This window comes from Cryobacterium sp. TMB1-7, assembly GCF_004402435.1.
Lineage (GTDB): Bacteria > Actinomycetota > Actinomycetes > Actinomycetales > Microbacteriaceae > Cryobacterium > Cryobacterium zongtaii.
Map to the genome: position 1 here is coordinate 1 of NZ_SOFZ01000029.1, position 113,804 is coordinate 113,804.

The following is a 113,804-nucleotide window of genomic DNA, read 5'->3' on the forward strand; positions in this document are numbered from 1 at the left end:
GGTGCGGGTGCGGCGGGCGGCGGCTCCACGGCGGCCGGGGCCGGCGGTGCAACGGCGGCAGGCGCCTCGGCGGGCGCCGGTGCCTCGGTCGAGGGAACCTCGGCGACGGGCGCCTCAGCGGCGGGCGCCTCTGCGGCGGGCGTCTCTGCGACCGGTGCTTCGGCCGCAGCAGAGCCGTCGCCGATGGTCACCAGCGGGGTGCCGACCTCGACGGTCTCGTCCTCCTGGACAAGGATGGCTTCGATGATGCCGGCAACGGGGGATGGGATCTCCGTGTCGACCTTGTCGGTCGATACTTCGAGCAGCGGTTCGTCGACTTCGACGCGGTCTCCCACGTTCTTGAGCCAGCGGGTGACCGTACCCTCTGTGACACTCTCACCGAGTGCCGGGAGGTTGACGGATTCGCTCATGCGTTTGTCTCCTTTGAAACCATTAATGTCTGACCAATGTTAGTGAGAATCTGTGTGCCGAAACGGGCTACATCGCGTGCAAAGGCTTGCCGGCCAGGGCCAGGAAGGCCTCGCCGAGTGCTTCGTTCTGGGTGGGGTGCGCGTGCAGCAGCGGCGCGAGGTCCTCAGGGTAGGCCTCCCAGTTGACGATGAGCTGACCTTCGCCGATCAGCTCGCCCACGCGGGCGCCGATCATGTGGATGCCGATGATGGGGCCATCAGCCTCACGGACGACCTTGATCGACCCGGTGGTGCCCAGGATCGAGCTCTTGCCGTTGCCGCCGAGGCTGTACTCGTAGCTGGTGACCTTGTCGGCGCCGAACTTGGCGACGGCCTTGGCCTCGGTGTAACCGACCGATGCGATCTCGGGGTCGCAGTAGGTGACCTTGGGGATGTTCAGGTCGTCGACGACGATCGGGGACAGGCCCGCGATCTCTTCGGCGACGAAGATGCCCTGCTGGAAACCGCGGTGCGCGAGCTGCAGGCCGGGGACGATGTCGCCGACCGCGTAGACGCCGGGGATGTTGGTGGCGAGGCGTTCGTCGGTGATGACGAAGCCGCGGTCCATGGTGATGCCGGCCTCTTCGAATCCGAGACCAGCGGTCGACGGGCCGCGACCGACGGCGACGAGCAGCAGCTCGGCCTCGATCGTGGTGCCGTTCTCCAGCGTGACGACGACGCCGGAGTCATCCTGCGTGACCGACTGGAAACGCACGCCGAGGGAGAATTCGATGCCGCGCTTGCGGAACGCCCGCTCGAGCTGCTTCGACACCGACTCCTCTTCGTTGGGAGCGAGGTGCGGAAGGGCCTCGATGATCGTGACGTCGGCGCCGAAGGACTTCCAGACGCTGGCGAACTCGACGCCGATCACGCCGCCGCCGAGCACGGCGACCTTCTTGGGAACGTAGTTGAGCTCGAGGGCCTGCTCGCTGGTGATGACGCGACCTTCGATGGCCAGGCCGGGCAGCGACCGGGAGTACGAGCCGGTGGCCAGCACAACGTTCTTGCCGACGATGGTGTCTTCGCCGACCTGAACGGTCGTGGGGGAGATGAGCTTGCCCTCGCCGGCGATGACGGTGATGCCGCGGGCCTTGATCAGTCCCTGCAGACCACGGAACTTGCTGGCGACGATGCCCTCGCGGAACTTGGTCACGGCGTCGATGTCGATGCCCTCGAAGGAGGTGTTCACCCCGTACTTGGCCGACTCGCGGCTCACGTCGGCAACCTCGGCCGAGTGCAGCAGTGCCTTGGTCGGGATACAACCGACGTGCAGGCAGGTGCCACCGAGCTTGTCCTTCTCAATCAGGCCGACGGTCAGGCCCAGCTGAACGGCACGCAAGGCGGCCGCGTAGCCGCCGCTGCCGCCACCGAGAACTACAAGGTCAAAATTCTGTTCAGACACCCAGATACTCCCTCGTGCATCACATACACTTTCACGGCCCGCCCGACGCACGTGTTGTGCGTGGGTAGGCGTTGAACGGCAAGGATTTTCCTGCCTATAAGACCTTACTACTTGCGCGAAAACTCCTCGGCCAGTCGCAACAGGGTCCGCACCGTCACACCGGTCGGACCGGGGGCGGTGAAGCCGAGCCCGCCGCCGACAAGCTGGGCGCTGCCGGCGATGTCCAGGTGCGCCCACGGAATGGTGGTGGTCTCGGCGCCCTCGCCTGTGCTGCCGATGAACTCGTTCAGGAAAACCGCGGCCAGGAGCATCCCGCCGCCGGTGTTGCCGATCTTGGCGTTCGCGATGTCTGCGACGTCGGAGTTGAGCAGGGCGCGCAGTTCTTCGGGCATCGGCATCGGCCAGGCGAGTTCACCCTCGGCCTTGCTCGCGGCGAGAACCTGGGCCACGAGGTCGTCGTTGCCCAGCACCGCGGAGTAGCGGGTGCCGAGGGCCACGATGGCGGCGCCGGTCAGGGTTGCGACGTCGATGATCGCGTCGGGGCGCTCTTCACCCGCAGCGACGAGTCCGTCCGCGAGGACCAGCCGGCCTTCAGCGTCGGTGTTGAGCACTTCGACGGTGCGGCCGCCGCGCATGGTCAGCACGTCGTTGGGGCGGATCGCGGACCCGGACGGCATGTTCTCGGCGATACACAGCCACGCCGTGAGTCGCACGGGCAAGCGCAGGCGGGCCGCGGCCAGCGTCACGGCCAGCACGGTGGCGGCGCCGGTCATGTCGTACTTCATGCCCACCATGGATGCCGGCGGCTTCAAGGACAGTCCGCCGGTGTCGAAGGTGATCCCCTTACCCACCAGCGCGAGGTGCTGGGTCGCCTCGATCGGGTCGTAACTGACCTTGACCAGTCGCGGAGGCCGGGTCGACCCCTGGCCCACTCCGGCGATACCGCCGAAGCCGTCGGCGACGAGCTGGTCTTCGTCCCACACCGTCAACGTCACGGGAAGGCCCTCAGCGGCCGCAGCGGCGAGGTCTGCGAGCGATTCGGGATAGAGGTCGAGCGGCGGCATGTTCACGAGGTCCTTCACCAGGCTCACGGCATCGGCCACGATTCCGGCACGGTCGGATGCGTCCTCATCGGCCTGATCCGTGTGCACGGTGATGTCGGTGGCCGGAAGCTTGGTGGCGGCCAAAGACGCCTTGCGATAGGTCGTGAAGGAGTAACCGCCGAGCGCTGCACCCTCCAGAACGGCTGCGGCCTGGTCAGCGTCGGCCAGCGGGAGGGCGAACGCCACCGTGGCGGCGCCGGTGAGCTGGCGCACCGCCGAGCCGGCCGCGTAACGCAGCGACTCCGGTGTGACAACGGAGCCGAGCCCGATCACGGCGATGGTCTTCGCGGCCCCGACGACTGGCGCGAGACGAATCAACTGATCCTTTGTTCCGGACACGGCGACAGCGGCGAATTGCGCGGCGATCTCCTCGAAGCCCGGGTCGGCGAACAGGGTAGGCCCGTCCTTTCCCTGCACGGCACCGATGACGATCACGTCGGCTGTGGATTCGATGGAGGGCTGTGCGGACACGGAAACGCGGGAAACGGTCATGCCTCGATGCTACGGGGCGGAGTGTTCGCTCTGGGCACCACGGTGTGAGGAGCGATTCTCCGACAGTGGGCGAATCGTCCGCTTAGAGTTAATGGATGCGCGATCCTGATGAAATCTATACGCTCACTTCGGACGCCGCAGGCGTTCCAGAAGGGTTGCATCTCGTCGCGGGCCTGACCGGATTCGCGGACGCCGGCGGCGCGGTCTCCCAGTTCACCGAATATCTGCTCGCGACCCTCGAGCATGAGGTCATCGCCGAGTTCGACGCGGACCTGCTGCTCGACTACCGGGCGCGGCGACCGATCATCTACTTCGATCAGGATCACCTGACCGACTACCAACCACCCCGGCTCCGGCTCTACCTGGCCCGGGATGAGATCGGCCAGCCGTTCCTGCTCCTGGCCGGCTTCGAACCTGACTTTCGGTGGGAGCAGTTCACGGCCGCGGTGCTCGATCTCGTGAGCCGCTTCAGGGTGTCCTCCACCACGTGGGTGCACGCCATCCCGATGCCGGTCCCGCACACTCGACCCATCGGTGTGACGGTCAGCGGCAATCGCACCGACCTGATCGAGAGCATGTCGGTGTGGCGTCCGCACACCCAGGTGCCGGCCAACGCGCTGCACCTGGTGGAATTCAGATTGCAGGAAATCGGGGCCTGGACCATCGGATACGTCCTGCTGATCCCGCACTACCTTGCCGACACCGAATACCCGTCCGCCGCCCTCTCTGCCCTGGAGAGCACGAGCGCGTCCACCGGGCTGATCTTCCCCACCGATCGGCTGCGGGAAAAGAACCGCGAGTTCATCGGCCGGATCGACGAGCAGGTGGGGGAGAACCCCGAACTCGCCAAGCTCGTCGGCACCCTCGAAGAGCGCTACGACGCCTACATGGAGGGCAACACTCTGCGGTCGCCGTTGACAGACGAGGACGGCGCGCTGCCGTCCGCGGATGAAATCGCGGCGGAGCTGGAGAAATTCCTCGCGACCCGGCGTGGGCGGGACGACGGCCAGCAGCCCTGACCCGATGCCCACCCGGTGGACGGCGATGGTCGGGAGGACCGGCTCGCCCGGCTAGATTGAGGCGAGTGAACTCTCGTCGATCCTGGTTGATCTTTTCCTTCGGATCGTTCGTCTACCTGTCCGCCGTCATGCAGCGCACCTCGCTCGGCATCGCGGGAGTGTCGGCAACCGAACGATTCGGCGGCTCGGCCGCCGTCCTGTCCAGCCTCGCCGTGGTGCAGCTGATCGTCTACGCCGCCGCGCAGATCCCGGTCGGCGTGCTGATCGATAGGTTCGGCCCCCGCGTCCTTATGCTCGCCGGGACCGTCCTGATGGTGGCGGGGCAGCTGACGCTTGCTTTCGCCCCGTCGATCACTCTCGCGGTGGCGGGGCGGATGCTGGTGGGGGCCGGCGACGCCGCAATCTTCATCTCGGTGATCAGGCTGATCACCTCCTGGTTCTCCGGGCGTATCGTGCCCCAATTGTCGCAATGGTTCGGCAACATCGGCCAGCTCGGCCAGGTGCTCTCCGCAGTGCCGCTGGCCTGGGTCTTGCACGAGTTCGGTTGGACGCCGGCGTTCCTGGGCGCCACCCTGGTCGCGTTCGTTGCCTTCGTGGTCGTCGTCGTGGGTGTCCGCGACCGGCCGGCCGGGTCGCCGGACCAACCGCGACCGCAGAGCTGGGGGAGCGCCCTGACCCAATTGCGGCACAGTCTCGGCCGACCGGGAACCCAACTCGGCTTCTGGTCCCATTTCGTCACCCAGTCCTCCGGGACGGTCTTCACCCTCCTGTGGGGCTTCCCGTTCATGGTCTACGGTCTCGGCTACGAGTCGAGCATGGCCGCCGCGATGCTCACCATCCCGGTCGCCGCCGGGATGATCTGCGGACCGATTCTCGGCGTGCTGACGGCCCGGCATCCGCTGCGTCGCAGCAATATAGTGCTGGGCATCGTGACCGTCATGGCAGCGACCTGGGCGGTCGTCCTGCTGTGGCCGGTGGCGCCGCCGTTCTGGCTCATCGTCCTCCTGCTGATCGTGTTGGGCGGCGGCGGCCCCGGCTCGCTGATCGGCTTCGACTTCGCGCGCACGTTCAATCCGCAACGCAGCCTCGGCTCCGCCAACGGGGTCGTCAACGTCGGCGGGTTCCTGGCCAGTTTCGTGATGATGTTCCTGATCGGGGTGCTGTTGGACCTGCAGGACGGGTGGCGTCAGGCCCAGGGTGGCGTCAGCGATCTCTACTCGCTGGACTCGTTCCGTTTCGCGTTCACCGTGCAGTTCCTGATCGTCGGCATCGGTGTGGTCATGCTCGTGAGGACCCGGAAACGCACCAGGCGACTGCTGTCCCGCGATGAGGGAATAGAAGTGGCGCCGCTCTGGGTTGAACTCTCTAGAAGAATGAGACGCCGCGGGCGCGGAGAGTGAGAGCGCGTGGCTCGGTTTATACACAATCCGTGCAATAATTGTCAATAGGACCCGTTCTGGTTCCTGGACGCGCCGATCAGTTGTCGGCTGCAATCCCGGGGACTTGACATGGGTCCTAGTACTGCCCAAAAACGTACGGCCCACAAACGTACTGCCCATAACCCCGCTCTCAGATGAACCCGGCCCGCGCCGAGTACCGCAACGAGCGAGGCCGCGCCGCACGCGCACGAATCACGGCATGAGAGGTGTTCGAATGGCAACCCCAACGAAGACAGAGCCCGAATTGAAGACCACCGAGACCCAGCCGGCCGACGACGCAACCGTCACCGCGGCCAAGACGCCCGCACAGAAGGCCGCTGCGACGCGCGCAGCCACGGCCGCCGCCAAGGCCGCCGCCGCCGCCGCGGCCGGTGCCGACGCCCCCGAGAAGGCCGCACCACGCAAGCGCGCCGCGAGCACGAAGACCAAGGCGCCAGTGGGGAAGAAGAAGGCCGGCGATGCCGAAGCCGGCGACGACGAGGCCGTCGCTCCCGGTGACGAGCACGACACCGATGATGACGACACCACCGACGGCGCTGCCAAGCGCGTCGCCCCTGCCGAGCCGCTGCCCAGCGGTGCGCTCGTGCTGTCCCTCGTCGACGACGAGGATGAGGTACCGGTCTACTCGAGCGCCATCACCGGCGCGACGGCGGACCCGGTCAAGGACTACCTGAAGCAGATCGGCAAGGTCGCGCTGCTCAACGCCGCCGAAGAAGTCGAACTGGCCATGCGCATCGAGGCGGGCCTGTTCGCCGAAGACAAACTTTCCCAGATGACCGACGCCGAGAAGAAGAGCGCGCTCGGACGCGAATTGCAGTGGGTCGCCAAGGACGGCGCCCGCGCGAAGAGTCACCTGCTCGGCGCCAACCTGCGTCTGGTCGTCTCCCTGGCCAAGCGGTACACCGGTCGTGGAATGCAGTTCCTGGACCTGATCCAGGAGGGCAACCTGGGCCTCATCCGTGCGGTCGAGAAGTTCGACTACACCAAGGGCTTCAAGTTCTCCACCTATGCGACCTGGTGGATCCGCCAGGCCATCACGCGCGCCATGGCCGACCAGGCCCGCACCATCCGTATCCCGGTGCACATGGTCGAGGTCATCAACAAGCTCGCCCGTGTGCAGCGCCAGATGCTGCAGGACCTCGGTCGCGAACCCACGCCGGAGGAACTGAGCCGCGAGCTCGACATGACCCCGGAAAAGGTCGTCGAGGTGCAGAAGTACGGCCGCGAGCCGATCTCCCTGCACACCCCGCTCGGCGAGGACGGCGACAGCGAGTTCGGCGACCTGATCGAGGACACTGAAGCGGTGGTTCCCGCCGATGCCGTGGGCTTCACGATGCTGCAGAAGCAGCTGGAAAGCCTGCTCGACTCCCTCTCCGAACGCGAAGCCGGCGTCATCCGGATGCGCTTCGGCCTGGGCGACGGCATGCCGAAGACCCTCGACCAGATCGGCGACACCTTCGGCGTCACGCGTGAGCGGATTCGTCAGATCGAGTCCAAGACCATGGCCAAGCTGCGCCACCCGTCCCGGTCGCAGTCGCTGCGCGACTACCTCGAGTAAAGAGTTGGCTGTACGGTACGCGCCGGCGATCCTGCTCGGCAGAGTCGCGCGCACCCTCGCGCGCTGGCGCAAGCCCGGTGGCGGCTCTGCCGTCCCCGGCCTGGTCGTCAACACCATCGCGCCCGGGTTCCTGCCGCGCACCCTGAACGGTTTTCCGGGCGGGCTCGTCATCGTGACGGGCTCGGCCGGCAAGTCCACGACCACCAAGATGCTTGTTGCGGCGCTGCGCGCCCACGGCCTCTCTGTCTTCACCAACCAGTCGACGGCGAACATCAGCCAGGGTCTCACCTCGGCACTGTTGGAACGGGTCAGCCTGACCGGCCGCATTGAGGGCGACATCGCGGTCCTCGAAATGGACGAGGGCCACGGCGCCCTGATCTCGGGCTCCCTGAACCCCCGCGTCGTCGTGCTGACCAACGTGATGGTCGATCAGATCGACCGTTTCCACGACTCCGACATGGTCGCCGCGATGCTGGCCAAGATCGCCGCACGGGCCACCGGCTCCGTCGTGCTGAACGCCGACGACCTCCACCTGTCCCGGCTGGGCGATGGTATTGCCCCCGGCGTCGCCGTGGCCCGCTACGGCGTGGCCGACGAGGTGCTTGCGGCGAACCCGCGGGGTTTGGGCTATACCCTCACCGCACCGACCCGGCTTGACGCCGCCGACGGCATGGTTCTGACCGCGGTCTCCGGACTCGACGCGACGGTGCTGGTCGACGGACGGGTGCACACGCTGCGGTTGCCGGCCAGAGGCACCCACTACGCGGTGGACGCGCTCACGGCCCTTGCCGCCGCCCGGTCGGCCCTGCTCGACAGGTTCGATGCCGCTGTGGCGGTCGCCGCGATTTCCAGCATCCCCCCGGTGTTCGGCCGCGGCGAGATCGTATCGGTGCGCGGCACCACTGTGGAATTCGTGCTGGTGCAGAACCCCGCCAGCCTGCAGCTCAACGTGGACAGCCTGGACCCCGACACCGAACAGATCCTCGTCGCCGTCGGCTCCGACGTGCGCGACCCGTCCTACCTCTGGCCGGCCGACACCTCCGCCCTCGGCCACGTGCTTATCGCCTCGGGGTCGAAGGCCTACGACATCGGCCTGCAATTGGCCTATGACGGCGTGCTCGTCGACCGCATCGAACCCGACCTCGGCCGGGCCCTCGACGACTTCCTGGCGCTACCGGAACCCGCCCACGGTGTCAAGACGATCATCTTCTCGGCCGATTCGATGCGGCGCACCCGGGCGCACCTCGGCCTGGAAACCAACGAAGCGGACCCGTCATGACAGTTGACCACCCGGCCGATCTCACCATCGTGAGCCTGCTCCCGCGGCTTCTGGACACCAACGGCGACGCCGCGAACGCGCGGGTTCTCGCGCAGCGCGCCCGCTGGGCCGGACTGTCGGCCCGGATAGTGCCCGTGCACGCCGTCGCCGACCTTCCCGAGACCGTCGACCTCGTCGTCATCGGATCGGGAACCGACACCGACCTCGTCGCCGCTCGCGACGCCCTCAGTACCCTGGCAGAGCCACTGCGTGCCTGGCTGACCGGGGGAGTGCCCGTGCTGGCCGTCGGTACCGGCTGGGAGCTGCTCAGCGCCGGGCTCAACCTGGCGGACGGCTCGTCGGTCGACGGTCTCGGCCTGGTGCCGGGGCGCGCGGGCGCCCTGCCGGCCCGCGTCACCGACGACCTCGTCGTCGACGCCGACGGTCTGCGCCTCCTCGGCTTCGAAAACCATCTGCGCGGGTACGCCGGAGCCGCGGCCCCGCTGGGCACCTTGGACTACGGCACCGGCAACGGCGACGGCACGGAGGGCGCCGTCGACGGCAGCTTCATCGGCACTCACCTGCACGGCCCGGTCCTGGCCCGCAATCCGCAGCTCGCCGACCGGATGCTCGGAACTGCCGCCGCTGCCAGAGGCCTCACCCTGACCCCGACCGCTCAGACCGAATCGGTCGACGGCATAGCAAAAGCCGCACGCAACCAGGTTGCAGTGCGGCTCAGCCTCACCTCGGAGTAACTCCGGTCAAGCGCCGTCGGCGCCGCAGTTGCCTGCGGCGCCGACCGGTGATTAGGACTTCTGGTCCTCGAAGAGTCGGCTCGACTCGTCGTGCCAGCTTTCGGCGATTGCGGCGAGCTTCTCCTGGTGCTTGCGTCCGTGGTGGGCGCAGAAGAGCAACTCGCTGTTATTCACGACTACACGGATGTAGGCCTGAGCGCCACAAGCGTCGCAGCGGTCGGCCGCGGTGAGCTGGTGGGGGGCGCCCTGTTGGTCGACGGCACCATTTTCGGTGGCGATCTGGGACATATTCTCCTCCTCCAGACTGATACCAGGTGATACCAATTGAATCCTTACTCACCATGTAAACACGGCCGGGCGTGGATTGGGCCACAGTTGGGTGACATTTCGCTCACCGCGTAGCCTTCCGCGCGGTGGACCCGGCTCGGGGGAGCCCCGCTCGAGTGTCGAACGAGGCTGCACGCATCCGGGTCGCTATTCTTAACAGTTGTGAGTTCTGACTATTCCGCCCGCCACCTCTCGGTCCTCGAAGGCCTGGACGCGGTGCGCAAACGCCCCGGCATGTACATCGGATCGACCGACTCCCGTGGGCTCATGCACTGCCTCTGGGAAATCATCGACAACTCGGTCGACGAGGCGCTCAGCGGGCACGGGTCATCGATCGGCATCGTGCTGCATCCCGATGAAAGCGTCGAGGTCAGCGACACGGCGCGCGGAATCCCGGTCGACATCGAACCGAAGACCGGACTCTCCGGGGTTGAGGTCGTCTTCACCAAGCTGCACGCCGGCGGCAAGTTCGGCAGCGGTTCCTACGCGGCGTCCGGCGGCCTGCACGGTGTCGGCGCATCGGTCGTGAACGCCCTGTCCGAGCGCCTCGACGTCGAGGTTGACCGCGACGGCAAGACCTGGGCGATGTCCTTTCACCGCGGCGAGCCCGGTGTCTTCGCCGACACCGGTGAGAAGAGCCCGGATGCGCCGTTCACGCCGTTCGAGAACAAGAGCGAACTGCGCGTGGTCGGCAAGGTTCGCAAGGGTGTCACCGGCACCCGCATTCGCTATTGGGCCGACCGGCAGATCTTCACCAAGGGCGCCACCTTCCAGACCGAGGACCTGATGGGCCGGGCCCGCCAGACGGCGTTCCTGATCCCGGGCCTGACCATCAACATCGACGACCGGCGGAGCGCCGTGCCCATCGCGGAGTCGTTCACCTTCGCCGGCGGTATCTCCGAGTTCGTGGACCACCTCGCCGTCGACACGCCGATCACCGACACCTGGCGGCTGACCGGCGCCGGGAGCTTCACCGAAACCGTGCCGGTCCTCACCGACACGGGCGCGATGATCCCCACTGAGCTCGTCCGGGAGTGCCAGGTCGACATTGCCCTGCGTTGGGGCACGGGTTACGACACCGTCATCAAGAGCTTCGTCAACATCATCTCCACGCCCAAGGGCGGCACCCACCAGGCGGGTTTCGACGCGGGCATGCTCAAGTTCCTGCGGGCGCAGGTCGAGCAGAACGCCCGGCGGCTCAAGGTCGGCTCCGACAAGCTCGAGAAGGACGACATCCTCGCCGGGCTCACCGCGGTGCTCACCGTACGGCTGCCAGAGCCGCAGTTCGAGGGCCAGACCAAGGAGGTGCTCGGCACCCCCGCGGTGCGCGCCATCGTGGCCGCGGTGATCAACAAGACCATGACCGAACGGTTCACCTCGACCAAGCGCGACGACAAGACCCAATCGGCAGTGGTGCTCGACAAGATCGTGGCCGAGATGAAATCCCGCATCTCCGCCCGCGCCCACAAGGAGACCCAGCGGCGCAAGAACGCCCTGGAAAGCTCCTCGTTGCCGGCGAAGCTGGTGGACTGCCGCAGTAACGATGTGGCCCTGAGTGAGCTGTTCATCGTCGAGGGTGACTCGGCACTCGGCACCGCGAAGTTGGCCAGAGACAGCGAACATCAGGCGCTGCTGCCTATCAGGGGCAAGATCCTCAATGTGCAGAAGGCGTCGGTCTCCGACATGCTCTCCAACCTGGAGTGCGCCTCGATCATCCAGGTCATCGGCGCCGGGTCCGGCCGCAGCTTCGACCTGTCCGCCGCCCGCTACGGCAAGGTCATCATCATGGCGGATGCCGACGTCGACGGTGCGCACATCCGTACGTTGCTGCTCACCCTGTTCTTCAGGTACATGCGCCCGATGATCGAAGCCGGCCGGATCTTCGCGGCGGTGCCCCCGTTGCACAGGGTCGTGGTGATGAACCCGGGTAGCAAACCCAACGAGACCATCTACACCTATTCCGAAGCAGAGCTGCAGGGTGTCCTCGCCGCGCTCAAGAAGAGCGGCAAACGCTTTCAGGATCCCATCCAGCGGTACAAGGGGCTGGGCGAAATGGATGCCGACCAGTTGGCCACCACCACGATGGAACGGGCCCACCGCACTCTGCGCCGGGTCAGGGTCGCCGACGCCGAAATGGCCGGAAAGGTGTTCGAACTGCTGATGGGCAACGACGTCGCCCCGCGCAAGGAGTTCATCATCGAAAGCTCCGACAAGCTCAGCCGCGACCGCATCGACGTCTGACCGGGCCCGACTGTTCCCGAAGCGGACTTCTGCGTCCGGTGTGCCGGACGCAGAAGTCCGAATGGGCAACAGTTGCGGGCGTGAGACTGGTCGCGTCGCGGGCGGCGGTCAGCGTGGCGCGGCGGCGGCGAAGACGGTGCTGGGCAGATCCCGGTCGCCGTCCGCGAGGCCCCGAACGATTCGGGCGCACACGGCCACGGGGTCAAGGCCGACGGGCAAGGGCGGCGCCGTGCCGCTGATCGGGTGGCTGGACAGCGCCGTCTCGGTGTGCCCGGGCCGCGCGTCGATGACCCGGATGCCCGCCCGCCGCAGTTCCCGGCCGGCCGCGGTGCCGAAGGCGGCCAGGGCGGCCTTGGACGCCGAGTATGCCGCGAGATTGGCGGTCGGGCTCTCACTGACCACCCCGCTGAGGGTGAGGAAGAACGGTGTGCGGCCGGCGGCGGCCGAGGCCGAGAGCGGCCCGTGGGCGGCCTGCAGCAGCAGCATGGGCGCGGTGGTGTTCACGGCGAAGAGCCGGGCGATGGTGTCTCCGGTCAACTCAGCAGCGGGGCCGAAGGCGACGACACCCGCGGCGACCACGATCCCGTCGAGGTGGCCGGTCACCGAGACCGCCACGTCGACGAGGCGCCGGACGGCGGCGGGATCGGTGAGGTCTGCGGGGATGACAGTGCCGGGCAGTCCGAGTTCGGCGATGGCGGCGGGGTCACGGGCGCTGAGCACAAGGGTTGCTCCGGCGTCGGACAGTTGCCGGGCGATCTCCCGGCCGAGTCCGCCCGTGGCGCCGACGACGAGGATTGTGGAACCGTGGAGTTCGGGCATGTTTCACCCTACTGCGGGCGCCCCGACCGTGGCTGAAACGCGGTCAGGAAACGAACGGCGGTCGGACAGCCCGTCAGCCGATACCCGAACCGATCGAGCCGACGACGGCATCCAACATGGTTCCGGAAGCATCGCGTCGCGCCCCGGTGTCCGGCAGGGTCCGGGGAGAGCCCTCGACGCCCAGCGCGCGGGCGGGTGCCGCGCCCACCCAGGCCACAGCCAGGGCGTCTTCGCCCTTGAGGAAGCGGTGCGAGCGCACCCCACCGGTGGCTCGGCCCTTGGCGGGGAATTCGGTGAAGGCCGACACCTTGGCGCTACCTGGATCCGTTCCCGGCAAGGTCTGGCTTCCGGAGGCGATCGTCGCCACCACGGCGTCCTCGGCGGCGTCGCCCGCCAGGCTCGTGAAGAACACCACCCGGGCGTCCGGGCCCAGCTTGATGCCCGCCATCCCGCCGGCCGTCCGGCCCTGCGGGCGCACCGTCGATGCGGGGAACCGCAACAGCTGGGCATCGGAGGCGACGAAGACCAGCTCGTCGTCCTCCGCACCCTGGACGGCGCCGACGACCTCGTCTCCGGGCTTGAGCGCGATGATCTCGAAGTCGGGCTTGTTCGCCCAGTCGTTCGGGGTGACCCGCTTGACGATGCCCTGCCGGGTGCCGAGCGCGATGGCACGTTCGCTGTCCAGAGAGACCAGGGCACGGACCACCTCACCGCCGCTGCCCAGCGAGAGGTAGTCGCGCACCCGCACACCGGCCGCCAACTGGATCGAGGTGGGTGGCAGAACGGGCAGGTCGACGGGGGAGAAGCGGATGAGTCGGCCGCGATTGGTCACGGCACCGATCTCCGAACGGCTGGTGGTGTCCAGCGCCGAGAGGACAGCGTCGTGCTTGCTGCGGCGGTGCGCCGGAGTGATGCGTTCGATCTGGTCGTCGCCGGGCTGCGGCAGGTCCACCCTGGCGATGCGGCCCGTGCTGCTCAGATAGACGCGGGTGGGGGAGTCTGAAACCTCGAGCACGGCCGTCTTCCGCGCTGAGGCTCCGGCGATGCTCGGACGCGCCTCGGTGAGGAGCGTGCGTCGCGGGGTGCCGAACCTGTCGGAGATGGTGGCCAGCTCGTCGGAGACCAGCGTGCGGATGGCCTGCTTGCTGGCGAGCAGGGCTTCCAACTCCTTGATCTCGGCGAGCAGCTGGTCTCGCTCTGTTTCCAGTTCGATGCGGGAGAACCTGGTGAGCCGGCGCAGCCGCAACTCGAGGATGTACTCCGCCTGCAGCTGGCTGAGGTCGAACACGTCGATGAGCCGGGTACGGGCCTGCTCGGTGTCGTCGCTGGCGCGAATCACCTGGATGACCTCGTCGATGTCGAGGATCGCGATGAGCAGTCCCTCGACCAGGTGCAGGCGTTCGCGGCGTCGGGCCAGCCTGTACGCGGAACGCCGGGTGACGACCTCGACGCGGTGGTTGACGTACACCTGCAGCAGTTCGACCAGGCCCAGCGTCTGCGGACCGCCGTCGACGAGAGCGACGGCGTTGATGTTGAAGGAGTCCTCCAGCGGGGTCACCCTGTACAACTGCTCGAGCACGGCCTCCGGGCTGAAACCGGTCTTGATCCCGATCACCAGGCGCAGACCCTTGGTGCGGTCGGTGAGGTCGGTGACGTCGGAGATGCCGCTGAGCTTCTTGGAGTTGACGCCGTCCTTGATCTTCTCGATCACCCGTTCGGGTCCGACCAGGTAGGGCAGCTCACTGACGACGAGCCCGGCCTTGCGGGCGGTGATCGCCTCAACCGACACCTTGGCCCTGGTCTTGAAGCTGCCACGCCCGGTCAGGTAGGCATCCCTGATGCCGGCCAGGCCAACGATGGTGCCGCCGGTGGGCAGGTCAGGGCCCGGCACGAACTCCATGAGCTCGTCGAGGGTCGCACGCGGGTGGGCGAGCAGGTGCCGGGCGGCACCGATGACCTCGACGAGGTTGTGCGGGGCCATATTGGTGGCCATGCCCACCGCGATGCCGCTGGCCCCGTTCACGAGCAGGTTGGGGTACGCCGCCGGCAGCACGTCGGGCTGGGTGAGCTGATTGTCGTAGTTGGGCACAAAGTCGACGACATCTTCATCGAGGTGTTCGGTCATGGCCAGTGCCGGTGCCGCCAGGCGCGCCTCGGTGTACCGGGGCGCAGCGGGCCCGTCGTCGAGCGAACCGAAGTTGCCGTGCCCGTCGATGAGCGGCACCCGCAGGGTGAAGGCCTGGGCCATCCGCACCATGGCGTCGTAAATGGCGGTGTCGCCGTGCGGGTGCAGCTTGCCCATCACCTCGCCGACGACGCGCGCCGACTTCACGTGCCCGCGGTCGGGCCGCAGGCCCATCTCGCTCATCTGGTACAGGATGCGGCGCTGCACAGGCTTGAGGCCGTCCCTGGCGTCCGGGAGAGCTCGGGAGTAGATCACCGAATAGGCGTACTCGAGGAACGACCCCTGCATCTCCGTCGACACATCGACGTCTTCGATGCGCTCGGTGGATGCGGCGGGCCCCTGGTGGGCTGACACTGTCTTGTCTGAGCGGCTCATTCGTAGATTCTGCTGTGTGGTGCATGTCGGCGGAACCGGGAGCACCAGGCTGATGCGCACGGACCTGCGCTGAGGAAACCTGCGGCCGGGTCTATGTCAGACTGGGCCAGATGCCCCCTATGTTACCGGTCCGGCCCTTCAGCGCCGTTCGCCTTGCCGACGTTTTGACAAGTTCGCTGGCCTCGCTCCGGTCCCAGCCGAACCCGCTCGGGCTCCCGCCCGCTGGCAAGGCCCTCGTGCTCCTCGCGGACGGTCTCGGGATGAGCAACCTGCGAGCTCGCGCCGGGCATGCCCGGTTCCTCACCTCGCATCTGGCCAAGACCGACGTCGTCGACGGGGTGTTCCCGGCCACGACCGCCGCGGGCATCGCCTCACTGACCACCGGGGTCGCGCCAGGCACCCACGGGCTGGTCGGCTACAAGGTGCTCGACGCGGCCAACGATAGGGTCGTCAACCAGCTCACGGGCTGGGACGAGCGGATGGAGCCGCACAGCTGGCAGAACCAGCCGACGGTCTTCGACACGGCCGCGGAGACCGGGATCCCCAGCTTCGCCGTCGGCCCCAAGAGGTTCACGGATTCCGGCTTCAGCCGGGCCGTGCTTCGCGGTGCCGGCTACGTGCCGGCCGAGACCATCGGCGCGCGGTTCGACGCGGCGCGGGCGATTCTCGACGCCGAGCCCACGGCCCTGATCTACCTGTACGTGCCCGAATTGGACATCAACGCGCACGCCCACGGCTGGGAATCCGCCAGGTGGTTGGCGCAGCTGGAAAACCTCGACGCCGAAACGGCCAGGTTCGCCGCCACCCTGCGCCCGGACGAGGGCATGATCGTCACGGCAGACCACGGGGTCGTGGATGTTCCGGCGGCCAAGCAGGTGCTTTTCGACACCGTGCCGGCCCTCGTCGCCGGGGTGCGCCACATCGGCGGTGACCCGCGCTGCCTGCAGCTCTACACCGAGGCCGGTGTCGACGCCGACGTGCTGGCCGAAACCTGGCGTGCGGTCGAGGGCGAGCGCGCCTGGATCTTCACCCGGAGCGAGGCCGTGGCCGCGGGACTGTTCGGTGCTGTGCGAGACGACGCCGCGGCACGGATCGGCGACGTCATCGTGGCCGCCCGGAAGCTGATCGCGTACTACGACTCCCGGGAACCCAACCAGTCGGCGCGCAGCATGGTCGGCCAGCACGGCTCCTTGACCGATGAGGAACTGCGTGTTCCGGTCATCAGGTTGGGCGCATACCGGCGTTGACCCGATGCACGCAAGAACCCCTCGGAGCCGGCTCCGAGGGGTTCTTCGTGTTTTCGTGGATCAGGCCGGGTACTGGCCCCGCTTCACCTGGGGCTTCGGCAGGCGCATGACCCGCAACTGCAGGGCTCGCATGGCCGCATACCAACGGACCTTCTCGGCCCGGTCGGCGCCGAACTTGGCCTCGATTTTCTTGGTGAGGATGAAACCGAGCACTACGCAGTCCGCGATCGCGACCAGGAAGAAGGCCCAGAGAGCGAGGATGCCATACGTCTGGACGGACGGATCCGGGAAGAAGGTGAGCAGGATGACCAGGAACATCACCGGGATCATGAACTCGCCCACGTTGAATCTGGCGTCGATGTAGTCACGGGCGAAACGCTTCTGCGGTCCACGCTCGCGCACCGGGAGGTACTTGTCGTCACCGGCGGCCATGCCGAGACGCGCCCTCTCACGGGCCTCGGCCGACTTCGCCCGCGCCTGCTTGGCGGCCAGTTTGCGGTCGTCCGGAACCAGTGGGCGTTTGTTCGCGGCCTCCTGTACACGGCGGCTCGGCGTGGGCTGGCCCTTGCGCGTCGACTGACCGGCCAGACGGGACTTCGTCTCATCGGCGGATTCGATCGACGGTTCTGCGCCGGGATTTACAGGTTGCTTAGCCACATCAGTTCCTTGCAGTTAGGTTGCCTTAAGATTACTCGCATGACGGATACCGCGGACACAGCAGCAGCAACCACCCAGCAAGTCGCAGCACACCCCCGTGAATCGGCGCTGCGGAACGCCGTCGAACGGGAGCTCCCGCGGACGGTCGCCGACCTGTGCGCCCTCGTGCGGATCCCCTCGGTGTCCTGGGCCGCATTCGATCGCGATCACGTGCGCGCCAGCGCCGACGCCGTCGCCGATCTGGTGCGGGAGATCGGGATCTTCGACACCGTCACGGTCACGCAGGCGGGCATCCCCGGTACCGACGAACTCGGACAGCCCGCCATCCTCGCGACCCGCCCGGCCAAGAACGGCCGCCCCACGGTTCTGCTTTACGCCCACCACGACGTGCAGCCTCCCGGGCTCGACGACGCGTGGGACTCGCCGCCCTTCGAACCGACCCTGCGCGGGGACCGCCTGTACGGTCGCGGCGCCGCGGACGACAAGGCCGGCGTCATGGCGCACGTCGCCGCATTGCGCGCGCTCCTCGCGGCCACCGACGGGGACCTCGACCTCGGCCTGGCCCTCTTCATCGAGGGCGAGGAAGAATTCGGCAGCCGCTCCTTCGCCACCTTCCTCACCGAGAACCGGGAGGCGCTCCGCGCCGACGCGATCGTCGTCGCCGACTCGAACAACTGGGACGTCGACACTCCGGCCATCACTATCGGGCTGCGCGGCAACGTCACCTTCAGGCTCACCGTGAGCACGTTGGCGCACGCCTCGCACTCCGGAATGTTCGGCGGCGCCGTCCCGGACGCCATGATGGCGACCATCAAACTGCTGGGCACCCTGTACGCCGCAGACGGGTCCGTCGCGATCAGCGGTCTGACCAGTCACGACGCGCCGACACCGCCGTACGATGAGTCCGCGCTGCGAGCGGAGACCGGCCTGCTCGACGGAGTCTCCCCGATCGGGCACGGATCCATCCTCAGCCGCATCTGGTCCCAGCCCGCGCTGACGGTGACCGGAATCGATGCTCCCACCGTCGCCAACGCGTCCAACACCCTGACGCCCGCGGTCAGCGTGCAGATCAGCGTGCGCATCGCGCCCGGCCAGTCCGCCAAGGAAGCTGCCGGCGTGATCGAGGCCCACCTGCGTGCACACGCACCGTTCGGCGCCCACCTCGCCATCGACGACCTGGACACCGGAGAACCGTTCCTGGTCGACACCGGCGGGTGGGCCGTTGCGGAGACCCGCCTGGCCATGACGGCAGGCTGGGGCGTGGAGCCCGTCGACATCGGTGTGGGCGGGTCGATCCCGTTCATCGCGGACCTGGTCCGGGAGTTTCCCGAAGCGCAGATCCTGGTGACCGGGGTCGAAGACCCGGATTCCCGGGCGCACAGCCCCAACGAGTCGCTGCACCTGGGCGTCTTCAAGCGAGCCGTGCTCAGTGAGGCCTTCCTTCTGGGCCGCCTCAACGACCGCACCGGCCACTGACCCCACCGCAGGGCCTGAGAAGGCGTCCGCGTCATCCAGCCCGCTCACGGCCCGGGCGGATACACTAGGAACAGATTCGCCGGCGGACCCCATGCGCGTGGGATGCTCACCGACGCGAAACCGGATAATACCGAGGAGCACCATGACCGACACGATCGAAACCAGCACCATCGCCCACGGCGTCGGTCTCACCGACGTCGCCGCCGCGAAGGTGCGCAGCCTGCTCGCCCAGGAAGGCCGCGAAGACCTGCGACTGCGCGTCGCCGTGCAGCCCGGCGGCTGTTCAGGCCTGATCTACCAGTTGTACTTTGACGAGCGCACCCTCGAGGGTGACGCCGTCATGGACTATGACGGTGTCGAGGTCGTCGTCGACAAGATGAGCGTCCCGTACCTCGAGGGTGCGTCCATCGACTTCGAGGACACCATCCAGAAGCAGGGCTTCACCATCGACAACCCGAACGCCGGCGGCAGCTGCGCCTGTGGGGACTCCTTCAACTAGCGTGTGATCATAAAAAAAAGGAGACCGTCCACCGGACGGTCTCCTTTTTGCACATCCGGTTCGGGTCCCGTCGTCGTCGGCGCTTCTGGCTCAAAACGGCTCAGGACGGGCCCTTCGACCCTGTTGTCACTCCCCAATCGGAGCGGAGAATTGCGACGGGTCCGTCGCTCGTGCACTCGGGTGCGACCGGCGCGGAGTAAGCTAAAGATGATAAACGCACTTCCTGTGTAGTGCCTTCACGTCTTTCCGAAAGGTCACCGGTGCTCAAAAACCGCCGTCTCCGATGGGCCGTCATACCGGTCGCAGCAACGCTAGCCATTGTCCTCACCGGATGCACCCAGGCTCAGCTCAACGGGTACCTGCCCGGTTTCGAGGAGGGCGAGTCCCCGGTAACCAACAACACCGAGCGCGTGTCCGGTCTGTGGACCACCTCGTGGATCGTGCTGCTCATTGTCGGCCTGATCACCTGGGGCCTCACGATCTGGTCCGTCGTCGTCTACCGTCGGCGCAAGGGCCAGACCGGACTCCCGGTGCAGCTGCGGTACAACATGCCGATCGAGATCTTCTACACGATCGTCCCGCTCATCCTGGTGCTGGGCTTCTTCGCCTTCACCGCGCGGGACCAGAACGCCATCGAGGCTCGGTTCGACGAGCCTGACCTGCAGATCGAAGCGATCGGCAAGCAGTGGGCCTGGGACTTCAACTACGTCACCGACGATGTCTTCACTCAGGGTATTCAGGGCCAGCCTGACCTCGAGGGTGAGAAGGGCGCGCTGGTCGAGTCCGAGATCCCCACGCTCGTCCTGCCCGTCGGCAAGAAGATCGAGATCGCGCTGGAAGCGCGCGACGTCATTCACTCCTTCTGGGTCATCGACTTCCTCTACAAGAAGGACATGATCCCGGGCAAGACCAACTACATGTCGGTCATCCCCGAACGCGTAGGCACCTACGCCGGCAAATGCGCCGAGCTCTGCGGCGAGTACCACTCGTTGATGCTCTTCAACGTGGAGGTCGTCTCCGAGGCCGACTACGAAGCCTATGTCGACTCCCTGCGCGCCGCCGGCAACGACGGCCAGGTCGACAGCGAATACGACCGCAACTTGAACCAACCAGGCACCGACGCCCCGACGGCTGAGGAAGGCAACTAGACCATGAGCACCACAACAGCTCCCGCCGGCGCTCCGGCAGCGTCCTCGGCCGCCCGGCCGACCGGCGTTGACCGCAAGGGCAACATCGTCGTTCGGTGGATCACCTCCACCGACCACAAGGTCATCGGGTACATGTACCTGATCACCTCGTTCATCTACTTCTGCCTCGGCGGGGTGATGGCGCTCGTGATGCGCGCCCAGCTCTTCGAACCCGGACTGCAGATCGTGCAGACCAAGGAGCAGTACAACCAGCTCTTCACGATGCACGGCACCATCATGCTGCTGATGTTCGCGACACCACTGTTCTTCGGCTTCGCGAACGCGCTGATGCCGCTCCAGATCGGTGCACCCGACGTCGCGTTCCCGCGACTCAACGCGTTCTCCTTCTGGCTGTTCTTCTTCGGCAGCCTGATAGCGGTCGGCGGCTTCCTCACCCCGCAGGGAGCGGCGTCGTTCGGCTGGTTCGCCTACCAACCGCTGGCGAGCACGACCTTCTCGCCAGGGGTCGGCGGTAATCTGTGGATGGTCGGCCTGGGGCTCTCGGGCTTCGGCACGATCCTCGGTGGCGTGAACTTCATCACCACCATCATCACCATGCGTGCCCCCGGCATGACGATGTTCCGGATGCCGATCTTCACCTGGAACACTCTCGTCACCTCGCTGCTGATCCTGATGGCGTTCCCGGTGCTCGCCGCCGCCATGCTCGCCGCCGCCAGCGACCGGATCTTCCTCTCGCACATCTACGACCCGGCCAATGGCGGTGCCATCCTCTGGCAGCACCTGTTCTGGTTCTTCGGTCACCCCGAGGTGTACATCATCGCCCTGCCGTTCTTCGGCATCGTGTCCGAGGTGTTCCCGGTCTTCAGCCGCAAGCCGATCTTCGGGTACAAGACCCTGATCTACGCGACCATCTCCATCGCGGCGCTGTCCGTGACGGTGTGGGCGCACCACATGTACGTGACCGGCTCGGTCCTGTTGCCGTTCTTCTCCCTGATGACGATGCTCATCGCGGTTCCGACCGGCGTGAAGATCTTCAACTGGATCGGAACGATGTGGCGGGGTTCGCTGACCTTCGAGACCCCCATGCTCTGGGCCATCGGCTTCCTGATCACCTTCACCTTCGGTGGGCTGACCGGCGTCATCCTGGCCTCACCGCCGCTGGACTTCCACGTGTCAGACACCTACTTCGTGGTTGCCCACTTCCACTACGTGGTCTTCGGCACGGTCGTCTTCGCCATGTTCAGCGGGTTCTACTTCTGGTGGCCCAAGTGGACCGGCAAGATGCTCAACGAACGCCTGGGCAAGTGGCACTTCTGGCTCCTGTTCATCGGCTTCCACACAACCTTCCTCGTGCAGCACTGGCTCGGTGTGGTGGGCATGCCCCGCCGTTACGCGTCCTACCTGCCCGACGACGGGTTCACCTGGATGAACCAGCTCTCGACCGTCGGCTCGATGATCCTCGCGATCTCGATGATCCCGTTCTTCCTGAACGTGTACGTCACCGCCCGAACGGCTCCGAGGGTCACGGTGAACGACCCGTGGGGCTACGGCGCCTCCCTGGAGTGGGCTACATCCTGCCCGCCGCCGCGCCACAACTTCACGTCGATCCCGCGTATCCGCTCCGAGCGTCCCGCATTCGACCTGAATCACCCGGAGGTCGGTATGCCCGTCGGCATCGGTCCGGCAAAAGACGCCCCGGATGCTCCCACCTATGACGCAGGATCGGAAAAGGTTAAGTAGATGAAAGCCAATGTCAACCTCTACTGGATCCTGACCGGATTCCTCGCGCTGGTAGCAGTCGCGTACGTCGTGTGGGGCCTCGTCGACCCGAGCCAGGGTCGCATCGAGTGGGTCGGAGCCTTCGCGATCTCCCTCTGCGCACTGCTCGTGGCGTTCATCGCGTTCTACCTGTCTCGCGTCTACAAGGCGCAGGGCGGCGAACTTCCCGAGGACATGCTCGACGCCAACATCGATGACGGCGACCCCGAGCTGGGCTTCTTCAGCCCGTGGAGCTGGTGGCCGATCATGCTCGCGGCCAGCGCGGCACTGTTGTTCCTGGGACTGGCCGTCGGCTTCTGGATCTCCTTCATCGCCGTCGGCATCGGCGTGATCAGCCTCGTCGGCTGGGTCTACGAGTACTACCGCGGACTCTTCGCCCGCTAGGCCCCACCACCGCACGACAAAGCGCCAGTGACCTTCGGGTCACTGGCGCTTTGTCGTGCACCGATGCTCAGTGCAGGGAGCGGCGGAAGCCGAGGAGTCGGAACGCCACGGTCACCTCGGTCGACCCTGGCGGCCCGGTAGGGTCTGCGGGGTCTGTGGAGGATGTGTGGTGCGAGGAGGGGCCCATGCCGATGAGGGCGGCAACGTCGTCGGGGGAGAGTACCAGGACCCTGGAGAGGTCCGCCGTGGACTCCAGGTGAAAGCCCGGCGCCAGGCTGGCGACCAGGTCGTCGGTCTTGTTCCCGTGCACCTCCAGGGCCAGGCCGGCGGCGCGCAGTTCCTGGAGATGGCTGGCGTGCGGCACCACGACGGCGAGAAGTGCTCCGGGAGCCAGGATGCGATGGAACTCGGCCGGATTCCGGGGAGCGAACACGTTGATGGCGACGTCAGCGGCCCCGTCCCGGATCGGCAGCGGCGACCAGACATCCGCGACGAGCCCGTCCGTGGTCGAGTGAGGTTCGGTGAGACCGGCCCGGACCGTTCGTGCGACCGCGGCCGCTGACAGGTCCATGGCCAGTGCCGCGACGCCAGGGGTACGGGACAGCGGGGAACCGGGGGAGTGGACGCCGGAGGCGGCGTGCAGGGCCCCCCGCAGGTAATAGCCGGTGCCGCAGCCGATGTCGATGATTCGGTGCGGGGATTCGGCGGCCACGAGAGCGCTGAGGGCCTCGCGGAGTTCGGTATACCACCCGCGTTCCAAGAAGATGTCGCGGGCGTCCAGCATGGCGGCGGAATCGCCGATGAGTTTGCGTGAACCGACCATGAGGGACGCGAAGCCCCGCCGGTTCGTGTCGAAACGGTGGCCGGTGCTGCAGGCGAGAACTCGGTCGCCGGCCGGGACCAGGTCGCCCAAACAGTTCGGGCACCGCAGCCACTCAGACAGAGTCTGGAGTGGGTGGGGTGCCCGAACCGATTCGGCTGAGGAACTAGTGGTGATCGCCGTGGCTTTCTTCGAGTTCCTTGGTCCCGACCGGGGCAATCCGATCTTCGAAGAACCAGCGGGACAGGCCGGCACGAACCCGCTGAACCGGGGACACCTTGCCCTGGGCGTTCGGAGTCAACTCGAGCGGCTTGTAGTTGGTGTAGCTGACCAACTTCCAACGCTCGTACTCGTCGACGGGCTGGTGCACCTCGATGTACTCGCCGCCGGGCAGACGGACGATGCGACCGGACTCGTAGCCGTGCAGGACAATCTCCCGGTCCTTCTTCTGCAGCGCCAGGCACACTCGCTTGGTGATGAAGTAGGCGACGAACGGGCCGAGGATCACGACGGCCTGAAGGGTGTGGATGACACCCTCCATGGTCACCGAGAAGTGCGTGGCGATGATGTCCGAGGACGCCGCCGCCCACAGGCCGGCGTAGAACGTGACACCCGCGGCGCCGATGGCCGTGCGGGTCGGCGCGTTGCGCGGACGGTCCAGGATGTGGTGCTCGCGCTTGTCACCGGTGATCCACGCTTCGAGGAACGGGTACAGCAGGACAACGCCGATGAACACGCCGAGGCCCACGAGGGGGATCAGGATGTTGAACGACCAGGTGCCGCCCAGACCAACCCACTCCAGTCCCGGCGGAATCAACCGGAGGGCGCCGTCGGCAAAGCCGATGTACCAGTCCGGCTGGGTCCCGGCGGACACCGGTGAGGGGTCGTACGGTCCGTAGTTCCAGATCGGGTTGATCGTGAAGAACGAGGCCATCAGCATCACGACGCCGAAGACGATGAAGAAGAATCCACCGGCCTTGGCGGCGTAGACCGGGAGCACCGGGTAGCCGACGACGTTCGTGTCCGTGCGGCCCGCTCCGGGGTACTGGGTGTGCTTGTGCACCACGACGAAGAGCAGGTGCAGCGCGATCAAGGCGACGATGATCGCCGGAAGCAGCAGGATGTGAAGCGAATACAGACGACCGACGATGTCGGTGCCCGGGAACTCGCCGCCGAAGAGCAGGAACGAGATCCAGGTTCCGACGACGGGGATGCCCTTGACCATGCCGTCGATGATCCGCAGGCCGTTTCCGGAGAGCAGGTCGTCGGGCAGCGAGTAGCCGGTGAAGCCCTCAGCCATGGCCAGGATGAACAGGACGAAGCCGATCACCCAGTTCAGCTCGCGAGGCTTGCGGAAGGCTCCGGTGAAGTAGATGCGCAGCATGTGCAGTCCGATGGATGCCACGAACAGCAGCGCAGCCCAGTGGTGTACCTGACGCATCAGCAGTCCGCCGCGCACGTCGAAGGAGATGTCCAGCGAGGATGCCATGGCCACCGACATCTCCACGCCCTTGAGAGGCACGTAGGAGCCTTCGTAGTGCACTTCGGCCATCGAGGCCTGGAAGAAGAAGGTCAGGAACGATCCGGACAGCAGGATGATGACGAAGCTGTAGAGCGCCACCTCACCGAGCAGGAAAGACCAGTGGTCGGGGAAGATCTTGCGACCCAGTTCCTTGACCGCGGTGGAGATGCTGGTGCGCTCGTCGATGTAGTTCGCCGCGGCGCCGGTGAAGCCACCGGACTTCTTCGACTCGGCGGGTTTCATATCGGTTGTGGTACTCACTGTCGCTCCCAAAAGCTCGGTCCGACCGGTTCAAGGAAATCGCTCTGCGCGATGAGGTACCCCTCGGAGTCCACGGCGATGGGCAGCTGCGGAAGGGCGCGTTTGGCGGGTCCGAAGATGACTTTCGCCTGGTCGGCCACATTGAACTGTGACTGGTGGCAGGGGCAGAGGAGGTGGTGCGTCTGCTGTTCGTACAGGCCGACGGGGCAGCCTACGTGTGTGCAGATCTTGGAGTACGCGACGATCCCGTCGTAGGACCAGCTAGCCCGCTCGGGCGTTTCGATGAGGTCCTCGGGCTTCATGCGCACGAGGATCACCACAGCCTTGGCCTTCTCTTCAAGCCGGCCGTGCTCAAGATCCATCAGGCCCTCCGGGATCACCGCGAAGGACGAACCCAGGGTGACGTCCGAGGCCTTGATCGGCGCACCGGACGGGTCCAGGGCCAGCCTGGTGCCCTTCTCCCACATGGTCTGCTTCAGGAGGGCGACGGGATCCTGGTCCATCGGGGCGAGCCCGCGGAACAGGACGACGGCGGGGAGCGGGAAGACCACGAGGGCCCCGATGAGGCTGTTGCGGATCACGGCGCGTCGGCCGATGCCGGACTCCGTGTTGGCTTCCTGGAAGATTTCGACCGCGCGGGCGCGGGTCTCGTCGCTGCCCCGGACCGGGTGACGCTCGTCCACGCCCTCCTCGTCGTGCATCAGCGCCTTGCCCCAGTGCACCGCACCGATGCCCAGCGCCAGCAGCGCCAACGCGAGCCCGATCCCGATGAACAGGTTGTTCAGCCGCACGGAGCCCGGGTCTTCGGGGACGATCGGGAAGATGATGTACGCCGCGATGGCGAAAATGCTGCCGACGATCGACAGGTAGAACAGGGTGTACACCGTGCGCTCGGCGCGCTTCTCGGCGCGCGGGTCGAGGTCGGTGATCCGGGGGCGGTGCGGAGGGAAGCCGGGATTGGCCACGGCGTCGCGGGCGACGACGGCGGTGCCGACGGCGGCCGTGACGTGCTCGACACTCGAGGAGTCGGCAGCGGTCAGATCCTTTCCGCTGGTCTCATCGCTGGCCATTGTTCTCCTTCGTGGGCGCTGTCTGTGCTGGGTGTGTCATTGCCGGGTGCCGATCAATTCGATTTCGCCGTGATCCACACGGTCAGGGCCACGATGGCACCCAGACCGAAGATCCAGAGGAAGAGGCCTTCGGACACCGGTCCGAGGGATCCGAGGGCGAATCCACCCGGCGACGGGTTGTTCTCGATGTACTTGAGGTAAGTGATGATGTCGCGCTTGTCTTCAGGCGAGACGTTCATGTCGTTGAACACCGGCATGTTCTGCGGGCCGGTGATCATGGCCTCGTAGATGTGCTGCGGGGTGACGCCGTCCAGCGCGGGAGCGTACTTGCCCTCGGTGAGCGCGCCGCCTGCTCCGGCGACGTTGTGGCACATGGCGCAGTTGATCCGGAACAGCTCGGCGCCGGCGGCGGCGTCGCCCTCGGCATCCAGGTATTCGGCTTCGGGGATGGCAGGGCCGGGCGCGAGGGATGCGACATAGGCGACGAGAGCCGCGGTCTGCTCCTCGGTGAACTGCACAGGCTTGACGATGGCCTGCGGGCCGTTGGCCTGCATGGGCATGCGCCCGGTGCCGACCTGGAAGTCAACGGACGCGGCGCCCACGCCGATCAGGCTGGGACCGGTGCCGGTTCCGTCGGCGCTGAGGCCGTGGCAGGTCGCGCAGTTCGCGGCGAAAAGCTTCTCGCCCTCGCTGACGGTCTGCTGCGATGCCGTTTCGGTCTGTGCGGTTGCCGTGCTGGTGCTGATCATCGCGTACGCGCCGCCGGTGAAGAGCAGGCCGATCGCGATCAGGGCGACGCTGGCCAGCGGGCTGCGCCGACCGCTGCGACGTGTGCGGCCGTTGGTAGGTTTCTGAGTCCTGGGCATACTGAGTGTGTCCGCTCCTGCTTGTTATTTAAGAACGTAGATGACCAGGAAGAGCCCGATCCACACGACGTCGACGAAATGCCAGTAGTACGAGACCACGATGGCGCTGGTGGCTTCCTTGTGACCGAAGTTCTTGACCGCGAAACCGCGACCGATCACGAGGAGGAAGGCAATGAGTCCGGCGGTCACGTGGATGCCGTGGAATCCGGTGGTGAGGTAGAACGCTGAGCCGTAGGCGTTGGAGGCGAGGGTGACGCCCTCCGACACGAGGGTCGCGTACTCGAGGACCTGGCCGGAGACGAAGACGGCGCCGAGGGCATAGGTGAGGAAGAACCACTCGACCATGCCCCACTGGCTGGGCTTCCACCCGGTGGACCTGGCCTGCAGGCGCTCGGCAGCGAAGACGCCGAACTGGCAGGTGATCGAGGAGGAGACCAGGATCAGGGTGTTCACCAGGGCGAAGACGAAGTTGTGCTTTTCCGTCTCGAACTGCCACAGCTCCGGGGAGGTGGACCGCAACGTGAAGTAGATGGCGAAGAGGCCAGCGAAGAACATGACCTCACTGCCCAGCCAGACAATGGTGCCAACCGCCACGCTGTTGGGCCTGTTAACTACGGGAATGGTCGCCCGGGGAGTAATTGAGGTCGTCGTCACTATTCCATTATGACCGATTCCTCCACAGGTTTTTCTCAAGGTGAAGTGCCATAAGACCCTAATGTGAAAATTGGTATCCCCAACCGAGGCCTGACGGCGCCGAAATACCGGTCGGGGGAGCGCCGGCGCTTAAGATTGGGCCATGCTCGAATCCCAGTCATGGCCCGCCGTTCTTGATGCCCTCCTGCGTAGAGAGGACCTGAGCGTCGCCGATGCGGCGTGGAGTATGGAACGCATCATGCTCGGCGAGGCCACCCCGGCTCAGTTGGCCGGATTCCTGGTGGCTCTGCGCGCCAAGGGTGAGACCGTCGATGAAATCGTCGGTTTCCGCGACGCGATCCTGGACCACGCCGTTCCGCTGAACGTCAACTCGATGGGGCTGGACATCGTCGGCACCGGGGGAGACCGGTTCGGGACCGTGAACGTCTCGACCATGGCGTCGATAGTGTGTGCGGCAACCGGTGTGCCGGTGATCAAACACGGCAATCGGGCGGCCAGTTCGGCATCCGGTTCGTCGGACGTGCTTGCCGCGCTGGGCATCGACCTGACCCTGTCGGCCGACGCAGTGGCCTCGATCCTGGCTGCCACGGGCATCACCTTCGCCTATGCTGCCGCGTTCCACCCCGGTTTTCGGCATGCCGCTGCCGTTCGGTCCGAGCTGGGTATCCCCACGGTGTTCAACTTCCTCGGCCCCCTCGTCAACCCGGCCCGGCCGGAAGCTTCCGCCGTCGGTGTGGCCAACCTCGACAGGGTCCCTCTGTTCGTCGGGGTGTTCCAGACCCGCGGAGCATCGGCGTTGGTGTTCCGTGGCGACGATGGCCTCGACGAACTCACCACGACGGGGCACAGCCACGTGTGGGAGGTCTCCAGGGGTCTGGTCACCGAGCACGACATCGACCCACGCGATCTCGGCATCCCGCGGGCGACCATGAGCCAGCTGATCGGCGGTTCGCCGGAACACAACGCGGCAGTGGTGCACTCGGTCCTCGCCGGAGAGCAGGGACCGGTGCGGGACATCGTGCTGCTGAACGCGGCAGCGGGCCTGGTCGCCTACGACCTCGCCCACGATCCCGCTCAGTCCCAGGTCAGCATCCTGGACCGGTTCCGGGCGAAACTCGCCGTGGCCGCGCAGGCCATCGACTCCGGCGCCGGAACCGCGAAACTCGCCGACTGGGTGCAGGCCAGCCGCGCCTGACCTGCACCACACGGCGGTTTGACGGTTAGAGCACGTCCTCGTCGACCCAGTCGAAGGTCTTGGTGACGGCCTTCTTCCAGTTCCGCAACTGCCGGGCGCTCTCGTCTGCGCTCAACTTCGGTGTCCAGCGGCTGTCTTCCTGCCAGTTCGACCGCAGCTCGTCCAGGGTGCTCCAGAAGCCCACCGCCAGGCCTGCCGCGTACGCGGCGCCGAGCGCGGTGGTCTCCGCCACAACCGGGCGGATCACCGGCACACCGATGATGTCGGCCTGGAACTGCATCAGCAGGTTGTTCTTGATCATTCCGCCGTCGACCTTGAGCTCGGTCAGCGGCACCCCGGAGTCCGCGTTGACCGCGTCGAGGACCTCGCGGGTCTGGAAGGCAGTGGCCTCCAGCGCCGCCCGGGCGATGTGGCCCTTGTTCACGAACCGGGTCAGTCCCACCAGGGCGCCGCGGGCATCCGCGCGCCAGTACGGCGCGAACAGGCCGCTGAACGCCGGCACGAAGTAGGCGCCGCCGTTGTCATCGACCGTGGCGGCCAGCGTCTCGATCTCCTCAGACGACGTGATCATGCCCAGGTTGTCGCGCAGCCACTGCACCAGGGCGCCGGTGACGGCTATCGACCCCTCCAGCGCGTAGTGCGGTTCGGCGTCGCCGAGCTTGTAGCCCAGGGTGGTGAGCAGGCCGTTCTTGGAGTGGATGATGTCGGTGCCGGTGTTGAAGATCAGGAAGTTACCGGTGCCGTAGGTGTTCTTCGCCTCACCCTGGTCGAAGGCGGCCTGGCCGAACGTGGCGGCCTGCTGGTCACCGAGGATGCCCGCGATGGGCACCTCGCGCAGCAGGCTGTGCTCGTTGACGGTGCCGTAGACCTCGCTGGAGGACTTGATTTCCGGCATCATCGACTTCGGTACGTTGAAGATGCTCAGGATCTCGTCATCCCACTGCAGCGTCTCCAAGTCCATGAACAGGGTGCGACTGGCGTTGGTGACGTCGGTGGCGTGCACGCCGCCCTCCAGGCCGCCGGTGAGGTTCCAGAGCACCCAGGAGTCGGTGGTGCCGAACATCAGGTCGCCGGCGTCCGCCTTCGCCCGCGCTCCCTCGACGTTTTCGAGGATCCAGACGATCTTGGTGCCGGAGAAGTAGGTCGCCAGTGGCAGGCCCACCTTCTGCTTGAACCGTTCCACGCCGCCGTCGGCGGCGAGACGGTCGACGATGGGCTGAGTGCGGGTGTCCTGCCAGACGATGGCGTTGTAGACGGGCTTGCCGGTGGTGCGGTCCCAGACCACGGCGGTTTCCCGCTGGTTGGTGATGCCGACAGCGGAGATGTCGTGCCGGGTGAGGTTGGCCTTGGAGAGCGCCTGGCCGATCACCTCACGGGTGTTGTCCCAGATTTCCATCGGGTTGTGCTCGACCCAGCCGGCGCGGGGGAAGATCTGCTCGTGTTCGAGTTGTCCGGTCGAGACGATGGACCCCGAGTGGTCGAAGATGATGGCGCGTGAACTCGTGGTGCCTTGGTCGATGGCGAGTACGTACTTAGCCATGGTGTACCTCCTTGTACGTTGCATGATGGCTTGAACAGACTATAAAACCGTGTGGCGGTTTTCAGGTGGACTGATGCACAGCGAAGCAGGCCAGTCCGGGGAGGGACCGGCCTGCCACGGTCATACCATGGGCAGCCAGACCAGCGATGCCCAGCCCGCGAGGACTCCGCCGATGACGGGACCGACCACGGGGACCCAGGAATAGGCCCAGTCCGAGGACCCCTTGCCCTTGATCGGCAGGATGAAGTGCGCGATCCGGGGGCCCAGGTCACGGGCGGGGTTGATGGCGTATCCGGTCGGGCCACCGAGTGAGACGCCGATGACCAGAACGAGGAGGGCGACGGGTAAGGCGGCTACGGCCCCCACGTCACCGGACTGGCCCCAACCACCGAAGGCGAACACGACGAAGACCAGGACGAAGGTGCCGATGATCTCGGTGACGAGGTTCCAGCCGTAGGAACGGATGGCCGGCCCGGTCGAGAAGGTACCGAGCTTGTTCGCCGGTTCCGGTTCCTCGTCGTAGTGCTGCTTGTACACCAGCCAGACCACCACGGCGCCGAGGAAGGCGCCGAGGAACTCGCCGGCCAGATACACGAGCGTCGAAAGGAAGTTCACCGGGACGTCCGCAGCACCGCCGAAGGTGTCGGAGCCCGATGCGACGATGCCGAGGGTGACGGCCGGGTTGAGGTGGCCACCGGAGTTGTACGCGACGACCACACCGACGAAGACCGCGAAGGCCCAGCCGATGGTCACCATCAGGAAGCCGCCGCCGAAGCCCTTGTTCTTCGTCAGGGCCACGTTCGCCACGACACCACAACCGAGGAGGGTGAGCATCCCTGTGCCCAGCACCTCCGACAAAAACACTAGACCGATATTGTCCACGATGACCTTTCTCGTAGTAGCGAGATGCCGGCAGTACCGGAGCAATCCCTTCGCGGTGAGCGATTTCGCAGTCACCATAGCGCGGGCGGGGCGTGAGCGAAATAGTCCCGATGGGCTGCATCATCTGCCTCTTACCGAGACCGTTGGCAGCGCGTAGGTTGGGCACGGAGCACAGTTGCGTGCCCGGCGCTCTAGCGTGCGCCGATCGATCCCGACGAAATGAAGGAATGGTCATGAAAAAGCTTGTCAACGACCCGAAGAACGTTGTCGACGAAGCCGTCGCAGGTTTCGGTGCCGCGCACGCGGATATCGTGCGAGTCTCGCTGGATCCGGTGTTCATCGTGCGGGCCGACGCGCCGGTGGCCGGCAAGGTCGGTATCGTCAGCGGCGGCGGCAGCGGGCACGAGCCTCTGCACGGCGGATTCGTCGGGTCGGGCATGCTGGACGCCGCCGTGCCCGGCGCCGTGTTCACCTCGCCGACACCCGACCCGATCCTGGCCGCGACGAAGGCCGTCGACGGGGGAGCCGGGGTGCTGCATATCGTGAAGAACTACACGGGCGACGTGCTGAACTTCGAGACCGCGGCGGATCTGGCCGAGGCCGATGAGATCGAGGTGCGCACGGTGATCGTCAACGATGATGTCGCCGTGAAGGACTCGCTGTACACCGCGGGGCGAAGGGGAGTGGCGGGCACCGTGCTCGTGGAGAAGATCGCCGGTGCGGCCGCCGAACGCGGTGATGACCTGACGAACGTGGCGACCGTCGCCGAAAAGGTGATCGGCCAGGTGCGCTCTATGGGCGTGGCCCTGACCCCCTGCGTCGTGCCGCACGCCGGCGAGCCGAGTTTCACCCTGGCCGACGACGAGATCGAGATCGGCATCGGCATCCACGGCGAGCCCGGGCGCGAGCGGATCAAGCTCGAACCGGCCGACGCCATCGTCGACCGGATCCTCGGTCCGATCCTGGACGACATCCCCTACGCATCCGGAGACAAGGTTCTGCTCTTCGTCAACGGAATGGGCGGGACGCCGCAGGTTGAGCTGTACATTGTATTTCGACGGGCCGCCGAAGTTCTCGCCGAACGAGGCATCGAGGTGACTCGCACGCTCGTCGGCAATTTCACAACATCACTGGAGATGCAGGGCATGTCGATCACGATTCTCAAGCTCGACGATGAGTTGACCGCCCTGTGGGATGCTCCGGTGCACACAGCCGCACTGCGGTGGGGAAAGTAGGGAAGACCGAATGAGCGTAGACGTCGCATGGGCCCAGGCCTGGATCAGGAGCAGCGCGAAGGTTCTCTCCGAGCACCGCGCCGAGCTGAACACACTCGACCGCGAGATCGGCGACGGTGATCACGGCGAGAACATGGACAGGGGCTTCCAGGCCGTGCTGCCCAAGCTCGATGCGCTGGCCGACGCTGCCACGCCCGGCGAACTGCTCAAGACTCTCGCGGCGACGCTCATTTCCACCGTCGGCGGTGCGGCCGGTCCGCTCTACGGCACGGCGTACCTCAAGGCCGCCGGCGCCGTGAGCGGGGCCGCCGAACTGGACGGCCCGGCCGTCGTCGCCCTGCTCACGGCCGGACGGGACGGCATCGTGCTGCGCGGCAAGGCCGAATCCGGTGACAAGACGATGGTGGATGCCTGGACCCCGGCAGTGGAGGCGGCCGTCGAGGCCGAAGCCGCCGGGGCCAGCCCCAGCCTGATCCTGGCCGCCGCCGCTGACGCCGCCGAGGCCGGCGCCGTCGCGACCGAACCCTGGGTCGCCCGCAAGGGGCGGGCGAGTTACCTGGGGGAGCGGGCCATCGGCCATCGCGACCCCGGCGCCCAGTCGACGGCGCTCATCCTGCGCTGCGGCGCCGATGCGGCCGCACAGTCCTGATCGTGGCTGACCTCAACGACGCTGACCAGAGCGTGGCAGCGTCCCGCGTCGGCGTGGTGTTCGTCTCACACAGCGTCGAGATAGCATCCGGTCTGGTGACACTGGCCCGTCAGATGGCCCCTAACGTCGCCCTGGTGGCCGCGGGCGGAATGGACGACGGCGGCATCGGCACCAGCTTCGACAAAATCGTGGCAGGCATCGAGGAAGCCGACCACGGCAGCGGCGTCGTGCTGCTCTGCGACCTGGGCTCGGCCATCCTGACCGCGGAAACCGCGGTGGACTTCCTCGACGACGAGGTGCGGGCACGGGTGCGCATCGCCGACGCACCGCTCGTGGAGGGCGGCGTGTCTGCCGCCGTGGCCGCCGAGATCGGGGGAGACGTCGCGGCGGTGCTGGCGGCGGCCGAGTCGGCCAGTGGCGCCGGGTCGGCACCGGCAGACGCCGCGCCGCCCGCACCGGGCACAGCCGGTACCGAGGAGCTGCCGCAACCGGTCAGCCGCACGGTGACCTTGCGGAACCGGGACGGGCTGCACGCCAGGCCGGCGGCCGACTTCGTGAAGCTCGCCAGCCAATTCGACGCTGAAGTGTCCGTGAACGGCAAGGACGCGCACAGCCTGCTGGGCATCATGTCGCTCGGACTGACCCGGGGGATGAGCGTGGAGATCTCCGGACCCGACGAACGATCGCGGGCGGCGGTAGACGCCCTGGCCGAGTTGATCGAGACCGGCTTCGGCGAAGAATAGTTCCCGCGCAGCCGCTGGTTGGCTGGGCGCGCTTCAGGAGCGTACGCTGTGGCCATGGTCCAGAATGATAAATCCTCGGCCCAGGCTCACCGCAAGGGCGCGAACCGCTTGTTCGACTGGGTAGAAGACCGACTCCGGCCCGCCTTCGACTCGCCGCCCGTCGGCACCTACGACGCGGCCGAGACGACCGGGCTGGCCCAGTGCCCGGTGTGCGGCCGGCCGATGACCGAGCACACCATCGAGCACTCGGCACATGACACCGTGTTGAACTGCCCGGTCCCGCACCCCGGGGCCTGGGACCGGGATGCTTTCGAGCCGGTGAATGAATACGGCATGGTGATCCGTCGTCGCCCGGACGAGGGCTTGCCGGAGTGAGTCTGCGCGGAGTGCGACCGCAGGTGGCGGTCGTCACGCGGATCGCCGACGAGCTGTGAAACCCTCAACCCGAGATTGATTCTCGGTCCAATCTCCGCTTGTTGACATAATGTGCATTATCGGTCATATTTCCATCCCGGGAAAACAGGGTCGGTCCTCGTCCGTCCGGCGTTGGAAACTCTCCGGCTAGATCCCCATCACTGCCCGCCTGGGTCGGCTCGGCAGGGTTTTCGATCGCACTCCGGTCACGGAACGAGAGCGTGCGGAAACCCGAAGGCGCCGCAGGAACGACTCCGGTTGCACCAGTCGTCGCACCCCTTCCGGCTGAAACGGTGCGGCCCGAGCTCAACGCATATTATGTCAAGAAACTCGGCTCAGGCGCCGACGTACGCCGCCAGATGCTGGCCGGTGAGGGTGGACCGTGCGGCGACGAGGTCGGCCGGAGTTCCCTCGAAAACGATCCGGCCGCCGTCGCGACCGGCGCCGGGACCCAGGTCGATGATCCAGTCAGCGTGGGCCATCACCGCCTGGTGGTGTTCAACGACGATGACCGTTTTGCCGGCATCGACCAGCCGGTCCAGCAGGCCGAGAAGCTGTTCGACGTCAGCGAGGTGCAGGCCCGTCGTCGGCTCGTCGAGAACGTACACGCCGCCGTTTTCCGACAGGTGCATGGCCAGCTTCAGCCGCTGCCGCTCTCCCCCGGACAGCGTCGAGAGCGTCTGGCCCAGGCTGAGGTAGCCGAGCCCCACGTCGGCCAAGCCGACGACAATGGCGTGCGCGGCCGGGATCCGGGCCTCACCGGCGCCGAAGAACGCCACGGCCTCGGTGACCGACATTGCGAGAACCTCGCTGATATCGCGGCCACCGAGCCGGTATTCCAGCACGGATGCGTCGAACCGCTTGCCCTCACACACCTCGCAGGTGGTTGAGACCGTCGCCATCGGGCCCAGGTCGGTGAAGATCACGCCGGCGCCGTTGCAATTCGGGCAGGCGCCCTCGGAGTTGGAGCTGAACAGGGCCGGTTTGACACCGTTGGCCTTTGCGAAGGCCTTGCGAATCGGCTCGAGCATTCCCGTGTAGGTGGCCGGGTTGCTCCGGCGTGAGCCGCGGATCGCGCCCTGGTCGATCGATACCACGCCGGCGCCGGCGGGGATCGATCCGTGCACCAGCGAGCTCTTGCCCGAGCCGGCCACGCCGGTGATGACTACGAGTACCCCGAGTGGGATGTCGACGTCGACATCCTCAAGGTTGTGCTCCGTCGCGCCACGGACCTCAAGGGCACCGGTGGGCGTGCGCACGGCCTTCTTAACCCTCGCGCGGTAGTCGAGGTGGCGGCCGGTGAGGGTGTCGCTGGCCCGGAGGCCCTCGAGGGTGCCCTCGAAGCAGACCGATCCGCCCGCCGTGCCGGCGCCGGGGCCGAGGTCGATGATGTGATCGGCGATGGCGATCATCTCCGGCTTGTGCTCCACCACGAGCACGGTGTTGCCCTTGTCCCGCAGGCGCAGCAGCAGCTCGTTCATCCGCTGGATGTCATGCGGGTGCAGGCCGATGGTGGGTTCGTCGAAGACATAGGTGACGTCGGTGAGCGACGAGCCGAGGTGCCGGATCAGCTTGGTACGCTGCGCCTCTCCCCCGGACAGGGTGCCGGCCGGCCGGTCGAGCGACAGATAGCCCAGGCCGATCTCGGTGAAGGAATCGAACAGGTGCTGCAAAGCCGCCAGCAGCGGGGCCACCGACGGGTCGTGAATGGTGCGCACCCACGCGGCGAGGTCACTGATCTGCATGGCGCAGGCATCCGCGATGTTGACGCCGTCGATGCGGGACGACCTGGCGCCCTCGCTGAGACGGGTGCCACCGCAGTCCGGGCAGGTCGCGAAGGTGACGGCGCGGTCCACGAAGGCGCGAATGTGCGGCTGCATGGCCTCACGGTCCTTGGCCAGGAACGATTTCTGCACCTTGGGGATCAGGCCCTCGTAGGTCATGTTGATGTCACCGACCTTCACCTTGACCGGCTCCTTGTAGAGGAAGTCGTGCCGTTCCTTCGTGGTGTAGTCACGGATCGGCATGTCGGCGTTGAGGAAGCCGGAGCCCGTGAAGATCTTGACGCCCCAGCCTTCGGCGGTGTAACCGGGGATGGTGAGCGCACCCTCGTTCAGCGACTTGGAGTCGTCGTACAGCTGAGTCAGGTCGATGTCGTTCACGGTGCCCATACCCTCGCAGCGCGGGCACATTCCGCCAGTGATGCTGAAGCTGCGCCGTTCCTTGGTCGTGGTGCCGCCTCGCTCGATGGTGACGGCGCCGGCGCCGGAGATGGAGGCGACGTTGAAGGAGAACGCCTGCGGCGAGCCGAGGTGCGGCTGGCCGAGCCGGCTGAACAGGATGCGCAGCAGCGCGTTGGCGTCGGTGGCTGTGCCGACCGTCGACCGGGCGTTGGCGCCCATCCGTTCCTGGTCGACGATGATCGCGGTGGTCAATCCGCTGAGCAGGTCGACATCCGGCCGGGCCAGCGATGGCATGAAGCCCTGCAGGAAGGTGCTGTAGGTCTCGTTGATCATCCGCTGGGACTCCGCGGCGATGGTGCTGAACACCAGTGAGCTCTTGCCGGAGCCGGACACGCCGGTGAACACGGTCAGGCGGCGTTTGGGGATCTCGACGCTGATGTCCTTGAGGTTGTTCTCCCGGGCGCCCTGCACCCGGATCAGGTCGTGGCTGTCGGCAACCTGGTTGGACGACGGCGGGGCCGTGGGGGCTGAAGCGTTCATCGTGTCTCCAAGAATGGGTGCCGGGGCTCTGCAGTCGACCAGCTTCGAGCATACGTGAGGATCGCCATGGTCACCGGGCAGTTTGATTGTCGGGTCGACGGCGCGTAGCCGTGGGAGCGGCATCGGATTAGGTTGGCGCCATGCCCAACACCGTCGGACCCACCAGCGCAGTCTTCGCCATCGCCATCGACCCTCGGCAGCTGAGCGCCAGAGAGATAAGCGGCATCCGGGTGGCCTTCGCGGTCAGCGCCGTGGTGGCCATCGCCATCGGGGCGATCCTGCTGGTCTGGACCGAGGCCACCCTCACGGTCATCGCGGTGTTGTTCGGGCTCTATTTCGTGATCAGCGGGGTCGTCAGGATCGCGCGCGGGGTTGCCAGCACCGGGTCGGCCGCCGGCGGCCGGGTGCTCAATATAGTTCTCGGCGTGCTGGTGCTGATCCTGGGCATCCTGGCGCGCCGGAACCCCGAGGGGTCGTTGGCCGTTCTCGGACTGGTCGTCGGCATCGTCTGGATCGTCGAGGGCGTGGCGGCGCTGGTGGAGTACACCACGGACTCCAGCCGCTGGCCCGGAATCCTGCTCGGCGTTGTCGGCGTCCTGGCGGGCCTGATCGTGCTGTTCGCCCCGGTGCAGACCATCGGCGTCCTCGTCACGATCGGCGGCATCATGCTGATCATCTCGGGACTCGTCCAGCTGGTGCGCGCGTTCACCTTCGGGCGGGGCGTCAGTGCCGGGTGACTGACGGTACTAGCTGGTGAAGTCGGAGGTGTCGCCGACGTAGCGGGTGTTGTTCGCCGGGACCGGCTCGACGGCGGCCAGTACGATCTCCGCGGCGAACTCGCTGACGTTGTACAGCTTGCCGGCAGAATCCTGGCGGGCGCTGATGGCACCGGGATTCGCACGCTCGAGCAGGACCGCCGTGATGGTGCCCTGGATCATGTCACCGGAGACGACGACAAAACCGATGCCGGCCTCGGCAAGTTCGGGGATGACGGCGCGGAGCGCGTCCTCGCCGGCCCGCTTGCTGCGGGCCACCGGCTCGTAGACGGCCACGTTCGACGCGGTGTCGACGAAATGCGCCTGGTGGCTCGTGATGAAGACCACGCGGGCGCCGTCGCTGAGCAGCGGCACGGCCGCGGTGAGCAGGTTGACCTGGGCGTCGCGGTTCAACTGCATGGCATAGTCCTCGGCCATGCCGGACTCCATGCCGCCGGAGGCATTCATCACGAGGATGTCGAGTCCGCCGTACTCGGCGCGGATGGTGTCGAACATGGCCGAGACGGATTCCGCGTCGGTGAGGTCGGCGGCCACGGTGATCGCGGTTCCGCCGGCGGCGCGGATGGCGTCGGCCAGCTTGGTGGCGCGCGCTTCCTTGTTGCGGTAGTTGATGACGACCTTCGCGCCGGCTTCGGCGAAGTAGGCGACGGTGTCGGCTCCGATCCCCCGGGACGAGCCCGTGACGAGGATGCGCTTTCCCGAGAGACTGCCGGGCTGGAGGGGATTCATCGTAGGTGTGCTCACGGTGATAAACACTACCAACATGCCCAACACCTCCAAGTGCTAGCGTCATCTGCAAGCGACGCTAAGAGGGGCGACGACATGGTGGATTTGACGGACTACCTGTGGATCGTATGGCTGGTCTTCATCCTGGTCTGCGTCATCATCGAGCTGCTGACCCTGGATTTCACCTTCCTGATGATCGCCGTCGGCAGTCTCGCCGGGCTGGGAGCGAACCTGCTCGGCTGGGAATGGTGGGTGCAGATCCTCGTCGCCGGCGCCGTCTCGGTGCTGCTGTTGCTGCTCATCCGCCCGGTGCTCTTACGCCTGATGGCCAAGAGCGCGGCGGCAGTGCCACCGAGCAACGTGGCCGCGCTGATCGGCATGGGAGGGCGGGTGTCCTCCACCATCGCCGAACTGGGCGGCCTGGTCAGGCTCGACAACGGCGAGACCTGGACGGCCCGCCTCTCCCCCGACCGGACCCCGACCCGCATCGATCCCGGCGAGCGGGTCCTGGTGTCGGCCATCGAAGGCTCCACAGCTGTTGTCGTCCCCGAGGAAAGGACCGATTAACGTGCCAAATCTCGATCAACTCCTGCTCCAGATCTTCATTGTGGTCCTCATCATCGTCGTTCTGGTCTTTGTCGTGGTGGTGCTTGTGCGCACCATCCGCATCATTCCGCAAGCCAGTGCCGGTGTCGTCGAACGCCTCGGCAAGTACCACAAGACCCTGATGCCCGGCCTCAACATCCTGGTGCCGTTCATCGACCGGGTGCGGCCGCTCATCGACATGCGCGAACAGGTGGTGTCTTTTCCCCCGCAGCCGGTGATCACCGAGGACAATCTGGTGGTGTCGATCGACACCGTCGTCTACTTCCAGGTGACGGATGCCCGCGCCGCGACCTATGAGATCGCCAACTACCTCGGCGCGGTCGAGCAGCTGACCACGACCACCCTGCGCAACGTGGTCGGCGGGCTCAACCTTGAAGAGGCTCTGACCAGCCGCGACAACATCAACGGGCAACTGCGGATCGTGCTGGACGAGGCCACCGGGAAGTGGGGCATCAGGGTCGGCCGGGTGGAGCTGAAGGCCATCGACCCGCCGCACTCGATCCAGGACTCGATGGAGAAGCAGATGCGCGCCGAACGAGACCGCCGAGCTCTGATCCTCACGGCCGAGGGCACCAAGCAGTCCGCCATCCTCACTGCGGAGGGCGCGCGTCAGGCCTCGATCCTGCAGGCGGAAGGCCAGGCAAAGGCTGCCGTGCTGCGGGCCCAGGGAGAGGCGGAGGCCATCACCACGGTCTTCAAGGCCATCCACGACGGCGACCCCGACCCGAAGCTCCTCGCCTACCAGTATCTGCAGACCCTGCCCAAGCTGGCGGACGGCACGGCGAACAAGCTCTGGATCGTGCCCAGCGAGCTGACCGAGGCGATGAAGGGGATCGGTCGGGCCTTCGGCCCGAATCCGGTTGCCGGCTCCCACCCGGCTCCCGCCGACGCAGCCGGGATCGGCCCAGAGGCCCCGGGACCCGATCGTGAACGCTGACCTGACGACCTTCCTGTCCCCGCCAGGGCCGCGGATCCTCGCGCACCGGGGCCTGAGCACGCAGGCGCCGGAAAACACCCTGCTCGCCTTTCTACAGGCCATCGTCGGCGGGGCTACGCACCTCGAAACCGATGTGCACGCCAGCAGCGACGGCGTCGCCGTGATCAGCCACGACCCGGTCCTGCCGAATGACGGCCCGGCCGTGAACGCTCTCACGATGGCCCAGCTCAGCCGGGTCGACCTCGGCGCGGGCCAGACCTATTGCTCGCTCGCGGAGGCCTTGGCCGCCTTCCCGGACGCCAGGTTCAACATCGACGTCAAGTCCGCCGACGCCGTGCTGCCCGCCGCGCGCGCCATCCGGGCCGCCGCCGCATCCCGCCGGGTGCTCCTCACCTCGTTTTCTGAGAGCCGGCGACGTCGGGTGCTCCGGGCCGTCCCCGGAGCGGCGACGTCGGCGTCTGCCCAGGGAATCGCCCTGATGCTGGCCGCGGTCGGCCTCCGGCAGCACTGGGCGCTCCCCCGCATCCTGCGCGGGGTCCACGCCATCCAGGTTCCGGTTCGGGCCGGACGGCTGCGTATCGTCACCCCGCGGGTGATCAACCGGATGCATGCCATCGGCGTGGAGGTGCACGTGTGGACCGTCAACGACCCGGCCGTGATGGCCCGGCTGTTGGCGCTCGGCGTGGATGGTCTCGTCACCGACCGATGCGACCTCGCTGCCCATGTGGTCGCCCGGCGGTGAAACCGTCTGCGACAGGCGGCGGTTTCTGAGAGATCCCCGCGAGATCGGCGGTAACGGAAAGATAACGCACAGCTTGATGGTTTAGAACTGAGAATGCATCGCGAGAGGAGACCACACGATGGCAGATCGTAGTTTGCGTGGCATGAGGTTGGGTTCACAGAGCCTGCAGAGCGAAGAGGGCGTGACCTTTTCCCCACGCGTGAGTCACACGTACTTGTGTGCAACGTGCGAACGCGAGACGGTGATGATTTTCTCCGCCGAAGCCGAGGCACCAGATGAGTGGGAGTGCCGTTTCTGCTCCCAGACCGCAACCCGGTTGGTTGATTCGAAGCCCGTGGTCGTCGACCACTCCGACGAAAAGATCGCCCGCACCCACTGGGACATGCTCCTGGAGCGTCGCACCCGGGCCGAGCTCGAAGAGCTGCTGGAGGAACGCCTCGCGGTCCTGCGTCAGCGTCGGGGCCAAAAAGTCGGCGCGTAACCGGCTCAGCGGGCAGCCTGGCTCCCGCGCACACACCTGACGGCGTCGGCTAACCCCGGCGCCGTTTGCGTATCTTCGCGCGGTCGGCGACAACCGGCGCCGGCGCCAACCGGGGGCCGGCGTCGGAGAGCCGTAGGGCTCTGGCCGACACGACACAGAACAGCAGCCCCGCCAGGCCGAGGCCGGACACGAACCATTCCAGGGGCCGGCCGGCCGTCATCGCCGGTGTGGTCGACACGCTCAGCGGAACGGTCTGGATCATGGCACCGGGCACCCAGGTGGGCAGGCTGTCGAGCGTCTCACCGTCCGGCGTGATGATAGCGCTCGTTCCGACGGTCGAGATGTTCACCACCGTGCGTCCGGCCTCGATGGCTCGGAGCCTCGCGATCGCCAGCTGCTGCACCGACTCATCCGTGCGACCGAAGTCTGCGTTGTTGGTCTGGGCCAGGATGATCTCGGCGTCGTCGTCGATCATCTCGTGCACGAGCTGGTCGTCGGCGATGTCGAAGCAGATGGCGATGCCCGCGATGATGCCGTCGATGTCGAAGACATTGTCCCGGGTGCCGATCTCGTAGTCCCGGGAAACCAGGTCGATCAGATCGGGCGCGAACGGTCGCCAGAAGGCCCGGTCCGGCATGTACTCCGCGAACGGGACCGGGTGCACCTTGTCGTAGAGGTCGACGGCGCCGTCGTCGGCCGTCCAGAGCAACGAGGTGTTGTAGAACTTGCCGTCCCGCTCGGTGATGGTTCCGGCGATCAGCGGAGCATCCATGGCCCGGCTGATGTAATCCGCAACGCGGGCCGATTCCGTCGAGCGGAGCGGGTCGACGTCGATGCCGTTCTCCGGCCAGACGACGAAGTCGACAGGGTCACCCACCAGTGGCAGGGTCGCCGAGACGTGGTCGTTCAGGATCTGGCCGGGCTCATTCTGCGCGAACAGGCCGGCGTCGGAGGCGCCCTGCACGGCCGCGATACGGGCGGTCCCGCTTTGCAGGGTCGGCCAGGCGGGGAACGCCAACAGCACCGCCACCGCGGCCACCGCGATCGCAGACCTGGCGCCGACGCGCACCCCGGGCTCGCGGCACAGTTGCACAGCCAGGGCGCTGAGCCAGACCATCACAAAACTGAGACCAGACATGCCCACCCAGGCGATGAGCCCGTTGAACGGGCTCTCGGATTGGGAGATGGCGATGCGGCCCCAGGCGAAACCACCGTATGGCCACACCGCGGAAATCGCTTCCCGAGCCGTCCACAACCCGGCGACGACGACCGGCAGGACACCGATCCGGCCGGCGACGGACGGCCAGAGGCGTGGGCCGACGTTCAGCACCACTGCGGTGAGCGCCAGGCCGACCGCGAAGAAGAGCGCCTCGAGCCCGGCCAGGGCCAGCCAGGGCACCGGGCCGAGGTACAGGGTGAGCCAGCTGATGTGGATGAGCCAGAACGACAGGCCGGCCACCAGGCCGACCAGCAGGCCCGTCCAGGGCCCGCGTCCGAGCAGGGCCAGGAACATCAGCGCCGCACCGACGGGGGCCAGGATCCACCAGGACCGATCCGGGAACCCGGCGTCCATGATCGCGCCGGCGCCGGCGGCCAGCAGAATCGCCGCCCACAGGGGCAGGCCGGTGCGTCGGAGTATGCCGGTGTTCACTTCAATAGCCTAAGCGACCGAGGAATACGCCACGATGCCGCGCCGAATGGAGTCCATCGCCACCCGCGCCGTCCGACCGACGGGGCCGTCCGCGACGAGCGAGAGCTGGTCGAGGAGGTCGATGGTCTGCTTGGTCCAACGCACGAAGTCACCCGCAGCCATCTCGGCCTCCTCCAGCACCAGGCCGAGCGAGTCGCCACGCGCCCATTTCCACATCGCCAGGCTCAGACCACCCGCGAGGGGGTTGCTGCCGGGCAGCTTGTGGTCCCGTTCGAGGTCGTCGAGCTGGCTCCACAGGATCGAGGTGGCGTCCAGCGCGGGCCGGAACGGGCCTTTGGGCAGGAACCTCTCGTCGGTCTCGCCCTCGTCCCGGCGCGGTTCGAAGACCAGGGCGCACGCCATAGCGGCGAGGCTGGGCGCATCGAGGGAGTTCCAGAGGCCACGGCGCAGCGATTCGGCGACGAGCAGGTCGCGGTCGGCGTAGATGCGGCGCAAGATGCGGCCGCTCTCGCTCAGCGTTACGGCGCGGCCCTCGCCGGGCACAAGGTAGCCGAAGCCGAGCAAGACATCGGTGACCCTGTCGAACACCCGGGCGACGGCCCCGGTGCGGGCCGTGATCTGGCTGGTCAGCGCCTCGGTCTCCCGGGTCAGTTTCCACCACCTCTGTGCCCAGCGGGCGTGGGCTTCGCGGTCCGGGCAGCTGTGGCAGGGGTGCGCGCGCATGCGCTTCCGCAGAGCGGCCAATTCCTTCTGGCGCCGGTCCCGGCCCCGCGCATTCGAATCGGCGGCGGCATTCTCACGTTCGAGGTCGGACAGACGTCGCCGGATGCCCGAATACTCGGTGAAGTCGCCCAGGTGGCAGGCCATCGAGGTGGCGTACCCGTCCAGCGAACTCTGCTGCTGCCGCACCCGGCGGGCCAGGTCGACCACGGCGCGGTCGGCCTGGAACTGTGCGAACGAGGACTCCAGAACCTCCCGGGTGTGTTCCCGGCCGAACTGGTCGATGAGGTTGACGGCCATGTTGTAGGTGGGTTTGAAGCTGGAGTTCAGCGGGTAGGTGCGCCGGGACGCCAGCGAGGCGACGGCCTGCGGGTCCAGGCCCTGCTGCCATTGGATGACGGCGTGCCCCTCAACGTCGATGCCGCGGCGGCCGGCGCGACCGGTGAGCTGGGTGTACTCCCCCGGCGTGATCGGAACCCGCGCTTCACCGTTGAACTTCTCGAGCTTGTCGAGCACCACGGTGCGGGCCGGCATGTTGATACCCAACGCCAGCGTCTCCGTGGCAAAAACGGCTTTGACCAGTTTCTTCTGGAAGAGCTCTTCGACCACTTCCTTAAAGGCGGGCAGCATGCCGGCGTGGTGGGCTGCCACGCCCCGTTCAAGACCGTCGAGCCACTCCCAGTAGCCCAGAACGGCAAGGTCCTCGTCGAGCAGGGTGCGGCAGCGTTCGTCGACGATCTGCCGGATCTGATCGCGCTCGGCGGTGTCGGTGAGGCGCACGCCGGCGCGGAGGACCTGGCGCACGGCCTGATCGCAGCCGACCCGGCTGAAGATGAAGAAGATGGCGGGCAGCAGGTGCTTGCCCTCGAGCATCCGCACGATCTCGGCTCGGTCCATGCGACCGGACTCCGCTTGCGCGCGCTGCTGGTGGTACCTGCTCTGGTTCGAGCCGCGGCGGCCACGGCCTGACCTGTCGGAGAGCGGCCGACCGCCGGCCTGATTCAGTCGCACCAGCTCCGGGTTCACCCGGTGGGTGGCGGCCAGCCCCGACGAATCGAACAGGTCCAGCATCTTGCTCTTGACCAGCACGTGCTGGTCAAGAGGGACCGGCCGTTCCTCCGAAACAATGACGTCGGTGTCGCCGCGGACGGCCTGCAGCCAGTCACCGAATTCCTCAGCGTTGGACACCGTCGCGCTCAGCGACACCATCCGCACCGACTGGGGCAGGTGGATGATGACCTCTTCCCAGACCGCCCCGCGGAAGCGGTCGGCCAGGTAGTGAACCTCGTCCATGATGACGAACGCGAGATTGCCGAGCAGGTCGGAATCGGCGTAGAGCATGTTGCGGAGCACTTCGGTCGTCATCACGACGATCCGGGCGCCGGCGTTGACGTTGGTGTCCCCCGTGAGCAGGCCCACCTGGTCTGCGCCGTATTCGGCGACGAGCTCCTGGAATTTCTGGTTGCTCAGCGCCTTCATCGGCGCGGTGTAGAAGACCTTGGCGGTCTTCTGCTGCATGGCCAGGAAAATGGCGAACTCGGCGACGACGGTCTTGCCGGCGCCGGTGGGCGCGGCGACGAGCACGCTGTTCCCGGCCTCGAGCGACGCCCCCGCGGCGAGCTGGAAGGAATCCAGGTCGAAGCGCAAGCCCCGACGGAATGTCTCGAGTTTGGGGGTCTGCGCCCGCAGGCGTGCTGCTGTGTACCGGTCCGCCGGTGACTGGAGGTCTGTCATCTGGTGCGCTAAAGCGCCAACTCCCGTTCGAGGGCACGGGCGCGCCGGGCGGCGCGCTTGTCGTGCAGGTACGCGATTCCGTATGCGGCGAAGTACAGCAGGATCATCGGGACCGCGAGCATGAACATCGAGATCACGTCGGCGGCCGGGGTGGCGATGGCGGTGAAGAGGATGATCACCAGAACGGCGATGCGCCAGGACTTGATGATCGAGGCGGCGCTGATCACCCCGGCAAAATTGAGCAGGACCACAAAGACGGGCAACACAAAGGCGATGCCGATGGCGACGAGTAGTTTGAGGGTGAAATCCAGGTAGTTCTGGGCGTTGATGAAGGCCGCGTCCTCCGGCGGCGCGAAGCTCGTCATGAGGCCGACGACCTGCGGCAGCACATACCAGCCGGCCGCACAGCCGGCGAGGAACAGGGGCACCGCCGTCAGCACGAAGCCGTAGACGTACTTCTTCTCGCCGCGGGTGAGGCCCGGCATCAGGAACGCGAAGATCTGGTACAGCCAGATCGGGCTGGACACCACCAGGCCCACGTAGAACGCGATCTTCAGCTTGAGGTCGAAGGCAGAGGTGATGTCGGGGTAATTGATCTGTGCGTTCCGGTCCTGCGCCTCGATGATGGCGTAGATCGGTTCGCGCAGCGCGGACCAGACTCCCTCGGAGAGCATCCAACCTATGATGGCTCCGACGAGGATACCCGCGGCGGCACGGAACAGGCGCTTGCGCAGCTCGACCAGATGCTGGCCCAGCGACATCGTGCCCGCACGGTTCCCACGCTTGGTGGTGCGCACGGCCACGGGAGTTAGGACTTCGTCTGGTCGCCCGGGCCGACGGTCCGCGTCGTACCGTCAGCGGCGTCCGGGTGCGCCGGCGTGCCGGTCTTGTCTGCAGGCTCGTCAACGGTGTCGCTCTTGATCTCGTTCTTGAAGATCTTCATTGACTGGCCGAGGCTGCGGGCCAGGCCGGGCAGCTTGGGCGCACCGAACAACAGCAGGATGACGACGAGGATGATCAGAAAGTGCCATCCGGTCAGATTGCTCAACATGAGGGTCGATCCTCTGGCTTGTAGGGAGTGTGTTGGATTAGTTTACCCCGGTTGATCCTGAGATCCCGCCGGTGCGCTCGTCGGTGCGCACGCTCGATGCGAGCCTGGTCGATCGCGGCGGCCAGGTCCCGTCGCTTCTGGAACACCGCCGGTGAGAATGGTTTCCTCGGCAGCGCGGTGTCGAGGTCGAGTTCGGCCAGCTGGTCGCCAAGGTCTTCGAGGGCGCCGAAGGTGACCATCAGCTTGCGAAACAGGCGCACCGCGAACCAGGCCAGCATCGCGAGGAGCCCGGCGACCAGCAGCGCCCAGATCAGGATCCAGGACCAGACCGGCATCAGGTCGTCGCCCCGGCGGTGGGCTCGCTCTGCGCGGTAGCCGGCGACTCGTACCGGGCGGCGCCGGCGGCCGCCCACTCGGCGACGGTCTGTCTGGCCAGGCCCGGATCCACCACGGTGACGACGCCGGACAGGCCGGCAACGAGCCGTTTGAGACCGTGGAAGTGCGACACCCGCACCTGCGCCCTGGAGCGTCCCTCGTCGTCGGCCGGTCCGTGCGGAACCGGCCCATAGTCGGCGAGGAGTTCCAGGGCCGCAGCCGGCAGTTCGATCGTGACGGTGAGGTCGTCGGCCGTGCCCTGGAACAGGGTGTCCGGCAGGAGGACGCCGTCATCGTGGGCGTCAGCGGGCACATCCGTCGAACGCAGGTTGCTCATCCGGTCGAGTCGGAATGTGCGCATGGCCTCGCGCAGATGGCACCAGCCGCGCAGGTACCAATCGCTGTCGACCGATTCGATCCGCAACGGGTCGACACAGCGATGCTCATCGGTCCCCCGGGCATTGAGGTAGTCGAATTCCACCTGGGTACCCGCCCGCACGGCGGCTTGGATGACCGAAATGGCCACGTCGGCGTCGGTGCGGGACACCGCGAGCTGGCTGGGAGCGCCCGTGGAGCTGCGGGTGAGCTTGGCCATCAGCGTGGCGATGGCGTCCCGGTCGCCGTTCTCGGGGAGGGCGGAGAGATACTGCAGCCCGGCGATGAGCGCGGCTGCCTCTCGGGCCGAGAACCGCGGCGAATCGTCGATGGCTACCAGGTGGGTGAGGACGATGTTGTCGTTGGTTTCGAATTCGTCCCACTGGATGTCGAAGAGGTCGCCGTGCAGGTACTGCCGGGTCTCCCCAGGCACCCCCGACATGGCGATGAGGTTCACCGCATCCCGCACCCGCTCGGGAGTGACCCCGAAGTGGTCGGCCACCGCGGTGACGCTCACTTTGTCGTGGTCCATCAGATACGGCACGAGGGACAGCAGGAAGGTGAGCTTGTCCGATGCTCCGAACGCGACGGGCTTGGCGGCGGTCATCGTGCGGCCTCCGGCCGGGGCAGTGGCGTCTCGATCAGTGGGGCGTGGCTGTCCCGCACCCGGCGGAGCCGTTCCAGGACGGCGTCGATCAGGGTGGGCGGGGACAGCACGTAGACCTCCGGTCCGTAGCCGGCCAGCTCGTCGGCGAGGATGTTGACGTCGGTGTAGTGCAGTTCGACGCTGTCCGCGGCGCTTCCGGGCGCGCCGCGCTTGCTCAGCCGTACCGCGGCATCCGAGCCGGGTTCGACGGTGATCAGTGCGACCTGGGCCTGCCATAACGCGTCGAGTTCGGCGAGGGCCCGTTCGCCCTGACCGTCCTCGGCCGGCGCGATGGTGCGACCGGGCACGGTCACCACGGGGCCGACGATCCTGGCGAGCAGGAAGGTGCGGGTGGCTCCGGCATCCTGATCGGCGGCGTACAGGTGCCACCGGCCCTCGTGCAGCACCACGGCCAGCGGGGCGATGACCCGGCGGCGCGGCGCGCTCTCGCCCGGTTTGAGGTAGAGGAATGCGACGACCTGGCCGCGGTCCATGGCCTTGCCGAGGGGTTCGAAGGACGCCTCGCGGGCGCGCAGCGACGGTGCGTAACCGATCACAGGGTCGCTCGAGTCGATGCCGAGAGAGTTGAGCTTGGTGAGTGCGCGGCGGGATTCGGCGGAGAGGGACCCCTCCCGCCACACCGCGGCTGCGAGTTTGAGCAGCATGATCTCGTCGGGCGAGAAGACGATGTCTGCCGGCAGGTCGTAGAGTCCCTTGGGGATGCGGTAGCGCAGATGGTGGTTGCTGCCCGGGTCGTCGGGCGACTCGATGGTCTCGAGCGGGATGCCCAGTTCCCGGATGTCGTCCTTGTCGCGTTCGAACTGCCGCTCGAGGCTGGCGTTGTCACCGCCGACCCGGAACCGTTGCCGGTAGCCCTGCACGGTCGAGAGGATGTCGGCCTTGGTCAGGCCGATCTGGGTGGCAATGAGCGCAAGGACCAGGCTGAAGAGGCGTTCTTCGACAGTGACCGGGTGCGGCTGTTCTGGGGTGGGCGACACGTACGCGATTCTATCGGTGGTGCACTCAATGGTCGGCCCATCCCGTTGGGGACCGCGGGATGGGCCGGGAAGCCGGTTAGTCGACGCCGAGGATGTCTACGACGAAGACCAGCGTGGAGCCGGCCGGGATGGTGTCGGTCGCCTGGTCGCCGTAAGCCTGGTCGGGCGGGAGGACGGCAACGATCTGGGATCCGACGGTCTGGCCGATGAGAGCGTTGGCGAAGCCGGGGATCACGCCGCCCTCGGTGGTGGAACCGTCCGCGGCCACGAAAGCGGCCGGGGTTCCGGCGGCCCAGCTGGAGTCGAAGACCTCTTTGGAGTCCCAGACGACACCGGTGTAGTGCACGGTGACCGTGGACCCGTCGGTGACGGTCTCGCCGTCGCCCTTCTTGAGCACGCCGACCTTCAGCTCGGTGGGCGGCTCGGCCGAGGGAATCGTGATGCCGGGGGTGCCGTCATCCGCGAGGACCACGGCGGGCAGTCCGGCCACGGGCAGCTGGTCGGCGCCGTCGGCGCGGGTGAGGTACGCCTTGACGACGTCGAGCACGAACACGAGCGAATCGTCCGCGGCGACGCCGATGTCTTCGTTGCCGCCGGCCGGACCGAAGGTGTCGGCCGCCGACGCGACAACGGCGACCCTGGAGCCCACCTGGGCACAGAGCAGACCGTCGGTCAGGCCGGTGAGGGTCTGGTCGTTGAGGACAAAGCTGGCCATGGTGGTGCCGTCGTACGAGCTCTGCTCAATGGCCTCACCCGTGGTGGCGTTGAAGACGCTGAGGTCGACCTGCACCTTTTGGCCTTCGGTGAGGCCGGGGCCGGTGCCGTCGATGATCTCGCTGCGCTGAGTGGTCTCGGTCTTCAGCGGGGTCGGGAAGTCGACGGTGGGGGACGAACCGAACTTGCCGGTCACCTCCACCAGCTTGGACGCGTCGCCGGAGGACACCGGAGCCGTGCAGTCGGCATTGTCGGGGCCGGCGCTGCAGGCGGTCAGGGTCGCGAGCACCAGGCCGGCGGTTGCGATAAGTGCGGGAACTTTACGCACGGGTCCTCATTTCGATACGGGGAGGCGGCAGCGTGATGCCGTCGAGTGACTTTCGGGGTGAATGCTGGCCGAAACCGCTGGTGCGGGCGGCAGGCCGAAGCCCATCCTATCCGGCGTCGAGGTCCCGAGCCTTGGAGAGCGCCGCGCCGTTCTCGGCGGTGCGGTTGCGCTTGCGCATCACCTTGGCGCTGACGGACCTCTCGCCCAGGGCGCCCGGGGTCCACAGCTCGACGTCGGCGTCGCTGAAGTCAGTTTTTGAAGGGCGACGCTTGAGCTCGGGCAGGATCGTGTCCGGTGCGAGACGGCGGGCGGTGATGAGGAAACCGGTGTGACCGATCATCCGGTGGTCGGGGCGAACCGCGAGGCCTTCCACGTGCCAGCCGCGCACCATCGTCTCGTGTGAATCGGGGTTGGTGTAGTTGCCGGTGGCGCGGATGGCCTCCGCGACGCGGGACAGCTGGGTGACGGTGGCCACGTAGCAGAGCAGCACTCCCCCGGGCTTGAGCGCGTCGGAGACGACAGCGATGCACTCCCACGGGGCGAGCATGTCGAGCACGACCCTGTCGACCGACTGGGCCGGCATGGTCTCCGGCAGCGTGTCGGCGAGGTCGCCGAGCGTGATGGACCAGTTCTGCGGGTCGCTGCCGAGGAAGGTGGCGACGTTGGCGCGGGCCACGTCGGAGAATTCCTCCCGGCGTTCGAAGGAGGCCAGGGTGCCGGCCGGGCCGATGGCGCGGAGCAGCCAGAGGGACAGCGCCCCGGAGCCGACGCCGGCCTCGACCACCGTGGCGCCGGGGAAGATGTCGGCCTGGGCGAGGATCTGGGCGGCATCCTTGGGGTAGATGATGGCCGCGCCGCGGGGCATGCTCATGACGAAATCGATGAGCAGCGGACGCAACGCGAGGTGTTCGACGCCCACGTTGTTGGTGACGACGGACGCGTCGGGCAGGCCGATGATGTCGTTGTGCTCGAGGATGCCCCGGTGGGTGTGGAAAGTCTTGCCCGGTTCGAGGGTGATGGTGTTCAGCTTGCCCTTGGGGCCGGTGAGCTGCACTCTGTCGCCGGCGCGGAACGGACCGCTGTTCTGGATGACCTGGTTGTCGCTCATGCGCGTGTTGCGTCCTCGGTGTGGGTAACGGTGCGGGTGGATGGGGAAGGTCGTCGGGTCAGGTAGAGCTCCGTCAGGGTGGCCAGCGAGCTGCCGGTCAGGCTCTGCACCAGCGTGTAGTGCTCACTCTCCTCGAGGGGAACCATGTGCGGAACCGCGACGACGACGGCGCCGGAGGCGACGGCCGCTGCGACGCCGGGCAGGGAGTCCTCGATCGCGACGGAGTGCCTGGGGTCGACGCCGAGGATGCCCGCAGCGGTGAGGTAGGCCTCGGGGTGCGGCTTGCTCTGCTGCACCATGTCGCCGGAGACGATGGTGGCGAAGGCGTCGAAGCCGACGAGGTCGGCGATCTGGCGGGCCATCCTGTGTTCGGACATCGTCACCAGGGCCATCGGCATCCCGGCGCCGTGCAGTTCGGTGAGCAACTCGTGGGCCCCGGGGCGCCACGGGATGCCGGCCGAACCGAGCTGCTCCTGAACCCGGGTGGTCAGCACCTCGACGATGGCCTCAGCGGCGAGGTTCACCCCGCGGTTCTGCAGGATGGCGGCGGAGCCGAGCAGGCCGGAGCCCACCAAGAGCATGGCGTCTGCGTGCGTCCAGACGCCGCCGAAGGACTCCACGAGCTCGTGTTCGGCTCGCATCCAGTACGGTTCGGTGTCGACCAGGGTGCCGTCCATGTCCCAGAGAACGGCGGCGGGTGGGGACGAGAATGCGGGGATCAGTGTCACGGGGTTCAAGTTTAGGGGGCACGGCCTATCCTTGAAGGAGGCAACCCAGTCGTGGTGGCCGGAATACACGAGGTTTCACTCAAGTGACAGACGGCAATGGGTTCCTCAGCGGACGTCTCCTGGTGGTCGCCTTCGAAGGATGGAACGATGCGGGTGAAGCCGCAACGGGCGCCGTCAGCACGCTGAAAGAGCTCCTCGATGTCGAAGAGGTCAAGCGGATCGACCCCGAACTCTACTTCGACTACCAGTTCAACCGCCCCAGCATCTCCACCGATGAGGACGGCCACCGGGTCATCGAGTGGCCGAGCGCGGTCATGTACGGTCCCGTCGTTCCCGGGGCCAGCGGGGTTCCGTTGGCCGAAGACGCCCAGCTCAAGGTCAGCGGCACCAACGCCGGAAACATCTACCTGCTGGTCGGAACGGAGCCCTCGCGCAGCTGGAAGAGCTTCACGGCCGAGATCCTGGACTCCGTGCTCGCCGCGGATGTGAGCGGGATCGTCTTCCTCGGCGCGATGCTGGCGGACGTGCCGCACACCCGGCCGATCTCGATCTTCGTCTCGAGCGACAATCCCGAGGTGCGTGCCGAGTTGCAGATCGAGCGCAGCAGCTACGAGGGGCCCGTGGGCATCCTCAGCGTGCTGGCCTCGGCGGCCGAGACCGTGGGTATCCCGAGCCTGTCGATCTGGGCATCCGTGCCGCACTACGTGCACAACGCTCCGTCGCCCAAGGCCATGCTCGCCCTGATCGACAAGCTCGAGGAGATCATCGACGTTGTGATCCCCCGCGGCGACCTGGTTACCGACGCCTCCGAGTGGGAGACGGGCATCGACGCCCTCGCCGCCGAGGACGAGGAGATGGCAGCGTACATCGGTCAGCTCGAGCAGGCCAGGGACACCGTCGACTCACCGGAGGCCAGCGGAGAGGCGATCGCCCAGGAGTTCGAGAAGTACCTGCGGAAACGCGGCGACGGCGGCCGGGACGGCTGGGCCGACGGCCGTCAGGGCCCGGAGCCCCGCCAGCCCTAAGGCGGACCAGCCAGGGTGGGCTAGAGCTTGACGCCCAGGAGCGCGTCGATCGCCGCGGCGACGAGGGCGCGGTCGTCCACGCCGGCCGCCACAGCAGCGTCCACAGCGTCCAGGGCACCCCGGGTGTCGAGATCGTCGACCAGCGCGGCGCGCATCCGCTCGACAACCGCCGCAGCGCTCTCGAACGCCGAGACTGCAGCGCCGGCCGCGGAGTCAACGGGGTCGACGGGGCCGAAGGCCGACGTCCACGCCGCCAGGCGAGCCTCGGCATCAACCAACTGCTGCGCGGTCCACTCCCAGTCGGTGCGGTAGTGCTGAGCGAGCAGGGCCAGGCGGATGGCGCGTGGGTCGGTGCCGCCGGCCCGAAGGCGGGAGACGAGAACCAGGTTGCCCAGCGACTTGCTCATCTTCTCGCCCTGGTAGGCGACCATGCCGGTGTGGCTGTACACCTGGGCCAGCGGATGCCCGGACAGCGCGGCGGCGTGGCCGGCGCTCATGTCGTGGTGCGGGAAGATCAGGTCGCTCCCGCCGCCCTGCACGGTGAAGTCGGTGCCGAGCTCGGCGAGGGCGATGACCGAACACTCGATGTGCCAGCCGGGGCGGCCGGCCCCCACGGGTGACTCCCAGGAGGGCTCTCCCGCGCGGGCGGCGCGCCAGAGCAGCGGGTCGAGCCTGTCGCGCTTTCCGGCCCGGTCGGGGTCTCCGCCGCGCTCGGCGAACAGGGTGAGCATGGTGCTCTGATCGAGGTTGCTCTCCTCGCCGAGGGCCCACGGCGCCTGGCGCTCGGCCGCCCGGATGTCGAAGTACAGGTCGGCGCCGGGTCCGTCGGGCGTGGGCAGCGCATCCGGTGTCGGCACCTTGTAGGCCAGCGCGGACTGGCGCAGTGCCAGCACCGCGGCGCTGATGTCGTCGATGACGTCGGTCACGGCCACAAAATCGTCGGGCGGGATGATGCCCAGGGACTCCATATCGGCCCGGAACAGGTCGGTCTGCTCCACGGCGAGGTCACGCCAGTCGACGCCGGTCGCGGTGGCACGTTCCAGCAGCGGGTCGTCGACGTCGGTCACGTTCTGGGCGTAGTGCACCCGGTAACCGCCGTCACGCCACACCCGCTGCAGCGTGTCGAAGGCGAGGTAGGTGGCCGCGTGGCCGAGGTGGGTGGCGTCGTACGGCGTGATGCCGCAGACGTACAGCCTGGCCACGTCGGTCGGTTTGGCTTCGACGATCGAGTCCGTCGCGGTGTCGTGCAGGCGCGGGGCCTGTGAGAGTCCCGGAATCGACGGGATGACGGGGTGTGACCAGGCGCGCATACTTCCAGCCTAACTACGCCGTGATGGTGTTCGTGCCCAGCAGGATCATCACGACGATGCCCAGCGCAATGCGGTAGACCACGAACGGCATGAAACTGCGCTTGGAGATGTAGTTCATGAAGAAGCCGATGACGAACAGCGCCACGACGAACGCCACGACGGTGGCGACGAGGGTTTCCAGCGGGCCGAACAGTTCGGGCGTGCAGTTCGCGGCGGCCACGACGCAGGGTTCCTTGATGGACTTGTAGACCTGGTAGAAGCCACTGCCGAGAACGGCGGGGATCGCGAGCAGGAACGCGTATCGGGCGGCGGCGGCCCGCTCGTAGCCGAGGAACAGGCCGGCCGTGATGGTGCCGCCGGAACGCGAGACCCCGGGGATGAGCGCCAGCGCCTGGGCGAAACCGAAGATGACGCCGTGCCCGACGGTGAGGTCGTCCAGTTTGCGGCGCTTGGCACCGACATAGTCGGCGACACCCAGGAGCACGCCGAACGCGATGAGCATGATCGCGGTGACCCATAGGTTGCGCAGGCTGGTTTCGATCTGGTCCTGGAAGAGCAGGCCCAGGATGACGATGGGCAGGGTGCCGAGGATGATCAGCCATCCCATCCGGGCATCCGCGTCGCTGCGCGGTACCTTGCCGACCAGGGACTTCGCCCATTGGCCGATGATGCGCACGATGTCGCGCCAGAAGAAGATCACCACGGCCGCCTCGGTGCCGATCTGGGTGATCGCCGTGAACCGGGCGCCGGGGTCCTCACCGGTTCCGAGGAACTGACCCACGATGCTGATGTGGGCGCTGGAGGAGACCGGCAGGAATTCGGTCAAGCCCTGGACCAGGCCCAGGATGACCGCGTTGAGGAAGTCCACGTGATACTCGTTTCGCTTGTGCGGTGTGCTGGCCGTTAGCGCTTCAGTGGGCTAGTACGTCGTCAGCAGATCGGTCAAAACCGTCCTGCCAAACACTAATGCGTCCAGTGGCACACGCTCATCAACGCCGTGGAACAGCGCCGGAAAATCCAAATCGGCTGGGAGTTTCAGCGGGGCGAAGCCGTATCCTTTGATGCCCAGTTTGCTCAACGCCTTGTTGTCGGTGCCGGCAGGCATGAGGTACGGGAGCACCGGAGCGCCCGGGTCGTGGGTGCCGAGGGTCTGGACGATCCGGTCGATCAGCGGGCCGGCGAACTCGGTCTCCAGCCCCACGTCCTGGTGCATCACCACGATTTCGATATCCGGGCCGACCAGCTCGGCCAGTTCGGCCAGCACGGCGTCTTCCTCGCCGGGCAGGGAACGCACGTCGATGAGGGCCTCGGCGCGATCGGGGATGACATTGTGCTTGTAGCCGGCTTGCAACACCGTCGGGTTCATGGTGGTGCGCAGGCTCGCCTGGATGAATCCGGATGCTGTGCCCGTCGCCAGGGCCAGCTCGTCCGGACCCATGGACTGCGGCTCCACACCGAGGATCCGGGCGATCTCCGAAAGCAACTGCCGGGTGGTGTTCGTCAGGCGGATCGGCCACTGCCGCCGACCCACCTTGGCGACGGCCTCGGCGAGCCGGGTGATGGCGTTGTCCGTGACCAGCCGGGAACCGTGGCCGGCCGGGCCGTGCGCCACGAGCTTGAGCCAGATGAGAGCCTTCTCACCGGTTTGGAGCAGGTAGGCCCGCTGGCCGCCGATGCTGATCGAGTAGCCGCCGACCTCGCTGATGGCCTCGGTCGCTCCCGCGAACAGGTCCGGGCGGGTGTCGACGAGGTGGTGCGAGCCGTACACTCCCCCGGCCTCCTCATCGGCGAAGAACGCGATGACGAGGTCCCGCTCTGGCTGGCCACCCTGGTCGAGCACATCCGTGAGGGACGCCAGGATCATCGCGTCCATGTTCTTCATGTCGACGGCGCCGCGCCCCCACAGCATGCCGTCCTTGATCTCGCCGCCGAACGGATCCACCGACCAGTTCGCCGGGTCGGCGGGCACCACATCGAGGTGGCCGTGCACGACCAGTGCGCCCTTGCTGCGGTCGCGGCCGGGTACCCGGGCGACCACGCTGGTGCGACCCGGCTCCGAATCGAACAGCTCCGGCGCCAGGCCCAGGGCGCGCAGCTTCTCGGCGACGTACTCCGCCGCATCCGTCTCGCCGTTGGAGCGCCCCTCGCCATAGTTCGTCGTGTCGAACCTGATGAGGTCGCGGGCGATCTCGGTGGTGAGGTCGAGAGCATTGGCCGAAACGGGGCCGGTGGCGGGGGCTGTCATGCAGTTCACGCTACCGGGCATGGAACCCACCGGTGTCCGGAAGTGGTTTGGATCCGTGCTAAGTTATTCCCCGGCAGCAAAACATAACTGCGGCCAAAACATCCAGTCCGGGTGGCGGAAATGGCAGACGCGCTAGCTTGAGGTGCTAGTGCCCGTATAGGGCGTGGGGGTTCAAGTCCCCCCTCGGACACGGAGATTGTTGGTAAGACAACGATCAACGAGAACTGGTTGAGACAGTTCACGGGCCGGATCTCAGGATCCGGCCCTGTCTCGTTAACGCGCGTCAACAGGTTCTCCAGGGTGTGCCCCGGTAAAGGTTGACTGGATCAGTGGGACGTCGATCCGGATGGGTGCCCGAAGCTCGCCAGCGTGTATATCACCCCGTCGAGTTCGACCCGGGCAAAGCCCTCCGGCCTGGAATCACCATCGTAAATATCACCGAAAACCGGAAGAGCTTCGGTGGCCAAAAGCTTGTACGTGCGCCGCTCGACAGGAGACGTGATCACGTACGGCGCTACACCCCTCAGTCCGGCGGCCGGAGAGAGCCCGAAAGCGACGAACCGAGTCAGTTGGTGCGCGGCACCGTCCGCATCTTCGATGTAGTCGCGTTCGGTTTCAAACGGAATAACCGTCTCCCCGACGACCAGCTTGAACACGTGGCCACGGGATAGCCCCCGGGAGCCCAGGAACTGTATCCACACGCCCCGCTCGTCGTCAATGATCTTGTGATCACTCGCGCTAGCAGCTCTCTCGATACGGAACATGTTCTCGATTTCAGTGAATGGCGCCGGTGTTGACCTGCGAGGCGCACGCCTCTATCTGCTGAACCCTATCCACCCCCGCACGCCAGCGGCACGACTCCCCTAGCGTGTGGTGGCTCCGCGGTCCTGATGCTAGAGTCATCCCAGGCGCTCGTGAGAGCGCTCTCACAGAGACCAGGCCCGGCTGCGCCGGCGGATTCAGAACAATGGATCCCCGCGACACCCGGTCCCTTGAAACCGAAAAGGTGCACGCATGAAGTTCGGCCACTTCGACGATGAAGCCAGGGAATATGTCATCGAGACCCCGTTGACTCCCTACCCGTGGATCAACTATCTCGGCAGCGAGGACTTCTTCTCGCTGGTCTCGCACACGGCGGGCGGGTACACCTTCTACAAGGACGCCAAGATGCGCCGCCTGACTCGCTACCGCTACAACGACGTCCCCACAGACTCCGGTGGACGCTACGTCTTCATCAAGGACGGCGACGACGTCTGGACGTCCAGCTGGCTGCCGATGAAGAAGGACCTCGATTTCTTCGAAACCCGGCACGGCATGGGTTACACCCGCATCACCGGCGAACGCGGCGGCCTGCGGGTCTCCACGCTGTACTTCGTTCCACTCGGCGAGACGGCGGAGGTGCAGAAGGTCACGATCACCAACACGTCGGATGCGGTCAAGACCTTCTCCCTGTTCTCCTACCTGGAGTTCTGCCTGTGGAACGCCCAGGACGACCAGACCAACTACCAGCGCAACCTTTCCATCGGCGAGGTCGAGGTCGACGGCAGCGCGATCTACCACAAGACCGAATACCGGGAGCGCCGCGACCACTACGCCGTGTACGGCGTGAACGCCGAGATCGCCGGCTTCGACACCGACCGCGAAACCTTCGTCGGACTCTACGAAACCCTCGCGGAGGCCAAGGTCCCGCACGCCGGCGCCGCGGCGAATTCGATGGCCTCCGGCTGGTACCCGATCGGCTCCCACCAGGTCGACTCGACCCTGCAGCCCGGGGAAAGCCGTGACCTGGTCTTCGTTCTCGGCTACGTCGAGAACAACGCCGAGACCGGCGAGGAGAAGTGGGCCGACGACGCCAAGCAGGTCATCAATAAGACCCGGGCCCAGGCCCTCCTCGCGCGTCTGTCCACCACCGAGGCCGCGGATGCCGCCTTCGACGCCCTCGGGGTCTACTGGACGGACCTGCTTTCCGCGTACACGGTGACCTCGCCCGACGACAAGCTCAACCGGATGGTAAACATCTGGAACCAGTACCAGTGCATGGTGACCTTCAACATGAGCCGCTCGGCGTCGTACTTCGAGACCGGCATCGGTCGCGGCATGGGCTTCCGGGACTCGACCCAGGACCTGCTCGGTTTTGTGCACCTGATCCCGGACCGCGCTCGCGAACGCATCCTGGACATCGCCGCGACCCAGCTGCCGGACGGGTCGGCGTACCACCAGTACCAGCCCCTCACCAAGCGGGGCAACAACGAACTCGGGTCCGGCTTCAACGACGACCCGGCCTGGCTGATCATCGGGGTGGATGGTTACCTCAAGGAGACCGGCGACTACACGATCCTCGACGAGGTGGTGCCGTTCGACAACAACGACGCACTCGCCGAGACCCTGTACACCCACCTGACCCGGTCGTTTGAGTTCACCCTGAACAACCTTGGTCCGCACGGGCTGCCGCTGATCGGGCGCGCCGACTGGAACGACTGCCTGAACCTGAACTGCTTCTCGACAACGCCGGGCGAGTCGTTCCAGACCACCGAGAACCAGGCCGGCGGGGTCGCGGAGTCCACCTTCATCGCCGCGCAGTTCGTGCTCGCCGCGGGCCAGTACGCCACCATCGCCGAACGCGGTGGGGACACCGTGCAGGCGAACAAGGCCCGCAAGGCCGCCGCCGACATGAGCCAGGCGCTGTTGACGCACGGCTGGGACGGCGACTGGTTCCTGCGTGCCTACGACTTCTACGGCAACAAGGTCGGCACGGCCGAGGATACCGAGGGTCAGATCTGGATCGAGCCGCAGGGCTTCGCGGTCCTCGCCGGCGTCGGCGTCGAGCACAACAGCGACGGCACCCCGGTCAAGACCAGTCCCGCGTTCCGTGCCCTCGATTCCGTGGACCGGCTGCTCGGCTCCGAGCACGGCCTGGTGCTGCAGTACCCGGCGTACAAGAGCTACCGCATCGAACTGGGCGAGGTCTCGACGTATCCCCCGGGCTACAAGGAGAACGGTGGCATCTTCTGCCACAACAACCCGTGGGTGATCATCGGCGAGACCGTGATCGGCCGCGGCGCGAAGGCGTTCGACCACTACCGGAAGATCACCCCCGCGTACCGGGAAGACATCTCCGAGGTGCACCGCACCGAGCCCTACGTGTACGCCCAGATGATCGCCGGCAAGGAGGCCTCCAGGCACGGCGAGGCCAAGAACTCCTGGCTGACCGGCACGGCGGCGTGGAACTTCGTGACCGTTTCCCAGTACCTCCTGGGCGTGCGCACCGACTACGACGGTCTCGTGGTCGACCCGCAGATCGGACCGGACGTCGCGGAGTTCACCGTGACCCGGCAGGCCCGCGGTGCGACGTACGTCATCACCGTCGCCAACTCGGGCCGTGAAGGCTCCCGCGCCAGCCTCGAGGTCGACGGTGTTGCCATCGAGGGGCGCACGGTTCCGTACGCGCCCGCCGGCGCAACAGTGCAGGTGCGCGCGACCCTGTAGGGGAACCAGTTGCGGCCGGCCGGATACTAGTGAGTATGGACGTCTACCGAACAGCCCGCGCACGGGCCTGGCAGCTGTGCGTCGCCGTTGCGTGCGTCGGTGTGCTGATCACCGGATGCGGCCACGGCGATACCACGGCTCCGTCCGCCGCCGGCCCGACCATGGAGTCGGCGCCGGCCGGGCCCAGCGCTGACGAGGTCTTCACCGCGTGCGGCTCACCGGGGATCGTGGACTACGACCCGATCGAGTCACTGGCGGTGCTGGCCCGGGACAGCGCCGTGGTGATCATGGGCGAGATCGCTCGGATCCAGGCGGGCCGCGACAGCACCTACACCGCATCGAACAAGACGTCGACGACGCGAAGCGCGGTGATCGTCGTGTCGAACGTCACGGTTGTGCACGGGAAACTGGACCCGGCCGTCAACGGCAGCGTGTACATCGAATTCGCTTCGGGCGGCCCGGACGAGTGCTCGCGGATTGTGCCGGCCGGAACGGCCATCGTCGCTTATCTGGAGCCGGCCTGGGATGGCGCCCGCAGCTACGTCGACGAGGACCCGACCTCCGAGTACGCGGAAATCCAGGAGCCCGGCGCCGGGCGGCCCGCCGGCCAGCCGCTGTACCAGGCATCCGCGCTCGAGGGTCTGGTCTGGCAACTACCGGGCAGCGCCGAGGTGATCTGGCCGCTCTACCTGGGCACCGGTCCCGGGTCGATACGTGAGGCCCTCCCGGACGGCACCCTCGCCGGCCCCTAGCGATCCTGAGGGGTCGCAAGAGCAGCCCCACACCCGCGGGCCGCGCCGGCAGGCGGTCAGGCGGTCAGGCGACGGCGACCTCGACCTCGCCGGGGTCGGCACCGAGCTGTCCGAAGATCAGCCGACGGTTGGCGATCTTGTCGGTGAAGAACCTGTCGTGGCTGACCACGACCACGGCGCCGGGGAAGTGCAACAGGGCCCGCTCCATCACCTGGGTGCTGGACATATCCAGGTGGTTGGTTGGCTCGTCCAGGAGCAGCACCGACGCACCGGAGAGCAGGCACTGGGCCATGGCCACCCGGGCTTTCTGGCCGCCGGAGAGGTTGCCGATCTTCTGCTTGAGGTCGGCCTCGGAGAACTGGAACATGGTCAGGAACCGGTTCACCGACTTGCGGGTCGCCGTGAACGCCAGGCTGCCTTCGAGCGCGTTGACCGCGTGGCTGACGGTGTCGGTGTCGTCCAGTTCGGCGAGTACCTGGTTGTACGACACCATCCCGGCGCCTTTCGCCCAGTCGACCTCGCCGTGATCCGCGGATTCCTCACCCGTGAGCACCCGGAGCAGGGTGGTCTTGCCGCTGCCATTGGCACCGAGCACCACGATGCGGTTGCCGCGGCGGATCTCGAAGCTCAGGTCGTTGAAGAGCACCTTCTCGCCGTAGGCCTTGCTGAGCATCTCCACCCGGCAGAGCACATCCTTCACGTGCAGACCGCCGTAGATTTCGGTGATGATCTTGTCGACCGGCCGCGGCGTGCGGGACTTCTTGATGGTGGCCAGCTGGCTGCCGAGCTTGCGGCTGGCGTTCTTCTGGGCCTCGCGCCGGTCGGCGATGCCTTCGGATTCGAAAGCGAGCAGTTCGGACTCGTGCACAAACTGCTGCTCGAGGGTCTTCAGCCGGAACTGCTTCTGAACCACGTACTCGCCGAAGTTGCCCGGGTACTCGTGTAGGTGGAAGTTCTCCAACTCGATGATGCGGGTGACGACGGCGTCGAGGAAGGTGCGGTCGTGCGACACGATCACGGCGGCGCCCTTGAAGTCGCGGAACCAGCCCTCCAGCCACTCCACACCGGCCACGTCGAGGTAATTGGTGGGCTCGTCGAGCAGAAGCACGTCCGGTGCCTCGAGCAGGATCTTCGCCAGGGCCGCGCGGTTGCGCCAGCCGCCGGAGAGTTCGTCGATCGCACAGCTGCGGTGCGCTTCGTCGAAGCCGAGGATGGTCAGGGCAGCGTCGATCCGGCGCGGGTAGTCCCAGCCGTCCAGCCGGTCCATGTCCTCGAACAGTTCGGACTGGCGGTGGATCAGCCTGTCGAGCTCGGCGCTGGCCGAGGAGTCGGCGGCGATGGCAACGTCGATGGAGGCGAGTTCGGCCTCGACGGCCTTGATCTCCACGAACAGGGCGTCGAGGACCTCGGTGATGGTGGACTCGCCGTTCAGCTCGGAGAACTGGGAGAAGTAGCCGATCCTCACGCCGTCGTCGACGGTGACGGTACCGGTGTCCGGCGTCACCTGACCGAGGATCAGCTTGATGAGGGTGGTCTTGCCCGACCCGTTCCTGCCGATCATGCCGACCCTGTCGCCCGGCTCAAGCCTGAAGAAGGTCTCGCGGAGCACCTGGGTGTTTTCGAAACGCACGGTGACGTCGTTCAGCCGGATCAGGCTCATGAGTCCTGCTCCCCCTGCTCGGATGCGTCGACGATGCCGATGAACCGGCTGCCGATGCCGTCGACTTCGCGGCGGCTGAGGCCGGCCGCGGCGGCCGGGAGCTCGTCGTAACCGTGGTGGTCGCAGCTGAGGTAGGTGAACGTCGGCCACCATTTCTTCGGCCGCGCCGCCTCGGTGAACCCGCACACGCTGCAGGTGAGTTCGATCCAGACGGGCTTCTTGCCGGTGCGGTTCGCACGGGACTGCACGAGCCAGGCCGGCGGGTTGTTCTCGATCTCGGCGAGCTGGGCTTCGGTCATGCGGCTGGGAAGGTCGTGGCGCTGCGCCATCTCGAGGGGAATGTCGAGGCGGAGCGCTGCTTCTCGTCTGGTAATCATCAGGTTCAACGATAGGTGCTGCGACGGGCGCCAACGCCCCGGGGCGGGAACTGGTTCAATGAAGCATGCCTGAAACTGTTTCCCCACTCGGCCTGCTGCTCGATGTCGATGGTCCGATCGCCAGCCCGGACACCCGCACCATCGCCACACCGAGCATCATCACCGACCTCATCACCCTGGCCGGCGCGAACGTACCCATCGGTTTCATCACCGGTCGGTCGGCGCAGTTCATCAGTGAGCAGGTGGTGGCCCCGCTGGTCGCCGCGGGCCTGCCGCGCGAGATGCGCATGTACGGGGTCTGCGAGAAGGGCGCCGTGTGGTTCCCGATCACCCAGACCGGCATGGGCGAGGTCGTCGTCGACGCCAGCGTCGCCCTGCCTGACCCCGTCGTGAGCCGCATCCGCGAGCTGGTCGCCACCGACTACGCCGACACCATGTTCTTCGACGAGACCAAGCTCGCCATGGTCTCCGTTGAACAACGCACGGATGTCGACCGGGCTGCCTACCACGCCGCTCAAGCGTCGTTCGAGGACGCCGCGTACACGATCATGATCGACCACGGACTGGGCGTGCGCTTCGGCGACAGGGTTTCCCCCGACGCCGAGGGAACGGTCCCGTTCCGTATCGACACCACCATCATTTCCACCGACATCGAATCGGTCGACCTTGACAAGGACCACGCCGCCAAGCGAGCCCTGGCCTTCTTCGCCGAGGGCGGACCGCTCCCCAGGCTGTGGCGCTCGGTGGGCGATTCCCGCAGCGACTACCTCATGGCCGACCACCTGCACGCCGCCGGCTACGAGGTGGCACACGTGGACGTGCGCCCGGCCGACGGCATCCTGGAGCGGCCGTACCCGGTGATCGTGGAGGGCGACCTCATCCACGATGAGGCCGGCGCCGCATTTCTGGGCTACTGGGTGCAGAAGCTCGGTCTCGGCGCGGCCGCGCCCGCCTAGTCTTCGACGAAGCGGATGCCGTTCTGCAGGGTGCTGCGCAGCTCGAACACCTTCTCGAAGCTGCCCCGTTCCATCCCGGCGATGCCGTCACGCAGCACCCCGACCAGGCGGGACCGTGGGATCACGACCACCATTGGCCGCCTGCCTCGGCTCGGCAGCGACACGGGTTCTGCCACGAGCTGATCAGGCACCACCACGACGAGCGCGGTGAAGCGCACCCGCAGGGACTTGGCGAGGATGCGTGCCGCGGACGCGAACTCGTCCAGCGGCTCCTCGCCTGGCGCAAGGCCATCGCCGACGAGTTCGCCGCGCTTGAGTTGAACGGGCGACCCCCAGTCCTCCGAGAGGATAGCGAACAGTCCGGCCGGGCCGAGAACGACGTGGTCGATCTTCTCGAGGTCCTCGCGGGTGGCGATGTCGTGCCAGGCGGTGTAGCCGATGCCCAGGCCCGAGATCAGCTGGGCTGTGCTTTCCTCGGCGAGGGCCTTGGCCAGCCGGTGTCGGATCTCCCGTGGCGCGGACCGCACCAGATCGGGGGCGTACGGGTCAGCGATGACGGTGCCGCGACCGGCCCATTCCCGCAGCATCGCGAGATAACGCTGGCGGGAGTGGCCGCCGGGATGCCCGTGCATCCTGGCCTTCATCCCGGTCGAGGTGGGCCTGCTTGTCGGGCGTGACGCGGTGCTGGCGCCAGAGTATGCGGTCTCCGGGTAGCGGGCCCCGTCGTAGGCGGCCCGGGACTCCGGGCTTCCGATGCGTTCCCAGGCGATCTGCACGGCGTGGAAGGAGGCCGCACTGCCGCCGACATCTGGGTGGGATTGCCGCAGCTTGAGGCGGTAGGCGCGTCGCAGCTCCTCGTCGGTCACCGACGGGCTCACGCCCAGCACCTCGTAGGGGCTGGCTGCGGCCGGACTCTCTGACATTCGTGCGGTCTCTTTCGGCCTGAAACGGGTTGGGTCGTACGTCTCCCAGCCTAGCCAGCGTTGCTGGTATCTCCCCGACACCGGGTGGCGCCCGCGCAGCGATTGATTTGTGCAACGATCAGCGAGTGAAGACCTCAACTCCGGTCCCCCGGGTGCACCGATCGAGCACCCGGTTCATCGTCATGGTGACCGTCGGCATCCTCGCGGGTCTGGCGTCTGGCCTGCTGGGCAACTGGTTGCTGGCGCCGGCGATCGGCTGGGCGGTCGCGGCTGTGCTTTACATCGGCTGGGTCTGGGTCAGCGTCGCTCCGCTGGACGCCGCCACCACGGCCGCGCACGCCACCAGGGAAGACCCGTCACGGGGCATCACCGACCTGTTGCTGATCCTGGCGAGCCTGGCCAGCCTCGGCAGCATCCTCATCGTGCTGGTGCATGCACGCGCCGCTGAGGGGGCGGGCCAGGGCCTGCTCGCCGCGCTGGCGCTGGTCGTCGTCGCGCTGTCCTGGGTGCTCGTGCACACCCTGTTCGCCTTGCGGTACGCCTCGCTCTACTACGCGGATGATGACGGTGGCGTCGATTTCAACCAGCTGGAGCCGCCCAGGTACGCGGACTTTGCGTACCTGTCCTTCACAGTGGGGATGACCTTCCAGGTGTCGGACACATCACTGACGTCGTCGACCATTCGTGCGGTGGCCCTGCGGCACGCGCTGATGTCATTCCTGTTCGGCTCGATCATCCTGGCAACACTGATCAACCTCGTGGCCGGCCTCTGAGCCGTGGCCGCGGCGCCGTGCCGGGCCGCTAACCGGCGAAGGGCGCTTCCGCCAGTCCGGCCACCCCGGGGGTCACCGTGAAGACCGAGCCGGCCAGCGGGTCCTCGCCGGGGGCGAGACCTTCGCGGGACGTGGTGATGTACAGCCGGTGAAGGTCGTCGCCGCCGAAGGTGCACGCCGTGACCCGCTGCGCGGCCACCTCGATGACCTCGTCCAGGGTGCCCTCCGGCGAGTAGCGGCGCACCGCCCCACCGGCGTACAGCGCGACCCAGACGCCGCCCTCGCTGTCCACGGTGAGGCCGTCGGGGTAGCCGTCGGCGGAGGGGATGTCGACGAAGGGGCGCAACCCGGTCAGTCCGGTCTCCGGGGCCCAATCGAAGACCCCGATCCGGCCGGTCGGGGTGTCGTTGTAGTAGGCCAACGAGCCGTCCGGGCTCCAGGCGAGACCATTCGAGATGGTCACGCCCGCCAGGGCCAGCTCCACGGATCCGTCCGGTGCGAGCCTGTAGAGCGATCCGGCGCCGGTGCGCTGGTCATACGCCATCGAACCGCAGAAGAACGAGCCGTCCGGAGCGCCGCCCCCGTCGTTCATCCGCACGCTCGGATCCGCCCAGACCTCCGGCAGTCGGGTCAGGGTGCCGTCGGCGTCCTCGAGGGCGAAACCGCGTTCGAGGGCGATGACCGCACCGCCGCCCACGCGCGGTCGCAGGGCCGCGGCGATGCTGTCCACGTGCCGCCGGGTGACCGTGCCGTCGGCGGCCAGGGACAGAACGTCACCGGCGAACAGGTCGACGAGGCGCAGACCGCCCCAGGACTGTGCGAAGACCGGACCCTCACCGTGAAAGGTGATCGGGTCGGTGAGCTGTTCGGCGCGCATGGGTTCCTCGTGGCTGGGCTGGTCGGGCTGGGTGCCAGCCCGGCATCATCGGGCGGGCTAGTTGCGCAGTGCCCGCATCGGGATGGCGACGGCCGCGCTGACGGCCAGGATGCCGGCGAAGAAGATCGCGCCCTGCCAGGCGGTCACGGTGAAGGCCAAGCCGAACAGCCACAGGCCCAGGACGAAGATGGCCATCGCGACGACGAAGGTAAGAATGGGCATGGAATGTTCCTCTCAACGGTGCCGCGAAAGCTTATCCGGGCTCGTTTCGAGAGTACTAGTTCGCCGGGCACGGCGTGGAGCTGCGCGCCGGTCAGGCGCTGTACCCGACCTCACGCTCCGGGCCGAGCGGGTCGATGAGGTCCGGCGCATCACCGGAGACCGGCGCCACCTGATAAAAGGCCAACCCGGCCGCCGCCTCCGAGGAGGCCTCGACCGCCGCGTCGACGAGGGCCTGATCGCCATCGGCGTGCGGGTCCAACCAGCGGTCCCAGCACTCTTCAGGCAGCACAACGGGCATCCGGTCGTGGATCTCGGCGAGGGCGCCCTGGGCGGCTGTCGTGAGGATGGTGGCCGTCAGCACCCATCGGGCCGGGTCGTCGGGACCGAGAGTGGGATTGCGCCACCACGAGTAGAGTCCGGCCAGTGCCAGCGGCAGGCCGTCTTCGGAGTGTACGAAGTACGGCGTTTTCGTGGTTCCCACGGTGTGCCATTCGTAGTAGCCGGTGACCGGCACGATGGCCCGGGTTTTGGCCAGGGCGGTGCGGAATGTCGGCTTCTCGGCGACGGTCTCGGCCCGTGCGTTGAAGGTGGCGAAGGCGGCGGTCAGCTCCGGAGAGAAGGTCGGCACCAGCGACCAGCGCGCCGGTTCCAGCCGGCGAACGACCGGATCTGATTTCATCGATTCGAGCACAATGGCGATCTGCTCGGTCGGTTTCACGTTCCAGGACGCCGCCGGCAGCTCTCCGGCCTCGTGCTCGATGTCGAACATGGCGGCGAGGTCAGGCGCCGAATCGGTAATGATGAATCGCCCACACATAGGCTCAGGTTACCGTGCCTCCGAGGAGGACCCGGTTATCCACACGGGTTGACGAAATCGAATCTGTGTTCGAAAATTAGAGGGTGTCCATTCCGCTGACCTCCGTAGCGCACGCAGCCGGCTCTCCCGACGGCTCCGCGGCCGAGCGGGTCAGCGAGCTCCAGGCGCGCATCCACGGAATGCAGCGCGACCGCTGGGATGCCGGTGGGCGGCCCGTCTCCGGGGTCCTCGCCGGGCTCCTTCCCGACGGGATCCTGCGCACGGGTGTGGTCTACACGGTCAACAACTCGACGTCGCTGATCATGGCCGTGCTCGCCGCGGCGACAGTGGACGGCGGATGGGGCGCCGTGGTGGGTCTACCCGATTTCGGCGCGGAGGCGGCGATCGGGTTCGGAATCGACCTCGAGCGAATAGTGCTTGTTCCCTCCCCCGCCGATCAGTGGTTGGCCGTGACGGCGGCGCTGGTGGATGTGCTGCCCATCGTTGTCGTGCATCCCGAGCGTGCGGTCGGCGACGCGGAGGCGGCCAGGCTCGCCGCGCGGCTGCGGCAGAGCGGCTGCACCCTGATCGTCGCCGGGACCTGGCCCCAGGGTGAGGCCGCACTTCGGGTCACCGACACCCGCTGGGACGGCCTGGGCGCCGGACACGGCTACCTGGCAGGTCGAGATGTGACCGTCCACGTCTCCGGGCGGAACGGCTCCGGACGACGGCGCTCCACGCTTGTGCACCTTCCGGAGGTCGCCACCCCGGGCGAAGCCGAACCTGCCCCGCGTCTGGACAGCGGCCGAGGCGGCCGAGCGCGGGCCGGCAGCCGGCAGCGGGCTGAGTCATGAACCGCGAACGCACCATCGTCTTGTGGTGCCCGGACTGGCCGGTGCTCGCCGCTCGGTCGGCCACCGGCCTGCCCGCGGATGCGCCGCTGGCTCTCATCGACCACGGGCTGGTGTTCGCCTGTTCGCCCGAGGCGCGCCGTCTGGGCGTCCGGCGCGGACTGACCGTGCGGGAGGCCCAGTTCCGGTGCACAGACCTCGTCGTGCTGCCCTATGACCCCGCGCTGGACCGGCGGGCCTTCGACCCGATTCTCGATGGCCTCGAGGACATCACGCCCGGTGTGGCCGTGCTCCGGCCCGGCACCTGCGCGATCCGCGCCCGCGGCCCGGTGCGGTACTACGGCAGTGAGGCCGCCGCGGCGCGAGCCATGCTCGGCTACCTGCACGGCGCCGGACTTCCCGAGGCCAGGGTCGGAATCGCCGACGGCCCCTTTGCCGCCGAGCAGGCGGCGCGGGCGGTCGGTCCCGCTGGTGTCGGGCCTGAACCTCGGGTTCACGTCGTCCCGCCCGGCGAATCCGCCGCGTTCCTGGCACCGCTGCCCGTGTCGGCAGTGGCTGAGGCGGGGCTCGGCACCCTGCTGGCCCGGCTCGGGGTGCACACCCTCGGCCAGCTCGCCGCCCTGCCCGCCCTGGACGTGCATCGTCGTTTCGGTGCTGCTGCGGCGCAGGCGCACGCCAGGGCGGCCGGGCGCGAGCACGAGGAGGTCGTGCCCCGCACCCCCACCCCGGTGTTCGACCGCGGCCAGGACTTCGAACCGGCGCTGGATCGCATCGACCAACTCGCCTTCGCGCTGCGCAGCACCGCGGACGCCTTCGTGCAGGGTCTGCGGGAGCAGACCCTGGTCTGCACGGCCGTCTCGATCCTGGTCAGCACCGAAGACGGTCTGTTGACCGAACGGACCTGGCGGCATCCCCGGTGGTTCTCGGCCTCCGAGCTGATCGACAGGGTGCGCTGGCAGTTACAGGGCGAGGGGCGGGCCGACTCCGGCCTGGCCGCCGGCGTCGTCCGGGTGGTCTTCTCCCCCGATCGGGTCGACGCCGTCGCGAACCACGAGGACGGCCTGTGGGGAACGGGGCCCGACGAGCGGATCCACCATGCCCTCACCCGGGTGCAGGGCCTGGTCGGCCACGCGGGCGTCGTCACGGCGGCCATCGGCGGTGGGCGGATGCTTGCCGACCGACAACTTTCCGTGCCCTGGGGCGATGACGGTGCCGCTTCGTCGGGCCGTGGTCTGAGCAGCAGTCCAGGCGGGAGTCCGGCCGGTGCCGCCAGGCCCTGGTCGGGGAGCCTCGACGGGCTGCTCCCCGCCACGGTGTACCGGGAACGCCATCCGGTCGCTCTCGTCGCCGACGACGGCCGGTCCCTGCGCGTCGATGACCGCGGCGCGTTCGATGGTGAGCCGGCACGGTTCTCGGCACCTCGGTTCCTCGAGGGCGCCGGCGGGGCCCAGCCGAGTCGGGTGCTGGCCTGGGCCGGCCCGTGGCCGGTGCGAGAACGATGGTGGGACTCGGCGGCCGCGCGCACCGTGCACCGGGCGCAGATCATCGACGAGCGCGACGGCGCGTGGCTGCTGGCACTGGACGACGACGGCTGGCGCGCCGAGGCCCGGTATGACTAGGCCCGGTATGACGAGGCCCGGCATGACCGGGCCGGGGCCGACCAGCAGAGCAGAGAGGACGGGCCACCCCGATGGGATTCAATAACCCGCCCATTCCCTGGTCGGAACTGGAGCGCCGGCTCTCCGACCGGCGCCCCGGCGGCCCGCCCCCCGAGGCCGACGGCGGCGACAGTCCGGCCTGGTCCAGACACCGCCAGCCCTACGCGGCCCAGACCCCGCAGCATCCGCCGGCCGAGACTGTCGTCGGCTACGCGGAGCTGCACGCCCACTCCAACTTCAGCTTCCTCGACGGCGGCAGTTCTCCGGAAGACCTCCTCGAGGAAGCCGGTGCGTTGGGCCTGCACGGCCTGGCCCTCACGGACCACGACGGGTTGTACGGGGCGGTCCGGCTGGCCGAAACCGCGGAGAGCTACCCGGACGTCCGCACCGTCTTCGGGGCAGAACTGTCCCTCGGGCTGACCCGTCGGCAAAACGGGGTGCCAGACCCAGAGGGAAGCCACCTCGTGGTCCTGGCCAGGGGCCAGGACGGCTATCACCGGCTGGCGGCGGCGCTCACCCACGGTCAGCTCGCCGGCGGCGAGAAGGGGCGACCCGTCTACGACCTCGAGGAGCTCGCCGAGGCATCCGGCGGGCACTGGAGCATCCTGACCGGGTCTCGGTCCGGCGCGGTGCGCCAAGCCATGCAGCAGGATGGTGACCTGGCGGCGGCCCGGGAGCTCGACCGCCTGATCGCCCTGTTCGGCCGTGACAGTGTGAACGTCGAACTGGTCGACCACGGCCGACCGCAGGACTCTGTGACCAACGACAGGCTGGCCGCACTGGCCGAACGGGCAGGCCTGCCCGTGCTCGCCACCAACAACGTCCACTACGCCCAGCCGGCCGACTTCCGGCTGTTCTCCGCGCTGGCCGCCGTGCGCGCCCAACGCAGCCTGGACGACATGGACGGCTGGCTGCCCGCGGCGCCCACCCAGCACCTGCGGAGCGGCGCCGAGATGGCCGCCCGATTCAGCCGGTATCCGGGGGCTGTCGCCCGAACGGTGCCCCTCGCTGACGAGCTCGCCTTCTCGTTGCGCCGGGCCAGGCCCCGGCTCCCCCGTCAGCACGTTCCGGACGGGCACACGCCCATGAGCTGGCTGCGTCAGTTGGTCTGGGACGGTGCGGAACGCGCGTACCCCGGCTACAACGCGAATGTGCGTGAGCGCCTCGAGAAGGAGCTCGCCGTAATCGAGGCAAAGGACTTCCCGGGCTATTTCCTGATCGTGCACGACATCGTGCAGTTCGCCCGGCGTTCGGGCATCCTCTGCCAGGGCCGGGGGTCCGCAGCGAATTCGGCGGTCTGCTTCGTGATCGGCATCACCGCTGTGGACTCGATCTTCTATCGCCTGCCCTTCGAGAGGTTCCTCTCCAGCCTGCGGGAAGAAGAACCCGACATCGACGTGGACTTCGACTCGGACCGGCGGGAGGAGGTGATCCAGTATGTCTACGAACGCTACGGTCGCCTCAACGCAGCCCAGGTGGCCAACGTGATCACCTATCGGCCGAAGTTCGCGGTTCGGGACATGGCCAAGGCCCTCGGCTACAGCACCGGACAGCAGGATGCCTGGTCCAAACAGGTGGAACGCTGGGGTTCAGCGGTGTCGAGCCCCGATCACGACATCCCCGACCAGGTCGCCGACCTCGCGTCTCAGGTACTCGGATTCCCTCGCCACCTCGGCATCCACTCCGGCGGCATGGTGCTCACCGACCGACCCGTCGGCGAGGTCTGCCCCATCGAACACGCCCGCAAGGAGAACCGGACGGTTCTGCAGTGGGACAAAGACGACTGCGCCTGGATGGGCTTGGTCAAGTTCGACCTGCTCGGCCTCGGCATGCTCGCCGCCCTGCAGTACACCTTCGACCTGGTCAAGGACGCTCTCGGCGAGGAGTGGAGCCTGGGGAGCATCCCTCGGGAGGAAGCCGGGGTGTACGACATGCTCTGCCGCGCCGATTCCATCGGTGTCTTCCAGGTGGAGAGCCGCGCCCAGATGGGGACCCTGCCGCGCCTGCAACCGCGCCGCTTCTACGACCTTGTGGTCGAGATCGCGCTCATCCGTCCCGGCCCGATCCAGGGCGGTGCCGTGCACCCGTACATCCGACGCAAGCTCGGCCAGGAACCGGTCAGCTACCTGCACCCCAAGCTCGAGCCGGTGCTCGAACGCACCCTGGGTATCCCCCTGTTCCAGGAGCAACTCATGCAGATGGCCATGGCCGTGGGCGGCTGCAGCGGCGAGGACGCCGATCTGCTCCGCCGGGCGATGGGCTCCAAGCGCGGGGTCGAGAAGATCTCCTCCCTGCGCGCCACCCTGTACGAGGGCATGGCCGGAAACGGCATCACCGGCGACCTGGCCGACGAGATCTACGAAAAGATCGAGGCCTTCGCCAACTTCGGCTTCGCCGAGAGCCACTCGATCAGCTTCGCCCTGCTCGTCTACGCCAGCGCCTGGCTGAAGCTGCACTACCCCGGCGCCTTCCTCGCCGCGTTGTTGCGCGCCCAGCCGATGGGCTTCTACTCGCCGCAATCCCTGGTCGCGGACGCCCGCAGGCACGGGGTGCAGGTTTTGCGCCCCGATGTGCAGCTCTCCGGCACCGCCGCGTTGCTCGAGGCGCTGGCCGACGGGTCGGGCGAGCCTGGGGGCCGCCCGGACTGTCTGGATCACGAGCAACCCGCGGTGCCGGACTACGACAGGACCCTGCCCGTGGATGATCGGGGCCACCGCAGGGACGGCGCCCTCGCCGTGCGGCTCGGTCTCGCCGATGTGCGCTCCATCGGCCAGGCGGTGGCTGAGCGGATCGTCGCCGACCGGGACAGATTCGGGCCGTTCCGGTCCATGAACGACCTGGCCCGGCGGGCTCGGCTGAACACCGAACAGCTCGAATCCCTGGCCACCGCCGGAGCCTTCGACGGGCTGGGCCTCGAACGCCGACAGGCCCTGTGGTCGGCCGGGGAAGCGGCCCAGGAGACCGACGCCCACCTGCGCGGCTCCTTCGAGACCGTGCAACCACCCCTCCTGGCCTTGATGACGCCTGTCGAGCAGGTGGCCTACGACCTCTGGGCCACCGGGGTTTCCACCGACGACCATCCGATCCGACACGCCAGGCCGGTCCTCGCCGCCAGGGGCGCACTGGCCGCGAACCAGCTGGCCACCAGCGAGAACGGTCGCCGGATCGAGGTCGGTGGTGTTGTCACCCACCGCCAGCGACCGGCCACGGCGAACGGTGTCACCTTCATCACCCTGGAGGACGAGACCGGCAACGTCAACGTCGTGGTGAGCGTCGGGGTCTGGACCCACTTCCGCCGGATCGCCCGGGAATCCCCCGCCCTGATGATCCGCGGCATCCTCGAACGTTCGCCGGAAGGCGTCGTCAACCTCATCGCCGACCGATTCGAACCCCTCACCGTGGCGGCCCACACGTCGTCGCGGGACTTCCGCTAGCGTCGATCCAGTGAATGAAGACCGATACTCCAATGACGTGCTCGCCGCCGGATGGCGGGAGGCCGGCCGCCGTGTCGTCCCCCAGCAGGAAGCCGTGCGGGACCTGGTTGTCGAGGAGGTCGCCACCGGGTTCTGCGGTGCGGTGATCAGGGTCGAGAAGAAGGTCGTCACCCTGGAGGACCGGCACGGGAAGCTCCGGCTATTCCCGCTCGGCGGTGGATTCCTGGTCGACGGCGAGCCCGTCGTCCTGGTGCCGCCCCGGGCAGCCGCCCCGGCCAGCCGGGGACGCACGGCGTCCGGGTCTCTGGCGGTGGCGGATGCGCCGGCGCGGGTGGCCAGGGCCAGCCGTATCTTCGTGGAAGGCCGCCACGACGCCGAGCTCGTCGAAAAGGTCTGGGGCGCCGACCTCCGCATCGAGGGCGTCGTCGTGGAGTACATCGAGGGTGTGGACAACCTCGCCGAACTGCTGGCGGAGTTCAAGCCGGGTCCGACACGCCGCGTCGGTGTTCTCGTCGACCACCTGGTACCCGGATCCAAGGAGAGCCGCATCGCCGAGGCCGTCGCCCGCGGTCCGCACGGCCGGCACGTCCTGGTGGTCGGGCATCCCTACGTGGATGTCTGGCAGTCGGTGAAGCCGGCCCGACTGAATCTGCCGGTCTGGCCTCAGATTCCGCGCAACATCGAGTGGAAGCACGGCATCTGCGCTGCCCTCGGCTGGCCGCACGACGACCAGGCCGACATCGCCAGGGCCTGGCAGCGGATCCTGGGCCAGGTGCGCACCTACGCCGATCTTGAGCCGGCATTGCTGGGCCGGGTCGAACAGCTGATTGATTTCGTCACCGTCGATTAGCGCCGTCACCGGCACACTTTGAGCATTTCTGTCAGAATTCGTAACACTTTGATCGTTTTTTCGCACAGATCTTCACGCAGACCGAGCGATGTGGGCTAGTGTTGTCGAAGTAGTTGTAGTGCTTGCACGTCTAAAAAACGTATCGACCCCGGTCGGTGCGGGCTTATTCCTTTCGGAAGCGGACGACGAATACCGCGACGAACGGCCTCGAAAGTCGGGGCCTTTCTAACACTCCTGGAGGAGTTTCATAATGGCAACAGGTACCGTGAAATGGTTCAACGCTGAAAAGGGCTTCGGATTCATCGCTCCCGACGACGGAAGCGCCGATGTCTTCGCGCACTACTCCGCGATCGCTTCGAACGGCTACAAGTCGCTCGACGAGAACCAGAAGGTCGAGTTCGAGGTAACCCAGGGCCCCAAGGGTCCCCAGGCCGAGAACATCCGCGCCCTCTAAATAGAGCTGCGGCAGCTCTCTAAAGCTGCTAACAACGCCCCCGCTTCGGCGGGGGCGTTGTGTTTTTAAGCCGCACACCCAACACAACTGTTCCCCATCCGGACACGTGCGCCCGGCGTGCCGGGTGCAGTTGTCCGCACGGGGAACAGTTGGTGCGGTTGGGCGGCGAAGCGGGCCGTCGTGCTACTTGACCAGGTCCTGCCAGCCGTCACCGTCGACGTACTCGAAGATCAGGTTGGTCTCGGTGTGCGCCACCGCCGGATGCTCCGCCAGGTGCTCGAGGACGAAGTCGCGCAGGTCGGAAGCATCCGCCGCGGCCACGTGCAACAGGTAGTCGTCGGCGCCGGCGGTGTGGAACAAACCGATCACGCCCGGCCAGTGTGGCGCTGCGCTGCGGAAGTCATCGATCTGCTCCCGAGCGTGCTTCGCCAGCCGCACCGAAATCAGGGCCTGCAGCGAAGCCCCCAGGGCGGCGAGGTCGATATTGGCCCGGTAGCCGCGGATGTGGCCGAGCTGCTGGAGCCGGCGCAGCCGGAGGGACACCGTGGACTCGGCAACGCCGATCTCGGCGGCCAACGCGGCGCCGGACGCGCGAGCGTTGACCGAGAGCGCGCGGAGCAGCGCTCGGTCGACGCGGTCCAGGTCGGCTTTCTTGGAATCCATACACGCTCTCTTTCGTTTGAGCGCAAGTTTATCGACCGATCTTCGACGGCGACACCCGCCCCTGCATCAACTGCGTCACAGTGGGGTTTCCGGCGGATGACGCCGGTGAAGCTGCGACCGGGTCAGCTGCGGCCGAGGCGGCGGCGGAGCAGGTCGATGCGCTTCTGGATCTGGGTGACGCTGGCCTGAGCGACCGCGGGCCCCCCGCACAGGCGGCGCAGCTCGGCGTGCACCATCGCGTGCGGCTCCCCCGCCAGCTTCGACCACATGCCCACGAGGCTGCCCAGCAGCGCCCGCTGCTCCTTGAGCGTGCGATACAGGGGCATCGGCTCCTCCGGTGCCCCCTCGACCGCGGCGGCCGCTGTGCGCCGCTCAGAGCCGCGCTTGGCCTGGCGTTGCTGCCGCTGGCGCAGCAGTTCGGAGACCTGCTCGGGCTCGAGCAGCCCGGGGATGCCGATGAAGTCGAACTCCTCGTCCGTTCCGGGTTCGGCGAGTTCACCGAACTCGTCACCGTTGAACATCACCATGTCGAAGGTGGCCTGGGAGTCCAGCGCCTGCCAGGTGAATTCCTCTTGGCCGAGGTCGTCCGAGGCCTTGTCGGACTTATTGGCGGCCGCCACCATGGCGTCCTCGGGGTTGTACATACCGTCGTCGCCGTCGTCACGGTTGCTGCGATCCAGCGCGTGGTCGCGTTCGAGTTCCATCGCATTGGCGAGGCTCAGCAGTCCGGGAACGTTGGGCAGGAAGATCGAGGCGGTCTCACCGCGACGTCGGGCGCGCACGAACCGGCCGATGGCCTGCGCGAAGAACAGCGGCGTTGAGGCGCTGGTCGCATAGACGCCGACGGCCAGGCGGGGAACGTCGACGCCCTCAGACACCATCCGCACCGCAACCATCCAGCGCCGGGTGTTGTGCGAGAACTCGTCGATCCGGTCGCTGGATTCCTTCTCGTCGGAGAGCACCACGGTGGCCGGTTCGCCGGAAATCTCCTCGAGGATCGCTGCGTAGGCCCGTGCCGTGGTCTGGTCCGTGGCGATGACCAGGCCGCCGGCATCCGGGATGCCGTGCCGCACCTCGGTGAGGCGAGCGTCAGCGGCCCGCAGGACCGCGGGAATCCACTGACCGCTGGGTTCCAGCGCGGTCCGCCAGGCCTGTGAGGTGATGTCCTTGGTATTGCCCTCGCCGAGCTTGGCTTCCATCTCGTCGCCGGTGCGGGTGCGCCACTTCATGTGCCCGGCGTAGACCATGAACATCACCGGGCGCACGACGCCGTCTTCCAGCGCCCTGCCGTAGCCGTAGTTGTAGTCGCTCTGGGACAGCCGGATGCCCTGCTTGTCAGGCAGGTAGGTCACGAACGGGATGGGTGAGGTGTCCGAGCGGAACGGGGTGCCGGTGAGCGAGAGCCGCCGGGTGGCCGGGTCGAAGGCCTCGCGGATGGCGTCGCCCCAACTCAGCGCGTCACCGCCGTGGTGCACCTCGTCGAGGATCACCAGGGTGCGGCTGGCCTGGGTGAGTTCACGGTGCAGCGCCGCGCGGGTGGCCACCTGTGCGTAGGTCACGGCGATGCCGTGGAAATGGCTGCCGTAACGGCCGTGGGCGTTCTTGAAACCGGGGTCCAGGCGGATACCGGCGCGGGCGGCCGCGTCCGCCCACTGGCGTTTGAGGTGCTCGGTCGGCGCGACCACGGTGATGCGGTCGATCACCCGGCGGGCCCGAAGCTCGGCGGCCAGGCGCAGCGCGAAGGTGGTCTTGCCGGCGCCCGGGGTGGCCGCGGCGAGGAAGTCGCGGGGCTGGTGCTGGAAGTACGCCTCGAGGGCCTCGGCCTGCCAGGCGCGGAGCTTGCTCGCGGTGCCCCAGGCGGCCCGTTCGGGGAAAGCCGGGGAGAGGTGCTCCGCGGCGCTGGTGCCTGCAGGCCCTCGAGCCGGCCCGAACACGGGCGGGGTATCGACGGTGTCGGCGAGAACGCTGTCACGGTCAGGCAGGGCGAACAATCCGGGTTCAGTGGTCTCCCGGTGCGAGGGTTCCCGGAAAGCGGATCCGAAGTCAGGTGGAGTAGTCACTTCATAAGAGATTACCAACTCGCGCCGACATCTGCCCGACGGTGCAGACTGACAGCATGTCGAAACAGCAGCATCCGTGGTCTCGCTACGTCGCTCTCGGCGACTCCTTCACCGAGGGTGTCGGTGACCCGGAACCGGCCAGCCCGGGCGGAAACCGCGGCTGGGCGGATCGTGTCGCCGAGATGCTCAGTCTGGGCTCAGACGAATTCGCGTATGGCAATCTTGCGGTCCGCGGCAAGCTGATGAACCAGGTCCTGGCCGAACAGGTGGGTCCCGCGTTGTCCCTGCACCCTGATCTGGTCACGATCTCTGCCGGCGGCAACGACGTGCTGCGGCCGGGCAGCGACCCGGATGCCATCGCGGCGCGGCTCGACGACGCGGTCAGCGTGCTCGGGTCCGAGGGCGCCACGGTGGTGGTCTTCACCGGAACCGATGTGCGCTTCTCCCCCGTGCTGCGGGGTCTGCGAGGCAAGGTGGCCATCTACAACGAGAACATCCGCGCCATCGCCACCGCCCGAGACGCCATCGTGGCGGACATGTGGTCCCTGACCGAGATCCAGGACGCCCGGATGTGGGCCCCCGACCGTCTGCACCTCAACCCGCTCGGCCATCACACGGTGGCCAGGATGGTGCTGGACGCGCTCAACGTGGTCAATCCGCTCGAGTCGCAGCTGCCGGAGCCGATGCCCGGTATCACCTGGCGCCAGGCGCGCACCGAAGACCTCGCCTGGGCGAGGGAGTTTCTGGTGCCCTGGGTGCTGCGCCGGGTGCGTCACCAGTCCTCGGGAGACAACATCCTGCCCAAACGTCCGGACGCGGACCCGGTGACCAGACTCGACCAGGCGGCGGAAACCGAACCCGTACCCGTACCCGAACGCGGAATCGGTTAGATCTCGCCGGGGTTCGTCCAACGCCAGAACGGCCCCGGATCGGTGATGGTCTGATCGAGGACGAGCGGAACCGAGACGGTGTTCGTCCCGACGGTCACGTCGACGCTGCCGACGGAATCGCCCTTCTCACCCAGGGTCACCGGTGCGACATCGACGGTGCTCTCGATCGGGGTGTCCGACCACACCACGGCGGACTCGGACGTCTCGGCCACAGCCTGCGCCGACTGGCCCCAGGGGGTCGTGTAGGTACCGAAGGGGGTGCCGGCCTCGACCAACGTCACCGTGCGAAATCCGGGGCTCACGCTCTCGATGAGGCTCAGGATGCTCTCGTTGAGTTCGCTGTGAGTGTCCCCGCCGAGCACGACGCCCACGAGGGTGACCGAGGTGTCGCCGACCGGCACGTCGACCGCGAAGAGCAGGCAGGCTCCGGCCTCGTCCGTGGTGCCGGTCTTGATGCCGTCGACGCCGTCGACGCCGAGCAGCTTGTTCGTATTGGTCACGGTGCCCACGGTCGGGATCACGGCGCTGGGCATGGCCACGATGCTCGCCAGAGCGGGATCGGCCATCACGAGCTTGCCGATGGCCACCAGATCGGCCGGACTGCTCACGCTCTGGGCGGAGATCCCGCTGGTGTCTGCGACGACGGTGCCGGTCAGGCCGTTCGCGGCCAGATAGTCCGCCGCGGCGACCAGGTACGCGTCAACGGAACCGAACGCCCACACGGCCAGGGAGACGCTGTAGTTGTTCGCGGATGGGATCAGCATCGTTTCGAAGGCTTCGCGCTGGCTGAGCACCTGACCGGCTGAGACGGGCGCCACCGAGCCGTTCTCCGCGATGGCGTCGTAGTAGATGTCGACGTCATCGTCGGTGAAGGTGATGTCGGGACCTGGCTCGTCGCCGGTCAGCGGCTTGGCCTGGAGGATCACCAGTGCGGTGACCATCTTGGTGATGCTGGCGACGGGCATCGAGGCCTGGTCACCGGTGGAGCCCAGAACCCCGTCAAAGCCGACGGCGCCGATGGCGCCGGCCCCCTGGCCGGGCCAGGTGGGCTCGACGGCCGCCTGGCTGAGCGCGGGCGGCTCGGTGAGGGTCGCGGCCGTACTGGAGACGGGGGCGAGGCCCGTGCTGGTGAGGTAGGCGCCGAATGCGAGGATGACGGCGAGCACGCCGAAGAAGGCGAAACGCCGACGGCGGTAGACCTGGCGACGGGAGTTAGACATTCGATGATTCTAACCACGGCTGCCGTGCCGGGTTGGCAGGGTCGCCGCGCGCCAGTGAAACGTCTAGGCGCGGAGCGCCCACAGGGCCACGGCGCTGGCCGAGGCCACGTTCAGCGAATCCACTCCGTGCAGCATCGGGATCGTGACCACGGTGTCTGCCGCGGCCAGCGCGGTGTGGCTCAGCCCGTCGCCCTCGGTACCGAGAATCAGAGCCACCCGATCCGGCGGGTCGTTCGCGAAGACGTCCAGGGAGACGGCATCGTCGGCCAGGGCCAGCGCGGTCAGGTGGAAGCCGTGCTCGTGCAGAACCGTCGCGGCCTCGTCCCATTCGGGCAGGCGGGTCCAGGGCACCTGCAGCACGGTCCCCATGCTCACCCTGACGCTGCGCCGGTACAACGGGTCGGCACAACGTGGGGTGATCAGCACGGCGTCGGCGCCGAGCCCCGCGACCGACCTGAAGATCGCGCCGACATTGGTGTGGTCGACGATGTCCTCGAGTATCACGATGCGCCGGGCACCGCGGATGATGTCGGCCACCGACGCCAGGTCGGGGCGGTGCATGGCCGCCAGGGCGCCACGGTGCAGGTTGTAGCCGGTGAGCTGCTCCAGGAGTGCCGCCGAGCCCACATAGATGGGGACATCCGGCCAGTCCGCCAGCAGACGCTGGGCATCCGGCAGCCACTGCTCCTGCACGAGAACCGAACGCGGCCGATGCCCGGCGGCGAGGGCCCGGCCGATGACCTTGGCCGATTCGGCGATGTACAGGCCGTTCGCCGGTTCGGACACGCGGCGCAGGGCCACGTCGGTCAGGCGCGAGTAGTCGGCGAGGCCGGGCGCATCGAGGTCGGTAATCGGGACGATCTGCACGAAAGTCGCCGCCTTTCTGGGTGGTGTCTGATGCCGGCTGCCGGCGTCGGAACCTCGAACCGTAACACAGCCGAAAACTGACCAGTTTAGACTCAGAGGACATCGGCGCCACGCCAGCTCCCCCGGGGCCCGGCCGGCGGCGACGGACGAGGATGGAGCATCATGACGGCCGAGACTGTCCTGACGACGTCGGCGGCGGCCGGAGAAGACCTCGACGCCGTGGCCGCGATCCTGCGCGGCCGGCGCACGGCGGTCCTCACCGGAGCCGGGGTGAGCACCGATTCCGGAATCCCCGACTACCGCGGGGCGGGCGCCCCGGTGCGAGTGCCGATGACGTTCCAGACCTTCCTCGCCGACGAACGGGCGCGCAAGCGGTACTGGGCCGGCAGCCACCTGGGCTGGCACCGGTTCCGGGCGGCCGAACCCAATCTGGGGCACCGGTCCCTCGTCGCCCTCGAAACGGCCGGCCTGGTCAGCGGCATCATCACCCAGAACGTCGACGGCCTGCACACCCGAGCCGGGTCCCGGCACGTCGTCGACCTGCACGGATCCATGGACCTGGTCGTCTGCCTCTCCTGCGGGCAGGCCTTCGGCCGGGACAGCATCGCCGCCCGCCTGGAGACCCACAACCCGGTGCTGGCGGACCCTGACCAGGTCGAGATCGCACCGGACGGCGACGCCATCGTGGTTGACATCGACAATTTCATCGTGCCGGACTGCTCGGTGTGCGGCGGACTGCTCAAACCCAATGTGGTGTTCTTCGGTGAGCTGGTCCCGACCGGGAAGTTCACCGCGGCGGCCGCGTTGGTGCGGGCGGCGGACGCCCTGATCGTGGCGGGCTCCTCACTCGCGGTGAATTCGGGGATCCGGCTGCTCGAGCAGGCCAGGCGCCGCAAGCTGCCCATCGTGGTGATCAACCGCGGGCCGACCAAGGGCGACGGGCGCGCCCTGGTTAAACTGGAGGCAGGCACGTCGGAGACGTTCGCCGGGTTGGTGAGCAGACTCACCGACCTCTAGCCGGCCAGCCGCCGAGCAGCACCCGTCCAGCAGAAGGCAGCGTTGTGATCACCAAGTTCGCGATTGTCAGGCACGGCCAGACCGACTGGAATCTCGAAAGACGGATTCAGGGCAGCACCGACATCCCGCTGAATTCCACGGGCCGGGCTCAGGCGGCGGAAACCGGTCTGCGACTGAGCCGTCGCCACTGGGACGCGGTCGTGACCAGTCCTCTGCTGCGTGCGCACGAAAGCGCCAGGATCATCGCCGGTGAGCTGGACCTCCCGGCGCCGCTCGTTGTTCCCGAGCTGACCGAGCGTCACCACGGCCAGATCGAGGGGCTGACCTTTGCCCAACGCCCGGCGCGGTTCCCGGACGGTTCCTCGGTGCCGGGACTCGAAACCCGCCAGGCCGTGCTCGACCGGGTGCTGCCGGCGTTGGAAGACATCGCCCTGACCTACGCTGGGCGGGAGATGGTCGTGGTCTGCCATGGCGGTGTGATCGGCACGCTTCTCCGCTACGCCACGGACGGCACCAGGCCGGCCGCGGGTGAGCTCATCCCGAACGGTTCGATTCACGAGTTCCGGTGGGAGAGCGGCCGGCTCCAGCTGGAGGACGTCGTTTCGGCGCGCTGAGAGACCGCGCTGGCAGACCGCGCTGAGAGACGGCGCTGTACCGCGCCGTAAACCGCGGTCAGCGTCGGCGGGAGGCCGCCTGGGTGCTCTGCAGCACCCGGAGCAGCCGTTCGGCGGACTCGGCCCAGGTGAAACGCCCGGCCTGAATCACGGAGAGCCGTGAACGGCTCAGCCACTCCCCCGCCGCCTCGAGTCCGCGCACCGCGGCCGCCAGCGCATCCGGGTCCAGCGGCGGGACATAGCCGGCCGCATCGCCGCCGATCTCCCGGAAGATGGGGATATCGCTCACCAGCACCGGAATGCCCAGGCTCATCGCCTCGACCAGGGGGATGCCGAAGCCCTCGTCGAGGGACGTCGTCACCAGGGCCGTGGCGCTGGACAGCAGGGAGACGTATTCCTCGTCACTGACTCCGTTGTGGAAGACCAACGTCGCCTGAGGGGCGAGGGCGGTCAGCCGGGCGCGTTCGGCGTCACCGACGCGGCTGAGCAGGTGCAGCTCATACCCGGGCAGGGCCGCGGCTGCTCGCACCAGGGTGTCCACGTTCTTGTATGGCATGAACGAACCCATGTAGATCAGGCGTGTGGTCTCCGGTCCGGATCGCTCACTCGGCGCCGCCGCCGCGGCGACGGAATCGGCCGCGTTGGGCACCACGGAGACCGGCCGGCGGGTGAGCCGGTGGCGGTTGATCAGCGCGCCGGTGGTTTCCGACACCGTCACGATGCCGTCGGACCGGTTCAGCAGCATCCGTTGGGGCACCCAGGACAGATGGTACAGCCGCCAGAGCAGGCGGATACCGATGGAGAAGTCTCGCGGCGGGGTGCGATTGCGGTAATAGATCAGGTCGTGCACGGTCAGCACCAGCTTGTAGCGCCTGCCCCACGAACCCATTGTCTGCATCGGGCTGAACACGATGTCGGGGGCCAGCCTGTTCACGGTCAGGGCCACCAGCGGTTCCAGCAGGCTGGTGGGCGAACGCACGAGTTGCCACGGCAGCGCCGGCAACATTGCCAGCTGCCGGTGGTCGCTGATCAGCATCGTCACCGGATGCAGTCGGCCCAGTTCGGTGACCAGACCGGCGGTGTACCGGCTGATGCCGTCGTGCCGGTCGATCCGGGTGTAGCGGCAGTCGAAGACTATCCGCAGGGGGCCAGAGGCCGAGGCCGTCACGACGCGGCTGCTTCGGGTGCGCCGGCCGGGCTGACCGGATCGAGGAAGGCACGCAGGGCTTGCGCCGCGTCCTCCGGAACCTCGTAGTGGATGAGGTGGCCTACCCCGGGCAGGACGTGCAGCCGGGCATCCGGGAACTGGGCGCGCAGCCGAACCTGGGCGGGCACCGGGGTGATGTCATCCTTCTCGGCGGCGATCAGCAGGGTGTGGGTATCGATGGCGGCGGCGTATTCGCTGACGTCGTGGCTGACGGATGCTGTGAACGCCTCCAGCACCACCGTCCGGTCCGCGAAAGCGGAGAAGTACCTGTCGTGCTGGTTGTGAATCCAGCGTCGCCGTTGCCGACTCCGGGTTTTGGCCATGGTGATGCTCATCACCCGCACGATCACCCGGTTGCGCAGGAGCGCGAACCCGAGCCGTTCGGGAAGCTTGGACGCCAGCCAGTAGTAGAAGACGGCAAGCCGGGTCAGGATGCCCCGGGGCCCGGACAGGGCGGGGGCGGCGATCGGGTTGACCAGTACCAGTTCCTGGGCGGGCAGGCCGCCTGGTGCCGCGGCGGCCGCGGCGACGACGATCGACCCGAACGAGTGGCCGAGGACCACGACCCGGCCGGGCAGCGCCAGGAGGCGCAGGAACTCGGCCAGCCAGGCGGCATAGGAGTCGATGGAGTGCGGTGCCGTGTCGAATGCCGCCGATTCGCCGAAACCGGGTAGGTCCGGCGAGATGATGCGCAGACCCTGGAGCTGGGCGACGACGGCTTCAAGGCCGTGGTGGTCGCCGCGGAACCCGTGCACCATCACGATTGTCGTCGGGCTTCTGGGGTCTCCGTACTCCCAGTAGCGGGTGTCGCTGCCCAGCACGGCGAGGGTGTGGGCGCGCGCGTCCATGAGGGTGAGCAGGTCGGCGTAGGGCGAAGGAACGATCATCGCTCCCAGTTTAGGCTGGCGGCGAGCGAGTGGCCCGACCGAAGTTGCACCGATCGACCTAGAATCGGTCGTATCTGCACCATCCACATCCGCGTCGGGTGGTGGCCGCCCCCGGCCACGGCCGCGTCAGGGACGGAAGGAACGCCGTGAGCTTCACCGCACCCATCCAGCTGCCCGGGTTGACCCTCGATCCAAGGTGGTACCGTCGCGCGGTGTTCTATGAGGTGATGGTCCGGTCATTCCTCGACAGCAACGCGGATGGCACCGGGGACCTGTCCGGGCTGATATCGAAGCTGGACTACCTGCAGTGGCTGGGTATCGACGCGCTGTGGATCCCACCGTTCTTCACGTCCCCGCTGCGCGACGGCGGCTACGACGTGGCCGACTACCGCACGATCCTGCCTGAGTTCGGCACCCTCGACGAGTTCAAGGAACTCGTCACGAAGGCGCACGAGCGCAACATGCGCATCGTCATCGACCTGCCGCTCAACCACACCTCCGACCAGCACCCGTGGTTCCAACAATCCAGGCAGCAGCCCGACGGAGAGTTCGGTGACTTCTATGTGTGGAGCGACGACGACGGCAAGTACCCGGACATCCGGATCATCTTCACGGACACCGAGGACTCGAACTGGGCTTTCGACTCCGTCCGGCGCCAGTTCTACTTCCACAGGTTCTTCTCCCACCAGCCCGACCTGAACTACGACAACCCGGCCGTGCACGACGCAATCCTCGGCGTGGTCCGGTACTGGCTGGACCTGGGCGTTGACGGGTTCAGGTTGGACGCGATCCCCTATCTGTACGAGTCGGACGAGGGTAACGGCGAGGGCGAGCCGCTGACGCACGAGTTCATCAGACGGCTGCGGGCCATTGTGGACCGGGACTATCCGGGGCGCATCATGATCGCCGAAGCCAACCAGTGGCCGCGGGAGGTGGCCGCCTTCTTCGGTACCGAGGATGAGCCGGAGTGCCACATGGCCTTCGACTTCCCGGTGATGCCCAGGATCTTCTATTCGCTGCGCTCCCAGCGCGCCGATGAGCTCGTGCGGGTGCTCTCCGAAACGACCGACATCCCCGAGGGCGCCGGCTGGGCGGTATTCCTGCGCAACCACGACGAACTCACCCTGGAGATGGTCAGCGAGCAGTACCGGCAGGCGATGTACGGCTGGTACGCCTACGACCCACGCATGCGCGCCAATATCGGTATCCGCCGCCGCCTGGCACCGCTGCTGGACAACAGCCGCTCGGAACTCGAACTGGCCCACGCCCTGCTGTTCTCCCTGCCGGGGAGCCCGTTTTTGTACTACGGCGATGAGATCGGGATGGGCGACAACATCTGGCTGCCCGACCGGGACAGCTCCCGCACGCCGATGCAGTGGACACCGGACCGCAACGGCGGGTTCTCGGCGGCGGACCCCGGCAAGTTGTACCTGCCGGTTGTGCAGTCACTGGTCTACAACTTCGGCCAGACCAACGTCGAATCCCACCTCGCGCAGTCCGGTTCGCTGCTGCACTGGATCCGCAACGTCATCCACGTACGCACCAACCATCCAGCGTTCGGGTTGGGGTCGCTCACCGTGCTGTCCACCGATCACGAGTCCATCCTGGCCTTCACCAGGCTCTACGACATCTTCGGCGGGGCCGTGTTCCCCTCCTTCGACGAGGAGGGCGGGCTCACCCTCACCCTGGGTGCGCAGAGCTTTTACTGGTTGCACTGCGGCTGACCGGAGGGCGCAAAAAAAGGGCGACCTGCCTCAGCAGGTCGCCCTTCAGGCGTAATGCGGCGTGGTTACTTGCCGAAGCCCTTGTAGCGCGAGTTGAACTTCTCCACGCGTCCGGCGGAGTCCATGATGCGCTGCTTGCCCGTGTAGAACGGGTGCGACTCGGAGGAGATTTCCACGTCGATGACCGGGTACGTGGTGCCGTCTTCCCACTCGATGGTCTTCGAGCTGGAGACCGTCGAACGGGTAAGGAACGTCGCACCCGACGCGAGGTCGCGGAAGACCACGGGAGCGTATGTGGGGTGAATGTCAGACTTCATGGAGACTTCCTTGTTGCGTTTCGATGGGTGGGATCTGGCTCGCCGGTTGCGGCAGAAAAGTGTATCGGTCACGAGGACCAGCTACCGAGTTTAGCAGAATCTTGAGGCCGGGAGTGGCCAGACGCTGGAAAGCTCAGATTGCGCGTGCCGCGTAGCGTCCGTCGGTCTCGGTGAGTTCGATCGGGAGACCGAATGCCTCGGTGAGAGTGTCGGAGGTCAGCGCCTCGGCCAGGGGGCCCGCGCTGACGACCTTGCCGCCGGCGAGCAGCAGCACGTGGGTGAATCCACGCGGGATTTCCTCCACGTGGTGGGTGACCATGATGATGGCCGGGGAGTTGGGCTCGCTCGCGTATCCGCTGAGCAGGCGCAGCAGTTCTTCCCTGGCACCGAGGTCGAGGCTGGCGGCCGGTTCGTCCAGAAGCAGGATCTCCGGGTCGGTCATGATGGACCTGGCGATCTGCACCCGCTTCTGCTCGCCGTCGCTGAGGGTGCCGAACTTACGGTCGGCGAGGTGATCCAGCTTCCATTCGCCGAGGACGCGCTGGGCGCGACGCTCGTCGATCTCCTCGTATTCCTCGTTCCAGCGGCCGGTGACCGAGTATGCGGCGGTCATCACCACGTTCAGAACGGTCTCACCGGCGGGCACCCGGCGGGCCATGGCGGTGGACGCGAAGCCGATCCGCGGACGCAGTTCGAACAGGTCGCTACCGCCGAGCGGCTCTTCGAGGACCTCGGCCGTTCCCTGGGAGGGATGGATGAGCGCGGCCGCGATCTGCAGCGTGGTGGTCTTACCGGCACCGTTGGGGCCCAGGATCACCCAGCGCTGATCGCCGTCGACGCTCCAATCCACTGAGTCCAGGATGGTTGTGCCACCCCGGACGACGGAAACTCCGGTGAAGTGAAGAACGTTGACCATACAGCCATGTTATCGGGCGCCGCCCGGGCCCCCGGTCACGCTAGAGCAGCGCGGCGTAAATCTCCCGAGTGCTCGCGGCGATCTGACCCCAACTGAACATTTCCTCAGCACGCACTCGGCCGGCGCGGCCCATCTGCGCCGCCAGGGCGGGGTCGGCCAACACCTCGGTGAGGGTCCGGGCCAGATCGGACACGAAGATGTCAGGGTCGGTCGGGGTGCCGGTGCCGTCGGTGAGCTGGTTGATCGGTACCAGACGTCCCGTCACGCCATCCGCCACGACCTCGGGGATGCCGCCGGTTGCGGTGCCGACGACGGGCAGACCGCAGGCCATGGCTTCAAGGTTGACGATGCCCAGCGGCTCGTACACCGACGGGCAGACGAAAACGGTTCCGGCGGTGAGCACGGCCGACAGTTCGTGCTGCGGAAGCAGCCTGTCGATCCACACCACACCGGAACGTTCGCGTTGCAGAGCCTCGACCAGCTCGGTCACCTCGGCGAGGATGCCGGGGGTGTCGGGGGCGCCGGCACACAGCACGAGCTGCACCTCCGGCGGCAGCAGGGCGGCCGCACGCAACAGGTACGGCAGACCCTTCTGGCGGGTGATCCGGCCGACGAACACGACGGAAGGCCGGTCGGGATCGATCCCCAGGGCGCGAACGACGTCATCGTCGGTGGTCGGCTTCCACCGGTCGAGGTCGATGCCGTTGTAGACAACGTGCACCCGCGACTCATCCAGCGCCGGGTAGCTGCGGAGGATGTCGGCGCGCATTCCGCCGCTGACAGCGATGACGGCATCCGCCGCCTCGAAGGCGGTCTTCTCGATCCAGCTCGACACGCGGTAGCCGCCGCCGAGCTGCTCGGCCTTCCACGGGCGCAGCGGTTCGAGGCTGTGCGCCGTGACGACGTGGGGCACGCCGTGCAGCAGCTTGGCGATGTGGCCGGCACCGTTGGCGTACCAGGTGTGCGAGTGCACCACATCGGCGCCCTGCACGTCCTGGGCCATCTGCAGGTCCACGCCGAGCGTGGTCAGCGTGGCATTGGCGTCGGCGAGTTCGGCCGGGACGCCGTAGGCGACGGTGTCGGCTTCGGCCCGCTGGGCACCGAAACACCGCACGGTGACATCGATGTCGGTACGGAGGGCCTTGACCAGCTCGGCGACGTGGACGCCGGCTCCTCCGTAGATCTCGGGCGGGTATTCCTTGGTAAGCAGATCGACGCGCATGCAGTAAAACTAGCGCAGGCTGAACGACGGACACACCCCCACACGCTGGTCGTTCCCCCCGTATGGCCCTACTGTGAAGGTATGAAGGCCAAGAAGATCTTTGGAATCGTTCTCGCAGGCGGCGAGGGGAAACGGCTGATGCCGTTGACCGAAGACCGCGCTAAGCCAGCTGTACCGTTTGGAGGGCATTACCGTCTGATCGACTTCGCGCTGTCGAACCTGATCAACTCCGGTGTCACCCAGATCGTCGTGCTCACCCAGTACAAGTCGCACAGCCTCGACCGCCACGTCTCGCAGACGTGGCACGTGTCCGGGGGCCTGTTCAACTCCTACATCGCCTCGGTCCCGGCCCAGCAGCGGCTCGGTAAGCGCTGGTTCAGCGGCTCGGCCGACGCCATCCTGCAGAGCCTGAACCTCATCCACGATGAGAAGCCCGACATCGTCGTCGTGGTCGGTGCCGACCACGTCTACCGGATGGACTTCTCACAGATGATCGAGGCGCACATCGCGTCCGGTGCGCAGGCGACCGTCGCCGCCATCCGCCAGCCGATCGGCCTGGCCGACCAGTTCGGCGTCATCGAAGTGGATGCCGCCACCCCGGACCGGATCAAGGACTTCCTGGAGAAGCCCAAGGACGCCGTCGGGCTCGCCGACGCGCCGCACGAGGTCTTCGCCTCGATGGGCAACTACGTCTTCAACGCCGATGCCCTGATCGAGGCCGTGCGCCGCGACGGCGAACGCACCGATTCCAGCCATGACATGGGTGGCGACATCGTTCCCGACTTCGTCTCACGTGGTGAGGCCGGTGTATACGACCTGCAGCGCAACGACGTGCCGGGGTCGACCGACCGCGACCGCTATTACTGGCGCGACGTGGGCACCATCGACTCGTTCTTCGAGGCCCACCAGGACCTGATCTCCGCCCTGCCGGTGTTCAACCTGTACAACCAGAGCTGGCCGATCTTCAGCCAGCAGCTGAACTCTCCGCCGGCCAAGTTCGTGCGCGACAGCAAGGGCTCCCTCGGTACCGCTATCGACTCCATAGTGTCGCTGGGCTGCGTCATCTCCGGCGCGCACCTGGAACGCAGCGTCGTCGGCCCGTGGGCCGTCATCGACTCCGGCGCCCACGTGGTGGACTCGATCGTGTTCGACAGGGTGCAGATTCGTCCGGGCGCCGTCGTGCACCGCGCCATCCTCGACAAGGACGTCATCGTTGCGGAGGGCGCCGCCATCGGCGTCGACCGGGACCGTGACCTCGCGCGGGGCTTCAGCGTCACCGAATCCGGGATCACCGTGGTCGGCAAGGGCGTGCACGTCCACCCGTGATCCCTGCAGCCCGATTCCTGGTCGTCCTTGATGCCGATTCGACCCTCATCGAGAACGAAGTCATCGAGCTTCTCGCCGACGCGGCCGGTTCCCTCGCCCTGGTGGCCGAGGTGACCGACCGCGCCATGCGCGGCGAGCTTGATTTCGCGGCGAGCCTGCGGCAGCGGGTGGCCACCCTGGCCGGCCTGTCGACCGATGTCTTCGCCGAGGTGGGCGCACTCATCCGCCCCACCACCGGGGTGCACGCGCTCATCGACGGTTTACACGCCGGCGGTAGCCGGGTCGGGGTCGTCTCGGGCGGCTTCCACGAACTGCTGGACCCGCTGGCCGAGACCCTGGGCCTCGACCACTGGCGGGCCAACCGTCTCGAGGTGCGGGACGGCCGGTTGACCGGCGGTCTGATCGGTCCGATCATCGATGCCACGGCCAAGGCGCACGCGCTCACCGAATGGGCGGCCCTGGACGGCATCGACCTGTGCGGGACCGTCGCCGTCGGGGACGGTGCCAACGATCTCACCATGATGCGGGTGGCCGGCCTGGGAGTCGCTTTCAACGCCAAACCCGTGGTCCGCCGCTCGGCTGACCTGGTCATCGACACCGCCGACCTCAGCCAGATACTGCCGCTGCTGGGTCTGCGCGGCTGACCCGACCCGGGGTTGCCCGGGTCGGTCCAGTCGTCTGTGGTCCGCGGCTACGGCCTAGTGGCCCATGCCCAGTCCACCGTCGACGGGGATCACGGCGCCGGAGATGTACGCCGCGTCGTCGCCGGCGATCCAACTGACCACCCGGGCGACCTCGCTCGGGGACGCGAACCTGCCGGCCGGGATGTTGCGCTTGTACTCGGCCTGCTGTGCCTCGGGCAGTGCGGCCGTCATATCGGTCTCGATGAAACCGGGGGCGACGACGTTCGCGGTGATGCCGCGGGCACCGAGTTCGCGGGTGACGGACCGGGCCAGGCCGACCAGGCCGCTCTTGGACGACGAGTAGTTGACCTGTCCGGCGGAACCGTAGAGGCCCACGACGCTGGAAATCAGCACGATCCGGCCGAACCTCGCCTTGAGCATGCCCTTCGAGGCCCGCTTCACCACCCGGAACGCTCCGCTGAGGTTGGTGTCGATGACCGAGGTGAAGTCCTCCTCCGACATACGCATCAGCAGGGTGTCCTTGGTGATTCCGGCGTTGGCCACGACGACCTCCACGGGGCCGTAGGCGGCCTCGATTTCGGTGAAGGCGGCGTCGATGGAGGCGTAGTCGGTGACGTCTGCACGCACGGTGAGGCTTCCGGCCGGGCCTTCGCCCGAGCGGGCGGTGATGGCGACCCTGTGGCCCTTGGCGAGGAATTCCTCGGCGATGGCGTAGCCGATGCCGCGGTTGCCTCCCGTTACCAGAACTGTTCGTGCGGTCGCCATGGCGCGGTCCTTTCAGTGGGAACGCCCGCCGATCGGCGGGCACAGATTCATTTAGCTTAGAGCGTCCCGTGATCGGACCCGGGGAACGGACAGTGGACGTAGTCTTGAATCAGCGCGCAGACAGGCGTAATGGGACCCCGGACGGTTGAGATCGTCACCGTCAGTTGAGCGATGGGCATGATGAAGCAGCAGCAGCAGTCGATTACGACGCTCCCTCTGTCGCCGGAGGAGGAGCGGCGACGCCGCATGATCCGGTACACCGTGACCATGGGTATCCGCATGGTGTGTATCGTGATGATGCTCTTCGTGCAGGGCTGGTGGTTGGTGGTCTGCGCGCTCGGGGCCATCCTGCTGCCGTACTTCGCGGTCATCGCCGCGAACGTGCATGGCGACCAACGGTCCCAGACCGTGCTGCGTCCCGGCGCGGTGGCCGTGCTCCCCCGCCCCGGCGCGACTGGTCCGGATGACAGCAGCACAGACGACAGCAGCGCAGACGACAGCAGCGCAGACGACAGCGCTCCACACGACAGCAAGGACCCCCGGTGATTGGATTCGGCGCAGCACCGGAAACGACCAGTTGTTCCCGCGCCGGCTGCCGGGACACCGCGCTCTGGCGCCTGGACTGGCGCAATCCCCGCATCCACGCGGAGGACCGGGTCAAGACCTGGCTGGCCTGCGACGAGCACCTCGAGTTCCTGCGCGACTTTCTCTTGACCCGCGATTTCCCGCTCCGGGTGAGTGCTCTCACTCTCGATGAAGCGGAACCGGCGTGAACGGCTGGCGATTCCTGCTCTCCAGGCAATGGGCCGGCTACCTCGCGCTCACGATCGTGTTCGCCGTCGTGTGTTCGGGACTGGGCACCTGGCAGCTCGCCCGCCGTGCGGAGGCGCAGGCCGAGATCAGCCGGGTGGATGCGAACTTCGACGCCGAGGGGGTGCCCATCACCGAGGCCCTGCCCATGCTGGACTCCTTCGAGGAATCCCAGAAGTGGTTGCCCGTCACACTGACCGGAACCTATCTCACCGACGAGGAACTCCTCGTGCGCAACCGGCCGCTGAACATCAACCCGGGATTCGAGGTGCTCACTCCCCTGCTGCTGACCAACGGCGATGTCTTCATCGTCAACCGCGGCTGGATTCCCACCGGCGAAAACCAGAACGCACCGGACGCCGTGCCCCAGGCTCCCTCCGGTGAGGTCACCGTGATCGCCCGCCTCAAGCAGGGCGAGCCGTCATTGGCGGGGCGCAGCGCCAGCGGAAACCAGATCGCCACGATTAACCTGACCGAGATCGCCGACCGCCTCGGCACCGAGACCTACACCGGCGCGTACGGCCTGATGAAATCGGAGGACCCGGCTCCAGCCGAACGGCCGACGGCCGTCACTCGCCCGGTCCGCGATGAGGGCCCGCACCTCTCCTACGCCTTCCAGTGGTTCGTCTTCGCCCTGATGGCCTTCATCGGTCTCGGCTGGGCCGCCCGGCAGGAGTATCGCACCGTCAACGCCGACGTCCCGGAGGAGCAGGACCGGGCCGCTGAGCGTGCCCGTCGCCAGGCGGCCAGGCCGCGCAGCGATGCCGAGATCGAGGACGAGCTGATCGATCAGCGCCCTTAGCCTGGTCAGCTCGCCGGGAAACGAAAAAACCCGCCGCCCCGTGAGGGACGGCGGGTTTTCTTGTGCTGCATCAGGCCAGCGTGATCAGGTCCAGGTAGTCCTTGTTCCAGTGGTCCTCCGTGCCGTCGGGCATGATGAGCACCCGCTCGGGGTTCAGCGCCTCAACAGCACCCTCATCGTGGCTGACCAACACCACAGCGCCGGTGAAGTGCGCCAGGGCATCCAGGATCTCTTCACGGCTGGCCGGGTCCAGGTTGTTGGTGGGTTCGTCGAGCAGCAGCACGTTGGCGCCGGAGACCACGATCATGGCCAGGGCCAGACGGGTCTTCTCTCCACCGGAGAGAACCCCGGCAGGCTTGTGCGAGTCGTCGCCGGTGAACAGGAACGAACCGAGCACCCGCCGGGCTTCCATCTCGGTGATGTTCGGGGAGGAGGAGATCATGTTCTGAAGCACGCTGCGCTTCACGTCGATGGTCTCGTGTTCCTGGGCGAAGTAACCGATCCGCAGCCCGTGACCTGGCACGATTTCGCCGGTGTCGGGCTTGTCCACACCGGCGAGCATCCGGAGCAGGGTCGTCTTACCGGCACCGTTGAGGCCCAGGATGACAACTTTGGAACCACGGTCGATGGCGAGGTCGACGGCCGCGAAGATCTCCAGCGAGCCGTAGCTCTTCGAGAGGTCGGTAGCCATCAGCGGGGTACGACCGCACGGGGCAGGCTCGGGGAAGCGCAGCTTGGCGACCCGGTCGACTGCGCGCACGGCGTCGAGGCCGGAGAGCAGCTTCTCGGCGCGGGCAACCATCTGGTGCGCGGCGGCGGCCTTGCTGGCCTTGGCGCCGAACTTGGCGGCCTGCAGCTGCAGGGTCGACGCCTTCTTTTCGGCGTTGGCGCGTTCCTTTTTACGACGGTCGGCGTCGGCGACGCGCTGGCGCTGGTAGTTCTTCCAGTTCATGTTGTAGATGTCGATGACCATGCGGTTGGCATCGAGGTAGAACACCCGGTTGACGGTGTCGCCGACGAGTTCGATGTCGTGGCTGATGATGATGCAGCCGCCACGGTAGTTCTTCACGAACTCGCGCAGCCACACCACTGAATCGGCGTCCAGGTGGTTAGTGGGCTCGTCGAGGATCATGGTCTCGGCAGCGGAGAAGAGGATGCGGGCCAGTTCGATACGACGGCGCTGGCCACCGGAGAGGGTGCGCAGTGGCTGGTCGAGGATCCGGTCGGGCAGGTTCAGGTTGCTGGCGATCGACGCCGCTTCGGCCTCGGCCGCGTAGCCGCCGAGCGCGTTGAACTCGTCCGTGAGGGTGCCGTAGCGCTTCATCGCCCGTTCGCTGGTCTTGCTGTCGGTCGAGCCCATCTCGATGCCGGCCTGGGTGAGACCGAGCAAGATGGTGCCGAGCCCACGGGCATCGAGGATGCGGGTGCGCGCGAGCATGTCCGGGTCGCCGGAGCGGGGGTCCTGCGGCAGGTACCCGATCTCACCTGACCGCTCGATCTTGCCCTTGGTCGGCATGGTCTCCCCCGCCAGGGTCTTCGTCAGCGTGGTCTTGCCTGCGCCGTTCCGGCCGACCAGGCCGATCTTGTCGCCGGCGGACACCCGGAAGCTCACGTCCTCCATGAGGACGCGCGCCCCAACTCGGATTTCGAGATCTTGCACACTGAGCACAGCAATAGTCCATTCAGAGGGGAGTCGTGGGAGACGGCCGAACGTGGCCAATTCACCAGTATATTTGCTCGCGCGCCGTTTCTGAGCCGAAGTGGCGGAACCGATACTGCCGAGGCGGGTTTACCGGGCCGGCAACCGCCCGCTCGGCAGCACTCCGGGCAGCGCGGATCGCAGCCAGGCCGTGTAGGTTTCCCGCGACCAGCCCAGCCCGACAACCAGGGTGTGAAACACCTGAGGGTGACCGAGGGCCCAGATCGACGTCGCCGCCTCGTGGTCGCTCAGGCCGGACCGCAGGCCCAACTGCGCGCGGAGGGCACCGACGGCTTCGGCGTAGGCGTGCAGACTCCGGGCGGCCATGGTGACTTCGAGTTCGTGGATTTCAGGGTCGGTTCCGGCGGCCTCGTTCACCACCCGGTAGAGGGGCGCCGCCCGTTCGTTGTCGGCCGCGATCCAGCCCGCCAGGGCCCCGACGGCCGCGGCCGGTGTTGCGGCCCCGCTGATGCCGGCGGCGAGCTCGGCCACGGAACGTCCGGCGCCTCTTGATGCGGTATTGGCCGCGGCGAGAACCGCGGCAAGCACATCCACCTTTGAGCCGATGGTGTTGTAGATGGTTTGGACGGCCACGCCACCGCGTTCGGCGATGGCAGCGATCGACGTGCCCGCATAGCCGTGTTCCCGCATCAGGTCGGCCGCGGCCGTGACGATATCCCCCCGGGTGCCCGCCGTCTGAAGGTCTCGGCGGATCTGGCTGCGTGTTCGTGGGGTTTCCATCAGAATAGAATACCCCTCCATCCTTTGGCATGATGTTCCAAAGACCGATTCGGCGCGGCGCCAGCCCCCTGGATTGCGCGGCGACGCTGGTTAACGCACGAACCGCGCCGGGTTACGGATGCGGTGGCATCCGTCCCGGCGCGGGACAGGTAGTGCGGGTGCTGAGGTCGGTCAGATCGCGAAGCCCAGGGCTCGCATCATGTCGCGGCCGTCGTCGGTGATCTTCTCCGGACCCCACGGCGGCATCCACACCCAGTTGATACGGAACTGCTCCACGACGCCGTCCAGCGCCTCTGCGGTCTGTTCCTCGAGCACATCGGTGAGCGGGCAACCGGCCGAGGTGAGAGTCATGTGGATGATGAGCGCATCATTCTCGTCGTCCCAACCGAGGTCGTAGATGAGCCCGAGGTCCACGACATTGATGCCGAGTTCCGGGTCCATGACGTCCTTGAGGGCCTCTTCGATCTCGTCGAAGCGCGCCGGGGTGAGTGTCGAAACCATGGCTCTAGCCTACGGGCGTCTCGGCGAGGAAGCGATCGTAGCCTTCGTCTTCCAAACGGTCGGCAAGCTCCGGGCCACCCTGCTCGGCGATCCGTCCGTCAACGAACACGTGCACAAAATCAGGCTTGATGTACCGCAGGATGCGCGTGTAGTGCGTGATCAGGAGCAGACCGAGGCCGGTGTTCTCCTTGGCGCGGTTCACGCCCTCCGACACGATCTTCAGGGCGTCGACGTCGAGGCCCGAGTCCGTCTCGTCGAGGACGGCGAACTTGGGCTTGAGCAGTTCGAGCTGCAGGATCTCGTTGCGCTTCTTCTCGCCGCCGGAGAAGCCCTCGTTGACGTTGCGCTCGGCGAAGCTCTTGTCCATGCGCAGCTTGGCCATCGACTCGCGGACATCCTTGATCCAGGTGCGGATCGCCGGCGCCTCGCCGTCGATGGCGGTCTTGGCCGTGCGGAGGAAGTTGGTCACCGTGACGCCGGGAATCTCGACGGGGTACTGCATGGCCAGGAAGAGGCCAGCGCGGGCGCGTTCGTCGACCGTCATGGTGAGCACCTCGGCGCCGTCGAGCAGGATCGACCCGCTGTCGACGTGGTACTTCGGGTGACCGGCGATCGTGTACGCCAGGGTGGACTTGCCGGAACCGTTCGGTCCCATGATCGCGTGGATCTCGCCCTCGTTGATGGTGAGGTTGACGCCGCGCAGGATCTGCTTGGTGCCCTGGTCGGTCTCGACGCTGACGTGCAGGTCTTTGATCTCAAGAACAGACATTTTTCAGTATCTCTTTCGTTGTCCGCGTGGTGCGGGCTTCAGTGTGTGGGGCCGGGTGCGGCTGTGCCTATTCGGCGGGGCGCATCAAACGGCGATGGTGACCAGAGGATCGATGAAGACGTCGCCGTCGATCAGGTCGACCTTGTAGACGGGAACGGGCTCGTAGGCCGGCAGGGTCAGGGGACGCCCGGTCTGCAGGGAGAACTTCGAGCCGTGCGCCCAGCATTCCAGGGTGTCGCCCTCGACGAAACCCTCCGACAGCGAGATGTCGCCGTGGGTGCAGGTGTCGCCGATGGCGAAGACGGCGCCGTGGGAGTCACGGACGACGGCGATGTTCACGCCGCCGATCTCAACCTTGATGGCCTCGTTGGGTTCGAGTTCGTCGAGTGCACAAATCTTGGTGGACGCCATGTTCAGTTGCCTTCTGTTCCGCGGAGCTCGTCTTCGATGGCGCCCTGCAGGCGCTCCTCGAGCGGCTTCGATCCGATGTGCTGCACGATTTCGCTGAGGAAGCCGCGGACGACGAGGCGTCGTGCCTCGATTTCGCCGATGCCCCGGGACTGCAGGTAGAAGAGCTGCTCGTCGTCGAAGCGACCCGTCGCGCTGGCGTGACCGGCACCGAGGATGTCGCCGGTCTCGATCTCCAGGTTGGGGATGGAGTCCGCCCTGGTGCCTTCGGTGAGGACCAGGTTGCGGTTCTGCTCGTAGCTGTCGGTGCCCGGCGCGGTGCGGCCGATCAGCACGTCGCCGATCCACACGGTTCGGGCGCCGGCGCCCTGTAGGGCGCCCTTGTAGGTGACCCGGCTGCGGCTGTTCGGTGCGTCGTGGTTGACGTACACCTGCTGCTCGAGGTGCTGGCCTGCGTCGGCGAAGTAGAGGCCGAACAGCTCGGTGTCGCTGCCCTGACCGGCGAGGTGGACCGACGGGTTGACCCGCACGATGCCGCCGCCGAGGGAGACGACGACGTGCTTGAGGCGGGCGTCGCGGCCGATGGTGGCGAAGTGGTTGGCCAGCTGTACGGCGTCGGCGTTCCACTCCTGCACGGTGACGACCGTGAGGTTCGCGGATTCGCCCACGATGATCTCGACGTTCTCGGAAATGCGGGCGTCGCCGGTGTTCTGCAGGATCACGACGGCCTGGCTGAACGGCCGGGCCTCGATGATGGTGTGCGCGGCACGGGGCGCGGAGCCGAGGTTCGCCCGGGTGAGCGTGATCTCCTTGGCTTCCTCGCCGCTGACGGTGATGGCCAGGGCCTTCTCGAAGGTGCTCCAGGCGTTGGCGGCGGCGCGTTCTTCCGGCGCGCCGGCGGTGCCGATGCGGGAATCCGTGCGGTCGACCCAGGAGACGTCGACGTCGGCGTGCGACGCCGTGTCGATGTCATAGGCCGAGCCGTCCAGAACCCCGCCGGTCAGGTCGGTGAACTTGGCGACCGGAGAAAGTTTCCAGACCGCTTCCCTGCCGGTGACGGCGGGGAAGTCGGCGACGTCGAAGCTCTTGAACCTGGCGGATCTGGTCTGCACGGGGACGAAGCCGAAGCGGCCGTCCGAGTGCTCCTTGATGCCGTGCTGTTCCGCGGTGGGCAGAGCCTCTGACGAGGTAGGTGAGGACGTGGGGGCTGTTGAAGTCGAGGCGGCGGACATTTAGCCGACGGATCCTTCCATGCCCATTTCAATGAGCTTGTTGAGTTCGAGGGCGTACTCCATCGGGAGCTCCCTGGCGATTGGTTCGATGAAGCCGCGCACGATCATGGCCATGGCTTCGTCTTCGGGCATGCCGCGGCTCATCAGGTAGAAAAGCTGTTCTTCGCTGACTCGCGAGACCGTGGCCTCGTGGCCGAGCTGAACGTCGTCGACCCGGATATCGATGGCCGGGTAGGTGTCCGAGCGGGACTGGGTGTCGACCAGCAGGGCATCGCACCGCACGGTGTTGGCGGAGTGGTGCGCCGTGGCATCCACGCGCACCTCTCCGCGGTATCCGGCGCGGCCGCCGCCGCGGGCGATCGACTTGGAGACGATCGAGGACTGGGTGTACGGGGCCATGTGGATCATCTTGGCGCCGGCGTCCTGGTGCTGGCCGGGTCCGGCGAAGGCGACGGACAGGGTCTCGCCCTTGGCGTGCTCCCCCATCAGGTAGATCGACGGGTACTTCATGGTGACCTTGGAGCCGATGTTGCCGTCGATCCACTCCATGGTGGCGCCCTCGGCGGCTGTGGCGCGCTTGGTGACCAGGTTGTAGACGTTGTTCGACCAGTTCTGGATCGTCGTGTAGCGAACGCGGGCGTTCTTCTTGACGATGATCTCCACCACGGCGGAGTGCAGCGAGTCCGACTTGTAGATCGGGGCGGTGCAGCCTTCGATGTAGTGCACGTAGCTGCCCTCGTCGGCAATGATCAGCGTGCGCTCGAACTGGCCCATGTTCTCGGTGTTGATCCGGAAGTAGGCCTGCAGCGGGATCTCAACGTGCACGCCGGGCGGCACGTAGACGAAGGAGCCGCCGGACCACACGGAGGTGTTCAGCGCGGCGAACTTGTTGTCACCGGACGGGATGACACTGCCGAAGTACTCCTCGAAGAACTCCGGGTGTTCCTTGAGCGCGGTGTCGGTGTCCATGAAGATGACGCCCTGGGCTTCGAGTTCCTCGTTGATCTGGTGGTAGACCACTTCGGACTCGTACTGGGCGGCGACGCCGGAGACCAGGCGCATGCGTTCGGCTTCGGGGATGCCGAGCTTCTCGTAGGTGTTCTTGATGTCGTCGGGCAGGTCTTCCCACGTCTGGGCCTGCTTCTCGGTCGACCGCACGAAGTACTTGATGTTGTCGAAGTCGATCTCGGAGAGGTCTGCTCCCCAGGTCGGCATGGGCTTGCGCTCGAAGAGGGCCAGGGCCTTCAGCCGGCGTTCCAGCATCCAGGCCGGTTCCTGCTTGAGGTTCGAGATGTCGGTGACAACCTCGGGCGAGATACCGCGGCGGGCGGAGGCGCCGGCAGCGTCGGAATCGGACCAGCCGAATTCGTAAACCCCCAGCCCGTCAAGCTCGGGTCGGTTCAGCAATACGTCAGACATCTTTACCTCTTCTCCTACCCACATCAACCCGGATATCAGTCCGGTCATTCCCGTACCGAGCGCATCGGCCGACCGTTTGGTCGGACGTGCACGGCGGTCCGCGCGTGAGTTGTGTGGATGGCTATGTTGCGTACCTAAGATGAACAGGGCCGGTCGTGCGGCGTTGGACGAGTGAACGTCGCGCACACGGAGCCCGTGAAACACCTAATTCTACAGGCTAGTGATCGTATTAGTAGTGCGACCCGGCGTATTCACATACGCGCGCACCAGCAGGGAGCAGAACCCGTGAACCGGATTATCGAGTGGTTGCCCACCCAAGTGGACCGTCGCCTGAGGGTGCTCGGCTGGGTGTACCTCGCCGCGCAGATCTTCCTGGTCGGCACCGGTGGGCTCGTCCGCCTCACCAGCTCCGGCCTCGGCTGCCCCACCTGGCCCAAGTGCACCGCCGACTCGATCGTGAACACGCCCGAGATGGGCATTCACGGTGTGATCGAGTTCGGCAACCGACTGCTGGGTGTTCTGCTCGGCCTCGTGGCGATCGCCGCGTTCGTTGCCGTGCTGAGGATGCGACGCAGCCGCCCGGATCTGTTCCGGCTCACCCTGCTGGCCGGTCTGGGCATCCCGGCCCAGGCCGTCATCGGCGGAATCAGCGTGCTCACCCAGCTGAACCCGTACGTGGTCGGGTTGCACTTCGTGATCTCCGTCGGCCTGGTCGGCCTCTGCACGGCATTCGTCTACAGGCTGTACACCACACCGGGGCCGCGCGAGCGGGTGGTCCCGCTCGGATTCCTGATCGTGACGCACCTCACCAGCTTCGCCGTGGCGGTCACCATTGCCGTCGGCATCCTCACCACCGGCTCCGGGCCGCACGCGGGCGACGCCGACGCGCCCCGCAACGGCCTGGACTCGGAGCTGCTGCAGCACGTGCACAGCTGGCCCGCTTACGTCACCGTTGCCCTGACCGTCGTCCTCGTCGTCTGGGCCGTCACCCGCCGCCTTCCGGTGCGCCGCTGGGTCGTGCTGCTCCTGGCGGTCGAGATCGCCCAGACCGCCGTCGGCCTGATCCAGGCGAACCTCGGCCTGCCCGCCATCCTCGTCGGCATCCACATGGTGCTGGCCTGCGTGCTCGCGTCGGCGATGACCGCCGTGGTGCTGAACCTCAAGCAGCCCGTGGTGTCGGACGCTCCCCCGGCGCCGAAGGCTCCCGCGGAGTCCCTCGCTCGCTGACCAGCGCCGCTCACGCGCTCGCCTGCGCTCCAGGACCCTCTCGAGAGCGGTGACACGGTCACCTCGGCGTGCTCGAAGCAGCCACATCCCCGCTTTCGCGGCCGGCGTGCCCCAAGAGAGCGCGTGGCCCGGCTCGGAGCTGGGCCCGCTTAGAAGGGCAGCAGCGGGTCGACGCCCACGGCGACGAAGACCAGGGTGAGGTACGCGATCGAACCGTGGAACACCCGCATCGGCGACACGTGCTCGTGGCGGATGGCGAGGTTGTAGAGGCGGTGGGTCTCGTAGATGAACCAGGCACCCGAACCGACCGCTACCAGGGTGTAGAGCAGTCCCATTCCGGCGATGGGCACCAGCAGCAGCGAACACGCCACGGTGGCCCAGGCGTACAGGATGACCTGCAGGCCAACCTGCGCGCGTCCGCGCACCACTGACAGCATGGGCACTCCGGCGGCCTGGTAGTCGTCGCGGTACTTCATTGACAGCGGCCAGTAGTGCGGCGGTGTCCAGAGGAAGATGATCATGAACAGGATGAACGGCGGCCAGGACAGGTCGCCGGTCACGGCGGCCCAGCCGATCAGCACGGGCATGCAGCCGGCGACACCGCCCCAGACGATGTTCTGCGCGGTGCGGCGCTTGAGGATCATCGTGTAGAAGACCACGTACAGCAGGATGGCGCCCAGCGACAGTGCCGCGGCGACCCAGTTGGTGAACAGGGCCAGCCAGGCGATCGAGATGCCGCCGAGCACCCAGGCGAACACCAGGGCCTGCCGGTCGGTGAGTTCGCCGGTGACCAGCGGACGGCCCTTGGTGCGGTTCATCAGGCGGTCGATGTCACGGTCGAGGTAACAGTTGAACGCACCGGCCGAGCCCGCGCTGAGCGCACCGCCGATGAGGGTGGCGAGCACCAGCCACAGGTCCGGGATGCCCCCGGTTGCCAGGATCATCGTCGGGGCCGTCACGACGAGTAATAATTCGACGACGCGAGGCTTGGTCAACGAAATGTACGCACGGATGGTGTTCCGGATCCGTTCGTTACGATCCGTCACCCCGTGTTCGCGGGGGTTCTCGGCCATCTCGGGTGCTTCTCGTGCGCTTCGCATATTGCCGCAATTCTAGATCATCCTGCCGTCTCTCACGCCCGGGTCTTCAGTGCGACATCGCCGCAATGCTCGCGAAACAACGTCACCAAGCCGGGGTCCGTATACTTGAATGGCTCGCCAATCTAAGGTGCATGCAACCGTGAGCCACCTGAAACGGGCACTCTCTTGCGCACCTCGATGCCGATAACGACGTCGGCGGGCAATTACTCTCCAGCGGCGCGGGAAAATGAGCGTGCCGCCTTGACGGATTCAGAAGGGTCAGTTCACGTGGCAGCATTGCAGTGGGATTCCATCGACAACAGGGCAGTTGACACCGCCCGCATCCTCGCGGCCGACGCCGTGGAAAAGGTCGGGAACGGCCACCCGGGTACCGCCATGAGCCTCGCCCCGGCCGCGTACCTGCTGTTCCAGAAGGTCATGCGTCGCGATCCCGCTGACAACGAGTGGATCGGCCGCGACCGGTTCGTCCTCTCGGTCGGCCACAGCTCACTCACCCAGTACGTGCAGTTGTACCTCGGCGGCTATGGCCTCGAGCTCGACGACCTCAAGGCCCTGCGCACCTGGGGCTCCAAGACCCCCGGCCACCCCGAGTACGGCCACACCGACGGCGTCGAGATCACCACGGGTCCGCTCGGCCAGGGGCTCGCCTCCGCTGTGGGCTTCGCCTACGCCTCGCGTTTTGAACGCGGCCTGTTCGACCCCGAGGCCGCGGCCGGCACCAGCCCGTTCGACCAGTTCGTCTATGTCATCGCCGGCGACGGCGACCTGCAGGAGGGCATCACCGCCGAAGCGTCCTCGCTCGCCGGTCACCAGCAGCTCGGCAACCTCATCGCGATCTACGACTCCAACCAGATCTCGATCGAAGACGACACCAACATCGCCTTCACCGAGGATGTCGCGGCCCGCTACGACGCCTACCACTGGCACGTGCAGACGGTGGACTGGAAGAAGACCGGCGAATACGTCGAAGACGTCGCCGCTCTCAACGACGCCATCGAGGCGGCCAAGGCCGTCACCGACAAGCCGTCGCTGATCATCCTCAAGACCATCATCGGCTGGCCGAGCCCGAAGAAGCAGAACACCGGCAAGATCCACGGCTCCGCCCTCGGCGCCGAGGAACTCGCCGGCGTGAAGGAAATCCTCGGCTTCGACCCCGAGAAGACCTTCGAGGTGTCCGACGAGGTCATCGCACACACCCGCAAGGCCCTCGACCGTGGTGCAGAGCAGCACGCCGAGTGGACCGTGCGCTTCGACGCGTGGGCCGCAGCGAACCCGGAGCGCAAGATCCTGCTCGACCGCATCCTCTCCGGCGACCTGCCCGACGGTGTCGAGGCGGCCCTGCCCGTCTTCGAGGCCGGCACCGAGGTCTCCACCCGCGCGTCGTCCGGCAAGGTGCTCAACGCACTCGGCCCGGTCATCCCCGAGCTGTGGGGCGGCTCGGCCGACCTCGCCGAGTCGAACAACACCACCATCAGCAACTCCGCCTCGTTCATTCCGAGCGAGCACTCCACGGGTGAGTGGACGGGCAACCCGTACGGCCGCGTCCTGCACTTCGGCATCCGTGAGCACGCGATGGCCGCGATCCTCAACGGCATCGTGCTGCACGGAAACACCCGCCCGTTCGGTGGCACGTTCCTGATCTTCAGCGACTACATGCGCCCCGCCGTGCGTCTGGCCGCACTCATGAAGGCGCCGTCGATCTTCGTCTGGACCCACGACTCCGTCGCCCTCGGCGAGGACGGCCCCACCCACCAGCCGATCGAACAGCTCGCGTCACTTCGCGCCATCCCCGGACTCGACGTGGTGCGCCCCGGCGACGCCAACGAGGTGTCCTGGGCCTGGAAGACGATCCTCGAGCGTCGCAACGGCCCGGCCGGCATCGTCCTGACCCGCCAGAACATCCCGGTGTTCGAGCGCGGAGACGGTGACGCAACCGGCGACACCTTCGCCTCGGCCAAGAACGTCGCCAAGGGCGCTTACGTGCTCGCCGAAGCACCGAACGGCACCCCCGATGTCATCCTGATCGCCACCGGTTCCGAGGTACAGCTCGCCGTCGCTGCCCGCGAAGCGCTGAAGGCTGACGGCATCAACGCACGGGTCGTGTCGGTACCGAGCCTGGAATGGTTCGAGGAGCAGTCCGCCGAATACCGCGAATCCGTTCTGCCCAAGGCGATCACCGCCCGGGTTTCGGTTGAGGCCGGAATCGCGTTGACCTGGCACAAGTACGTCGGTGACCGCGGCCGCAGCGTCTCGATCGAGCACTTCGGTGCCTCGGCCGACTACAAGACCCTGTTCCGCGAATTCGGCATCACCACCGAAGCCGTCGTCGCCGCCGCCAAAGAATCCCTCGCCGCGCTCTGAGCGCGACACCCATTAGCGCAGCATTCAAGGAGATTTGATTTTCATGACTGAAACCACCCCCACCGCCGCACTCTCGGCCGCCGGCGTCAGCATCTGGCTGGACGACCTGTCCCGCCAGCGCATCCAGTCCGGCGGACTGAAGACGCTCATCGCCGAAAAGAACGTCGTCGGCGTCACCACCAATCCGACGATCTTCGCCGGCGCGCTGAGCAAGGGCGAGGCGTACGCCTCCCAGGTGGCCACGCTGGCCGCCGCCGGCACCACCGTCACCGACGCCGTGTTCGAGATCACCACGGATGACGTCGCCGCAGCCTGCGACATCTTCCGACCGATCTACGACGCCACCAAGGGCTTCGACGGCCGCGTCTCGATCGAGGTCGAGCCCGGCTTCGCCCACGATGCCGAGAAGACCCTCGCCCAGGCTCAGCAGCTCTGGAACAAGGTCAATCGTCCGAACGCGATGATCAAGATCCCCGCGACCGTCGAGGGCCTCGAGGCGATCACCGAGACCATTGCCCTGGGCATCAGCGTCAACGTCACCCTGATCTTCAGCCTCGAGCGGTACCGCGCTGTCATCAACGCGTACCTCAGCGGCCTGGAGAAGGCCAAGGCTGCCGGCATCGACCTGTCGACGATCCACTCCGTGGCGTCCTTCTTCGTGTCGCGTGTCGACACCGAGATCGACAAGCGCCTCGCGGCCGTCGGCACCGATGAGGCCCTCGCCCTGCAGAGCAAGGCCGGCGTCGCCAACGCCCAGCTGGCCTACCAGGTCTTCGAGCAGTCCTTCACGACCGAGCGTGCCTCCGGGCTCCTCGCGGCCGGCGCCAACAAGCAGCGTCCGCTCTGGGCATCCACCGGCGTCAAGTCGGCCGACCTGCCCGACACCCTCTACGTGACCGAACTGGTCGCCCCCGAGGTCGTCAACACCATGCCGGAGAAGACCCTCGAGGCCACCTTCGACCACGGTGTCATCGTCGAAGGCGCCGTCACCGGCGCCTACGAGGCAGCCAACGCTGTCCTGGACGCCATCGCCGCGCAGGGTGTCTCCTACGACGACGTGACCCGCGTCCTCGAAGAGGAAGGCGTCTCGAAGTTCATCATCTCCTGGAACGAACTGCTGGACACCGTCACTGCAGCACTCGAGGCCGCCAAGTGAGCTTCCACATCTCGGTGAGCGGCGCGGCCGCTGAGGCCGTGCGCACCGTGGTGCCGACCCTCGTGGCCGACCTCGTCGCCTCCGGCATCACGTCGCTGGACCCCGCCCTGTGGGGCCCGGAGGCCGAAGAAGAAGCCGGCAAGCGGCTCGGTTGGACCGAGTCCGTCGTGACCTCGCGTCCCCTCGTCGCCGAGATCCTCGCTCTGCGCGAGGAACTGCACGCCAAGGGTGTCAGCCACATCGCGCTGGCCGGCATGGGCGGTTCGTCGCTCGCACCAGAGGTCATCACGCTCACCACCGGCGTGGACCTGACCGTGCTCGACGCCACCGACCCCGGCCAGGTGCTCGCGGCCCTCAACGACCGACTGGAGTCGACCGCCCTCGTGGTGTCATCCAAGTCGGGCGGGACCGTCGAGACCGACAGCCAGCGCCGTGTCTTCGAACGCGCATTCCGGGACCTCGGTATCGACCCCGTTGACCGCATCATCGTGGTCACCGATCCCGGCTCGCCTCTCGAGGCGTCCGCGACCGAGGCCGGCTACCGCGTTTTCAACGCCGACCCGACGGTCGGCGGTCGTTTCTCGGCGCTGACCGCGTTCGGCCTGGTGCCGTCCGGTCTGGCCGGCGTCGACATCGGACAGCTGCTCGACGAGGCCGAAGCGGTCTCGTTGGCGCTGGCGGTCGACTCCGTGGACAACCCCGGGCTGATCCTCGGTGCGGCCATCGCCTCGACCAGTCCCCGCCGGGACAAGCTGGCCATCGTTGCCGACGGCACCCACATCGTGGGTTTCGCCGACTGGGCCGAACAGCTCATCGCCGAGTCGACCGGCAAGATCGGTACCGGCATCCTGCCCGTCGTGCTCGATCTTGACGCACCGGAGCTCACCGCGGCGCTGCCCGACGTGCAGATCGTGCGCGTTGTGGCGGATGCCGGTGACGAGGTCTTCGTCGACCACGACGGTGCAGACGAGATCCGCGTCAGCGGAACCCTCGGCGCGCAGTTCCTGGTCTGGGAATACGCGACGGTCATCGCCGGCCGGTTGCTCGGGATCAACCCGTTCGACCAGCCGGACGTCGAATCCGCCAAGATTGCGACCCGGGGCCTTCTGGACTCGCGTCCGGAGCCCGAACCCGCGGCGTTCATCTCCGACGGCATCGAGGTTCGCGGCACGCCCCACGTGATCGGTGCCGCGAGCGACTTGGCCAGCGCCATCGACGCGCTGCTCGAGGAACTCGGCCCCGACGGGTACGTCGCCGTGCAGGCCTACGTGGACCGTCTGGCGCTCCCCCAGCTCGCCGAGCTGCGTGGTCTGCTCGCGACGTTGTCCAAGCGCCCGGTCACGTTCGGCTGGGGACCCCGGTTCCTGCACTCCACCGGTCAGTTCCACAAGGGTGGCACCCCCACCGGTGTGTTCCTGCAGATCCTCAGCACCCCCGCTGAGGACCTCGACATCCCTGACCGTCCGTTCACGTTCGGTGAGCTCATCCAGGCTCAGGCCGGTGGCGACGCCAGCGTCCTCGCCGACAAGGGCCGCCCCGTGCTCACCCTGACGTTGACCGACCCGGCCGCGAACATCAGCACGCTGTTCAACGCGCTCCGCTAAGTCACGTCTTCGCGCCGTACCGCATAAATCCTCGAAGGAGCTGCATGTCCCCGGTGGAAATCACCCCGGAGTTCAATCCGTTGCGTTCGCCCTCCGACTATCGCCTGAACCGGATCGCGGGGCCCTCCAGCCTCGTCATCTTCGGCGTTACAGGAGACCTGTCGCGGAAGAAACTCATGCCCGCCGTCTATGACCTGGCCAACCGGGGGCTTTTGCCGCCGGGGTTCGCCCTCGTCGGGTTCGCCCGCCGGGATTGGGACAACCAGGACTTCATGCAGGTGGTGCACGACTCTGTCAAGGAGTACGCACGCACCGAGTTCCACGAGGATGTCTGGGCCCAGTTGGCCGAGGGCATCCGCTTCGTGCCGGGCACCTTCGACGACGACGCCGCGTTCGAGCTCCTCAAGGAAACCATTGAGGAGCTCGACCGCGAGCGGGGAACCATGGGCAACCATGCGTTCTACCTGTCGATCCCCCCGAAGGCGTTCCCCCAGGTGACCGAGCAGCTGCGCAGGTCCGGCTTGGCGGAGCAGAAGAACGGTCAATGGCGACGTGTCGTCATCGAGAAGCCGTTCGGTAGCGACCTCAAAACGGCTCGCGAGCTCAACGACGTCGTCGAGTCGGTCTTCCCGGCCGATTCGGTGTTCCGCATCGACCACTACCTGGGCAAGGAGACGGTGCAGAACATTCTGGCGCTGCGCTTCGCGAACCAGTTGTACGAACCGATCTGGAACGCCAACTACGTCGACCACGTGCAGATCACCATGGCCGAAGACATCGGCGTCGGCGGACGTGCCGGCTACTACGACGGAATCGGCGCCGCCCGCGACGTCATCCAGAACCACCTCCTGCAGCTGTTGGCCCTCACCGCGATGGAGGAGCCCATCTCCTTCGACGCCGCCGACCTGCGCACCGAGAAAGAAAAAGTCCTCGCCTCCGTGCGCCTGCCGGAAGACCTGGCAACGGGGACCGCCCGTGGCCAGTACGCCGGCGGCTGGCAGGGTGGCGAGAAGATCCTCGGGTTCCTCGAGGAAGACGGCATGAACCCCGAGTCGCTGACCGAAACCTACGCCGCTCTGCGCCTCGAGATCGACACCCGGCGTTGGTCGGGTGTGCCGTTCTATCTCCGCGCCGGCAAGCGCCTCGGCCGCCGGGTCACCGAGATCGCCGTTGTCTTCAAGCGGGCACCGCAGTACCTCTTCGAGAAGAGCCAGACGGCCGCACTGGGCGAGAACGCCCTGGTCATCAGGGTCCAGCCCGATGAGGGCGTCACGATCCGGTTCGGCTCTAAGGTTCCCGGTGTCGGCATGCAGGTGCGCGACGTGACCATGGACTTCGGCTACGGTCACGCGTTCACCGAAGCCAGCCCCGAGGCTTACGAACGTCTGATCCTGGACGTGTTGCTGGGCGACCCGCCGCTCTTCCCCCGCCACGAGGAAGTCGAGTTGTCCTGGAAGATTCTCGACCCGATCGAAGAATTCTGGACCACCCAGGGCCAGCCGGAACAATACCGACCCGGAACCTGGGGGCCCGCATCAGCCGACGAACTGCTGTCACGAGACGGCCGGAACTGGAGACGCCCATGATCGTCGATCTGCCGGACACCACCACGGCCAAGATCTCCAAGGCACTGGTGCGCATCAGGGAAGAGGGCGGCGCTGTCGCCCTCGGCCGGGTGCTCACCCTCATCATCGCGGCCGAGCTCGGCCACGAGGAAGATGCCATCGAGGCCGCGAACGATGCGTCACGTGAGCACCCGATGCGGGTCATCGTGCTCTCCACCCAGGCAGAGGGCACCGCAGCGCACGAACCCAGGGTGGACGCCGAGATCCGGGTCGGCGGAGACGCCGGCGCGAGCGAGGTCATCGTGCTGCGCGCCTACGGTGACGCCGCCAGCGACCCGGAGAGCCTCGTCACCGGACTCCTGCTGCCCGACGCCCCCGTCGTGGCGTGGTGGCCCGGCGAGGCCCCTGCGGTGCCCGCCGAGTCGCCGTTGGGACGCATCGCCTACCGGCGAATCACCGACGCGTCCGCTCAGCCCGACCCGCAGGCCGCTCTCACGCGCATCTGTTCCACCTACCGGCCGGGTGACACCGACTTCGCCTGGACGCGGTTGACCCTGTGGCGTGCTCAGCTCGCCGCGGTGTTGGACCAGCCGCCGTACGAGTCCATCACCGCCGTGTCCGTCAGCGGTGCGCTGGACTCCCCCTCCACCACCCTTCTCGCGGCCTGGTTGCAGCTGCAGCTGCAGGTGCCGGTCGACTACGAACTCACGTCGGGCCAGCACGCGAACGGCATCCACGGCGTGCACCTCACCCGGGCGTCCGGGGTGATCTCGCTCGAGCGCGAGGTCCCCGGCATCGCCACCCTCACGCAGTCCGGCCAGCCCGTGCAGGACCTGACCCTCAAGCGCCGCAGCCTGCGCGACTGCCTGAGCGACGAGCTGCGCCGCCTCGACCCCGACGAACTGTACGGCGAGGTCATCACCCGCGGCCTGCCCCAACTGGCGGGTCCCACCACATCGACCGGAGACCACTCATGACACACGACAGGCGCGTGCTCGTACACGCCGACAAGTCGGCCCTGATCGACTCGGTCGCCGCCCGATTCATCACCAAGATGGCCGACATCCTGCACGAGCAGGGACACGCCCACGTGGTCCTGACCGGCGGAACCGTCGGAACCGGTGTGCTCGAAGCCATCAACGCCTCCCCCGACCGCGACAGCGTGGACTGGGCCAAGATCGACTTCTGGTGGGGCGACGAGCGCTGGGTTCCGCGCACGCACGCCGACCGCAACGAGGTACAGGCGCGTGCGGCATTGCTGGACCATATCGACATCCCCGCAGCGAACGTGCACTCGTTCCCGGCGTCGGATGAGGGCCTGGACCTGGATGCCGCCGCCGATCGTTACGCGGCCGAGCTCAAGACCCAGGCGGCACCGGATTCTTTGGTGCCCCAGTTCGACGTCACTTTCCTCGGGGTCGGGCCTGACGGCCACATCGCGTCGCTTTTCCCGCACATGCAGGGTATCCGGGAGAACGACCGCACGGTCATCGCGGTGCTGAACTCCCCCAAGCCCCCTTCGGAGCGGCTCAGCCTCACCCGATGGGTGATCAACTCGTCCGAGCGCATCTGGCTCGTTGTGTCCGGCACCGACAAGGCGTCGGCGCTCGGCCTGGCGCTGGCCGGCGCGAGTCGTGACGAGGTGCCCGTCGCCGGCATCCGCGGTCGCCACTACACCGATTTCTTCGTCGACGGCGAGGCCGCCGCGGAGGTTCCGGAGAACCTGATCGCTCAGCCGCACTGAGCCCGTCAGACACTGAAAAAGCGCATCGGTTCCTCGGAACCGATGCGCTTTTTCTTGTGTCAGCTAGTTGGTGGCGCTGAGCTTCCCGCGACGCACCCGAAGCTGCTGGAGAGCCTCCTCCAGGAGGGATTCCGCTTCCTCTTCGGTGCGGCGTTCCTTCACGTAGGCCAGGTGCGTCTTGTACGGTTCCAGCTTGACCACCGACGGCGGGTTCTCTTTGTCGCGACCGGCGGGGAGTCCCGACGACGGGCAATCGATGGTGTCGGGGATCTCTTCGTCAGGCAGGTTGGCGGCGAAGTACCGAACGGTCTCGTTGCCGAGTGCGTCCCAGTAGGAGACGCGGATGCGATCAGCGTGAAAACCACGGTCCTGCTCGCCCATGGGGCCGGCTCCGACTCGCGAGCCGCGAATTGCGCTTCCACCAGATGCCATTGTGTTCCTCCGCTATAAAAACTGTTCGGCGTGTTCGGGTTGTACTGCTGCGTTCCGGTCCCGCCGTGGGTGACCGGATACGGTTGGCGTCGCGGGTGGGGTCCCGCGACGCTACGACGTCGTTAGGCGCCGGTATCGAATTTGGTGATCAAGCCCAGCACGACGATGCAGGAAATCCACAGTACGGCCAGGATGATGGTGATGCGGTTGAGGTTACGTTCCGCAACGCCGGAGGCCCCGAGGTTCGAGGTGACCCCACCGCCGAACATGTCGGATAGACCCCCACCGCGCCCCTTGTGGAGCAAAATGAGCATGGTGAGCAGGAGGCTCGTGATGCCGAGCAAAACCTGCAATACAACCTGGAGAATCTCCACGCGAAACCTTTCACAAAACGATGGGCGCTAGAGCTCCACCAAGACCACTGGCAATTATAGCCTGACGGCAAACAAAACCCGCCGCACCCCCCGGAGGGGGTACGACGGGCCCACTTTACAGTCCGACGTGCTTCTGGAAGCGAACGATGCTGGAGAACTCGGTGATGTCCAGGCTCGCGCCTCCCACCAGTGCTCCGTCAACGTTCGGTTCCTTCATGAAGCCGGCGATGTTGACGCCCTTGACGGAACCCCCGTAGAGGATCCGGGTCTTGTCGGCGACGTCCTGGCCGAGCACCTCGGCCAGAGTCAGCCGCAGCGCGGCCGCAACCTGTTCTGCCTGGTCGGGCGTTGCCGCCTGGCCGGAGCCGATGGCCCAGACCGGTTCGTACGCCACGACGATGTCTGCGGCGTTGTCGACTCCGGCAAGCGCAGCCTTGAGCTGTGCGACCGGAACGGCGCTGGGACCGTGCAGTTCCAGGTCTGCGGCGGTTTCGCCGACGCAGATGATGGGAACCAGGTTGTGCTTCAACGCGGCGGTCACCTTGGCGGCGACGACCTCGTCGGTCTCGTTGTGCAGGGTGCGTCGCTCAGAGTGGCCGATCAGCACGTACTGGCATTCAAGCGCGGCCAGGAAGGCCGCCGAGATCTCGCCGGTGTACGCACCGGACTCCTGAGTGGAGACGTCCTGTCCGCCGTAGGCCAGGGGCAGCTTGTCCGCTGCGACCAGCGTCTGCACGCTGCGCAGGTCGGTGAACGGCGGGAACACGGCGACCTCGGTGGAGGTGAAGTCGTGTCCGGCGTCCTTGAGGCTCCACGCCAGCTTCTGCACGAAGGCGATGGCCTGGAGGTGGTCCAGGTTCATCTTCCAGTTTCCTGCAATCAGGGGAACACGCGTGTTTACTGCCATCCGAGGACCTCCAGTCCTGGCAGTCGCTTACCCTCGAGGAACTCGAGGCTGGCGCCACCGCCGGTAGAAATATGACCGAACTGGTCATCGTTGAAACCGAGGATGCGCACGGCAGCGGCGGAGTCTCCTCCGCCGACAACGCTGAGCCCATTGACCTCGGTGAGTGCGGCGGCAACCGTGCGGGTGCCGTCCGCGAAGGGTGCCAGTTCGAAAACGCCCATCGGGCCGTTCCAGAACACGGTCTTCGACACCCGGATGATTGCAGCGAATGCGGCCGCGGTGTCGGGTCCGATGTCCAGGCCCAGTCCGGCAGCGCCGAACGGGGTGTCCTCGATCTGATCGGCCGGCGTGGTGACGTACTCGGCGTCTGCCCCGAACTTGGAGGCGACGACGACGTCGGTCGGCAGGACGATCTTCACACCGAGACGGTCGGCCTCGGCGAGGTATCCGCGAACGGTCTCGATCTGGTCGACCTCGAGCAGGCTGGCGCCGACCTTGTGGCCTTGGGCCGCGAGGAAGGTGAACAGCATGCCGCCGCCGATCAGGAGCGAGTTCACCCGCGGCAGCAGGTGGCCGATGACCCCGAGCTTGTCCGACACCTTCGAGCCGCCGAGGATCACCGTGTACGGCGCCTCGGGCTTCTCGGTGAGGCGGTCGAGTACGTCGAGCTCTGCTGCGATGAGCAGGCCGGCCGCGCTCGGCAGGATCTGGGCCAGGTCGAAGACGCTGGCCTGCTTGCGGTGGACGACGCCGAAGCCGTCGGAGACCAGGGCATCGCCGAGCGCCGAGAGCTCGGTGGCGAAGGCCACCCGCTCGGTTTCGACCTTGCTGGTTTCGCCCGCGTTGAAGCGCAGGTTCTCCAGTACGACGATGTCACCGTCTGTCAGAGCCGCGACCGCGGCCTGGGCAGATTCCCCGACGGTGTCGGTGGCGAACGCCACCGGGGAACCGATCAGTTCGGCCAGACGCGCCGCAACGGGCGCCAGGCTGTACTTGGGGTTGACCTGGCCGTCAGGGCGCCCGAGGTGAGAAACGATCACCAGACGGGCACCCTGCTCGACCAGAGCCTTGAGGGTGGGCAGGGACGCCCGCACGCGGCCATCGTCGGTGATCTGACCGTCCTTCAACGGAACGTTCAGATCACACCGAACGATGACGCGCTTGCCGTGGAGCGATCCCAGCGATTCGATAGTGCGAAGCGTCACTGCGTGTCCCTTAGTTAGATGCGCTCGGCGACGAACTCGGTGAGGTCAACCATGCGGTTGGAGTAGCCCCACTCGTTGTCGTACCAGGAGGACAGCTTGACCTGGTCGCCCAGGACGCGCAGCAGGCCGGCGTCGAAGATCGAGGAGTGCGGGTCGGTCACGATGTCGCTGGAGACGATCTCGTCCTCGGTGTACATCAGGATGCCCTTGAGGGGGCCCTCTGCTGCTGCCTTGTACGCGGCCTTGATGGCTTCGACGGTGACCGGCTTCTCGGCGATGACGGTCAGGTCGGTGATGGAACCGGTGGGCACGGGTACGCGCAGGGCGAAGCCGTCAAGCTTGCCGGCGAGCTCCGGGAGGACGATGCCCAGGGCCTTGGCGGCGCCGGTCGAGGTCGGGATGATGTTGACGGCGGCGGCGCGGGCGCGACGCAGGTCGCTGTGCGGGCCATCCTGCAGGTTCTGGTCTGCGGTGTACGCGTGGATGGTGGTCATCAGGCCACTCTTGATGCCGAAGTTGTCGTTGAAGACCTTGGCCAGCGGTGCGAGGCAGTTCGTGGTGCAGGACGCGTTGGAGATGATGTCGAACTTCGCGGAGTCGTAGGTCTCCTCGTTGACGCCCATGACGATCGTCGCAACGTCGCCGGTGGCGGGAGCGGAGACGATGACCTTCTTGGCACCGGCGGTGATGTGCTTGCGCGCATCGTCGGCCTTGGTGAAGCGACCGGTCGACTCGATCACGATGTCGACGCCCAGGGCGCCCCAGGGGAGGTTGGCCGGGTCGCGCTCGGCGAGAACCTTGATCGGCTTGCCGTTGACGAGGATGGAGTCGCCCTCGACGGAGACGGTGGCGTCCAGACGGCCCGTGATGGAGTCGTA

The 113,804-nt window shown here is 67.0% G+C and carries 107 protein-coding genes and 1 tRNA gene (1 of these 108 running past the window's edge); 49 read left to right on the top strand and 59 right to left on the bottom strand.

What is annotated here, in order from left to right:
* From E3O60_RS13095 to E3O60_RS13105, 3 genes are all read right to left on the bottom strand, one after another.
* Positions 1-410 (bottom strand): biotin/lipoyl-containing protein (locus E3O60_RS13095; protein WP_304991391.1); only part of this gene is annotated, 410 nt, incomplete at its 3' end.
* Between the two features lie 67 nt (positions 411-477).
* Positions 478-1,851, bottom strand: coding sequence for a dihydrolipoyl dehydrogenase (lpdA, locus tag E3O60_RS13100; protein ID WP_103459770.1), 1,374 nt, complete (start codon positions 1,849-1,851; stop codon positions 478-480).
* A gap of 107 nt (positions 1,852-1,958) precedes the next feature.
* On the bottom strand, positions 1,959-3,446 hold the full coding sequence (locus E3O60_RS13105) for a leucyl aminopeptidase (RefSeq protein ID WP_088456165.1): 1,488 nt from the start codon (positions 3,444-3,446) through the stop codon (positions 1,959-1,961).
* Positions 3,447-3,541: 95 nt separating this feature from the next.
* Here E3O60_RS13105 and E3O60_RS13110 point away from each other — a divergent pair, with 95 nt between their 5' ends.
* The 5 genes from E3O60_RS13110 (at position 3,542) to E3O60_RS13130 (ending at position 9,475) form a co-directional block, all read left to right on the top strand.
* Positions 3,542-4,465, top strand: coding sequence for a proteasome assembly chaperone family protein (locus tag E3O60_RS13110; protein ID WP_134409007.1), 924 nt, complete (start codon positions 3,542-3,544; stop codon positions 4,463-4,465).
* Positions 4,466-4,530: 65 nt separating this feature from the next.
* Positions 4,531-5,865 (top strand): nitrate/nitrite transporter, encoded by a 1,335-nt coding sequence (locus tag E3O60_RS13115; protein ID WP_088456167.1) that lies wholly within the window; start codon positions 4,531-4,533, stop codon positions 5,863-5,865.
* Between the two features lie 253 nt (positions 5,866-6,118).
* Positions 6,119-7,462, top strand: coding sequence for an RNA polymerase sigma factor (locus E3O60_RS13120; RefSeq protein WP_134409008.1), 1,344 nt, complete (start codon positions 6,119-6,121; stop codon positions 7,460-7,462).
* A gap of 4 nt (positions 7,463-7,466) precedes the next feature.
* On the top strand, positions 7,467-8,741 hold the full coding sequence (locus E3O60_RS13125) for a MurT ligase domain-containing protein (protein ID WP_134409009.1): 1,275 nt from the start codon (positions 7,467-7,469) through the stop codon (positions 8,739-8,741).
* Positions 8,738-9,475, top strand: a complete 738-nt coding sequence (locus E3O60_RS13130; RefSeq protein WP_134409010.1) for a type 1 glutamine amidotransferase — start codon at positions 8,738-8,740, stop codon at positions 9,473-9,475. The genes E3O60_RS13125 and E3O60_RS13130 overlap by 4 nt, the downstream gene beginning before the upstream one ends.
* Positions 9,476-9,526: 51 nt before the next feature.
* On the opposite strand, the gene E3O60_RS13135 is transcribed toward E3O60_RS13130, so the two are convergent.
* Entirely contained in the window at positions 9,527-9,763 is a 237-nt protein-coding gene (locus tag E3O60_RS13135; protein ID WP_066595309.1) for a hypothetical protein, read from the bottom strand.
* A gap of 201 nt (positions 9,764-9,964) precedes the next feature.
* On the opposite strand from E3O60_RS13135, the gene E3O60_RS13140 reads away from it, so the two are divergent.
* Positions 9,965-12,043 (top strand): type IIA DNA topoisomerase subunit B, encoded by a 2,079-nt coding sequence (locus tag E3O60_RS13140; protein ID WP_174776228.1) that lies wholly within the window; start codon positions 9,965-9,967, stop codon positions 12,041-12,043.
* A 108-nt stretch (positions 12,044-12,151) separates the two neighbouring features.
* Here E3O60_RS13140 and E3O60_RS13145 read toward each other — a convergent pair whose 3' ends face one another.
* The gene (locus E3O60_RS13145; RefSeq protein WP_134409012.1) at positions 12,152-12,862 is read right to left on the bottom strand and encodes an SDR family oxidoreductase; all 711 of its coding nucleotides are present in this window, start codon (positions 12,860-12,862) and stop codon (positions 12,152-12,154) included.
* 73 nt (positions 12,863-12,935) lie between these two features.
* Positions 12,936-15,422, bottom strand: a complete 2,487-nt coding sequence (locus E3O60_RS13150) for a DNA topoisomerase (ATP-hydrolyzing) subunit A (RefSeq protein WP_088456173.1) — start codon at positions 15,420-15,422, stop codon at positions 12,936-12,938.
* A 119-nt stretch (positions 15,423-15,541) separates the two neighbouring features.
* On the opposite strand from E3O60_RS13150, the gene E3O60_RS13155 reads away from it, so the two are divergent.
* Entirely contained in the window at positions 15,542-16,669 is a 1,128-nt protein-coding gene (locus E3O60_RS13155; protein ID WP_255454554.1) for an alkaline phosphatase family protein, read from the top strand.
* Positions 16,670-16,729: 60 nt separating this feature from the next.
* On the opposite strand, the gene E3O60_RS13160 is transcribed toward E3O60_RS13155, so the two are convergent.
* Positions 16,730-17,326, bottom strand: coding sequence for a DUF3043 domain-containing protein (locus E3O60_RS13160; protein ID WP_134409014.1), 597 nt, complete (start codon positions 17,324-17,326; stop codon positions 16,730-16,732).
* 39 nt (positions 17,327-17,365) lie between these two features.
* On the opposite strand from E3O60_RS13160, the gene E3O60_RS13165 reads away from it, so the two are divergent.
* The 5 genes from E3O60_RS13165 (at position 17,366) to E3O60_RS13185 (ending at position 22,612) form a co-directional block, all read left to right on the top strand.
* Positions 17,366-18,802, top strand: coding sequence for a dipeptidase (locus tag E3O60_RS13165; RefSeq protein WP_134409015.1), 1,437 nt, complete (start codon positions 17,366-17,368; stop codon positions 18,800-18,802).
* A gap of 142 nt (positions 18,803-18,944) precedes the next feature.
* Entirely contained in the window at positions 18,945-19,301 is a 357-nt protein-coding gene (gene erpA, locus E3O60_RS13170; RefSeq protein ID WP_088456177.1) for an iron-sulfur cluster insertion protein ErpA, read from the top strand.
* A gap of 260 nt (positions 19,302-19,561) precedes the next feature.
* Positions 19,562-20,449, top strand: a complete 888-nt coding sequence (gene coxB / locus E3O60_RS13175; RefSeq protein WP_134409016.1) for a cytochrome c oxidase subunit II — start codon at positions 19,562-19,564, stop codon at positions 20,447-20,449.
* A 3-nt stretch (positions 20,450-20,452) separates the two neighbouring features.
* Entirely contained in the window at positions 20,453-22,189 is a 1,737-nt protein-coding gene (gene ctaD, locus E3O60_RS13180; RefSeq protein ID WP_088456179.1) for a cytochrome c oxidase subunit I, read from the top strand.
* A complete protein-coding gene (locus E3O60_RS13185; RefSeq protein ID WP_088456180.1) occupies positions 22,190-22,612 on the top strand; it encodes a cytochrome c oxidase subunit 4 in 423 nt (140 codons plus the stop codon). It begins immediately after the preceding gene.
* Positions 22,613-22,679: 67 nt separating this feature from the next.
* Here the strand turns inward: E3O60_RS13185 and E3O60_RS13190 are convergent, their stop codons facing one another.
* From E3O60_RS13190 to E3O60_RS13210, 5 genes are all read right to left on the bottom strand, one after another.
* Complete coding sequence (locus E3O60_RS13190; RefSeq protein ID WP_134409017.1) at positions 22,680-23,435, bottom strand: hypothetical protein; 756 nt, start codon at positions 23,433-23,435, stop codon at positions 22,680-22,682.
* Positions 23,436-23,598: 163 nt separating this feature from the next.
* The gene (locus tag E3O60_RS13195) at positions 23,599-25,197 is read right to left on the bottom strand and encodes a ubiquinol-cytochrome c reductase cytochrome b subunit (RefSeq protein ID WP_174776237.1); all 1,599 of its coding nucleotides are present in this window, start codon (positions 25,195-25,197) and stop codon (positions 23,599-23,601) included.
* A gap of 14 nt (positions 25,198-25,211) precedes the next feature.
* Positions 25,212-26,285: a ubiquinol-cytochrome c reductase iron-sulfur subunit gene (locus tag E3O60_RS13200; RefSeq protein ID WP_088456183.1), complete on the bottom strand. Its 1,074-nt coding sequence runs from the start codon at positions 26,283-26,285 to the stop codon at positions 25,212-25,214.
* Between the two features lie 53 nt (positions 26,286-26,338).
* On the bottom strand, positions 26,339-27,151 hold the full coding sequence (locus E3O60_RS13205) for a cytochrome c (RefSeq protein ID WP_088456184.1): 813 nt from the start codon (positions 27,149-27,151) through the stop codon (positions 26,339-26,341).
* Between the two features lie 24 nt (positions 27,152-27,175).
* A complete protein-coding gene (locus E3O60_RS13210) occupies positions 27,176-27,805 on the bottom strand; it encodes a heme-copper oxidase subunit III (RefSeq protein ID WP_241980214.1) in 630 nt (209 codons plus the stop codon).
* A gap of 142 nt (positions 27,806-27,947) precedes the next feature.
* Here E3O60_RS13210 and trpD point away from each other — a divergent pair, with 142 nt between their 5' ends.
* Complete coding sequence (gene trpD / locus E3O60_RS13215; protein ID WP_134409019.1) at positions 27,948-29,000, top strand: anthranilate phosphoribosyltransferase; 1,053 nt, start codon at positions 27,948-27,950, stop codon at positions 28,998-29,000.
* 25 nt (positions 29,001-29,025) lie between these two features.
* Here trpD and glpK read toward each other — a convergent pair whose 3' ends face one another.
* Positions 29,026-30,540, bottom strand: coding sequence for a glycerol kinase GlpK (gene glpK / locus E3O60_RS13220; protein WP_134480004.1), 1,515 nt, complete (start codon positions 30,538-30,540; stop codon positions 29,026-29,028).
* 120 nt (positions 30,541-30,660) lie between these two features.
* Positions 30,661-31,374, bottom strand: coding sequence for an MIP/aquaporin family protein (locus E3O60_RS13225; RefSeq protein ID WP_240632492.1), 714 nt, complete (start codon positions 31,372-31,374; stop codon positions 30,661-30,663).
* Between the two features lie 281 nt (positions 31,375-31,655).
* Here E3O60_RS13225 and dhaK point away from each other — a divergent pair, with 281 nt between their 5' ends.
* The 4 genes from dhaK to E3O60_RS13245 are packed head-to-tail and all read left to right on the top strand — an operon-like array spanning position 31,656 to position 34,424.
* A complete protein-coding gene (dhaK, locus tag E3O60_RS13230; RefSeq protein WP_103460016.1) occupies positions 31,656-32,657 on the top strand; it encodes a dihydroxyacetone kinase subunit DhaK in 1,002 nt (333 codons plus the stop codon).
* Positions 32,658-32,667: 10 nt separating this feature from the next.
* Positions 32,668-33,306, top strand: a complete 639-nt coding sequence (gene dhaL, locus E3O60_RS13235; RefSeq protein WP_088456190.1) for a dihydroxyacetone kinase subunit DhaL — start codon at positions 32,668-32,670, stop codon at positions 33,304-33,306.
* 2 nt (positions 33,307-33,308) lie between these two features.
* Positions 33,309-34,049 carry a dihydroxyacetone kinase phosphoryl donor subunit DhaM gene (gene dhaM, locus E3O60_RS13240; RefSeq protein WP_241980215.1) on the top strand — a complete coding sequence of 247 codons (741 nt, stop codon included), beginning with the start codon at positions 33,309-33,311 and terminating at the stop codon, positions 34,047-34,049.
* A gap of 54 nt (positions 34,050-34,103) precedes the next feature.
* Complete coding sequence (locus tag E3O60_RS13245) at positions 34,104-34,424, top strand: hypothetical protein (protein WP_134409020.1); 321 nt, start codon at positions 34,104-34,106, stop codon at positions 34,422-34,424.
* Between the two features lie 374 nt (positions 34,425-34,798).
* Here E3O60_RS13245 and E3O60_RS13250 read toward each other — a convergent pair whose 3' ends face one another.
* Positions 34,799-37,186, bottom strand: a complete 2,388-nt coding sequence (locus E3O60_RS13250) for an excinuclease ABC subunit UvrA (RefSeq protein ID WP_134498364.1) — start codon at positions 37,184-37,186, stop codon at positions 34,799-34,801.
* Between the two features lie 140 nt (positions 37,187-37,326).
* Between E3O60_RS13250 and E3O60_RS13255 the strand changes: the two genes are divergently transcribed.
* Complete coding sequence (locus E3O60_RS13255) at positions 37,327-37,923, top strand: HdeD family acid-resistance protein (RefSeq protein WP_134498366.1); 597 nt, start codon at positions 37,327-37,329, stop codon at positions 37,921-37,923.
* A gap of 9 nt (positions 37,924-37,932) precedes the next feature.
* Here the strand turns inward: E3O60_RS13255 and E3O60_RS13260 are convergent, their stop codons facing one another.
* Positions 37,933-38,691 (bottom strand): SDR family oxidoreductase, encoded by a 759-nt coding sequence (locus E3O60_RS13260; protein WP_088456194.1) that lies wholly within the window; start codon positions 38,689-38,691, stop codon positions 37,933-37,935.
* A gap of 93 nt (positions 38,692-38,784) precedes the next feature.
* Here E3O60_RS13260 and E3O60_RS13265 point away from each other — a divergent pair, with 93 nt between their 5' ends.
* The 4 genes from E3O60_RS13265 to E3O60_RS13280 all read left to right on the top strand — a co-directional run bounded on the left by E3O60_RS13265 (position 38,785) and on the right by E3O60_RS13280 (position 41,454).
* A complete protein-coding gene (locus E3O60_RS13265; RefSeq protein ID WP_088456195.1) occupies positions 38,785-39,255 on the top strand; it encodes an NfeD family protein in 471 nt (156 codons plus the stop codon).
* Between the two features lies 1 nt (position 39,256).
* Positions 39,257-40,231 carry an SPFH domain-containing protein gene (locus E3O60_RS13270; protein WP_370294274.1) on the top strand — a complete coding sequence of 325 codons (975 nt, stop codon included), beginning with the start codon at positions 39,257-39,259 and terminating at the stop codon, positions 40,229-40,231.
* Positions 40,221-40,973, top strand: a complete 753-nt coding sequence (locus E3O60_RS13275) for a glycerophosphodiester phosphodiesterase family protein (protein ID WP_240632459.1) — start codon at positions 40,221-40,223, stop codon at positions 40,971-40,973. The genes E3O60_RS13270 and E3O60_RS13275 overlap by 11 nt, the downstream gene beginning before the upstream one ends.
* A gap of 118 nt (positions 40,974-41,091) precedes the next feature.
* Positions 41,092-41,454, top strand: coding sequence for an RNA polymerase-binding protein RbpA (locus E3O60_RS13280; protein ID WP_088456196.1), 363 nt, complete (start codon positions 41,092-41,094; stop codon positions 41,452-41,454).
* A 49-nt stretch (positions 41,455-41,503) separates the two neighbouring features.
* Here the strand turns inward: E3O60_RS13280 and lnt are convergent, their stop codons facing one another.
* The 10 genes from lnt to E3O60_RS13330 form a co-directional block, all read right to left on the bottom strand.
* A complete protein-coding gene (gene lnt / locus E3O60_RS13285; RefSeq protein WP_241983656.1) occupies positions 41,504-43,105 on the bottom strand; it encodes an apolipoprotein N-acyltransferase in 1,602 nt (533 codons plus the stop codon).
* A 9-nt stretch (positions 43,106-43,114) separates the two neighbouring features.
* Positions 43,115-45,559: an RNA helicase gene (locus E3O60_RS13290; RefSeq protein ID WP_088456197.1), complete on the bottom strand. Its 2,445-nt coding sequence runs from the start codon at positions 45,557-45,559 to the stop codon at positions 43,115-43,117.
* Positions 45,560-45,567: 8 nt separating this feature from the next.
* Positions 45,568-46,362, bottom strand: coding sequence for a twin-arginine translocase subunit TatC (tatC, locus tag E3O60_RS13295; protein WP_370448653.1), 795 nt, complete (start codon positions 46,360-46,362; stop codon positions 45,568-45,570).
* A 5-nt stretch (positions 46,363-46,367) separates the two neighbouring features.
* Positions 46,368-46,610 carry a twin-arginine translocase TatA/TatE family subunit gene (gene tatA / locus E3O60_RS13300; protein WP_088456198.1) on the bottom strand — a complete coding sequence of 81 codons (243 nt, stop codon included), beginning with the start codon at positions 46,608-46,610 and terminating at the stop codon, positions 46,368-46,370.
* Positions 46,604-46,945 carry a hypothetical protein gene (locus E3O60_RS13305; protein WP_103459785.1) on the bottom strand — a complete coding sequence of 114 codons (342 nt, stop codon included), beginning with the start codon at positions 46,943-46,945 and terminating at the stop codon, positions 46,604-46,606. The genes tatA and E3O60_RS13305 overlap by 7 nt, the downstream gene beginning before the upstream one ends.
* Complete coding sequence (locus E3O60_RS13310; protein WP_088456200.1) at positions 46,945-47,967, bottom strand: YafY family protein; 1,023 nt, start codon at positions 47,965-47,967, stop codon at positions 46,945-46,947. Before E3O60_RS13310 ends, E3O60_RS13305 begins: the two co-directional genes overlap by 1 nt.
* Positions 47,964-49,004 carry a YafY family protein gene (locus E3O60_RS13315; RefSeq protein WP_134498368.1) on the bottom strand — a complete coding sequence of 347 codons (1,041 nt, stop codon included), beginning with the start codon at positions 49,002-49,004 and terminating at the stop codon, positions 47,964-47,966. Before E3O60_RS13315 ends, E3O60_RS13310 begins: the two co-directional genes overlap by 4 nt.
* Before the next feature lie 76 nt (positions 49,005-49,080).
* Positions 49,081-50,046 carry an FKBP-type peptidyl-prolyl cis-trans isomerase gene (locus E3O60_RS13320; protein WP_088456202.1) on the bottom strand — a complete coding sequence of 322 codons (966 nt, stop codon included), beginning with the start codon at positions 50,044-50,046 and terminating at the stop codon, positions 49,081-49,083.
* A 106-nt stretch (positions 50,047-50,152) separates the two neighbouring features.
* Positions 50,153-51,154, bottom strand: a complete 1,002-nt coding sequence (locus E3O60_RS13325) for a tRNA (adenine-N1)-methyltransferase (RefSeq protein ID WP_088456203.1) — start codon at positions 51,152-51,154, stop codon at positions 50,153-50,155.
* Positions 51,151-51,882, bottom strand: a complete 732-nt coding sequence (locus tag E3O60_RS13330) for an HAD family phosphatase (RefSeq protein ID WP_255416804.1) — start codon at positions 51,880-51,882, stop codon at positions 51,151-51,153. Before E3O60_RS13330 ends, E3O60_RS13325 begins: the two co-directional genes overlap by 4 nt.
* 83 nt (positions 51,883-51,965) lie before the next feature.
* On the opposite strand from E3O60_RS13330, the gene E3O60_RS13335 reads away from it, so the two are divergent.
* Positions 51,966-52,907, top strand: coding sequence for a PAC2 family protein (locus E3O60_RS13335; protein WP_088456204.1), 942 nt, complete (start codon positions 51,966-51,968; stop codon positions 52,905-52,907).
* Positions 52,908-52,927: 20 nt separating this feature from the next.
* Here the strand turns inward: E3O60_RS13335 and mshC are convergent, their stop codons facing one another.
* The 3 genes from mshC to E3O60_RS13350 are packed head-to-tail and all read right to left on the bottom strand — an operon-like array spanning position 52,928 to position 56,462.
* Positions 52,928-54,217 (bottom strand): cysteine--1-D-myo-inosityl 2-amino-2-deoxy-alpha-D-glucopyranoside ligase, encoded by a 1,290-nt coding sequence (gene mshC / locus E3O60_RS13340; protein ID WP_088456205.1) that lies wholly within the window; start codon positions 54,215-54,217, stop codon positions 52,928-52,930.
* A gap of 13 nt (positions 54,218-54,230) precedes the next feature.
* Positions 54,231-55,085: an undecaprenyl-diphosphate phosphatase gene (locus E3O60_RS13345; RefSeq protein ID WP_103459789.1), complete on the bottom strand. Its 855-nt coding sequence runs from the start codon at positions 55,083-55,085 to the stop codon at positions 54,231-54,233.
* 51 nt (positions 55,086-55,136) lie between these two features.
* Positions 55,137-56,462: a M20/M25/M40 family metallo-hydrolase gene (locus E3O60_RS13350; protein WP_088457993.1), complete on the bottom strand. Its 1,326-nt coding sequence runs from the start codon at positions 56,460-56,462 to the stop codon at positions 55,137-55,139.
* Positions 56,463-56,567: 105 nt separating this feature from the next.
* On the opposite strand from E3O60_RS13350, the gene E3O60_RS13355 reads away from it, so the two are divergent.
* Positions 56,568-56,652 (top strand) — tRNA-Leu (locus E3O60_RS13355).
* Positions 56,653-56,788: 136 nt separating this feature from the next.
* Here the strand turns inward: E3O60_RS13355 and E3O60_RS13360 are convergent.
* Positions 56,789-57,226: a hypothetical protein gene (locus E3O60_RS13360; RefSeq protein ID WP_134498370.1), complete on the bottom strand. Its 438-nt coding sequence runs from the start codon at positions 57,224-57,226 to the stop codon at positions 56,789-56,791.
* 250 nt (positions 57,227-57,476) lie between these two features.
* Between E3O60_RS13360 and E3O60_RS13365 the strand changes: the two genes are divergently transcribed.
* Both E3O60_RS13365 and E3O60_RS13370 read left to right on the top strand, forming a co-directional pair.
* Positions 57,477-59,948, top strand: a complete 2,472-nt coding sequence (locus E3O60_RS13365; protein WP_134498372.1) for a GH36-type glycosyl hydrolase domain-containing protein — start codon at positions 57,477-57,479, stop codon at positions 59,946-59,948.
* 35 nt (positions 59,949-59,983) lie between these two features.
* A complete protein-coding gene (locus E3O60_RS13370) occupies positions 59,984-60,700 on the top strand; it encodes a hypothetical protein (RefSeq protein ID WP_134498374.1) in 717 nt (238 codons plus the stop codon).
* 64 nt (positions 60,701-60,764) lie between these two features.
* On the opposite strand, the gene E3O60_RS13375 is transcribed toward E3O60_RS13370, so the two are convergent.
* Positions 60,765-62,360, bottom strand: coding sequence for an ABC-F family ATP-binding cassette domain-containing protein (locus tag E3O60_RS13375; RefSeq protein ID WP_134480012.1), 1,596 nt, complete (start codon positions 62,358-62,360; stop codon positions 60,765-60,767).
* Entirely contained in the window at positions 62,357-62,737 is a 381-nt protein-coding gene (locus tag E3O60_RS13380) for a hypothetical protein (RefSeq protein WP_088456210.1), read from the bottom strand. Before E3O60_RS13380 ends, E3O60_RS13375 begins: the two co-directional genes overlap by 4 nt.
* A 65-nt stretch (positions 62,738-62,802) precedes the next feature.
* On the opposite strand from E3O60_RS13380, the gene E3O60_RS13385 reads away from it, so the two are divergent.
* A complete protein-coding gene (locus E3O60_RS13385) occupies positions 62,803-63,693 on the top strand; it encodes a hypothetical protein (RefSeq protein WP_134480014.1) in 891 nt (296 codons plus the stop codon).
* Here the strand turns inward: E3O60_RS13385 and E3O60_RS13390 are convergent.
* Entirely contained in the window at positions 63,690-64,616 is a 927-nt protein-coding gene (locus E3O60_RS13390) for a DnaJ domain-containing protein (protein WP_088456212.1), read from the bottom strand. The genes E3O60_RS13385 and E3O60_RS13390 overlap by 4 nt on opposite strands.
* A gap of 125 nt (positions 64,617-64,741) precedes the next feature.
* Here E3O60_RS13390 and E3O60_RS13395 point away from each other — a divergent pair, with 125 nt between their 5' ends.
* Positions 64,742-65,389, top strand: a complete 648-nt coding sequence (locus E3O60_RS13395; protein WP_241993275.1) for a DUF1345 domain-containing protein — start codon at positions 64,742-64,744, stop codon at positions 65,387-65,389.
* A 28-nt stretch (positions 65,390-65,417) separates the two neighbouring features.
* Here the strand turns inward: E3O60_RS13395 and E3O60_RS13400 are convergent, their stop codons facing one another.
* The 3 genes from E3O60_RS13400 to E3O60_RS13405 all read right to left on the bottom strand — a co-directional run bounded on the left by E3O60_RS13400 (position 65,418) and on the right by E3O60_RS13405 (position 67,305).
* Positions 65,418-66,266 (bottom strand): SMP-30/gluconolactonase/LRE family protein, encoded by an 849-nt coding sequence (locus tag E3O60_RS13400; RefSeq protein WP_134498376.1) that lies wholly within the window; start codon positions 66,264-66,266, stop codon positions 65,418-65,420.
* A gap of 57 nt (positions 66,267-66,323) precedes the next feature.
* Complete coding sequence (locus tag E3O60_RS18535; RefSeq protein ID WP_165787951.1) at positions 66,324-66,488, bottom strand: hypothetical protein; 165 nt, start codon at positions 66,486-66,488, stop codon at positions 66,324-66,326.
* 91 nt (positions 66,489-66,579) lie between these two features.
* Positions 66,580-67,305 (bottom strand): SOS response-associated peptidase, encoded by a 726-nt coding sequence (locus E3O60_RS13405; protein WP_088456214.1) that lies wholly within the window; start codon positions 67,303-67,305, stop codon positions 66,580-66,582.
* An 83-nt stretch (positions 67,306-67,388) separates the two neighbouring features.
* On the opposite strand from E3O60_RS13405, the gene E3O60_RS13410 reads away from it, so the two are divergent.
* From E3O60_RS13410 to E3O60_RS13430, 5 genes are all read left to right on the top strand, one after another.
* The gene (locus E3O60_RS13410; protein ID WP_174845067.1) at positions 67,389-68,138 is read left to right on the top strand and encodes a hypothetical protein; all 750 of its coding nucleotides are present in this window, start codon (positions 67,389-67,391) and stop codon (positions 68,136-68,138) included.
* Entirely contained in the window at positions 68,135-69,754 is a 1,620-nt protein-coding gene (locus E3O60_RS13415) for a DNA polymerase Y family protein (RefSeq protein ID WP_134498378.1), read from the top strand. The genes E3O60_RS13410 and E3O60_RS13415 overlap by 4 nt, the downstream gene beginning before the upstream one ends.
* Positions 69,755-69,825: 71 nt before the next feature.
* Positions 69,826-73,227 (top strand): error-prone DNA polymerase, encoded by a 3,402-nt coding sequence (locus E3O60_RS13420; RefSeq protein WP_134498380.1) that lies wholly within the window; start codon positions 69,826-69,828, stop codon positions 73,225-73,227.
* Positions 73,228-73,237: 10 nt separating this feature from the next.
* Positions 73,238-74,077, top strand: coding sequence for a DUF3097 domain-containing protein (locus tag E3O60_RS13425; protein ID WP_194087780.1), 840 nt, complete (start codon positions 73,238-73,240; stop codon positions 74,075-74,077).
* A gap of 250 nt (positions 74,078-74,327) precedes the next feature.
* Positions 74,328-74,531, top strand: coding sequence for a cold-shock protein (locus tag E3O60_RS13430; RefSeq protein WP_035840308.1), 204 nt, complete (start codon positions 74,328-74,330; stop codon positions 74,529-74,531).
* Between the two features lie 183 nt (positions 74,532-74,714).
* Here E3O60_RS13430 and E3O60_RS13435 read toward each other — a convergent pair whose 3' ends face one another.
* A complete protein-coding gene (locus tag E3O60_RS13435; protein WP_066595420.1) occupies positions 74,715-75,194 on the bottom strand; it encodes an Lrp/AsnC family transcriptional regulator in 480 nt (159 codons plus the stop codon).
* 122 nt (positions 75,195-75,316) lie between these two features.
* Complete coding sequence (locus tag E3O60_RS13440; RefSeq protein WP_088457996.1) at positions 75,317-77,128, bottom strand: DEAD/DEAH box helicase; 1,812 nt, start codon at positions 77,126-77,128, stop codon at positions 75,317-75,319.
* 182 nt (positions 77,129-77,310) lie between these two features.
* Between E3O60_RS13440 and E3O60_RS13445 the strand changes: the two genes are divergently transcribed.
* Positions 77,311-78,144, top strand: a complete 834-nt coding sequence (locus E3O60_RS13445) for an SGNH/GDSL hydrolase family protein (RefSeq protein WP_134498382.1) — start codon at positions 77,311-77,313, stop codon at positions 78,142-78,144.
* On the opposite strand, the gene E3O60_RS13450 is transcribed toward E3O60_RS13445, so the two are convergent.
* Together E3O60_RS13450 and E3O60_RS13455 are read right to left on the bottom strand one after the other, a co-directional pair.
* Positions 78,141-79,364: a D-alanyl-D-alanine carboxypeptidase family protein gene (locus tag E3O60_RS13450; RefSeq protein WP_088456218.1), complete on the bottom strand. Its 1,224-nt coding sequence runs from the start codon at positions 79,362-79,364 to the stop codon at positions 78,141-78,143. The genes E3O60_RS13445 and E3O60_RS13450 overlap by 4 nt on opposite strands.
* Positions 79,365-79,427: 63 nt before the next feature.
* A complete protein-coding gene (locus E3O60_RS13455; protein ID WP_134498384.1) occupies positions 79,428-80,231 on the bottom strand; it encodes an RNA methyltransferase in 804 nt (267 codons plus the stop codon).
* Positions 80,232-80,393: 162 nt separating this feature from the next.
* Between E3O60_RS13455 and E3O60_RS13460 the strand changes: the two genes are divergently transcribed.
* Positions 80,394-81,248 carry a Sir2 family NAD-dependent protein deacetylase gene (locus E3O60_RS13460; protein ID WP_088456220.1) on the top strand — a complete coding sequence of 285 codons (855 nt, stop codon included), beginning with the start codon at positions 80,394-80,396 and terminating at the stop codon, positions 81,246-81,248.
* A gap of 44 nt (positions 81,249-81,292) precedes the next feature.
* On the top strand, positions 81,293-81,862 hold the full coding sequence (locus E3O60_RS13465; RefSeq protein ID WP_241993276.1) for a histidine phosphatase family protein: 570 nt from the start codon (positions 81,293-81,295) through the stop codon (positions 81,860-81,862).
* Between the two features lie 58 nt (positions 81,863-81,920).
* Here the strand turns inward: E3O60_RS13465 and E3O60_RS13470 are convergent, their stop codons facing one another.
* Complete coding sequence (locus E3O60_RS13470) at positions 81,921-83,006, bottom strand: glycosyltransferase family 1 protein (RefSeq protein WP_134498703.1); 1,086 nt, start codon at positions 83,004-83,006, stop codon at positions 81,921-81,923.
* 20 nt (positions 83,007-83,026) lie between these two features.
* Positions 83,027-83,956, bottom strand: coding sequence for an alpha/beta fold hydrolase (locus E3O60_RS13475; protein ID WP_088456222.1), 930 nt, complete (start codon positions 83,954-83,956; stop codon positions 83,027-83,029).
* A gap of 146 nt (positions 83,957-84,102) precedes the next feature.
* On the opposite strand from E3O60_RS13475, the gene treS reads away from it, so the two are divergent.
* A complete protein-coding gene (gene treS / locus E3O60_RS13480; protein WP_134498386.1) occupies positions 84,103-85,680 on the top strand; it encodes a maltose alpha-D-glucosyltransferase in 1,578 nt (525 codons plus the stop codon).
* Between the two features lie 65 nt (positions 85,681-85,745).
* On the opposite strand, the gene E3O60_RS13485 is transcribed toward treS, so the two are convergent.
* The 3 genes from E3O60_RS13485 to glgA all read right to left on the bottom strand — a co-directional run bounded on the left by E3O60_RS13485 (position 85,746) and on the right by glgA (position 88,135).
* Positions 85,746-85,997, bottom strand: coding sequence for a type B 50S ribosomal protein L31 (locus E3O60_RS13485; protein ID WP_066595443.1), 252 nt, complete (start codon positions 85,995-85,997; stop codon positions 85,746-85,748).
* A 133-nt stretch (positions 85,998-86,130) separates the two neighbouring features.
* Complete coding sequence (locus E3O60_RS13490; protein ID WP_103459806.1) at positions 86,131-86,913, bottom strand: ABC transporter ATP-binding protein; 783 nt, start codon at positions 86,911-86,913, stop codon at positions 86,131-86,133.
* A 40-nt stretch (positions 86,914-86,953) separates the two neighbouring features.
* Positions 86,954-88,135, bottom strand: coding sequence for a glycogen synthase (glgA, locus tag E3O60_RS13495; protein WP_088456225.1), 1,182 nt, complete (start codon positions 88,133-88,135; stop codon positions 86,954-86,956).
* Between the two features lie 81 nt (positions 88,136-88,216).
* Between glgA and E3O60_RS13500 the strand changes: the two genes are divergently transcribed.
* A complete protein-coding gene (locus E3O60_RS13500; RefSeq protein WP_088456226.1) occupies positions 88,217-89,461 on the top strand; it encodes a glucose-1-phosphate adenylyltransferase in 1,245 nt (414 codons plus the stop codon).
* Entirely contained in the window at positions 89,458-90,105 is a 648-nt protein-coding gene (serB, locus tag E3O60_RS13505; RefSeq protein WP_103479485.1) for a phosphoserine phosphatase SerB, read from the top strand. The genes E3O60_RS13500 and serB overlap by 4 nt, the downstream gene beginning before the upstream one ends.
* A gap of 54 nt (positions 90,106-90,159) precedes the next feature.
* On the opposite strand, the gene fabG is transcribed toward serB, so the two are convergent.
* Complete coding sequence (gene fabG / locus E3O60_RS13510) at positions 90,160-90,870, bottom strand: 3-oxoacyl-ACP reductase FabG (protein ID WP_088456228.1); 711 nt, start codon at positions 90,868-90,870, stop codon at positions 90,160-90,162.
* Between the two features lie 177 nt (positions 90,871-91,047).
* Here fabG and E3O60_RS13515 point away from each other — a divergent pair, with 177 nt between their 5' ends.
* From E3O60_RS13515 to E3O60_RS13525, 3 genes are read left to right on the top strand one after another with little or no spacing between them, the layout of a single operon-like run.
* On the top strand, positions 91,048-91,416 hold the full coding sequence (locus tag E3O60_RS13515; RefSeq protein ID WP_241983658.1) for a DUF3099 domain-containing protein: 369 nt from the start codon (positions 91,048-91,050) through the stop codon (positions 91,414-91,416).
* Positions 91,413-91,643 carry a hypothetical protein gene (locus E3O60_RS13520; protein WP_088456229.1) on the top strand — a complete coding sequence of 77 codons (231 nt, stop codon included), beginning with the start codon at positions 91,413-91,415 and terminating at the stop codon, positions 91,641-91,643. Before E3O60_RS13515 ends, E3O60_RS13520 begins: the two co-directional genes overlap by 4 nt.
* Positions 91,640-92,482, top strand: a complete 843-nt coding sequence (locus E3O60_RS13525) for an SURF1 family protein (protein ID WP_134498388.1) — start codon at positions 91,640-91,642, stop codon at positions 92,480-92,482. The genes E3O60_RS13520 and E3O60_RS13525 overlap by 4 nt, the downstream gene beginning before the upstream one ends.
* A gap of 70 nt (positions 92,483-92,552) precedes the next feature.
* Here the strand turns inward: E3O60_RS13525 and E3O60_RS13530 are convergent, their stop codons facing one another.
* From E3O60_RS13530 to sufB, 7 genes are all read right to left on the bottom strand, one after another.
* A complete protein-coding gene (locus E3O60_RS13530; RefSeq protein WP_134498390.1) occupies positions 92,553-94,151 on the bottom strand; it encodes an ABC-F family ATP-binding cassette domain-containing protein in 1,599 nt (532 codons plus the stop codon).
* A gap of 120 nt (positions 94,152-94,271) precedes the next feature.
* Entirely contained in the window at positions 94,272-94,922 is a 651-nt protein-coding gene (locus E3O60_RS13535) for a TetR/AcrR family transcriptional regulator (RefSeq protein ID WP_166788996.1), read from the bottom strand.
* A gap of 171 nt (positions 94,923-95,093) precedes the next feature.
* Positions 95,094-95,423, bottom strand: a complete 330-nt coding sequence (locus E3O60_RS13540; RefSeq protein ID WP_088456233.1) for a metal-sulfur cluster assembly factor — start codon at positions 95,421-95,423, stop codon at positions 95,094-95,096.
* Positions 95,424-95,427: 4 nt separating this feature from the next.
* Complete coding sequence (sufC, locus tag E3O60_RS13545) at positions 95,428-96,192, bottom strand: Fe-S cluster assembly ATPase SufC (RefSeq protein ID WP_088456234.1); 765 nt, start codon at positions 96,190-96,192, stop codon at positions 95,428-95,430.
* An 84-nt stretch (positions 96,193-96,276) separates the two neighbouring features.
* Positions 96,277-96,603, bottom strand: coding sequence for a non-heme iron oxygenase ferredoxin subunit (locus E3O60_RS13550; RefSeq protein WP_088456235.1), 327 nt, complete (start codon positions 96,601-96,603; stop codon positions 96,277-96,279).
* 2 nt (positions 96,604-96,605) lie between these two features.
* On the bottom strand, positions 96,606-97,832 hold the full coding sequence (sufD, locus tag E3O60_RS13555; RefSeq protein WP_134480027.1) for a Fe-S cluster assembly protein SufD: 1,227 nt from the start codon (positions 97,830-97,832) through the stop codon (positions 96,606-96,608).
* Complete coding sequence (sufB, locus tag E3O60_RS13560) at positions 97,833-99,251, bottom strand: Fe-S cluster assembly protein SufB (RefSeq protein WP_088456237.1); 1,419 nt, start codon at positions 99,249-99,251, stop codon at positions 97,833-97,835.
* 285 nt (positions 99,252-99,536) lie between these two features.
* On the opposite strand from sufB, the gene E3O60_RS13565 reads away from it, so the two are divergent.
* The gene (locus E3O60_RS13565; RefSeq protein ID WP_103459812.1) at positions 99,537-100,478 is read left to right on the top strand and encodes a heme A synthase; all 942 of its coding nucleotides are present in this window, start codon (positions 99,537-99,539) and stop codon (positions 100,476-100,478) included.
* Positions 100,479-100,627: 149 nt separating this feature from the next.
* Here the strand turns inward: E3O60_RS13565 and E3O60_RS13570 are convergent, their stop codons facing one another.
* Positions 100,628-101,551, bottom strand: a complete 924-nt coding sequence (locus tag E3O60_RS13570; RefSeq protein WP_088456239.1) for a heme o synthase — start codon at positions 101,549-101,551, stop codon at positions 100,628-100,630.
* A gap of 294 nt (positions 101,552-101,845) precedes the next feature.
* Between E3O60_RS13570 and tkt the strand changes: the two genes are divergently transcribed.
* Genes tkt through pgl form a run of 6 tightly spaced genes read left to right on the top strand, consistent with a single transcriptional unit; the run spans position 101,846 to position 110,008 of the window.
* The gene (tkt, locus tag E3O60_RS13575; protein ID WP_088456240.1) at positions 101,846-103,939 is read left to right on the top strand and encodes a transketolase; all 2,094 of its coding nucleotides are present in this window, start codon (positions 101,846-101,848) and stop codon (positions 103,937-103,939) included.
* A 43-nt stretch (positions 103,940-103,982) separates the two neighbouring features.
* Positions 103,983-105,095, top strand: coding sequence for a transaldolase (gene tal, locus E3O60_RS13580; RefSeq protein WP_088456241.1), 1,113 nt, complete (start codon positions 103,983-103,985; stop codon positions 105,093-105,095).
* Entirely contained in the window at positions 105,092-106,699 is a 1,608-nt protein-coding gene (locus tag E3O60_RS13585) for a glucose-6-phosphate isomerase (protein WP_088456242.1), read from the top strand. The genes tal and E3O60_RS13585 overlap by 4 nt, the downstream gene beginning before the upstream one ends.
* A 44-nt stretch (positions 106,700-106,743) precedes the next feature.
* Complete coding sequence (gene zwf, locus E3O60_RS13590) at positions 106,744-108,285, top strand: glucose-6-phosphate dehydrogenase (protein ID WP_088456243.1); 1,542 nt, start codon at positions 106,744-106,746, stop codon at positions 108,283-108,285.
* Positions 108,282-109,241, top strand: coding sequence for a glucose-6-phosphate dehydrogenase assembly protein OpcA (locus E3O60_RS13595; RefSeq protein ID WP_088456244.1), 960 nt, complete (start codon positions 108,282-108,284; stop codon positions 109,239-109,241). The genes zwf and E3O60_RS13595 overlap by 4 nt, the downstream gene beginning before the upstream one ends.
* Positions 109,238-110,008, top strand: a complete 771-nt coding sequence (gene pgl, locus E3O60_RS13600) for a 6-phosphogluconolactonase (protein ID WP_134480030.1) — start codon at positions 109,238-109,240, stop codon at positions 110,006-110,008. The genes E3O60_RS13595 and pgl overlap by 4 nt, the downstream gene beginning before the upstream one ends.
* A 63-nt stretch (positions 110,009-110,071) precedes the next feature.
* On the opposite strand, the gene E3O60_RS13605 is transcribed toward pgl, so the two are convergent.
* The 5 genes from E3O60_RS13605 to gap form a co-directional block, all read right to left on the bottom strand.
* Entirely contained in the window at positions 110,072-110,440 is a 369-nt protein-coding gene (locus tag E3O60_RS13605) for an RNA polymerase-binding protein RbpA (protein ID WP_066595496.1), read from the bottom strand.
* A gap of 122 nt (positions 110,441-110,562) precedes the next feature.
* The gene (gene secG / locus E3O60_RS13610; RefSeq protein WP_066595498.1) at positions 110,563-110,814 is read right to left on the bottom strand and encodes a preprotein translocase subunit SecG; all 252 of its coding nucleotides are present in this window, start codon (positions 110,812-110,814) and stop codon (positions 110,563-110,565) included.
* Positions 110,815-110,929: 115 nt separating this feature from the next.
* Positions 110,930-111,721, bottom strand: a complete 792-nt coding sequence (gene tpiA, locus E3O60_RS13615) for a triose-phosphate isomerase (protein WP_088456246.1) — start codon at positions 111,719-111,721, stop codon at positions 110,930-110,932.
* On the bottom strand, positions 111,712-112,926 hold the full coding sequence (pgk, locus tag E3O60_RS13620) for a phosphoglycerate kinase (RefSeq protein WP_088456247.1): 1,215 nt from the start codon (positions 112,924-112,926) through the stop codon (positions 111,712-111,714). Before pgk ends, tpiA begins: the two co-directional genes overlap by 10 nt.
* A gap of 14 nt (positions 112,927-112,940) precedes the next feature.
* Positions 112,941-113,804 carry the 3' portion of a type I glyceraldehyde-3-phosphate dehydrogenase gene (gap, locus tag E3O60_RS13625; protein ID WP_088456248.1) on the bottom strand. Its footprint extends 141 nt past the window's final position, so the window shows 864 of its 1,005 coding nt (coding positions 142-1,005); the start codon falls outside the window, past its right edge; the stop codon is at positions 112,941-112,943.

Bases quoted from the DNA above. Each gene is read 5' to 3' on its own strand.
- E3O60_RS13165 (WP_134409015.1), top strand. From the start codon at position 17,366: ATGACGGATACCGCGGACACAGCAGCAGCAACCACCCAGCAAGTCGCA.
- E3O60_RS13200 (WP_088456183.1), bottom strand. From the start codon at position 26,285: ATGGCCAGCGATGAGACCAGCGGAAAGGATCTGACCGCTGCCGACTCC.
- E3O60_RS13195 (WP_174776237.1), bottom strand. From the start codon at position 25,197: ATGAAACCCGCCGAGTCGAAGAAGTCCGGTGGCTTCACCGGCGCCGCG.
- E3O60_RS13280 (WP_088456196.1), top strand. From the start codon at position 41,092: ATGGCAGATCGTAGTTTGCGTGGCATGAGGTTGGGTTCACAGAGCCTG.
- sufC (WP_088456234.1), bottom strand. From the start codon at position 96,192: ATGTCTGTTCTTGAGATCAAAGACCTGCACGTCAGCGTCGAGACCGAC.
- E3O60_RS13405 (WP_088456214.1), bottom strand. From the start codon at position 67,305: ATGTGTGGGCGATTCATCATTACCGATTCGGCGCCTGACCTCGCCGCC.
- E3O60_RS13430 (WP_035840308.1), top strand. From the start codon at position 74,328: ATGGCAACAGGTACCGTGAAATGGTTCAACGCTGAAAAGGGCTTCGGA.
- E3O60_RS13110 (WP_134409007.1), top strand. From the start codon at position 3,542: ATGCGCGATCCTGATGAAATCTATACGCTCACTTCGGACGCCGCAGGC.
- E3O60_RS13450 (WP_088456218.1), bottom strand. From the start codon at position 79,364: ATGTCTAACTCCCGTCGCCAGGTCTACCGCCGTCGGCGTTTCGCCTTC.
- fabG (WP_088456228.1), bottom strand. From the start codon at position 90,870: ATGGCGACCGCACGAACAGTTCTGGTAACGGGAGGCAACCGCGGCATC.
- E3O60_RS13225 (WP_240632492.1), bottom strand. From the start codon at position 31,374: ATGCTCACCCTCCTCGGTTGTGGTGTCGTGGCGAACGTGGCCCTGACG.
- mshC (WP_088456205.1), bottom strand. From the start codon at position 54,217: ATGCGCGCCTGGTCACACCCCGTCATCCCGTCGATTCCGGGACTCTCA.
- E3O60_RS13390 (WP_088456212.1), bottom strand. From the start codon at position 64,616: ATGTCAGAGAGTCCGGCCGCAGCCAGCCCCTACGAGGTGCTGGGCGTG.
- tpiA (WP_088456246.1), bottom strand. From the start codon at position 111,721: ATGGCAGTAAACACGCGTGTTCCCCTGATTGCAGGAAACTGGAAGATG.
- E3O60_RS13415 (WP_134498378.1), top strand. From the start codon at position 68,135: ATGAACCGCGAACGCACCATCGTCTTGTGGTGCCCGGACTGGCCGGTG.
- E3O60_RS13265 (WP_088456195.1), top strand. From the start codon at position 38,785: ATGGTGGATTTGACGGACTACCTGTGGATCGTATGGCTGGTCTTCATC.
- E3O60_RS13250 (WP_134498364.1), bottom strand. From the start codon at position 37,186: ATGAACGCTTCAGCCCCCACGGCCCCGCCGTCGTCCAACCAGGTTGCC.
- E3O60_RS13595 (WP_088456244.1), top strand. From the start codon at position 108,282: ATGATCGTCGATCTGCCGGACACCACCACGGCCAAGATCTCCAAGGCA.
- E3O60_RS13350 (WP_088457993.1), bottom strand. From the start codon at position 56,462: ATGACAGCCCCCGCCACCGGCCCCGTTTCGGCCAATGCTCTCGACCTC.
- E3O60_RS13135 (WP_066595309.1), bottom strand. From the start codon at position 9,763: ATGTCCCAGATCGCCACCGAAAATGGTGCCGTCGACCAACAGGGCGCC.
- sufB (WP_088456237.1), bottom strand. From the start codon at position 99,251: ATGTCTGACGTATTGCTGAACCGACCCGAGCTTGACGGGCTGGGGGTT.
- E3O60_RS13260 (WP_088456194.1), bottom strand. From the start codon at position 38,691: ATGAATCCCCTCCAGCCCGGCAGTCTCTCGGGAAAGCGCATCCTCGTC.
- glgA (WP_088456225.1), bottom strand. From the start codon at position 88,135: ATGCGCGTCGATCTGCTTACCAAGGAATACCCGCCCGAGATCTACGGA.
- zwf (WP_088456243.1), top strand. From the start codon at position 106,744: ATGTCCCCGGTGGAAATCACCCCGGAGTTCAATCCGTTGCGTTCGCCC.
- E3O60_RS13105 (WP_088456165.1), bottom strand. From the start codon at position 3,446: ATGACCGTTTCCCGCGTTTCCGTGTCCGCACAGCCCTCCATCGAATCC.
- E3O60_RS13190 (WP_134409017.1), bottom strand. From the start codon at position 23,435: ATGGTCGGTTCACGCAAACTCATCGGCGATTCCGCCGCCATGCTGGAC.
- E3O60_RS13130 (WP_134409010.1), top strand. From the start codon at position 8,738: ATGACAGTTGACCACCCGGCCGATCTCACCATCGTGAGCCTGCTCCCG.
- E3O60_RS13150 (WP_088456173.1), bottom strand. From the start codon at position 15,422: ATGAGCCGCTCAGACAAGACAGTGTCAGCCCACCAGGGGCCCGCCGCA.
- E3O60_RS13515 (WP_241983658.1), top strand. From the start codon at position 91,048: ATGATGAAGCAGCAGCAGCAGTCGATTACGACGCTCCCTCTGTCGCCG.
- E3O60_RS13155 (WP_255454554.1), top strand. From the start codon at position 15,542: ATGTTACCGGTCCGGCCCTTCAGCGCCGTTCGCCTTGCCGACGTTTTG.
- glpK (WP_134480004.1), bottom strand. From the start codon at position 30,540: ATGGCTAAGTACGTACTCGCCATCGACCAAGGCACCACGAGTTCACGC.
- E3O60_RS13490 (WP_103459806.1), bottom strand. From the start codon at position 86,913: ATGGTCAACGTTCTTCACTTCACCGGAGTTTCCGTCGTCCGGGGTGGC.
- tatA (WP_088456198.1), bottom strand. From the start codon at position 46,610: ATGTTGAGCAATCTGACCGGATGGCACTTTCTGATCATCCTCGTCGTC.
- E3O60_RS13385 (WP_134480014.1), top strand. From the start codon at position 62,803: ATGCCTGAAACTGTTTCCCCACTCGGCCTGCTGCTCGATGTCGATGGT.
- E3O60_RS13305 (WP_103459785.1), bottom strand. From the start codon at position 46,945: ATGCCGGTCTGGTCCTGGATCCTGATCTGGGCGCTGCTGGTCGCCGGG.
- E3O60_RS13145 (WP_134409012.1), bottom strand. From the start codon at position 12,862: ATGCCCGAACTCCACGGTTCCACAATCCTCGTCGTCGGCGCCACGGGC.
- E3O60_RS13370 (WP_134498374.1), top strand. From the start codon at position 59,984: ATGGACGTCTACCGAACAGCCCGCGCACGGGCCTGGCAGCTGTGCGTC.
- E3O60_RS13475 (WP_088456222.1), bottom strand. From the start codon at position 83,956: ATGATCGTTCCTTCGCCCTACGCCGACCTGCTCACCCTCATGGACGCG.
- E3O60_RS13460 (WP_088456220.1), top strand. From the start codon at position 80,394: ATGACGGCCGAGACTGTCCTGACGACGTCGGCGGCGGCCGGAGAAGAC.
- E3O60_RS13120 (WP_134409008.1), top strand. From the start codon at position 6,119: ATGGCAACCCCAACGAAGACAGAGCCCGAATTGAAGACCACCGAGACC.
- E3O60_RS13500 (WP_088456226.1), top strand. From the start codon at position 88,217: ATGAAGGCCAAGAAGATCTTTGGAATCGTTCTCGCAGGCGGCGAGGGG.
- tal (WP_088456241.1), top strand. From the start codon at position 103,983: ATGACTGAAACCACCCCCACCGCCGCACTCTCGGCCGCCGGCGTCAGC.
- dhaK (WP_103460016.1), top strand. From the start codon at position 31,656: ATGAAAAAGCTTGTCAACGACCCGAAGAACGTTGTCGACGAAGCCGTC.
- E3O60_RS13550 (WP_088456235.1), bottom strand. From the start codon at position 96,603: ATGGCGTCCACCAAGATTTGTGCACTCGACGAACTCGAACCCAACGAG.
- E3O60_RS13380 (WP_088456210.1), bottom strand. From the start codon at position 62,737: ATGATTACCAGACGAGAAGCAGCGCTCCGCCTCGACATTCCCCTCGAG.
- E3O60_RS13435 (WP_066595420.1), bottom strand. From the start codon at position 75,194: ATGGATTCCAAGAAAGCCGACCTGGACCGCGTCGACCGAGCGCTGCTC.
- E3O60_RS13570 (WP_088456239.1), bottom strand. From the start codon at position 101,551: ATGGCCGAGAACCCCCGCGAACACGGGGTGACGGATCGTAACGAACGG.
- erpA (WP_088456177.1), top strand. From the start codon at position 18,945: ATGACCGACACGATCGAAACCAGCACCATCGCCCACGGCGTCGGTCTC.
- pgl (WP_134480030.1), top strand. From the start codon at position 109,238: ATGACACACGACAGGCGCGTGCTCGTACACGCCGACAAGTCGGCCCTG.
- E3O60_RS13365 (WP_134498372.1), top strand. From the start codon at position 57,477: ATGAAGTTCGGCCACTTCGACGATGAAGCCAGGGAATATGTCATCGAG.
- E3O60_RS18535 (WP_165787951.1), bottom strand. From the start codon at position 66,488: ATGCCCATTCTTACCTTCGTCGTCGCGATGGCCATCTTCGTCCTGGGC.
- sufD (WP_134480027.1), bottom strand. From the start codon at position 97,832: ATGTCCGCCGCCTCGACTTCAACAGCCCCCACGTCCTCACCTACCTCG.
- E3O60_RS13245 (WP_134409020.1), top strand. From the start codon at position 34,104: ATGGTCCAGAATGATAAATCCTCGGCCCAGGCTCACCGCAAGGGCGCG.
- E3O60_RS13375 (WP_134480012.1), bottom strand. From the start codon at position 62,360: ATGAGCCTGATCCGGCTGAACGACGTCACCGTGCGTTTCGAAAACACC.
- E3O60_RS13360 (WP_134498370.1), bottom strand. From the start codon at position 57,226: ATGTTCCGTATCGAGAGAGCTGCTAGCGCGAGTGATCACAAGATCATT.
- ctaD (WP_088456179.1), top strand. From the start codon at position 20,453: ATGAGCACCACAACAGCTCCCGCCGGCGCTCCGGCAGCGTCCTCGGCC.
- E3O60_RS13485 (WP_066595443.1), bottom strand. From the start codon at position 85,997: ATGAAGTCTGACATTCACCCCACATACGCTCCCGTGGTCTTCCGCGAC.
- E3O60_RS13420 (WP_134498380.1), top strand. From the start codon at position 69,826: ATGGGATTCAATAACCCGCCCATTCCCTGGTCGGAACTGGAGCGCCGG.
- E3O60_RS13185 (WP_088456180.1), top strand. From the start codon at position 22,190: ATGAAAGCCAATGTCAACCTCTACTGGATCCTGACCGGATTCCTCGCG.
- E3O60_RS13310 (WP_088456200.1), bottom strand. From the start codon at position 47,967: ATGACCGCCGCCAAGCCCGTCGCGTTCGGAGCATCGGACAAGCTCACC.
- E3O60_RS13540 (WP_088456233.1), bottom strand. From the start codon at position 95,423: ATGGTTTCGACACTCACCCCGGCGCGCTTCGACGAGATCGAAGAGGCC.
- dhaL (WP_088456190.1), top strand. From the start codon at position 32,668: ATGAGCGTAGACGTCGCATGGGCCCAGGCCTGGATCAGGAGCAGCGCG.
- E3O60_RS13605 (WP_066595496.1), bottom strand. From the start codon at position 110,440: ATGGCATCTGGTGGAAGCGCAATTCGCGGCTCGCGAGTCGGAGCCGGC.
- E3O60_RS13535 (WP_166788996.1), bottom strand. From the start codon at position 94,922: ATGGAAACCCCACGAACACGCAGCCAGATCCGCCGAGACCTTCAGACG.
- E3O60_RS13325 (WP_088456203.1), bottom strand. From the start codon at position 51,154: ATGAGCGACAACCAGGTCATCCAGAACAGCGGTCCGTTCCGCGCCGGC.
- trpD (WP_134409019.1), top strand. From the start codon at position 27,948: ATGCTCGAATCCCAGTCATGGCCCGCCGTTCTTGATGCCCTCCTGCGT.
- E3O60_RS13205 (WP_088456184.1), bottom strand. From the start codon at position 27,151: ATGCCCAGGACTCAGAAACCTACCAACGGCCGCACACGTCGCAGCGGT.
- E3O60_RS13255 (WP_134498366.1), top strand. From the start codon at position 37,327: ATGCCCAACACCGTCGGACCCACCAGCGCAGTCTTCGCCATCGCCATC.
- E3O60_RS13445 (WP_134498382.1), top strand. From the start codon at position 77,311: ATGTCGAAACAGCAGCATCCGTGGTCTCGCTACGTCGCTCTCGGCGAC.
- E3O60_RS13290 (WP_088456197.1), bottom strand. From the start codon at position 45,559: ATGACAGACCTCCAGTCACCGGCGGACCGGTACACAGCAGCACGCCTG.
- E3O60_RS13400 (WP_134498376.1), bottom strand. From the start codon at position 66,266: ATGCGCGCCGAACAGCTCACCGACCCGATCACCTTTCACGGTGAGGGT.